This is a genomic window from Umezawaea tangerina (assembly GCF_003002815.1).
GTDB classification, from domain to species: Bacteria; Actinomycetota; Actinomycetes; order Mycobacteriales; family Pseudonocardiaceae; genus Umezawaea; species Umezawaea tangerina.
This window is the reverse complement of the sequence record NZ_PVTF01000016.1, coordinates 1-115,343: the sequence shown is the minus strand read 5'-3', so window position 1 is coordinate 115,343 and position 115,343 is coordinate 1. Positions and strand designations below refer to the sequence as shown.

The following is a 115,343-nucleotide window of genomic DNA, read 5'->3' as shown; positions in this document are numbered from 1 at the left end:
AGACCGACATCAAGCGCGCGTCGGTCAACTGTTGAACACCCCCGGCGCTTCCCGAGATGGCCATCCGGCGGACATCGTGAACCCTTTTCACGTTCCTACTCTCCGAAGTCGTACGGGAACGTCCAGTGCGAGGAGTCTCGGATGAAGCGCTTCTTGGCCGCGGTGGCCTCGGCTGCCCTGCTGATCGCGGTCGCGCCGTCGGCGTGGGCGACGCCGACCGCCACCGGCACGACGGCCGTCGGCCTGCACAACAGCTACACGCAGGAGACGGCCCCCTGGTTGGTCGACGTGCTGGACCGCGACCCCAGCATGGTCGAGATCGACGTGTGGGCGAACTTCTTCTTCACCAACGACTTCCAGGTCGGCCACGACCCCGGTAACGCCAACAACTGCTCCAGCGCCACGACGTACGAGGGCCTGAGGACGGGCAGCCGCAACCAGAACCTCGCGGGCTGCCTGCGCAACCTCAGGCTGTGGCACGACCACAACCCCGGCCACGCCCCGCTGGTCGTCAAGGTCGAGATGAAGAACGGCTTCGACGGCCGCGCGGGGTTCGGGGTGCCGCAGTTCGACACCCTGCTGGCGAACACGCTCGGCGCGGGCAACGTCTTCTCCCCCGCGAACCTCAAGGGCGGCTACGCCGACCTGGACACGGCGGTGCAGGCCGGTGGCTGGCCGTCGCGGTCGGCGCTGACGGGCAAGTTCGTCGTGATCGTGGAGAACGGGACGTTCGAGCTGCAGAACCCGTTCGACAACTACGACACCGACCTCGAGGTCGCCGACCGGCTGATCGCCGCGAACGCGGGCGGCACGCTGGCCTCGGCGCTGTCCTTCCCGGCGATCAACGGCGCGTCGGCGACCGACCCGCGCACCGGTGACCGCGGCGGCGCGCGCAAGCCGTGGATGGTCGCGTTCGACGGGAGCGCCGCGTCCTTCGCGGGCTTCGGCGGCGGACCCTACCTGGGAGGCAAGTACCTGGTCGTCATGACGGACGCGCACAACGTGGCGCCCGCCATCGACAGCCGCGCACCGGCCGTGGCCGACGCGCAGGCGAGGGTCCGGCAGCTGGGGGCGATCGGCGCGACGATCGTGTCCAGCGACTGGACGAGCGCAGAGATCCTCTCCTACACCGCGAGCTAGCACAACGGCGGCGGCCCTCCATCCACTGTGGATGGAGGGCCGCCGCCGTTGCCGCTACAGGGTCTTCGCGACCAGGGTCAGCACGTCGTACTTCGCGACCGACTCGCCCTTCTGGTTCACCAGGTCGGCGTCCCAGCGCACCTCGCCGTAGTCCTGGTCCTCGCGCGGGGTGATCTGCTTCGCCGTCAGCGTCACGGTCAGCTCGTCGCCGGGGAACGTGGGCGTGAGGAACCGCAGGTTGTCCAGGCCGTAGTTGGCCAGCACCGGGCCGGGCTCCGGCGAGACGAACAGGCCCGCCGCGAACGACACCACGAGGTAGCCGTGCGCGACCCGGCCGCCGAAGAACGGGTTGGCCTTCGCGGCCTCCTCGTCCATGTGCGCGTAGAACGTGTCGCCGGTGAACTCCGCGAAGTGCTCCACGTCCGCCAGCGTCACCGTGCGCGGACCCGCCACGACGCTGTCGCCGACCTTCAGCTCCGCCAGGCTCTTGCGGAACGGGTGCACGTCGGAGTCGGTGCGCGGCGCGCCCGGCACCCAGCGGCCGGTGACCGCGGCGAGGACCTTCGGGCTGCCCTGCACGGCCGTGCGCTGCATGTGGTGCAGCACGGCGCGCATGCCGCCCATCTCCTCGCCGCCGCCCGCGCGGCCGGGACCGCCGTGCACCAGCGCGGGCAGCGGCGAGCCGTGCCCGGTGGACTCCTTGGCGTCGTCGCGGTCCAGCACGAGCATGCGGCCGTGCCACGCGCCCGCTCCCAGCACGACCTCGCGGGCGAACGCGGGGTCGGCCGTGACGACCGAGCCGACCAGGCTGCCCTGACCCCGTGCGGCCAGGCGGATCACGTGCTCGGTGTCGGTGTAGGGCATCAGCGTGCTGACCGGGCCGAAGGCCTCGACCTCGTGCGGCTGGGCCTGCTCCGGGTCGTCGGCGCGCAGCAGGACGGGCGAGAGGAACGCGCCGCGCTCGGCGTCGGCGTCCACCACCTCGACGTGCTCGGGGTCGCCGAACACGATCCGGGAGGCCTCCAGCAGCCCCTTGAGCGAGCGCCGCACCTCCTCGCGCTGCTCCAGGCCCGCCAGCGCGCCCATCCGCACGTCCGGGTTGGCCGGGTTGCCGACGACCACCCTGCCCAGTCGCGCGGACACGGCCTCGGACACCTCGTCGATCAGCGACGCGGGCACGAACGCGCGGCGGATCGCGGTGCACTTCTGGCCCGCCTTGGCCGTCATCTCGGTGACGAGCTGCTTGACGAACAGGTCGAACTCCGGCGTGCCCGCCACGGCGTCCGGGCCGAGGATCGAGCAGTTGAGCGAGTCGGCCTCGGCGTTGAACCGGACGCTGGAGCGCACGACGGCCTGGTGCGTGCGCAGGTGCTGCGCGGTGGAGGCGGACCCGGTGAAGCCGACCAGGTCCTGCTCGGTCAGGTGGTCCAGCAGGTCGCCCGCGCTGCCGCTGACGAGCTGGAGGGTGCCCTCGGGCAGCAGGCCGGAGCCGATCACCAGCTCGACCAGCCTCTCGGTCAGGTAGGCGGTCTGCGAGCCGGGCTTGACCAGGCTCGGCACACCGGCGAGGAAGGCGGGGGCGAACTTCTCCAGCGGGCCCCACATCGGGAAGTTGAACGCGTTGATCTGGACCGCGACCCCGCGCAGCGGCGTGGCGATGTGCTGGCCGACGAACGTGCCGCCGCGGCCGAGCGGTTCGACCGCGCCGTCGACGTAGACCGTGTCGTTGGGCAGTTCCCTCTTCGCCTTGCTGGCGTAACCCAGCAGCACGCCGATCCCGCCGTCGACGTCGATCATCGAGTCGTTCCTCGTCGCCCCGGTGCGGGCCGACAGCGCGTACAGCTCCTCGCGGTGCTCCCTCAAGTGCGACCCGAGCGCCTTGAGCAGCGCGGCCCGCTGGTGGAACGTCAGCTCGCGCAGCGCGGGTCCGCCGACCTCGCGGCCGTGCCGCAGCGCGGCCGCCATGTCGACGCCCGCCGACGAGATGCGGGCGATCTCCTCGCCGGTCACGGCGTCGTGCAGTGGCGAGCCCTCGTCCGTCGGCACGTGCCAGTGCCCGGAGACGTAACTGCGCAGCAGAGCCATCGGGTCGTCCTCCAAGGTCCGGGTGATCTACCGACCGTTCGTTCAGTAAAGCAGGCGGGTCGCGCCCCGTCAGCACACTATCGGGGTGAGGTTGGGTTCGACCGGCACTGAAACGATGAACAAGACCGGGCGTTCTTTCATCGTGACTTGAACAAAGCCGTCGAGTAATGTCCGCGACACACCAGGTGGTTCGGACCATTCCGCTGATTTCCCTGACTCCGCTGATCAGTGGTTCGACGAAGAACCACCACCCTGCACGAAAGGTGATCTGCGATGTCGACAAGAGGGCCTGCTCGGCGTGCTCGAGCAGCCGGAATCCTGGGCGCCGTGGCGCTGATGGCACTGGGCGCGATCGCCATGTCCACGCCCGCCAACAGCGCCCCCGCGGTCAGCGCGGCCGACAGCGGCGCGATCGGCGCCATGGCGACGACGTTCGCCGACGAGTTCAACGGCCCCGCGGGTGCGGCCGTGGACGGCGGCAAGTGGGTGACGGAGACGGGTGACAACGTCAACAACCACGAGCGCCAGATGTACACGAACAGCACGAGCAACGCGGCGACCGACGGCGCGGGCAACCTCGTCATCACCGCCCGCAAGGAAAACCCCGCGAACTACAACTGCTGGTACGGCCGCTGCGAGTACACCTCGGCGCGGCTGAACACGTCGGGCAGGTTCACCCAGACCTACGGCCACTTCGAGTCGCGCATGAAGCTCCCGCGCGGCCAGGGCATGTGGCCCGCGTTCTGGATGCTCGGCAACGACATCGGCAGCGTCGGCTGGCCCAACTCGGGCGAGATCGACATCATGGAGAACGTCGGCTTCGAGCCCAACACCGTCCACGGCACGATCCACGGCCCCGGCTACTCGGGTTCCGGCGGCATCGGCGCGGGCTACAGCGGGCCGAACTTCTCCGACGGCTTCCACACGTTCGCGATCGACTGGGCGCCCAACCAGATCCGCTGGTCGGTGGACGGCAACGTCTACCAGACCCGCACCCCCTCGGACCTGAACGGCAACCGGTGGGTGTACGACCACCCGTTCTTCCTGATCCTGAACCTGGCGGTCGGCGGCTACTGGCCCGGCGACCCGAACAGCAGCACGCAGTTCCCGCAGCAGCTGCTGGTCGACTACGTCCGCGTGACCACGTCCGACACCACCCCGCCGCCCAGCGGCGGCGGCAGCCGGATCACCGGTCTCGCGGGCAAGTGCCTCGACGTGGCGAACGCCAGCACGGCCAACGGCACGCCGATCCAGATCGTGGGCTGCAACAACAACGCCGCCCAGAACTGGAGCCGTCCCGGCGACGGCACCATCCGCGCGCTGGGCAAGTGCCTGGACGCGAACGCGGCCGGTACCGCCAACGGCACGGTGGTGCAGCTCTGGGACTGCAACGGCACGGGCGCACAGCAGTGGGCCGTGAGCGGAGCGCGCGACATCGTCAACATCCCGGCCAACAAGTGCCTGGACGTCGTGGGCAACAACTCCGGTGACGGCGCCCGCACCCAGCTCTGGGAGTGCACCGGCGCGGCCAACCAGAAGTGGGTCGTCTGACCCGCGTCCTCTCGACCGGAACGCCCCCTCCCGCTTCGGCGGGAGGGGGCGTTCCGCCTTCCCGCGCGGTGACCGCGGTCATTTCCGGGCTCGCCGCTCGCCCGGTTCGCCTTTCGGGGAAATGGCCGGTGGTCGCCGCACTAAAGGTTGTCCCGTAATGATCGAGAGTGTTGGCGGGCGGGGGTAACCGCGGTGGTGTCTGCGCTTGGTGGTCGCTCAGGTCGTCATGGCCAGGTTGCGCATCTGGGCGATGCCTCGGGTGGCGTGCAGGACGCCGTCGCGTTTGCGGCGGCAGTTGCGCAGGATGTTGTAGGACTTCAGGTGTGCCAGGGCGTGCTCCACCCGCGCGCGAATGCTCTTATGGACGGTGTTGAGGTCTTCCTTCCATTGCGGCAGCTGCGGTTGCCCTGTGCGCGGTTTCCGGTAGGGCATGATCACCTCGGGGTTGCCCTGGTAGCCGCCGTCGGCCATCACCGTCGCGCCCCGGCACTGCCGGTCCACTCCTGAGTCGGTGTAGGCCCGGCAGTCGTTGCGGTTGCCCGGTGTGGGGTCGCCGACCGCGACAACCAGGCGGGTGTTGGCGTCGATGACGACCTGCATGTTCACCGAGTACCGGTAGTTCTTCGACGAGGCGGACACGCTCCGGTCGTGGGTGGGCACCAGCGTGCCGTCCACGACCAGCACGGTGTCCGAGCCGTGCTTGCGGATCACCGGCGCAAGCGCCAACAAGGGTGCCAGATGATCCACGACGCGGCCCGCGGCCGACTTCGAGATCCCGAACAGCAGCGCGACCTGCCGAAACGTCAGGTTCTTCTGGCAGTACACCGCCACCAGCAGCACCCGATCCGCCAGCGACAACCCCCACCGCCGTCCGGTTCCGGTCTGCTCGCCGCCCCGACGGGCCACGACCCGCACGAGCTTGCGGAACACCCGCATCGACAAGCCCGTGAACACCGGCACCCAGCCGGGCCGGTCCGCACTGATCACCTGTTCCACACCAATGATCATCGATCTTGTGGGGATGGCGTTACGGGACAACTTTTAGTCGAACGGGTAGGCGTTGCTGGGGGTGGCGGCCAGGTTCACCAGGAATGAGCGCTGGCGTGGGTCGTCCCATTCGTCGCTGGCCTCCATCGCCCAGGTCCCCTCCTCCCACAGCACGTAGTCGAGCGCGTCGGGCCAGACCCGGCGTTCCCGGTCCGTCAGCGCGACCCGCGCGAGGTAGGCGTCCCGGAACACCCGCCACTGCCCGGCGTCGAACGGCCTGTCGGCGACCTCGTCGTGGAACAGCAGCACCGCGATGGCCAGGTCGAGGATCCTCGGCACCCGCAACGCGTTGTCCGGGTCGACCAGCACGGGACCGCCCGGCGCGTAGACCAGGTTGGTGGCCTTGAAGTCCATCGACCCCGCCACGATCGGCAGCTCGCCGTCGCGCACGGCGGGCAGCGTCCGGGAGGCGAACTCCCGCGCCAGCGGGTCCAGTCGCGCGGCCAGCCGCGACGCCGCCTCGGGCGCGTGCGAGGCGAACAGCCGGTGCAGCTCGGGCAGGTCGTCGGTCGGGTCGACCGACGAGTAGTCCGGCCACGGGAACAGCGCCATCCCCGCACCGCGCGCGCCCCTGCCGTGCATGCGCCCCAACAGGTCCCCCGCCGCCGCGAGGTCGTCGGGCGTCCCCTCGTACACCCGACCCTCGATCCACGGGTACACGACCCACACGCCGCCGTGCACCGGCGACGGCCCCGCGATCGGGGTGACCACGGGGATCCCGGCCGCGACCAGTCCCCGGCACCAGGCCGCGATCGCCCCGCCCGTGCGGGTCGCGGTGCGCTTCACCACCGCGGGCAGGCCGTTCGACTCCACCGGGAACACCGGCGCCCACCGGTGGCAGGAGCGGGCTGTCGTCGGCCGGACGTCGAAATGCGCGAACACGTCGTGGAAAGCGTCTACCGGGTAGTCGGGCACGAGTCGACATCCTCGACAATCGGCCGATCGGCCACAACCACTTTGGCCGTTCTGCCGACGCGGGAAGTGCAACCCGCGAAGTCTCATGGGCGTCTTGTGATTAGGCCGGATCAGGCCGGAACTCTTCAGTTGGGGGAAACACCGGTGTTGAAGCAAGTCCTCGTGCGCCTCGGCGGCGTCGCCGTCGTGGTGGCGACCGCGGCCGCGTGCGGCGCGTCCGGACCGGAGCAGACCAACCCGGAGCTCGTGCCCCGCGGTACCGCGCTGACCACGGCCAAACCGACCCGCCAGGACCTGACGAACAAGGTGAGCCTGACCGGCAAGGTGGTCATGAACCCGGTGTTCGGCCTCGTCGCGCCGGTCGGCGGGCAGGTCCGGTTCATGGACGTGAAGGAGCCCACCAGCACCCCGACGGTCCCGACCAGGGTCGGGTCGGTGTGGGCCGACGGCGAGCCCACCTGGTTCGAGGTGCCCGCGGGCGCCACGTTCTCCGGACGGCTGGTGGACGACAAGTCCACCGTGACGGCGGGGATGCCCGTCGCGTCGGCGAAGCTCGCGGGCTACGGCATCTCCGCGGACGTCGACAGCGCGCAGGCGTACAAGATCGCGGACGGGTCGGCGTCGGTGCAGGGCCAGATCAAGAACGGCCCCGGCCCGTTCCCGTGCACGCTGCTCGGCACGATCGCCGCGCTGCCCGCGGGCACGGTGCCCGCCCAGCCGCCCGCGGACACCGGCAAGGACAAGGAGAAGGAGCAGACCGGGGACAAGGGCTCCTCCCCCACCGGTCAGCAGCAGTCGCCGCCGGACACCAGCGGTGGCACGAAGTCCGAGCCGACCGGGCTGCGGCTGGTCTGCACCGCGCCCGGCGACGTGAAGCTCATCAACGGCGCCTCGGCCACGCTGGAGGTCGTCACCCAGACCTCGGCCAACGCGCTCGTCGTGCCGGTCGAGGCCGTCGCGGGCGGCCAGGGCCAGGGCAAGGTCGAGATCGTGAAGTCCGACGGCTCCAAGGTGATCGCGGACGTCCAGCTCGGGCTGACCGACGGCAAGGTCGTCGAGATCAAGTCCGGGCTCACCGGTGACGAGACGCTGAGCATGCCCGGCCCGAACCTGCCGACCGCCGAGCAGCAACAGCAGCAGGGCCAGCCCGGCGTCAAGTCGGGATCGTGATGACGCCGCTGATCCGGATCACCGGTCTCACCAAGACGTTGAAGGGGCAGGACGAGCCCCGCACCATCCTCGCGGGCGTCGACCTGACCCTGCACGCGGGCGAGAGCATCGCCATCCTCGGCCGCTCCGGCTCGGGCAAGAGCACGCTGCTCAGCCTGATCGGTCTGTTCGACCGCGCCGACAGCGGCCAGTACCTGCTGGGGGACAACGACATCACCCGCATCCCCGAGCGCAGGGCCGCGGCGCTGCGCAGCGAGGAGTTCGGGTTCGTGTTCCAGCGCTTCTTCCTGCTCAAGCACCTGAGCGCGGTGCAGAACGTGTCGATGGCGCTGGTCAACGGCCAGGGCTGGCTGCCGCGCCGCAAGCGCAGGGCGAAGGCCATGGAGGCGTTGGAGCGGGTCGGCATCGCCCACCTGGCCAAGCACAAGCCGCAGCGGCTCTCCGGTGGCGAGCAGCAGCGCGTCGCCATCGCCCGCGCCCTGGTGCGCGAGCCCAGGATCCTGCTCGCCGACGAGCCGACCGGCGCGCTCGACACCGAGACGGGCAACCTCGTCGTCGAGGCGCTGCGCTCGGCCACCGACCGCGGCTGCGGCCTGATCCTGGTGACGCACGACCACGACCACGCCTCGAAGATGGGCCGGGTGCTCCAGCTGACCAACGGCGTGTTCGACGCGACGCCGGAGCGGGTGGTCGTGTGATGCGCCTGTCCGGGCGGCTCCGCTCGTCCCTGATCATCGGCGGTCAGGGCATCAGGGCCCGCAAGATGCGCACGTTCCTGTCCATGCTCAGCCTCTTCCTCGGCGTGCTCGCCGTCGTCACCGTCCAGGCGGGCTCGGTGATCGCGCAGCGCGCCATGCTGTCCGACGTCGAGATCACCCGCGGCAAGGACGGCACGCTCCAGATGTACCTGCCGAGCAACCCCCAGTCCGTGCCGGTCGCGATAGACGTCATCAAGGGCCGCGGGGACGCGGTCGGCGTCACCCGCGGCAAGGCGGTCATCGGCGAGCCGGGTGTGAAGCCGCTCAACGAGGGCGGCGGGCGCGTGGACGACGGCGGCGGTTACGCCAGGGCCGTCAACGTCACCTGCGACGCCGGCGGGTGCAGGCCCGTGGAGGACGAGGACGCCGGTGCCCCGCAGGGCCAGGCGATCGAGCTCGGCATGAACGCCCTGACCGGTGACATCCGCCAGTTCCGCCCGTTCCGCCTCCAGTCCGGCGAGTGGCTCGACTTCTCCTCGGCGCCCTCGCTGTCACCGCGGATCGTGCTGAACAAGTACGCCGCCGAGGGCTTCGCCAAGCACCGGATCCCCGCCGAGATGCGCGTGTCCGGAGCCGTCGCCAACGCCACCCCGCGCATCATCGGCGTCGTCGACGACGGCGGCTGGGGTCCGGCGGCCTACGTGCGCTCCGACGAGCTGCTCAACTGGATGCCCGTGGACAGCCTCAGCGACCAGCGCTACGGCACCATGGAGCTGATGCTGGCCCCCACCGCCACCGACCTCCAGCAGACGCTCCGCACCCGGCTGGTCGCGGCGGGCGCCAACGCCGACGAGATCCACGCCGAGACCATCAACTCCCTCAAGGAGATGCAGTCCCAGCTCTCGCTCATGCGCTGGATCTTCCTCGGCATGGCCGCGATGGTGCTGCTGATCGGTGTCGCGGGCATCCTCAACGTCGGTCTCGCGACCGTCGGGGAGCGGATCGAGGAGTTCGCCCTGCGCCGGGCCGTGGGCACACCGAGGCTGCTGCTGGCCGGGATCGTGCTGGCGGAGACGCTGCTGACGGGGTTGTTGACCGCCGCGGCCGCGATCGGGTTCGGCATCGCGGGGCTGAAGGCGGTCAGCTCGGTGCTCGGGTCGCGCGAACCGTTCCTGCAGAACGTCGACTTCCCCTGGCAGGCCGGGGTCGCGGGCATCATCGCCGGCCTGGTCGCGGGTGTGCTCGGCGGCCTGATCCCGGCGATCAGGGCGGCCAGGATCCCCATCGCCACGGTCATGCGGGCCTGAGCCGGGGCGCGGTGGGCGCGCCGACCCGGTGCGCCCACCGCGAAAACCCGTTGCCCCGGCTCCGGGCGGTCACTACGTTGCACCACACGCCCTGCCGAGAACGAGGAGGTAGCCCGGTGATCACCACGACGATCATGCGCTCCCTCCTCGCTCACAGGGCGTCGGGTTCCGGTCCGGGGGCGCACCGCCCCTTCGGAAGGAACACCCGTGACCGACCTGGTCATCCGCCCGCTCGCAGCGGGCGAGGCACACCTCTTCGAATCCTTGCCCGACCCCGGTTCGGTGGGCTTCGCGGCGTTCGGTGACACCTACTCCCGCGGCGACTACCGCCCGGAGTGGACGTGGGTCGCCTTGCGCGACGACGTGGTCGTGGCGCGCGCCGCCTGGTGGGCGGGCCCGGACGACCCGGCCCCGCTCGCGCTGGACTGGTTCGACTTCACCGACTTCGACGCCGCCGTGGCACTGCTGAGGAACGCGCCGCTGCACGCCGAGTACAACCTCAAGGTGCCCGCGGACTGGCGGGACGACCCGGAGGTCCGGCGGGACGCCGAGTCCAGGATGGCGGCCGCCACCGCCGCGGGGCTCACGTTCCTGGTCGAGCGGTTCACCTACCGCTGGACCCCCGAGAACGGCGTCCCCGAACGCCCTGGGCGGCTGGAGTTCCGGCCGGAACCCGACGACGACGCGGTGCTGGACGTCTTCCGCCGCATCCACGTGGGCAGCCTCGACGCCCACGTCCGCCGCACGGTCGCCGAGTCCGGACTGGACGCCGCGGCGCGGGAGGACCTGGACTACCTGCGGTGGATGCCGAGCCCGCGCGACTGGTGGCGGCTCGCGTACACCCCGGACGGTGAGCTGGTGGGGATCAGCGCACCGTGCCACCACCACACCTCGCCGGTCGTCGGCTACATCGGCGTGGTGCCGGAGCACCGGGGCAACGGCTACTCCTACGACCTGCTCGTCGAGGCCACGCACCTGCTCGTCGGGCACGGTGCCACGCACATCGTCGCGGGCACCGACTGCGCCAACCTGCCGATGGCGGCGACGTTCGCGAAGGTCGGCTACCCGGTCCGGTACCGCCGGATCGACATGGTCTAGGAACGCCGATGGCCCCACTCGGTGTGTTCGGGTGGGGCCATCGGGGAAGAACTACTTGGGCGGCTGCTCGGCGAGGAACTTCTCGAACTCCGCGCCGAGCTCGTCGGCGCTGGGGATCTCCTCTTCCTCCAGCAGCAGGCTCTGCTCACCGCGCTCCGAGCCGGTGAACGCGTCGTACTGGCGCTCCAGGGCCGCCACGACCTCCGAGACCTCCTCGGACTCGTTGACCTGGCGCTGCAGCTCCGCACCGGCCCTGCGGGCGGTCTCGCGCAGCACCTCGGGCGGGAGGGCGAGGCCGGTGGTGCGGGTGATGGTCTCCAGCAGCACCAGCGCGGCGGCCGGGTGCGTGGACTGGGCGAGGTAGTGCGGGACGTGGGCGGCGAAGCCGATGGCGTCGTGGCCGTGCTCGCCGAGGCGGACCTCGAGCATCGCGGCGACGTTGCCGGGCACCTCGACGCGGCTGAAGAACGGCTGGTGGCCGGTGATCAGCTCGCTGCGGGTGGCGTGGGCGGTGACGCCCAGCGGGCGGGTGTGCGGCAGGCGCATCGGGATGCCGTGGAAGCCGATCGTGGTGCCGACGCCCCAGCGGTCGACCAGCTCCAGCACGGCGGCGGAGAAGGTCTCCCAGCGGAAGTCGGGCTCGGGGCCGCTGAGCAGCAGGAACGGGAACCCGGCGGCGTCGTGCACGAGGTGCACGAGCAGCTCGGGCGCGGGCTGCGGCTCGAAGTGGTCCGTCGCGAAGATCATCGCGGGCCTGCGCGACCGGTAGTCGATCAGCTGGTCGATGTCGAAGCGCGCGACCACGCGGTGCTCGTAGCTGCTGAGGATGTGCTCGACGAGGAGCTTGCCCGCCGCACCGGCGTCCATGAAACCGTCGAAGTGGTGCAGCAAGACGGCTCCGGTCAGGTCCGGTACGTCGGAGTCCACCTCGTACAGGTTCTCCGGATCCAGCACCACCACAAACCTCCCAGCGAGTCACGGACGTTCCGCAAGTGCCAACAACCCCTGATCGGCTTACATTCCCCCTATTTTCACACCCGTTCGCCGGACGGGTACCCCTATTTCCCGAAGACCAGGGTTTTCAGGCCCGGAGAACCCCTCGAATTACTCCGAACGGCCCAGCGCGGCCGTGTCCCGCACGACCGCGCCGGACCTCCGGGATGCCCGTTCCACCCCCGTCCCACGCCCGCTTCCCGCCCGCCGCTACTCGGCGAGCCAGGTGATCTGCCTGATCTTGTTCATCGCGTCCAGCGCGGCGACCTTGTAGGACTCGGCGAGCGTCGGGTAGTTGAAGACGGCGTCGACGAGGTAGTCGACGGTGCCGCCGCAGCCCATGACGGCCTGGCCGATGTGGACCAGCTCGGTCGCGCCGGTGCCGAACACGTGCACACCGAGCAGCGAGCGGTCCTCCGAGGACACCAGCAGCTTGAGCATGCCGTAGGAGTCGCCGATGATCTGGCCCCTGGCGAGCTCGCGGTAGCGGGAGATGCCGACCTCGAAGGGGATCTTGGCGTTGGTCAGCTCGTCCTCGGTGCGGCCGATGTAGCTGATCTCCGGGATCGTGTAGATGCCGATGGGCTGGTTGGCGCTCATCGCGCGCACCGGCTCGCCGCACGCGTGGTAGGCCGCGAGGCGGCCCTGCTCCATCGACGTGGCGGCCAGCGCCGGGAAGCCGATCACGTCGCCGACCGCGTAGATGTGCGGCACGGCGGTGCGGAACTGCTCGTCGACGCTGATCCGGCCGCGGTTGTCGGACTCGATGCCCGCCTTCTCCAGGTCGAGGCCCTCGGTCATGCCCTGCCTGCCGGCCGAGTACATCACCGTCTCGGCGGGGATCTTCTTGCCGCTCTCCAGCACCGCGATGGCGCCGCGGGCGTACCGCTCGACCGACGCCACGGTCTCGCCGAACCGGAACGTGACGGACAGGTCGCGCAGCTGGTACTTGAGCGCCTCGACCACCTCGAGGTCGCAGAACTCCAGCATCCGGTCGCGCCGCTCGACGACGGTGACCTTGGTGCCCAGCGCGGCGAACATCGAGGCGTACTCGATGCCGATCACCCCGGCGCCGACCACGATCATCGACTGCGGGATGTGCTCCAGGTGCTGGATGCCGTCCGAGTCGATGATGGTCTTGTCGTCGAAGTCCACCGTGTCCGGTCGCGACGGGCGCGTCCCGGTCGCGATGACGATCTTGTCCGCGGTGACCTTGTGCAGCTGCTCGGTGCCGTCGACGACCTCGATGGTGTGCTCGTCGAGGAACTTGCCGAGGCCGGGCAGCAGGGTGACCCTGTTGCGGGACAGCTGGTTGCGGATGACGTCGATCTCGCGCCCCACCACGTGCTGGGTGCGCGCGGACAGGTCCGCGATGGTGATGTCGTGCTTCACGCGGTAGCTCTGGCCGTACATCTCGCGCTGGTTGAGGCCGGTGAGGTACAGCACCGCCTCGCGGAGGGTCTTGGACGGGATGGTGCCGGTGTTGATGCACACCCCGCCGATCATGTCGCGGCGCTCGACCACCGCAGCCTTCTTGCCGAGTTTCGCGGCGGCGATGGCCGCCTTCTGCCCGCCGGGACCGGAACCGAGGACCAGCACGTCGAAGTCGTACATGGCGATCAGTCTGCCTCAGGGACCGCCGGATTGGGCCCGCTCACGCCGACTGGTCACCGAACTGGTCCGGCAGCGCTACGCGCAGTTCGTGCCTGCCCGACAGGCCCAGCTTCCGGTAGACCCCGGACAGGTGGAACTCGATCGTACGACGGGTGAGGAACAGCCGTTCGGAGATCTGCTTGTTGCTGTACCCCGACCGGGCCAGCCAGGCGATCTTCGCCTCCTGGCGGGTCAGGTCGCGCCCGGCCCGCACGATCTGGGCCAGGTCCTCGCGGGCGCGCAGCAGCTCCGCGCGGGCGGTGGACAGCGAGAGCAGGTCGACCGACTCCCCCAGCAGCTCGACGGCCTCCTCGCCGTCGCGGGTGGAGGCCACCGCGTGCAGCGCGATCCCGACCGCGCGGGAGGTGCCCCAGCCGCGGGCCTCGATCAGCTCCTGCTCGGCCAGCACCTTCGCCAGCTCCCGCCGCCGGTCGCCCAGCGCGGCCAGCGCCGCGCGCGACCGCCACGGGATGACCGCGGGGTTGCGGACGCCGCCGTCGACCAGCCGCCGCCCGCACTCCAGGTAGTCCTCGACACCGGGCCGACGACGTCCGGCGGCCACGTGCAGCGCGCCGCGGGCGGCCAGCAGGTAGGGCGCCTCCGGCCCGTCGGGGACCTCCCCGTCGAACCCGTGCTCGCGCAGCAGGGCCGCGGCCACGTCGTACTGCTCCAGCCCGACCTCGGCGGCGACGAGCTCGGCCAGCGCGAGGTGCCTGGTGCGCAACGAGAGCGCGCGCTCGTCCAACACGGACCTGGCCAGGTCGCGGGCGACCAGCGGCTGCCCGTTGGCGTGCGCGATCCGGGCGCGCAGCAGGCCGAGCACCGCGCGCTGCCGGGTGCGCTCCTCCACCCGCAGGCAGAGTTCCAGCGCCAGTCCCGGTTCGTCGGCGTAGAGCAGGACGGACACCGCGTGCCACAGGTCCGCGTAGGCCTCGCAGGAGGCCGCTTTCTCCACCGCCTGACCGCGTTCGGCACCGCGGCAGGCCGCGAGGTAGGCCGACCGCACCGACCGGAACCCGTTGTCCACTGTGGACCGGGTGAGTGTGTCTGTCATCGGTCGACTCCCCGTGCACATGCTGATGCTCACTCGGAGGACAACCTTGGCAGCACGGCGATGAGAAAACTGTGAGCGAGTGATCAAGCCACGACTTCGGGCAGCGCCAGCTCGATCGTCGTGCCGCCCAGCGGCGAGTCCACCACCTTCGCCGAGCCGCGGTGCAGGTCCGCCACCCAGCGCACGATGGCCAGCCCGATGCCGGTCCCGGTGCTGCTGCCGGTGACCCACTGGTCGAACACCCGGTCCCGGTCGGCCAGGTCGATGCCGGGGCCGCGGTCGGACACGGTGACCGTGCCGCCCGCGACCTTCACCTCCACCCGGACCCGGCCGTCCTCCTGGGCGCCGTGCTTCACCGCGTTGTCGACCAGGTTCCGCAGCGCCTGCGACAGCAGCACCGGGTCGCCCTCGACGATGGTCGGGTGCAGGTCCACGTCGACCGTGCGGCCGTCGTCGAGCTGCTCGCCGACGACCTCCTCCACCAGCTGGTCCAGCCGCAGCGGCAGCCACTCCATCTGCCGGGTGCCGTTGCGCACGCGGGCCCGCGCGAGCAGCCCCGTGACCAGCTGCGCCATCCGGTCGACCAGGCCCACGACCTGGGCGGCGGACGCGCTCGCCCGCGCCGGGTCGTTCGCACCGGCCTCGGCGATCAGCCGCAGCGTCGCCAGCGGGGTGCGCAGCTCGTGCGCGGCCTCGGCCAGGAACCGCTCCTCCTGCTCCAGCGCCCGCACCGCGGGCCGGGTGCCGATGTAGGAGAGCATGTGGCCCGCGCCCGCGGCGAGCACCAGCATCGCCAGGCAGCCCCAGAACGTCCACATCACGTACTCGCGGTGCTCGGCCACGCCGGGCGCCGGGTCACCGGCCACGACGACGTAGGCCGCGACCTGGTTCGTGGTGTTCCAGACCGGCGCGGCGGCCAGCCGCAACCGGTCGCCGCGCGGGGTGACGCCGTCGCCGAGCACCGCGTACTGCAGGTCGCGGACCTGCTCGACCAGCGCCAGCTCCTGCTTCTCGGCGGACTTCGCGTTGTCGACCTCGCGGGAGTAGCGCGACACCCACGTGCCGTTGTCGCGCACCCAGACGTGCAGCAGCGTGGTCCTGCTGACCAGCGCGTCCACGTCCAGCGGCTCGAGGTGCAGGTTGCCGTCGCCGTCGTAGTAGACGACCCGCGACAAGCCCGCGACCTGCCGGTCCAGCTCGATGTCGAGCGCCTGCGCGCGCGAGCGCTCGTCGTTGACCAGGGCGATCGTGGCGAGGGTGCCGATGCAGATCGCGGTGGTGGCGGTGAACAGCACCGTCAACACCCAGCGCACCCGGCGCAAGCGCTTCGCCGTGGTGCTCTGCCAGGCCGTGGTCACCCGATCTCGTCAATCACGAAACCGACCCCTCGCGACGTCGCGATCAACGGCGGGGGCCCCAGCTTGCGACGCAACTGGACGACGACGGCGTCCACCACGTTCGACATCGGTTCGGCCATGGCGTCCCAGCAGTGCTCGATGAGTTCGGAGCGCGAGACTACCTGGCCGCGGCGCGCGCAGAGGAGCTCCAGGACGGCGAACTCCTTCGCGGTGAGGCTGAGCATCACGCCCGCGCGGGTCACCCGGCGGCGGGCGGCGTCGACCTCGAGGTCGGCGATCTTGATCAGGGACGGCCTCGGCTGCTCGGCGCGGCGGCACAGGGCGCCGACCCTGGCGACCAGTTCGGCCATCGCGAACGGCTTGCCCAGGTAGTCGTCGGCGCCGTGGTCGAAACCCGCGACGCGCTCGGCGATGCCGTCCATGGCGGTGAGCATCAACACCGGGACGCGGGACCTGCGGGCCCGCCAGCGGCTGAGCAGATCGAGCCCGTCGCCATCGGGGAGACCGCGGTCCAACAGGACGCAGTCGTAGGTGTTCGCGGTGAGGCTCTCCTCCGCGGAAGACAGGTCGGTGACCCAGTCGACGGCGAATCCGGCCTGCCGAAGACCCGACACGACCTCATGGCCCAGTTCAGCGTCGTCCTCGACGGCCAGTACACGCACAACCGAGAGACTAGTGCGCCGGGGAAAACCTGTGGTGGATCCGTAGAGACGAGTCTTGTTCGCGGCGTTGAGACTCGGGATCCCACGGACCGCCGGACCGGGTGCTGCTATCGGGTGCTGGCTCGGGTACTGCCGATCGGTTGGTCGTGGCTCTGGTCGCCGCCTGAAAGACCTCCCCCCTGTGAGGGGAGGAGGGAATCCCCTGCCGCCGGCGTCCGACCGATCATGACCGGTCGGACGCCGGCTCCTTGCTTGGGGGGTGGTTGGCGAAGCCCGGCCCCCGTGCGCGCAATTGTCTCAATGTTCAACCCCTGTTTGTCAAGACGGTAAAGCTGTCTTGACAAACAGGGGTTGAACAGGAGGGCGCTGTGTATCGGGGGCAGGGGTAGGTCTGGCTTCGCCAGCATCGGCTCCGCCGACTCGGGCATCCTCGCTCCGCGTCGGACAAGGCATCCTCGGCTGCGCCGTTGGACGGGGCATCCGCGCTTCGCGGCGGACAGGGCATCGGCTGGCGCCGACGAGGCCCCAGGCGCTTCGCGCCGGATGCGCGGTGGCGGGCTGCGCCCATCGGGGTGGGTGGGTGGGTGGGTGGGTGGGTGGTTACTCGCTTTGCGTCGGGCACTGCTGTTGTGGAAAACCCCCGGTCGGAGGGGAGGCGACCGGGGGTTTTCGGGTGTTGCGAGTGGTTATTGGCGGGTGTTGGTGAAGTCCTCGATGAGGCGGGTCCAGGCGCCTGCGCTTTCCAGGGCGGGGGCGTGGCCGGAGTCGAGTTCGGACCAGGTGGCGTTGGGGATGCCGTCGGCGAGGGCCTTGGTGAGGGTGGGGGAGATGAGTTGGTCCTGCTTGGTGCCGATGACGAGGGTGGGGACGGTGACCGACGGGAGGTCGGTGGTGATGTCGGTCTGCAGGACCAGGTCGATCTGCTCCAGGAGGCCGGCGGGGGTGGTGAGGGCGACCAGTTCGATGAAGCCCTCGCGCTGTTCGTGGCTCATGCGGCCGAGGTAGGCGGTGCCGAGCATGAGGGAGGTGACGTAGCGGGCGAGGGCGGTGCGGTCGCCGGTGGCGAGGGTGCGCCAGCGCTGGACGCGGGCGCGGGTGACGTCGTCGAGGGCGGCGAAGCCCGCCGTGAGAACGAGGCCGGTGACGTGGTCGGGGTGGCGCAGCGCGGCGCGGACGGCGGTGGCGCAGCCGAGTGAGTAGCCGACGACGGTGAACTTCTCGGCGCCCTCGTGGACGGCGGTGGCGACCAGGCGGTCGGCCAGGTCGTCGAGGTCCAGGGGCGCGGTGGAGCGGCGGGTCGCGCCGGAGCCCGGCAGGTCGGCGCCGATGACCGTGAAGGAGCGGGACAGCGGCGCGAGCAGCGGTCCGAAGTTGGCCTGGACGGTGCCACCCGCTCCGTGCGCGAGGACCACGGCGGGTCCGCTACCGCGGACGGTCGCGGCCAGACGTGCCGTGGACATGTCGACCTGGGTCATCGGTGGGCCCCTTTCGTTGAGCCGAAGCTATCAGTCAAGACCGCGCATGATGGTGGGTTCGAGGCTTTCACCTTCGGCTGTCCACCATTCGCGCGGAGGAATGCAGAACCTCTCCACGATGTCCTCGTGAGAAGCATTCGCGACGGCCACCTCGGTGGTTGCGGGTTCCATGGCGACTCCTGTTGCTATCGCGCGGATCGGCATACTCGATATGCGCTTCAGGTTCAATCACCATAACGACGGAATGTGACGCAGAACAACCCCTACGACTCCCCTACGGCCCGAAAGGGCAGCAAAAGGGTCTGGGGTATCCACTGCTCCGTTCAGCCGAGACACTTGGTGGCGGCCGGTGGGCGTTCGCACTACTCCCCCACCTGTCCGGACGCAACACCGAAAACCCCCTACCGGCACCCCAGTCCACACATGGGCCCACCCCTGAGTCCGTCGAAGTGATGACGACAACCGCCTAAAACGGCGTTACGTTACGAAGGGTCCGGATCTTCGCGGAGTCGTTCACCGGAATTCCGGAACGAGGGCAGACGCGAGTTCCGACATCGCGGACGGAGGCGATGCAGTCGTGCAGTCGCACAGCACCGGTGAATGCCGGAAGAGCTCAGGCGGAGTGGCGGACCACGAAGGTCGGCGCGAACACCACGGAACTGACGGGCCTGTTCGGCCGGTCGACGTGGTCGAGCAGCAGCCGCACCATTTCGGCCGCCATGTCCTCCACGGGCTGCCTCACCGTGGTCAGGGTCGGGTCGCACACGAGGGCGGAGCTGCTGTCGTCGAAACCGACGACGGCGACGTCCTCGGGAACGCGGCGACCGGCCCTGCGCAGCACGGGCAGGGCCCCGTGCGCCATCAGGTCGGACGCGACGAACAGGCCGTCGAGGTCCGGGTGCTCGGCGAGCAGCCGCTCGACGGCGCGCGCGCCGGACTCGGAGCTGAAGTCGCCCTCGGCGACGGGCACGTCGTGGTGGCCCAGGTCGGCCATCGCGGCGCGGAACCCGTCGAGCCGGTCGATGCCCGCGGGCGCGTCGAGCGGGCCGGAGATCGTCGCGATCCTGCGTCTGCCGAGGCCGACGAGGTGTTCGGCGGCGAGACGGGCACCCGCGGCCTGGTCCACGTCGACGTGGCTGATCCGCAGGGCGCCCATGGGTCTGCCGGACAGCACGACGGGCAGCCGCATGTTCGCGAGCAGGGAGGGCAGCGGGTCGCCGCGGTGCGTGTGGATCAGTATCGCGCCGTCGAGCCTACCCTGCCGCAGGTCGGCGACGAGGTGCTCGTAGGTGGACGACCCGGCCAGCGTCACGACGAGGTGCACGCCGATGGGCTGGACGACGCCCATGACGCCCTCCACGACCCGGCCGAAGAACGGGTCGCCGAAGATGCGGCCCTCGCTCGGCAGCACCAGGGCGACCGACCCGGCCCGCCGGGTCACCAGCGACCGCGCCGCCAGGTTCGGCCGGTAGCCGGTCGCGTCGATCGCCTGCTGCACCGTCTCGCGCAGCTCGCTGTCGACCGTCGGCACGCGGTTGACCACACGGGAAACCGTCGCACGCGAAACGCCGGCCACCCTCGCGACTTCTTCGAGGGTCACGGCCCTTGTCGCAGGAGCGACCAGTTCACCCGGCATGAACACATTTATACCTTGCCCGCGTGCGGTGACCGTGGGATTTCCACCAGATGGACCGGCGGGTAGTCGCCTTTTAGGGCCGCGACCAGCGGTTCCGCGACGGACTGCTTATGAATGTGTTCACCCGGTAAACGCCGTGCAAAACCCGCCAACCTGGGCATGAATTGGCCCACCACAGTAGGAGGACGACCTTGTTCGCGAAGTGGGGTTCACTTGCGTACCACCGCCGTTGGGTGGTGATGATCGCCACCTTGGTGCTGACCGTGATGGGCGGAATGTGGGGACTCGGGGTATTCGACCGGCTCAGTGAGGGTGGTTTCGGCGACCCCACGAGCGAGGCCGTGCGGGCCAACAAGGTCATCGAGGGCACCTTCGGCCGCCAGGGCGGCGACATCGTCGTGATGTACACGGCGCCCAGCGGCAGCACGATCGACTCGCCCGACCTGAAGGCGAAGGTCGAGAAGCAGCTCTCGGGCCTGCCGACCGACGCGGTCAAGACGGTCGCGTCCTACTGGAACATCCCCCAGCCCAACCCGTTCGGCAGCGCCGACAAGTCGAAGGCGCTGGTGGCGATCACGCTGCAGGCCTCCGACTCCAACACCCAGCTCAAGGACTTCGCGCGCTTCTCCGACCAGCTCAAGGTCGACGGCGTCGAGACCCAGCTGGCTGGCCAGATCCCGGTCCAGAAGACGATCAGCGAGATGTCCGGCGCCGACCTGGTCCGCGCCGAGGCCGTGTCGATGCCGATCGTGCTGATCCTGCTGGTGATCATCTTCGGCGGTGTCGTCGCGGCCTCGCTGCCGGTGCTCGTCGGCGGTCTGGCGATCATGGGCTCGATGGCGCTGCTGCACGCCGTCTCGCTGGGCACCGAGGTCAACTCGTTCGCCATCAACGTGGCGACGCTGCTCGGCCTCGGCATGGCCATCGACTACGGCCTCTTCATAGTCGGCCGGTTCCGGGAGGAGCTCGCCGCCGGGCGCACCACCGAGCAGGCCGTGCAGCGCACGGTGGGCTCCGCGGGCCGCACGGTCGTGTTCTCCGCGACGCTGCTGGTGATCGCCCTCGCCGGTCTGCTGCTGTTCCCGCAGAGCTTCCTCAAGTCGCTGGGCTACGGCGGCATGTCCGCCGTCGCGGTCGCCGCGTTCGTCTCGCTGACCCTGCTGCCCGCGCTGCTGGGCATCCTCGGCCACCGCGTCGACAAGCTGTCCATGCCGTGGCGCAAGCGCATGGCCAAGTCCGAGGGCGGCGCCGTCTGGGCCAGGCTCGGCAAGAAGGTCATGAAGCGCCCGGCCCTGATCGCCGTCCCGATCGTCGCCGTGCTGCTCGCGCTGGGCGCGCCGTTCCTCGGCGTGAAGTTCGGCGAGGTCACCGAGAAGGTGCTGCCCGCGGGCAACGAGGCGCGTGTGGCCGTGGAGACCCTGAACAAGGACTTCCCCGCCATCGCCAAGACCGGCCTCGACATCGTCGTGAAGGGCAACACCAGCCAGGAGGCCGTGCAGCGCTACGCCGAGCGGGTGGCCGCCGTGCCCGGCATCGACACCGCGGCGCTGGCGCAGGAGCCGAAGGACAACATCTGGCTGCTCTCGGCCTCGCTGGACGGCGACCCGCTCAGCGACGCCTCCAAGCAGGCCATGCTCGACGTCCGCAAGGTGACGCCTCCCCTGGGCGCCAGCGAGACGCTGGTGGGCGGTTCCACCGCCGTCAACGTCGACAGCCTGAACGCCATCAGCTCGCGGCTGCCGTGGATGGCGCTGCTGTTCATCGCCGCCACGTTCATCCTGATGTTCCTGGCGTTCGGCTCGGTCCTGCTGCCCATCAAGGCGATCGTCATGAGCGCGCTGAGCCTCTCGGCCACGTTCGGCGTCCTCACCTGGATCTTCTACGACGGCCACCTGGCCTCGCTGCTCGGCGTGACCCCGTCGCCGCTGGACTCCGGCATCGTGGTCCTCATGGTCGCGATGATCCTGGGCCTGTCGACCGACTACGAGGTGTTCCTGCTCTCCCGCATGGTCGAGGCCCGCAACAAGGGCGCCAGCAACGAGGAGGCGGTCACCGTCGGCCTCGCCAAGACCGGCCGGGTCATCACCGCCGCCGCCATCCTGCTCATCCTGGTCACCGGCGCCTTCGCCTTCTCCCAGGTGGCCATGATGCGCTTCGTCGGCGTCGGCATGATCCTGGCACTGGCGCTCGACGCGACCATCGTCCGGATGATCCTGGTCCCCGCGGTCCTCAAGCTCCTCGGCAACGCCGCCTGGTGGGCTCCCGGCCCGCTGCGCCGCATCCAGGAGAAGCTCGCCATCCACGAGGGCGGCGACGTCGACGACGAGGACGACCACAAGGACGACGACAACCGGCCCGCGCAGTGGCAGAGGTTCCCGCAGCCCGTTGGGTGAGGTGAGTGGTGAAGGGGAGGCCCCGGCAGAGATGCCGGGGCCTCCCCTTTTGCGCTGGGTGGTCTCGCAGCACTCGACGAAGCGAGTCTGCCCCCACGAGGTGTGGCCAAGCATCTGGTACGCAACAAGCCCAACGGCCGACCCAGCGCAAGCCGCTGGTAGGCAACGAAAGCACGCAACCGTGGTCGATTTTACTTGGGGTTTTTGGGCCTACAATTAGTCGGCGGGCAGGCTCTACCACCTGCCCTTTTTCGCCCGACGAGGCCCAAAAAGAGGGGCCCCAAGTCAAATCGACCACACCACCGCGGGTCGTAACCCCCACCCAGCCACCCCCATACGAAACCCACGAAACCACCCCCGGACACACCACTGCCCCCGAGTGGGGGGCTCGGGGGCAGGGTGGGTGGGGTCGCCTCACGGCAGGGCGAGGGACTCCAGGTGGGGGACGACGGTGTCGACGCTGGGGAGGGCGAGCATCTCGCGTTGGGCCCGGCGGACCTCCGCGGTGATGGCGGGGTCGGAGAGGACCTGGCGGCAGGTGTCGCGGACGACGTCGGCGGTCGTCTCCGGGATGATGCGGCCGAGGTTCATCTTCTGCAGGAGGTCGGCGTGGAAGGGCTGGTCGCCGAACTGGGGCAGGACGGCCATGGGGGTGCCGCCGAACATGGACTCGCGGATGCTGTTGTAGCCGCCGTGGGTCACGAACAGGTCGGCGCACTGCAGGAGCAGGGGTTGGGCCATGCGCTCGACGACGTGCACGTTGTCGCCGACCTCGATGCCGTCCATGGACAGGCCGCCGGTGGCGAGCACCGCGTAGCAGTCCAGTTCGGACAGCCCGCCCGCCAGTGCCCGCAGGAGGACCTTCGACGGGTCCTCGTCCTGGGGTGGGCCGAACTGGAAGAACTGGCGCAGCTGCACCAGGACCGTGCCCATGGCGCAGGCCACGAGCGGCTTGTCGGTGGGCAGCTGGGCGATCTCGCGGCTGAGCACCTCGTCGCGGGCGACGATCGGGGACTGGCGGTAGCGGATGGCGTAGGGGACGTCGAAGGCGGCGAAGGAGTAGCGCTCGGGCACGGAGTCGAAGCGGCCGAAGCGGTACAGGGCGTCGGGGTCGTGCGCGGGCGGGAGGTCGAGCTCGGCGCGGCGGTCGTTGAGCAGGTCGACCAGGCGGACCGGGTCGACCATGTCACCGGCGCCGGACGGGCCGCAGATGTAGCGCAGGCCGAGCTGCTCGGCGACGAGGGTGGCGGCGATCTCCGCGGAGTCGCGCACGACCAGGTTCGGCTTGAAGTCCAGCGCCAGCGCCATGATGGCGCGGTAGGTCGGGGTGATGTGCGGTCCGCCCGCCATCACCAGCATCTCGTCGAACGCGGTCATCTCCGGCGGCGGTGCCACCGGCTTCCCGGTGCGCTTCGCCTCGGCCGCGCGCTGCTCGGCGCCCTCCTTCATCACGGCCATGATCGAGTCGTGCATCTCCGGGAGCACCGGCTCGACCCGCACCCGCTCGTCGGCGTACACCGGCGCCAGCGAGGGCGGCAGCGCGACCAGGACGTCGTGCCCGGCGTCGGCGATCGCGCGGATCAGCGGGAGCATGTCCCGCGCGTGGCCCTGGGAGCCGGTGATGCTGCTCAGTACTCGCACGACTGTCGCCCTTCATCTGTGGAAACCGACGGTCATCGCATCGGGAACTTGACCTGACCGGACACGATCGGGTTCACGTAGTTGCTGCTGGAGATCTGCATCTTGCGCATGGCCAGGCCGGTGAGGACCTCCAGCACGGCGCGCCGCGCGTTGAGCGCGGTCGAGTAGCCGGGGTCGATGTTCGGCGCGACCTCGACGACGTCCATGCCGACGACGTTGGTCTCGTGGGCGAGCCTGCGCAGGGCGGGGAACAGCTCCCGCGTGGTCAGGCCGCCCGGTTCCGGGGTGCCGGTGCCGGGGGCGTACGCGGGGTCCAGGACGTCGATGTCCAACGACAGGTAGACGTTCGGGACGTGCGAGACGTCGGCGATGAGCTTGTCGATCACGGCGTCGATGCCGAGCCGTTCCACCTCGGCCATGAAGTGGGACTTCATGCCCTGCCTGCGCATCCAGTTGAACTGCTCGTCGTCCGGGGCGGACGGGCTGCGCAGCCCCATCTGGACGATGTTGGCACCGGGGAACTTCTCGTCCTCGATGAGCCGGTGGATGGGGGTGGTGTGGCTGACCTTGTTGCCGTACACCTCGGCGTGGCAGTCGGGGTGGGCGTCGAAGTGGACGACCGCGACGCTGCCCGCGCCGTGCACGTCGTTGAGCGCGCCCGCGCTGGGCCACAGCAGCGTGTGGTCGCCGCCGAGCACGACCGGCACGGCGCCCGCCTGCGCGACCTCGGTGATCATCTCCCGGATCGGCTCCATGGAGTTGGCGTTGCTGAACATGTCCACCGGGGCGTCGCCGTAGTCCACGACCTTGAGCTGCTGGAACGGCTTCACCCTGGTGGCGGAGTGGACGAAGTCCTCGTAGTTGTTGAACAGGTAGCGCTCTTCGGTGCGGATGGCCCTGGGCCCGAAGGCGGCACCGCGGTGACCGACGGACTGGTCGAGCGGAACACCCACGACCGCCACGTCCACGTTGCCCGCCCGCAGGTCCGCCTGGTCGAGGCAGATCGGCACGTTCATGAACGTGCCGATGCCCGAGTAGGCGGGTTGGGCGAAGTTGCGGCGCAGGTCGATGGGACCCGGCTCGCGCGGTGGGTTGATGGTCGAGTGGATCCGGTGCGGCCACTTCTCGTCGATCACGAAAGCTCTCCTCAGGTCGCTACTTCTCGGGGCGCAGCGCGGTTTTCGGGGTCACGGCCGTCACACGGAAGTTCCTGGTGGTGCAGTCCAGGCGGTGGAACAGGTTGTCCGCGCCGGTGAACCACAGGTCGGTGACGCCACCGCGCCGCAGCGCGGAGACCACGTCCGGCCAGTTGATGGGCCGGTCGAACGTGTCGAGCAGCATGGTCCGCATCGCCTCGGCGTCGGCCACTGTCGTGCCGTTCTGGTCGGCGATCACCGGGATCCGCGGCGCCCCGATGTCGTAGCGGGCGAACACCTCCTCCTCGACCTTGCGCCGCAGGGCGGAGAACGCTCTGGCGTGCACCGGCGGGCGCATCGAGTACATGGAGTACCCGCCCGCGTCCCTGATGCGCTGCTTGAAGAAGTCCAGCGAGGACTCGCGCACCGAGACGAAGTAGAAGTCGTGGTCGAGGTAGCCCGAGATCTCGTACCACTCCCCCCGCGCCTCCATCTCGGCGAGGATCTCCTTGGTCCGCTCCTCGGGGGTGCGGACGAACGACTGCGTGATGACGTCGGAGTACTCCGCGGTGAAGAACTCCTCCTCGCACCGGGCCAGCTCCGCCGTCATCCGGACCACGTCGCCGAACGGGAGCGAGTCGACGAACGCGGCGGCGGCCTTCTGCCCGAAGCTCGGCCCGACGCACAGGTCGGGGTCGAGCCCCATGGCGTCGACGGCGCGGTCGGCCAGCGCCACCGAGTTGACCAGGAAGGCGATCTGGGTGGCCTCGGAGTACTCGTGGTCGGTACCGCGGAAGCGCTGCAGCACCGAGTACCCCAGCGCCTCGTCGGCGGCGGCCAGCCGCCGACGGGCGTAGCGGTCGAGGACCATGTACCTGCCGACGTCGGCGAAGTTGCACGGCCCCATACCGGGGAACACGATCGCGGTGAGCCCCTGTTCCACCTCGTACCCGGACTTCCCGTTCTGCGCACCGGGGGCGGCGCTCTGCGTGTTCTCCATCGGTGTTCCCCGTTCCGGTCAGACGCTGGCGCCGTCGGGGACCTCGGCCAGCGCCAGCTGCTCGAGGTGCAGCCGGTCGGGCTTGCCGTTGCGGTTGAGGGGGAAGCTGTCGAGCACGTGCACCCGGTTCGGGCGTTCGTAGACCGGCAGCAGCTCGCTGAGCAGCTCCCGCCAGAAGTGCGGCTCGCGGTCGAGCGAGTCCTCCACGAAGAACACGAGCTGGCAGCCGCGGCGCTCGTCCGGGACGGACACGACCTTGGCGGAGCAGCCCTTCTCGGCGATCTTGCGCTCGATGATCTCCGGGTAGAGCGTGTAGCCCATCCTGGTCACGGCGAACTTGCGGCCGAAGACGGACAGGTTGCCGTGCGCGTCGAGCTTGCCGAAGTCGCCGGTCTGGAACCACTGCTGGGTGTGCGGGACGAGCGTGCCGTCCTCGGCCAGGTAGCCCTCCATCACGTCGGGGGTGTTGACCAGGACCTCGCCGATCTGGTCGACCTCGACCTCGTGGCCCTCGTCGTCGACGACCTTGATCTCCAGGCCCTCCATGGCCACGCCGCACGCCACCGGGTTCTCGGGCGTCGCGAACGACACGTTGCCCATCTCGGTGCTGCCGTAGCTGTCCAGCAGGGGCAGGCCGAAGCGGTCGACGTAGGCCTTCACCAGCGAGGGGTCCAGGGGCGCGGCACCGCTGCAGAACATCCGCACGGTGTCGACGTTCAGGCCCGCCTCGGGGCGCTTCTGCACGATGTTGAGGAGGCTGCGGTAGGTGGAGGGGGTGGCGTCGACGACCGTGACGCCGGTCTGGCCCGCCATCACCAGCGCGCGGTCGATCCTGCGGTACGGCGCGACGACGAGCGAACAGCGCTCCTGCCACGCGATCAGCACCATGGAAAGCCCGTACTGGTGGGAGAACGGCAGCAGCGGCATGAGGACGTCGCCCTCGCGGTGGCCGACCTGGGCGGCGTTGCGGCGCAGGTTCTCCAGGAACTTGCCGCCGGACTTCACGATGCCCTTGGGCGTGCCGGTGGAGCCCGACGACCACATGACCAGGCCGTCGGGGCGCTCGGACCACTCGGTGAAGTCCAGCTTGTCCCGCAACGGGGTCCGGCTGGCCGCGGCCACCAGGAGCTCGTAGATGAACACCTTGCTCTCGTCGGCGTCCAGCGGGGCGTCCTCGTCGACGACGCACATCTTCACGCCCGCCTGGTTCGCGATCCGCCGGGTCTGGTCGGCGCGTTCCTGGCTGTCGACCATGACGATCGACGCGCCGACGTGCATCAGGGCCAGCAGCGTCACGACCCACCCCGCCGAGTTGCCCGCTTTCAGCATCACCCGGCAGCCGTGACCGATGCCGTTCTCCCCCAACACGTCGGCCACGCGCAGGGCGTTCTGCTCGAACTCGGGATAGGTCTGCACCGAGTCGGTCGAGAAGAGTTTCGCGGTCATCTGCGGCACTCCTCCTTCCTCTTGCTCACGGGGCCGCGGAGGAGCGCGCGGCGTCCCGTCGGGTTGGCGCACTGCTCGCAGCGAGAAGTAATTCGTGAATGCACTGCCCTGCTGAAGAGTCGAATCTCCGCTGAAGTCCAACTGGGACAAGGGTATTATTACGTTGTTCCGGAGCGAAACCCCTGACCACACCCGTAGGGGTCCCCTACCCCCGCGGGGGCGAATACCCGGTGAGACGTGCGGAGATGAGGTCGGTCACCTCGTCTTGATGGGTGCTCAGGTAGAAGTGGCCACCGGGGTAGACCTGGAGGTCGAAGGCGCCGGTCGTGTGCTCCGACCAGGCCCGCGCCTCCTCTATGGTGGCCTTGGGGTCGCTGTCGCCGACCAGGACGGTGATCGGGCAGGACACCTGGGCGCCCGGCTCGCACCGGTAGGTCTCCACGGCCTTGTAGTCGGCGCGGATGACCGGGATGACCAGCCTGAGCAGGTCCTCGTTGCCCAGCAGCCGGGAGTCGGTGCCGCTGAGCAGCTGCAGCTCGGCGACGATCCCGTCGTCGTCGCGCAGGTGCACCTGGTCGTCGCGGTAGCGCGACGGGGCGCGGCGGCCGGAGGCGAACAGGGCGACGGGGGCGGTTCCGCGCCGTTCCAGTCCGCGGGCCACCTCGAAGGCCAGCGTGGCCCCCATGCTGTGGCCGAGCAGGGCGAGGGGCTTGTCCCCCACCCACGGTCCCAGTGCCGTGACGATCCGGTCGGCCAGCACCTCGACCGTCTCGATGCACGGTTCCGCCCGGCGGTCCTGCCGTCCGGGGTACTGCACCGCCAGCACTTCGACTCCGGGCCTCAACGATTCCGACACCGGGTAGTAGAAGCTCGCCGAACCTCCCGCGTGCGGAAGGCAGACCAATCGGACCTCACTGTCCGGATTGGGGTGGAAACGACGAATCCACAATGCGGTGTCGACAATTGCTCGTGCCATGGCGGTTGGTTTTTCCTCTCACGACTTCACGGCCTAACCAGGGGCGCACAACCTCCACGCGCATCAGGTAATGGGTATTCCACTGGGTGCATGAAAATATGGTGCGGGACGCCGGCGGCGTCCCGCACCCCCTGTTCACCCCTGTTCGGGGAAGTTCTCCACCAGCCACCCGTGCACGGCCGCGGCGGTCGTGCCCGCGTGCTCACGCATCATCGAGAAGTGGGTGCCCGGCGCGTCGAGCACGGCGTGCTCGAAGTCCCATGTGGACCGCCACTCGGCGGTGGGGTCCATGCCCGGCAACGGTTCCGACGCGCGGACCAGCAGGGTGGGGGTGGCGATAGGGGTGGGCCGCCAGCCCGCGTAGACGCGGCAGTAGGCACCCATCGCGGTGAGCCGCTGGTCGTCCAGCAGGGTCGCGTCCTCCTCCGCCGCGGCGGCCTCCCCGGCGCCCCCGACGACCTCGGGGTGCACGCGGGACAGGGCCTCGCGGTCGTGCCGGAAGATGTCCATGAGCACCAAGGCCTCGGCGGGGGTGCCGAGGCTCTCCAGGTGCGCGGCGACACCGTGCGCGAGCGTGCCGCCCGAGGAGTGGCCGACCAGCACGAACGGCTTGCCCTCGGCGTGGTCGAGCACCGCACGGGCCTGGGCCCGCACGACGGCGTCGACCGACGCGGGGACCAGCTCGCCGCGCAGGAAGCCCGGCGTGGACACCACGGACACGTCCCGCTCGTCGCGCAGCGAGGCCGCGAAGCGGGCGTAGACCTGCGCACCGGAGTTGGCCAGGATCGGCGGGAAGCAGACCAGGCCGGGTCCCGCGTCGCCCTTGGCGAGCCGGACGGTGTGCAGCGGCTCGGGCAGGTCCTCGGGGCCGGTGAACGACGGCCGGAACTCCGAGACCGCCATCAGCAGCCCCATGAAGTCCTCGCCGCGACCGGACGCGTTGGCCTGCTTAGACAACAGGCCCAGGGTGCCCGCCGGAGCGGCGGTGGCGACCTGGTCGGCGGGGACGTCGACCTCGCGGCCCAGGTGCTCGGCGACCAGCGCCGGGGTCGGGTGGTCGAACAGCAGCGTCGGCGGCAGCCGCAGGCCGGTGACCGCGTTCAGCACGTTGCGCAGCTCCACCGAGGTGAGCGAGTCGAAGCCCAGCTCGACGAACTGCTGGTCCGGCTCGACCTTCTTGGCGCCGTAGCCCAGCACCGCCGCGGTGTGCGTCAGGACCGCGTCCAGCAGCGCCGCCGCCCTGTCCTCGGTGGACAGACCACGCAGGTCCAACCGGACGTCGGTCGACGCCGCGCGCCGGGTCGTGGTGCGGGCGAAACCGCGCAGCAGCGCGGGGAGCTCCGGTCCGGCTCCGCGCAGCCCAGCGGTGTCCAGCCTCATCGGCACGGCGACCGCGTGCGGGCCGCGGGCGGCCCGGTCGAACAGCGCCAGGCCTTCCGCGACACCCAGCGCGGCCACACCGGACCGCTTCAGGCGGGCCTCGTCGGCGGTCATGCCACCGAGGTCGTCCCACAGGCCCCAGGCCAGCGACAGCCCGGCCTGCCCGCGTGCCCTGCGCTGCTGCGCCACGGCGTCGAGGTAGGCGTTGGCCGCGGCGTAGTTGCCCTGGCCGGGAGTGCCGAACGTGCCCGCGGCGGAGGAGAACACCACGAACGCGTCCACGTCACCCGCCAGCTCGTGCAGGTTCGCCACCGCGTCCACCTTGGGGCGCAGCACCCGGTCGACCTGCTCGGCGGTCATGGAGCCGATCGTGGCGTCGTCCAGCACACCGGCGGTGTGCACCACGGCCTTGACCGGGTGCGCGGCCAGCAGCTCGGCCACGGCGGCGCGGTCGGCGACGTCGCAGGCCGCGAACTCCACCTTCGCGCCGAGCCCGACGAGCTCGGTGTGCAGCTCGGCGGCACCGGGGGCGTCCGCGCCGCGCCTGCTGGCCAGCAGCAGGTCGGTGACGCCGTGCCCGGTGACGAGGTGGCGGGCGAACAGCGACCCCAGCCCGCCGGAGGCGCCGGTCACCAGGACCGTGCCCTCGGCTCCGAACACCGGCTCACCGTCCACATCGGACGGGGTGCGGGTGAGCCTCGGGGCGAGCACCGCGCCGTCGCGGACCGCGATCTCCGGCTCGTCGGCGACGGTCACGACCTCGACGCCCGCGGGCAGGTCGACGAGCACGAACCGGCCGGGGTGCTCGGACTGCGCCGAGCGGACCAGGCCGCGCACCGCGGCACCGGCGAGGTCTGTCACGTCGTCGCCGGGCCGGACCGCGACCGCGCCGCGGGTCGCGAACACCACGGTGGTGTCGGACTCGACGTGCTCGCGGACGGTGGCCAGTGCGGCGTGGACGGCCTCGGAGACCGTGCCGGACACCTCGACCACGACGAACCCGCCGGTGCGCGCGGTCGCCGTGACCGGCACCCACTCGACGTGGAACAGCGAGTCGGTCGCGGCCGGGGCGAGCGCCACCGGGAGCAGCACCAGGGAGTCGATGGAGGCGACCGGCGCACCGGTCGTGTCGGCGACCAGCAGCGACACGGTGTCGGTGCCCGCGCCGGACATCCGGACCCGCAGCTCGCCCGCGCCGACCGCGTGCAGCCGGACGCCCCCGAAGGAGAACGGGAGCCGGGTGCCCTCGCCGTCGGAGAGGAAGTCGCCGAACCGGATGGCGTGCAGGGCGGCGTCGAGCAGGGCCGGGTGCAGGCCGAACGCGGTGGTGTCGGCGTCCAGCGAGACCTCGGCGAACACCTCGTCGCCGTGCCGCCACGCGGACCTGAGGCCCTGGAACACCGGGCCGTACTCCAGGCCCAGCGCGGCGAAGTCGTCGTAGAGCCCGTCGACCGCGACCGGCTCGGCACCGGCGGGCGGCCACGCGGACAGGTCGGCGTCGGTATCGGCGGCGGACGTGCCGAGGGTGCCGGTCGCGTGCCGGGTCCACGGGCCGTCGGCGGCGGTGCGGGAGAACACGGTCAGCGTGCGCCGACCGGACTCCTCCTCCCCCACCATGACCCGCAGGGCCACGCCGCCGTGCGCGGGGAGCACCAGCGGTGCTTCGAGGGTCAGCTCCTCCAGCAGGTCGCAGTCGGCCTGCGCGCCCGCCTGGAGCGCCATCTCGACGAACGCCGTGCCGGGCAGCAGGACGGTGCCCGCGACGGCGTGGTCGGCCAGCCACGGGTGGGTGTCCAGCGCGAGCCTGCCGCTGAACACCAGCGCGCCGGACTCGGGCAGCGAGACCTCGGCGCCGAGCAGCGGGTGGTTGCCCGCGCCCAGTCCCAGGCCGACCGCCGTGCCGTCGTCGAAGCCCGCGGGCGACTCCAGCCAGTAGCGCTCGCGCTGGAAGGCGTAGGTGGGCAGGTCGACGGTCCTGGCGCCGGCGAAGAACGTGCTCCAGTCGACCTCGACGCCGCGGGTGTGCAGCGCGGCGATGGCGGTGACCAGGGAGCGGACCTCGTCGCGGTCCTTGCGCAGCGAGGCGACCAGCACGGCCTCGGTGGCGCTGTCCTGGCCCATCGCGGTCAGGACGCCGTCGGGGCCGATCTCCAGGAAGGTGCGGACGCCCTGGGCTTCCAGGGTGGTGACGGTCTCGGCGAACCGGACGGCCTCGCGGACGTGGCGGACCCAGTACTCCGGGTCGGTCACCCCACCCAGCAGCGCGATCGTCGGCTCGTGGAAGGTCAGCGTCGACACCACGGCCCGGAAGTCGTCCAGCATCGGCTCCATCAACGGCGAGTGGAACGCGTGCGACACGGCCAGCCGCTTGGACTTGCGGTCCGCGAAGTGGTCCGCGACCGCGAGCGCGGCGTCCTCGTCACCGGCGATGACGACCGAGGTGGGGCCGTTGACCGCGGCGATGGACACCCGGTCGGTGAGGTGGGGCGTGACCTCGTCCTCGTTGGCCTGCAACGCGATCATCGCGCCACCGGCCGGGAGTGCCTGCATCAGCCGCGCGCGGGCGTTGACCAGCTTGGCGGCGTCCTCCAACGAGAGCACACCCGCCACGTGGGCCGCGGCGATCTCACCGATGGAGTGCCCGCCCAGGAAGTCGGGACGGATGCCCCACGACTCGACCAGCCGGTACAGCGCCACTTCCAGGGCGAAGATCGCGGGCTGGGTGAACTCCGTGCGGTCCAGCTCCTCCTGGGTGTCCCGCACGTCCACCAGCGCCGCCACCTCGTCGAACGCCTTCGCGAACACCGGGAACGCCACGTGCAGCTCACGGCCCATGCCCGCGCGCTGCGAACCCTGGCCGGTGAACAGGAACGCGAGCTTCCCCGCGACCGCCGTACCGGACGCGGGGGCGTCCAGCGCGGTCAGCAGCTCGTCGTGGTCGGCCGCCACCAGCGCGGCGCGGTGGTCGAGCAGCGTGCGGCTGGTGGCCAGCGAGAACGCGACGTCGACCGGCCGCACGTCGGGGTGCGCGGCCAGGTGGGACTTGAGCTTCGCGGCCTGGCCGCGCAGCGCCTCGGGGGTCTTGCCGGACAGCAGCCACGGCAGCGTCGACCACCCGCCGGGCTCGGCGGTGACCTCGGGCTCGTCGGCTTGCTCCAGCACGACGTGCGCGTTGGTGCCGCTGATGCCGAAGGACGACACCGCGGAGCGGCGCACCCGGCCGTGGTCGGGCCACGGGGTGGGGTCGGTGACCAGCTCGACCGAGCCGGACGTCCAGTCGACGTGCGGGGAGGGCGCGTCGACGTGCAGCGTCTTCGGCATCACGCCGTGCCGCATGGCCATGACCATCTTGATCACGCCCGCGACACCGGCCGCGGCCTGCGTGTGGCCCAGGTTGGACTTGACCGCGCCCAGCAGCACCGGCGTCGACCGGTTCTGGCCGTAGGTCTCCAGCAGGGCCTGCGCCTCGATCGGGTCGCCCAGCCTGGTCCCGGTGCCGTGCGCCTCGACCGCGTCGATGTCCGAAGTGGACAGACCCGAGTTGGCCAGCGCCTGGCGGATCACCCGCTGCTGCGACGGGCCGTTCGGGGCGGTGAGCCCGTTCGAGGCGCCGTCCTGGTTCACGGCCGTGCCGCGCAGGATCGCGAGCACCGGGTGGCCGTTGGCGCGGGCGTCGGCGAGCCGTTCGACCACCAGCATGCCCGCGCCCTCACCCCAGCTCGACCCGTCGGCGGCGGCGGCGAAGGGCTTGCAGCGCGAGTCGGGGGCCATCGCGCCCTGGGTGCTGAACTCGACGAACGTGCCGGGCGTCGCCATCACCGTGACACCACCGGCCAGCGCCAGCGAGCACTCACCGGACCTCAGCGCCTGCACGGCGAGGTGCAGCGCCACCAGGGACGAGGAGCACGCGGTGTCGACCGTGACGGCCGGGCCCTCCAGGCCGAGGGTGTAGGCGATGCGGCCGGACGCGACGCTGCCCGCGGTGCCGGTGCCGAAGTAGCCGCCGACCTCCTCGGGGATCGCGGTCAGCCGGGTGCCGTAGTCGTGGTACATCATCCCGGCGAACACGCCGGTCTGGCTGCCGCGCAACGAGGTCGGGTCGATCCCGGCCCGCTCGAACGCCTCCCACGAGGTCTCCAGCAGCAGCCGCTGCTGGGGGTCCATCGCCAGGGCCTCACGCGGGTTGATGCCGAAGAACGCCGGGTCGAACTCGCTGGCGTCGTAGAGGAAACCGCCCTCGGCGGCGTTGCTCGCCCGCGTGAGGTAGTCGATGTTCCACCCCCGGTCGGTCGGGAAGCCCCCGATAGCATCCCGACCTTCCGCCAGGAGGTCCCACAGTTCCTCCGGGTTCGTGACGCCGCCGGGGAAGCGGCAGCTCATGGCGACGATCGCGATGCGGTCGTCGTTGTCCGCCACGGCGGCGGCACGCGTCACCACCGCGGCACCGGCCTCGCCGACGAGCTTGCCGCGGAGGTACTCCGCGAGCACGTCGGCGGTCGGGTAGTCGAACACCAGCGTGGCGGGCAGCTTGAGGCCGGTGGCGGCGTTGATCCGGTTGCGCAGCTCGACCGCCGTCAGCGAGTCGAAACCCAGCTCCCGGAACGCCTTCGAGGTGTCCACGGTGTCCGTGGCCGCGAAGCCGAGCACCGCCGTGACGTGCGTGCGGATCAGGTCGAGCAGCGCCTTGAGCTGCTCGGCCACCGGCAGCGCGCCGAGCTTCTGCGCCAGCCCCGAGGCCGCGGCCTGGTCGGCGGCGGACGCGGTGCGCCTGCCGGGCGCACGGGTGAACCCGCGCAGCAGCGGCGGAACCGAGGCACCGGCGCCGCGCAGGGCGGCGGTGTCCAGGTGCATGGCGACGAGCACCGGCTCGGCCGATGCCAGGGTGGCGTCGAACAGCGCGAGGCCTTCCGCGGAGGTGAGACCGCCGATGCCGCCGGACACCCGGCCGCGGTCGGCGTCGGCCATCTCGCCGGTCATCTCGCTGGCCTGCTCCCACAGGCCCCAGGCCAGCGAGAGCGCGGGCTTGCCCTGGTCGCGGCGGTGGCGGGCGAAGGCGTCCACGAACGCGTTGGCGGCGGCGTAGTTGGCCTGGCCCGCGTTGCCGAACGTGCCCGCGGCCGAGGAGAACAGGACGAAGTTCTCCACGTCCCCGGCCAGCTCGTCCAGGTTGAGGACGGCGTCGACCTTGGGCCGCAGCACGGTGTCCAGCCGGTCCGGCGTGAGCGACGACAGCACGCCGTCGTCCAGCACACCGGCCGTGTGCACGACCGACGTCACCGGGTGCTCGGCCAGCAGCGCGGCCAGCGCGTCGCGGTCGGCGGCGTCGCAGGCCGCGACGACCACCTCTGCGCCCAGGCCGACCAGCTCGTCGCGGAGCTCGGTCGCACCCGGTGCGGCCAGGCCGCGGCGGGAGGTCAGCAGCAGGTCGCGGACACCGTGCCCGGTCACCAGGTGGCGGGCCAGCAGCGCGCCCAGCACCCCGGTGGCACCGGTCAGCAGGACCCTGCCGCCGTCCCGGAACACGGGCTCGTCCACAGTGGACACCGCCGCGCGGGTCAGCCTGGGCACCCGCACGACACCGTCGCGCAGCTCCAGCTCCGGCTCGCCGGACTCGACGGCGGCGGTCAGCATCCGCTCCGACGCGGCGGTGCCGTCGGAGTCGACCAGGACGAAGCGGTCGGGGTTCTCGGTCTGGGCCGAGCGGATCAGGCCTCGGACAGCCGCGGCCGCGAGGGCGTCGCCGCCACCGGTGAGGAGGACAACACGGGATTCACCGGCAAGGCGGTCCTGCGCCTGCGCGAGGACGGCGTGAACGGCTGCGTGAACGGCGCCTGCGTCAGACGCTGGGAGCGCAACGGGAACCACATCAACATCGGGCACCTCTTCCAGTGGGGTCTCGACGGCGTCGAGCGGCAGGACCTGCCAGTCGACCCGGAACAGCGACCGGCCCGCAGTGGGTCCGGCGGTGACTTGCCGGGACACCGGGCGCAGCACCAGTTCCTCGACGGAGGCGACGGGCTGACCGGTCTCGTCGGCGACCACGACCGACACCGAACCGGTGCCGACCGGGGAGATCCGGACCCGCAGCGCGGTCGCGCCCGCGGCGTCGAGCCGCGTCCCGGTCCAGGTGAAGGGCAGCCACGGCGTGTCCGTGACCTCGATGAACGAGCCGAGGCCGACGGCGTGCAGGGCCGCGTCGAGCAGCGCGGGGTGCAGGCCGAAGCCCGCGACCTTCGCGCCTTCGGGCAGGGCGACCTCGGCGAACACGTCGTCGCCGGAGCGCCAGGCGGCGCGCACGCCGCGGAACGCGGGGCCGTAACCGAGGCCGATGGCGGCGAGCCCGTCGTACAGGCCGCTGGTGTCGACCGCCTCGGCGCCGGACGGCGGCCACGCGGTGAGGTCAGCGGGCGCCGCTCCCCCATCGGCGGCCATGGTGCCGGTGGCGTGCCTGGTCCACGGCTCGTCGTCGTCCGCGAACTCGGTCCGCGAGTACACCGAGACGCCGCGCAGGCCGGTCTCGTCGGGTGCTTCCAGGACGACCCGGACCACGACGGCCTCGGTGTCGCCGAGCACCAGCGGCGCTTCCAGGGTCAGCTCGTCCACGACGCCGCAGCCGACCTGGTCGCCCGCGCGGATCGCGAGTTCGACGAAGGCCGTGCCGGGCAGCAGGACCGCGTCGGACACGCGGTGGTCGGCCAGCCACGGGTGGGTGCGCTGCGACAGCCTGCCGGTGAACAGGTAACCGGCGGAGTCTGGCAACGCGACCGCCGCGCCGAGCAGGGCGTGGTCGGTGACGGTGAGGCCCGCCGACGACACGTCGCCGTAGCCGGACCCGGTGGTGTCGAGCCAGAAGGACTGGCGCTGGAACGGGTAGGTGGGCAGCTCTACCGCGCGGGCGCCGGTCCCGGCGAACACCGCGTCCCAGTCCAGCGCGAGACCGCGCACGTGGGCCTGCGCCAGCGAGGTGAGCAGCCGGGTCGGGCCGCCCTCGCCCCGGCGCAGGGACCCGATGACCACCGCCTCGGTGCCCAGGTCGTCGACGATGTCCTGCACGCCCATGGCCAGCACGGGGTGCGGGCTCATCTCCAGGAAGAACCGGTGGCCGCGCTCGACCAGCGCCCGCACGCCCAGTTCGAACTCGGCGGTCTGGCGGAGGTTCGTGTACCAGTAGTCCGAGCCCAGCTCGGTGCCGTCGACCGGCTTGCCGGTGACGGTGGAGTAGAACGGGATCTCGCCCGCCATCGGCTTGACCGGTCCCAACAGCTCGGCCAGCCGGTCGCGGATGATCTCGACGTGGGCGGAGTGCGAGGCGTAGTCCACGGCGATCCGCTTGGCGCGCACGCCGTCGGCCTCGCACACGGCGACCAGCTCGTCGAGCGCGTCGTTGTCGCCGGAGACGACGGTGGCGCGCGGTCCGTTGACCGTGGCGACGGAGAGCTTGCCGTCCCAGCGGACCAGCAGCTCGCGGGTCTTCGCCGACGGCAGCGCGACGGACACCATGCCGCCGAGGCCCGACAGCGCGCCGAGGGCCTGGCTGCGCAGGGCCACGACGCGGGCGGCGTCGTCGAGCGAGAGCGCACCCGCGACGCACGCGGCGGCGATCTCGCCCTGCGAGCTGCCGACGACCGCGGCGGGCGTGACGCCGTAGGAGCGCCACACCTGGGCCAGGGACACCATCACGGCCCACAGCGCGGGCTGGACCACGTCGACCCGGTCGAAGCCCGGAGCGCCGTCCTCCTCCCGCAGCACGGCGATGAGCGACCAGTCCACATAGGACGACAACGCTTGCTCGCACTCCGCCATGCGGGTGCGGAAGACCTCGTTGTCGTCCAGCAGCTCCAGGGCCATGCCGACCCACTGCGAGCCCTGGCCGGGGAAGACGAAGGCCACCTTGCCGCGCACGTCCGCGACGCCCTCGACCACGTCGGCGCTGACCTCGCCGTCGGCCAGCGCGTCCAGCGCGAAGTCGGCGCGCTCGCGGCCGATCAGGACCGCGCGGTGCGGGAAGCGGGAGCGGGTCGTGGCCAGCGAGTGGCCGAGGTCGGCGACGGGCACGTCCGGGTTGTCGGCCAGGTGGTCGCGGAGCTGGGACGCCTGGGCGCGCAACGCGGTCTCACCGCGAGCCGACAACACCCAGGGCAGGACACCCGACGTCGGGGTCCGCTCGGCGGCCTCCTCGGCGACCGGGGCCTGCTCGATGATCGTGTGGGCGTTGGTGCCGCTGAAGCCGAAGGAGGACACGGCCGCGCGGCGGGGCTCGCCGGTCTCGGGCCAGGTGCGCTCCTCGGTCAGCAGCTCGACGGCACCCGCGGACCAGTCGATGTGCGGGGACGGCTCGTCGACGTGCAGCGTCTTCGGCATGACCCCGTTGCGGACCGCCATGACCATCTTGATGACACCGGCGACACCGGCGGCGGCCTGCGTGTGGCCGAAGTTGGACTTGATCGAGCCCAGCCGCAGCGGCTCCGCGCGGTCCTGGCCGTAGGTGGCGAGCAGGGCCTGGGCCTCGATCGGGTCGCCGAGCTTGGTGCCGGTGCCGTGCGCCTCGACGAGGTCGACCTGGCGGGTGGTGAGCCCGGCGTCGGCGAGCGCGGACTGGATGACGCGGCGCTGCGACGGGCCGTTCGGGGCGGTGAGGCCGTTCGAGGCGCCGTCCTGGTTGATCGCGGAGCCCCTGATGACCGCGAGGACCGGGTGTCCGAGCCGCTGGGCCTCGGACAGCCGTTCGACGAGCAGCATGCCCGCGCCCTCGCCCCACCCGGTGCCGTCCGCGGCGGCGGCGAACGCCTTGCAGCGGCCGTCGCCCGCGAGGCCCTTCTGCCGGGAGAACTCGATGAACGTGCCGGGCGTCGCCATCACCGTGACACCACCGGCCAGCGCGAGCGTGCACTCGCCCTTGCGCAGGGCCTGGATCGCCCAGTGCAGCGCGACCAGCGACGACGAGCACGCGGTGTCGATCGTGACGGCCGGGCCCTCAAGACCGAGCGTGTAGGCCACGCGGCCGGAGGCGACGCTGCCCGCCGTGCCGGTGCTGAGGTAGCCGCCGATCTCCTCCGGGATCTCGGTCAGGCCGGTGGAGTAGTCGTGGTACATGACTCCGGCGTAGACACCGGTCTTGCTGCCCTTGACCGACGCCGGGTCGATGCCCGCGCGCTCGAAGGCCTCCCACGAGGTCTCCAGCAGCAGCCGCTGCTGCGGGTCCATGGCGAGCGCCTCACGGGGCGAGATGCCGAAGAACGCCGGGTCGAACTCGGCGGCGTCGTAGAGGAACCCGCCCTTGGCGACGTAGCTCTGGTTGGTGGCCTCGGGGTCGTCGCCGAACAGGCCCTCGATGTCCCAGCCGCGGTCGGTCGGCAGCGGCGAGATCGCGTCCTGCTGGCCCGTCACCAGGTCCCACAGGTCTTCCGGGCTCTTGACCCCGCCGGGGTACCGGCAGCTCATCCCGATGATGGCGATGGGCTCGTGGTCGGCGTCCTCGACTTCCTTCAGGCGCTTGCGGACCGTGCGCAGGTCCGCCGTGGCGCGCTTGAGGTAATCGCGCAGCTTCTCCTCGTTGTCCATCGTCACATCAGCTCCTGGTCGAGCAGGTCGAAGAGTTCGTCGTCGGTGGCCGCGTCCAGATCCGCGTTCTCGGATTCCGGCGCCGCCAGTCCGGCCAGTACCGCTTGCAACCGTTCGGTGATCCGCGCACGCGCGGACTCGTCCCGGCCCAGTTCGATGAGCTCGGCGGACAGTCGATCGAGATCACCCAGCGAGAGCGGCGCTCCCGCGGGTGTGTCGGGCACGACCTCGATCCGCAGCTGGTCCACCAGCGCGGCCGGGGTCGGGTAGTCGAACACCAGCGTCGCGGGCAGCTTCAGCCCGGTCGCGGCGTTCAGTCCGTTGCGCAGCTCCACGGCGCTGAGCGAGTCGAAGCCCATCTCCTGGAACGTGCGGTGCTCGTCCACGGAGTCGGGGCCCGGCAGGCCGAGCGCGCTCGCCACGTGCGAGCGGACGACGTCGAGCAGCACCTGGTCCCGGTCGCCGTCGGACAGTCCGGCGATCCGCTTGCCCAGCGACTCCTGGGGCGCGGCCTCGGCGGCCGAGGCGCGGCGCACCTGCCTGCGGACGAGTCCGCTGAGCAGGGCGGGCACCCGGTCACCCAGTGCCGTGGTGTCGAGGTGCATCGGCACGACGGTGGCGTCCGGGCCGGCCAGCGCGGTGTCGAACAGCGCCAGACCCTCCACTTCGGACAGCGCCGTGCCCAGCCGGGCCGGGTCGGCGGTCATGCCTCCGGTGTCCTCCCACAGGCCCCAGCCCAGCGACAGCGCGGGCTTGCCCTGCGCGTGCCGGTGCTCGGCCAGTGCGTCGAGGAACGCGTTGGCGGCGGCGTAGTTGGCCTGGCCGGGGTTGCCGAACGTGCCCGCGGCGGAGGAGAACAGGACGAACGCGTCCAGGTCGCCGGTGAGCTCGTGCAGGTTGAGCGCGGCGTCCACCTTGGGGCGCAGCACCTTCTCCAGCCGTTCGGGGGTGAGCGAGGTGAGGACGCCGTCGTCCAGCACACCGGCCGCGTGCACCACGGCGGTCACCGGGTGCTCGGCCAGCAGCGCCTTGAGCGCGTCCCGGTCCGCGACGTCGCAGGCCACGACCTCCGCGGTGGCGCCGAGCGCGGTCAGCTCGTCGCGCAGCTCCGGGGCGCCGGGGGCGTCCAGGCCGCGCCTGCTGGTGAGCAGCAGGTCGGTGACGCCGTAGGAGGTCACCAGGTGCTTGGCGAACAGGGCGCCCAGCGCGCCGGTCGCACCGGTGAGCAGCACCTTGCCGCCCGCGCGCAGCTCCGGCCTCGCCTGCTCGACCGCGGGCACCTTCGCCAGCCTGGGCACCAGGAGCGCGCCCTCGCGGATCGCGATCCTCGGTTCACCGGTGGCCAGCGCGGCACCGAGCGCGCGCACCGAGTCCTCGTGGTCGTCCAGCTCCACCAGCACGAACCGGTCCGGGTTCTCGGCCTGGGCCGACCGCAGCAGGCCGTGCACGGCGGCACCGGCCAGGTCGCCGCCGGTCACCACGACCAGCTTGGCGTCGCGGTCCTGCGCCACCCACTCCTTGGCCAGGTCGAGCATCCGGCCGACACCGGCCCTGGTGGCACCCGCGAGGCCGCCGCCGACGCTGAGGTCGGGCACGGAGGAGACGAGCAGCGCGTCCACCAGACCGACCTCGGCGAGCGTGGCGTGCACCGGGATGTCCAGCACCTGGGCCAGCTTGAGGTCGTCGGAGCCGAGCAGCGCCCAGCGGATGTCGTTCGACTCGGGCGCGGTGACCGGCGTCCAGTCGACCCGGAACAGCGAGCGGACGAAGCCGCCGCCGAGCTGGTCGGTGGACAGGGGGCGCAGCACCAGGGACTCGACCGAGGCCACCGGGGCACCCGTCGGGTCGGCGATCTCCAGCGTCACCGCGTCCGTGCCCGCCTTGGCCATCCGGATCCGCAGCGAGGAGGCGCCGACCGCGTGCACCCGGACACCCGCCCAGGCGAACGGCAGTCGGGCCTGGCCGGTGTTCTCGAAGAAGTCGCCGACGCCGACCGCGTGCAGGCACGCGTCCAGGAGCGCGGGGTGGACGGCGTAGTCGGAGGTGTCCTCGTCGACCGCGATCTCCGCGTACACCTCGCCATCCGTGCGCCAGGCGGCCTGGACGCCTTGGAACGCCGGGCCGTACTCCAGGCCGATGGCGGCGAAGCCGTCGTAGAGACCGCTGACGTCGACCGGAAGCGCGTCGACCGGGGGCCACACGTCCAGGCCGCCGTCGGCGGGAGCGCCGGTCGTGGCGAGGGTTCCGGTGGCGTGCCGGGTCCACGGCTCGTCGTCGAGTCGCGAGTGGACGGTGAAGCTCCGGCGACCGACGGCGTCCGACCCACCGACCACGACCTGCACCTGCACGCCGCCGTGCTCCGGCAGGACCAGCGGCGCGGCCAGGGTCAGCTCCTCGACGACCGGGCAGCCGACCTCCTCGCCCGCGCGGACCGCGAGCTCCACGAAGGCCGTGCCGGGCAGCAGGACCGCGCCGCCGACCGCGTGGTCGACCAGCCACGGCAGGCCGTCCCTGGTGAGCCGCGAGGTGAACAGGTGGCTGTCGGAGTCCGGCAGGTCGATGCCGCCGCCGAGCAGCGGGTGGCCGCTGGGCGCGAGGCCCTGGCCGACGGGGACCGAGCCCTCGTCCAACCAGTAGCGCTCGTCGGTGAAGGCGTAGGTGGGCAGGTCGACGCGGCGGGCGTCGGTGCCCGCGAAGAACGCCGTCCAGTCGACCTTGGCGCCACGGGCGTAGGCCGTGCCGAGGGCGTGGAACAGGGTCTTGACCTCGGAGCGGTCCTTGCGCAGCGCCGGGACGAGCACGGCGGTGGCGGCGGACTCGGCCCCCATCGCGGAGAGCGTGCCGTCCGGGCCCAGCTCCAGGAACGTCCTGACGCCCCTGGCCTCCAGCGTGGTGACGGTCTCGGCGAACCGGACGGCCTCGCGGACGTGGCGGACCCAGTACTCCGGGTCGGTCACCTCGCCCAGCAGCGCGATCGTCGGCTCGGTGAAGGTCAGGGTGGTGACGATGGCGCGGAAGTCGTCCAGCATCGGGTCCATCAGGGGCGAGTGGAACGCATGCGACACGGCCAGGCGCTTGGACTTCCGGTCGGGGAAGTGCGCCAACACCTGCTCGACCTGAGCCTCGTCACCCGCGATGACGACCGACCTGGGACCGTTGATCGCTGCAAGGGAAACCAAAGATTTCGCCAGATTGTCGGCTCCGCCGACGGCGACGGCGAGGTGGGGCAGCACTTCCTCTTCGGTGGCCTGGAGGGCGACCATCGCGCCGCCGGTCGGCAGGGCCTGCATCAGGCGGCCGCGGGCGGAGACGAGCTTGGCCGCGTCCTCCAACGAGAGGACACCGGCCACGTGGGCCGCGGCGATCTCGCCGACGGAGTGGCCCGCCAGGAAGTCGGGCTTCACGCCCCAGTGCTCGAAGAGGCGGTACAGCGCCACTTCCAGCGCGAACAGGGCGGGCTGGGTGGTGCCGGTCTCGTCGAGCGCCTTGGCGTCGATGCCGAACACGACCTCCTGCACCGGCACGTCCAGCTCGGCGCACACGGCGTCGAACGCGGCGGCGAACGCCGGGAACCGGTCGTACAGCTCACGGCCCATGCCGAGGCGCTGCGAACCCTGGCCGGTGAACAGGACGGCGAGCTTGCCGCCGGTCGAGCCGGTCACGGCGACCTCGCCGTCGATCACGACGGCCCGGTGCTCGAACGCGGCCCGGCTGGTGGCCAGCGAGAACGCCACGTCCAGCGAGCGCTCGGGGTGGTCGGCGAGGTGTTGGGTCAGCTTGCCGGTCTGCGCCTGGAGCGCCACCGCGGTCTTCGCGGACACCACCCACGGCAACACGATGTCATCGCTGTGGCTGTTCTCGACGACAAGCCGGGAAGGATCAGAACTTCCGAAGCCGCTGTTCGCGTCTTCGGAGGCAGCCTGCTCGATGATGGTGTGGGCGTTGGTGCCGCTGATGCCGAACGACGAGACGGCGGCGCGGCGCGGGCGGTCGCCCGACGGCCACGGGGTCGCCTCGGTCAGCAGCTCGACGGCGCCCGCGGTCCAGTCGACGTGCGGCGAGGGCTCGCCGACGTGCAGGGTCTTGGGCAGCACGCCGTGGCGCAGGGCCATGACCATCTTGATGATGCCCGCGACACCGGCCGCGGCCTGCGTGTGGCCGAGGTTGGACTTGATGGAGCCCAGCAGCAGCGGAGTTTCGCGGTCCTGGCCGTAGGTGGCCAGCAGTGCCTGCGCCTCGATCGGGTCGCCCAGCGAGGTGCCGGTGCCGTGCGCCTCGACCGCGTCGATGTCCGAAGTGGACAGACCGGCGTTGGCCAGCGCCTGGCGGATGACCCGCTGCTGCGACGGGCCGTTCGGGGCGGTCAGGCCGTTGGAGGCGCCGTCCTGGTTGATGGCCGAGCCGCGCACGACGGCGAGCACCGGGTGGCCGTTGGCGCGGGCGTCGGAGAGGCGTTCGACGAGCAGCATGCCCGCGCCTTCGCCCCAGCCGGTGCCGTCCGCGTCGGCGGAGAACGCCTTGCAGCGGCCGTTGGCGGCCAGACCGCGCTGGCGGCTGAAGCCGATGAACGTGCCGGGCGTCGCCATCACCGTGACACCACCAGCCAGCGCCAGCGAGCACTCACCGGACCTCAGCGCCTGCACGGCGAGGTGCAGCGCCACCAGGGACGAGGAGCACGCGGTGTCGACGGTGACCGCCGGGCCCTCCAGGCCGAAGGTGTAGGAGACGCGACCCGAGATCACGCTGCCCGAGCTGCCGGTGCCGAGGTAGCCCTCGATGCCGTCCGGCACGGACCGCAGCCGCGAGGCGTAGTCGTGGTACATGACACCGGCGAAGACGCCGGTCCGGCTGCCGCGCAACGAGGTCGGGTCGATCCCGGCCCGCTCGAACGCCTCCCAGGACGTCTGGAGCAGCAGGCGCTGCTGCGGGTCCATGGCGAGGGCTTCCTTCGGGTTGATCCCGAAGAACGCCGGGTCGAACTCGGCCGCGCCGTAGAGGAAACCGCCCTCGCGGGAGTAGGACGTGCCCTGGTGGTCGGGGTCGGGGTGGTACAGGTTCTCGACGTCCCAGCCGCGGTCGGTCGGGAAGCCGCCGACGGCGTCGCGGCCCTCCGACAGCAGCGCCCACAGGTCCTCCGGGCCGCGGACGTCGCCGGGGAACCGGCAGCCGATGCCGACGATGGCGATCGGCTCGTCGTCGGTGGCGTTCACCGCGACCGGGCCGGTGACAGCGGCGGCCGTGCCGCCCAGCTCGGCGCGCAGGTGCTCGACCAGCGCGGCCGGGGACGGGTAGTCGAACACCAGGGTCGCGGGCAGCCGCAGGCCGGTGTCGGCGGTGAGCCGGTTGCGCAGCTCGACGGCGGTCAGCGAGTCGAAGCCCAGCTCCCGGAACGAGCGCTCGGGGTCCACCTCCTGCGGCCCGGAGTACCCGAGCACGTCGGCGGCCTGGCCGCGCACCAGGTCGAGCAGCAGCTCGTCCTGCGCGGCGGCGGTCAGGCCGGCGAGCCTGGCCAGCAGGCCGGAGTCGCCCGTGGCGGCCGCGGCGGCGCGGCGGGTCGTGCGGACCAGACCGCGCAGCAGCGGGGCGACCGCGGGGCCGGCGAGGGCGGCGATGTTCAGGTGCATCGGGACGACGACCGGGTTGCCGGTCGACGCGGCCAGGTCGAACAGCGCCACGCCCTCGTCCACGGACAGGGCCGTGACTCCGCCGCGGCTGAGCCGGTCGGTGTCACCGGTCATGCCGCCGGTGTCCTCCCACAGGCCCCAGGCCAGCGACAGCGCGGGCTGCCCCTGGGCGGCGCGGTGCTGGACCAGTGCGTCCAGGTAGGCGTTGGCGGCGGCGTAGTTGCCCTGGCCCGCGTTGCCGAACGTGCCCGCGGCCGAGGAGAAGACGACGAACGCGGAGAGGTCGGTGGTCAGCTCGTGCAGGTTGAGCGCGGCGTCCACCTTGGGGCGCAGCACCCTGTCGACCTGCTCGGGGGTGAGCGAGGTGATCGTGGCGTCGTCCAGCACACCGGCGGTGTGCACGACGGCGCCGACCGCGCGGTCGTCCAGCAGCGCCTTCAGGGCGACGCGGTCGGCCACGTCGCAGGCGACGAGCTCGACCGAGGCACCGAGGGCCAGCAGCTCGTCCAGGAGCTCGTCCGCGCCCGGCGCGTCGGGGCCCTGGCGGGAGGTGAGCAGCAGGCTGCGGACGCCGTGGGAGGTGACCAGGTGCTTGGCGAAGACCGAGCCCAGGCTGCCGGTCGCGCCGGTGACCAGCACCGTGCCGCGGAACTCCAGTCCGGCGTCCGCAGTGGACGTCGCACGGGCCAGGCGCGGGGCGAGCACGGCGCCGCCGCGGACGGCGACCTCGGGTTCGCCGGACGCGACCGCGGCGGCCAGGTCGACCGAGTCGTCGGTGTCCAGCAGCACGAACCGGTCCGGGTGCTCGGACTGCGCCGACCGCACCAGGCCGCGCACGGCGGCACCGGCCAGGTCCGTGACGTCCTCACCGCGGACCGCGACCGCGCCGGTGGTGACGAAGACGAGCCGTTCGGCGTGGTCCTCGGCGAGCCAGGTGCGGATCGACGTCAGCGCCTGGCGCACCGCGCCGGACACGGAGTCGGCGGTGATCTCCGCGCGCACCGCGGCGACCGGCCCGGTGCCGTCGACCGGGGTCCACTCGACCTGGAACAGCGAGCGCGCCACCGGGGAGGTGCCGAGCTGGTCGGGCGTGAACTCCCGCAGCACCAGCGAGTCCACGGACGCGACCGGCGTGCCGGTGGCGTCGGCGATCTCCAGCGCGACACCGTCGGCGCCGGTGCGGGAAACGTGGACGCGCAGCGCCTCGGCGCCCACCGCGTGCAACGAGACGTTGCGCCAGGCGAAAGGCAACTGCGTCCTGCTCGTGGAGGCGCCGAGGGACAGGGCGTGCAGCACGGCGTCGAACAGGGCCGGGTGCAGGCCGAACCGGTCCGCGGGCACGTCCAGCGCGACCTCGGCGAACACGTCGTCGCCGCACCGCCACGCCGAACGCAAGCCCTGGAACGCCGGGCCGTACTCCAGCCCGGCGGCGGCGAGCGCGGGGTAGACCTCGTCGACCGCGACCGGCTCGCCACCGGCGGGCGGCCACTCGGCGAGGGTGAAGGCGGCCGGAGGTGCCTGCGGGAGCAGGGTTCCGGTGGCGTGCCGGACCCACGGCTCGTCGTCGCCCTCGGGCCGCGAGTGCACGGTCAGCGCGTGCCGACCGTCCTCGTCGGGCTCGCCGAGCGCGAGGCGGAGCTGGACGGGGCCGTGCAGGGCGAGCGGCGCTTCGAGGGTCAGCTCCTCCAGCAGCTCGCAGCCGACCTCGGCACCCGCGCGCAGCGCCATCTCGACGAACGCGGTGCCGGGCACCAGGACCGTGCCCGCCACGACGTGGTCGGCCAGCCACGGGTGCGTGGTGACCGAGAGCCGGGCGGTGAACAGCTGGCCTTCGGGCAGCGCGACGGCCGCGCCGAGCAGCGGGTGGTCCGCGTCGCCCTGGCCGACCGAGGTCACGTCGCCGTAGGCGGCACCGGCGGTGGGCCAGTAGTGGGACCGCTGGAAGGCGTAGGTGGGCAGGTCGACGCGGCGGCCGCCCTTGAGCAGCCGCGCCCAGTCGACGTCGGCACCGGCCGCGTAGGCGTTGCCGACGGCCGAGAGCAGCGTGGCGAGTTCGGGGCGGTCCTTGCGCAGCAAGGGGATGACGGGGGCGTCGGCCATCGCGGCCAGCACGCCGTCCGGGCCCAGTTCGACGAAGGTCTTGACGCCTCGGGCTTCCAAGGCGGCCATGGTGTCGGCGAAGCGGACCGTGCCGCGCACGTGGCGGACCCAGTACTCCGGGTCGGTCACGTCGCCGAGCAGCGGGATGCGCGGCTCGTGGAACGTCAACGTCGAGACCACGGCGCGGAAGTCGTCCAGCACCGGGTCCATCAGCGGCGAGTGGAACGCGTGCGACACGCTGAGGCGCTTGGACTTGCGGTCCGCGAACCGGGCGACCACGGCGGCGACGGCGGTCTCGTCGCCCGCGACGACCACGGAGTTCGGGCCGTTGACGGCGGCCAGCGACACCAGTTCGGTGAGGTGGGGCGTGACCTCGTCCTCGGTGGCCTGGAGGGCGACCATCGCGCCGCCGGCCGGCAGGGCCTGCATGAGCTTGCCGCGGGTCTCCACCAGGACGGCCGCGTCTTCCAGCGACAGGACTCCGGCCACGTGGGCGGCGGCGATCTCGCCGATCGAGTGGCCCGCGACGACGTCCGGGGTCATCCCCCAGTGCTCCAGGGTCCGGAACAGGGCGACTTCCAGCGCGAACAGCGCGGGCTGCGTGACGGCGGTCCGGTCGAGCGCGTCGGCGTCCGCGCCGAACACGACGTCCCGCAACGGGAGGTCGAACTGGGCGCGGACCTCGTCGAACGCGCGGGCGAACACCGGCACCGAGTCGTACAGCTCCCGGCCCATGCCGAGCCGCTGGGAACCCTGGCCGGTGAACAGGAACGCGGTCCTGCCGGTCGTGGTGGTCGACTCGCCGCGGCCGAGGGCGGCCAGGTCGCGGAGGACCTGCTCGCAGTCGTGGGCGACGACGGCCGCGCGGTGCTCGTGGGTCGTGCGAGCCAGCAGCGAGTGGCCGACGTCCAGGAGGTCCAGCTCCGGGTGGGCTTCGACGTGGGCGGCGAGCGCGAGGGCCTGGCCGCGCAGGGCGGCGGGCGTGCGCCCGGAGAGGACCAGCGGGCGGGGGAAGTCGTCGGTCCCGGTCTCTTCGACCGCGACGACCGGCGGCTGTTCGATGATGACGTGGGCGTTGGTGCCGCTGATGCCGAACGACGAGACGCCCGCACGGCGGGGGCGGTCGACGGACGGCCACGGGCGGGACTCGGTGGTCAGCTCGACCGCGCCCGCGGTCCAGTCGACCTCGGAGGTGGGGGCGTCGACGTGCAGGGTCTTCGGGACGACGCCGTGGCGCATGGCCTCGACGACCTTGATGATGCCCGCGACACCGGCCGCGGCCTGGGAGTGGCCGATGTTGGACTTGATGGAGCCCAGCAGCAGCGGCTCCGAGCGGTCCTGGCCGTAGGTGGCGAGGAGGGCCTGCGCCTCGATCGGGTCGCCGAGCTTCGTGCCGGTGCCGTGGGCCTCGACCAGGTCGACGTCCGAAGTGGACAGGCGGGCACTGGCCAGCGCTTGCTGGATCACCTTGCGCTGGGCCGGACCGTTGGGGGCGGTGAGGCCGTTGGAGGCGCCGTCCTGGTTGATGGCCGAGCCCCGCACGATGGCCAGGACCGGGTGGCCGTTGCGCTGGGCGTCGGAGAGGCGTTCGACGAGCAGCATGCCCGCGCCCTCCGACCAGCCGGTGCCGTCCGCCGCGCCCGCGAAGGACTTGCAGCGGCCGTCGACCGCGAGGCCGCGTTGCCGGCTGAAGCCGACGAACGTGGACGGGGTCGCCATGACCGTGACACCACCGGCCAGCGCCAGCGTGCACTCGCCGTTGCGCAACGCCTGGACCGCGAGGTGCAGTGCCACCAACGAGGACGAGCACGCGGTGTCGACCGTGACGGCCGGACCCTCCAGGCCGAAGGTGTAGGAGACGCGACCGGAGGCGAGGCTGCCACCGGTGCCGAGGTAGCCCTCGGTCTCCTCGACGCCGCGCTCCACCACGGAGGCGTAGTCGTGGTACATGATCCCGGCGAACACACCGGTCCGGCTGCCGCGCTGCGCCGCCGGGTCGATGCCGGCGCGCTCGAACGCCTCCCACGTGGTCTCCAGCAGCAGGCGGTGCTGCGGGTCCAGCGCCAGCGCCTCACGGGGTGAGATGCCGAAGAACGTCGGGTCGAACTCGGCGGCGTCGTGCAGGAACCCGCCGTCGCGCACGTAGCTCGTGCCGGGGTGGTCGGGGTCGGCGTGGTACAGGTTCTCCAGGTCCCAGCCGCGGTCGGTCGGGAAGCCGGTGACGGCGTCCCCGCCCGACGCGACCAGGTTCCACAGGTCCTCCGGCGTGGTGATCCCGCCGGGGTAGCGGCAGGCCATGCCGACGATCGCGATCGGTTCGTCGGTGCCGAGCACGACGGTGCCGGCGGCGGTCGGCGTGGCCGCTCCCCCGCCGAGCTCGGTCCGCAGGTGCTCGGCGAGCGCGGCGGGCGTCGGGTAGTCGAACACCAGCGTGGCGGGCAGGCGGAGGCCGGTGTGACCGTTGAGGCGGTTGCGCAGCTCGACCGCGGTGAGCGAGTCGAACCCCAGTTCCTTGAACGCCAGGCCCGGTTCCACGTCGTCGCCGGAGCCGTAGCCGAGGACCTCGGCGACGTGGTGGCGCACGATCGTGACCAGTTCCGCGCCGGAGACGCCGGTCAACGCCGAGGCGGTCGGCACCGGGGCGGTGCGGGCGGAGCGGCGGGTCGGGCGGACCAGGCCGCGCAGCAGCGGGGACACGGTCGGCTGGCCACCGAGGACGGCGGTGTCGAGGTGCGCGGGCACCTGCACCGGCAGCTCGGAGGCGAAGGCGGCGTCGAACAGCGCCAGGCCCTCGTCCGGGGTCAGCGGGCGGACGCCCATGCGGGTCATCCGCTCGACGGTGGCGTCGGTGAGGGTCGCGCCCATGCCGCCGGTCCCGGCCCACAGGCCCCACGCGATCGAGAGGCCGTGCTGGCCGTTCGCCCGGCGGACGTGCGCCAGGTTGTCCAGCACCGCGTTGGCGGCGGCGTAGTTCGCCTGGCCCGCGTTGCCGAAGGTGGTCGCCGAGGAGGAGAAGAGGATGAACGCCTTGAGGTCGTGGGTCAGCTCGTGCAGGTTGAGCGCGCCGTCGACCTTGGGCCGCAGCACGGTGCCGACCTGCTCGGGGGTCAGGGCGTCGAGCACGCCGTCGTCCAGCACGCCCGCGGTGTGCACCACGGCGGACACCGGGTGGTCGGCCAGCAGCGCGGCGAGGGCGTCGCGGTCGGCCGCGTCGCACGCGGCGACGGTGACGGTGGCGCCGAGGGCTTCCAGCTCGGTGACGAGGTCGGCCGCGCCGGGCGCGTCCGGGCCGCGGCGGGAGGTGAGCAGCAGGCCGCGGACGCCGTACTTGACGACCAGGTGCTTGGCGAACACGGCGCCGAGACCGCCGGTCCCGCCGGTGATGAGCACGGTGCCGTCCAGCACCGGGACGTCCGCGCGGACGTCGGAGCTGCGGGCCAGCCGGGCGACGCGGACCACGCCGTCGCGCAGGCTGATCTGCGGTTCGCCGGTGGCGAGGGCCGCGGGCAAGACCTCCTCGGAAGCGGCGGAACCGTCGGTGTCGAGCAGGAGGAACCGTTCGGGGTGCTCGGTCTGCGCGGAGCGGACCAAGCCCTGGACGGCACTGCCCGCATGGTCGGCGCCGGTCGTGGCGAAGACCAGGCGCGACTCGGCGAAGCGCTCGTCGGCCAGCCACGCGCACAACAGGCGCAGCGCCGTCCGCACGGCCTCGTGCACCTCGGCCGCGCCACCGGTTCCGGCGGGGATGCTGACCAGCACGGCGTCGGCGGGCTCGATGGTGGAGAGGTCGGCGTCCAGGACCGTCTCGACGATCCGGATGGACGCGCCGGCGACCGGCAGAACGGTCCAGTCGACGTGGAACAGGGACTCGGTGAAGCCCGCGGCGAGCTGGTCGGCGCGAACCTCGCGCAGCACCAGCGATCCCACGGAGGCGACCGGAGCGCCGGTGGTGTCGGCGAGCTGGAGCGAGACGCCGTCGGCACCGGTCGGCGAGAGACGGACCCGCACCGCGGTGGCGCCCACGGCGTGCAGGGCGACCTCGCGCCAGGCGAACGGGAGCTTGGCCAGGCCACCCGACTCCACGGCGCCGATCGCGTGCAGCGTCGCGTCCAGCAGCGCCGGGTGGATGCCGAACCCCGTCACGTCGCCGTCGACCACGACGTCGGCGAACACCTCGTCACCGCGCCGCCACACGGCCTTGGCGCCCTGGAACACCGGCCCGTAGGCGAGTCCGACGGAGGCGAGGTCGTCGTAGAGGGTGTCGACCGCGACCGGCTGGGCACCGGCGGGCGGCCACTGCGACAGGTCGAACGTCGTGGCGGGCGCGGTCGGGAGCAGGGTGCCGGTGGCGTGCCGGGTCCACGGCCCGTCGAGTCGCGAGTGGACGGTCAGGGCGCGGCGGCCGGTGTCGTCCGGACCGCTGACACCGACCTGGACCTGCACGCCGCCGTGCTCGGGCACGACCAGCGGCGCTTCGAGGGTGAGCTCTTCCAGCAGCTCGCAGCCGACCTCGTCGGCCGCGTGGATCGCCAGCTCGACGAACGCGGTGCCGGGCAGCAGGACCGTGCCGGACACGGCGTGGTCGGCCAGCCAGGCGTGCGTGTCCAGGGCGAGGTGGCCGCTGAGCACGAGGCCGTCTGAGTCGGCGAGCGAGACCGTGGAGCCGAGCAGCGGGTGGTCGGACGCGCCGAGCCGGACGCCGCCGGGGACCACGTCGAGCCAGTAGCGGTCGCGCTGGAACGCGTAGGTGGGCAGGGAGACCTTCGTGCCGCCGCCGAAGTACGCGGTCCAGTCGACGGTGACGCCGCTGACGTGCAGGGCACCGACCGCCGTGGCAACGGACTCGACCTCATCGCGGTCCTTGCGCAGCAACGGGGTCACGGGGACCTCGGCCATCGCGGCGAGCACGCCGTCCGGGCCCAGCTCCAGGAACTTGGTGACCCCGCGCTCCTCCAGGGTCCGCACGGCGTCGTGGAAGCGGACGGTGTCGCGGACGTGGGAGACCCAGTACTCCGGGTCGGTCACGTCGCCGAGCAGCTCGATCCGGGGCCGCTGGAAGGTCAGGGTGGTGACGACGGCGCGGAAGTCGTCGAGCATCGGGTCCATCAGCGGCGAGTGGAACGCGTGCGACACGCTGAGCCGCTTGGACTTCCGGTCGGCGAACTTCTCGACCACCTGCGCGACGGGGGTTTCCTCGCCAGCGAGCACGATGGCCTTCGGGCCGTTGATCGCGGCGATGGAGACGGTGTCCGTGAGGTGGGGCGTGACCTCGTCCTCGGTGGCCTGCAACGCGATCATCGCGCCACCGGCCGGAAGGGCCTGCATCAGCCGCGCGCGGGCGTTGACCAGCTTGGCGGCGTCCTCCAACGAGAGCACACCCGCCACGTGGGCCGCGGCGATCTCACCGATGGAGTGCCCGCCCAGGAAGTCGGGACGGATGCCCCACGACTCGACCAGCCGGTACAGCGCCACTTCCAGGGCGAAGATCGCGGGCTGGGTGAACTCCGTGCGGTCCAACTCCTCCTGGGTGTCCCGCACGTCCACCAGCGCCGCCACCTCGTCGAACGCCTTCGCGAACACCGGGAACGCCGCGTACAGCTCACGGCCCATGCCCGCGCGCTGCGAACCCTGGCCGGTGAACAGGAACGCGAGACCGGACTCCTTGGCCACGCCGGGGTTCAGCGAGTCGAGCCCGCGCACCACGTCGGCCAGGTCAGTGCCGACGATGGCGGCACGGTGGGTGTGCGCGGTGCGGGTGGTCGCGAGGGACCAGGCCAGGTCGCGCGGGGTGCTGTCGGGGTGCGCGGCCAGGTGCTCGCTCAGCTTGGCGGCCTGGGCACGCAGGGCCTGCTCCGTCTTGCCCGACAGCACGAACGGAACCGCGACCGGCTCCTGGGCGACCGCCTCGACGGGCTCTACCGCCGGGGCCTGCTCGATGATCGTGTGGGCGTTGGTGCCGCTGATGCCGAACGACGAGATGCCCGCGCGGCGCGGACGGTCGTTCGCGGGCCACTCGCGGGCCTCGGTCAGCAGCTCGATGTTGCCGTCGGCCCAGTCGACGTGCGGCGAGCGGTGGTCGGCGTGCAGGGTCTTCGGCAGGACCCCGTTGCGCAGGGCCATGACCATCTTGATGATGCCCGCGACACCGGCGGCGGCCTGCGTGTGCCCGATGTTGGACTTGAGCGAGCCCAGCCACAGCGGGTCCTCGCGGTCCTGGCCGTAGGTGGCCAGCAGGGCCTGCGCCTCGATCGGGTCACCCAGCGAGGTGCCGGTGCCGTGCGCCTCGACGACGTCGACGTCCGAAGTGGACAGACCGGCCGACGCCAGCGCCTGCTTGATCACGCGCTGCTGCGACGGGCCGTTCGGGGCGGTCAGGCCGCTGGAGGCGCCGTCCTGGTTGATCGCACTGCCGCGCACGACGGCCAGGACCTCGTGGCCGAGCCGCTGGGCGTCGGACAGCCGCTCCAGCAGGAGCATGCCGACGCCCTCGCCCCAGCCGGTGCCGTCGGCCTCGGCGGAGAACGCCTTGCAGCGGCCGTCGGAGGCCAGGGCGCCCTGGCGGGCGAAGTCGATGAACGTGCCGGGCGTGGACATGACCGCGACACCGCCGGCCAGCGCCATCTCGCACTCGCCGAGCCGCAGGGCCTGCACGGCCCAGTGCAGTGCGACCAGCGACGAGGAGCACGCCGTGTCGATGGTGACGGCCGGGCCTTCCAGGCCGAGGGTGTAGGCGACGCGGCCGGACGCGATGCTGCCCGCGCTGCCGTTGCCCAGGTAGCCCTCGACGCCCTCCGGCGGCGCGATCTCGCGGGCGGCGTAGTCGTGGTACATCAGGCCGGCGAACACGCCGGTCCGGCTGCCCTTGAGCGTCGACGGGTCGATGCCCGCCCGTTCGAACGCCTCGTAGGACGTCTCCAGCAGCAACCGCTGCTGCGGGTCCATCGCCAGGGCCTCGCGGGGCGAGATGCCGAAGAACGCCGGGTCGAACGCGCTGACGTCGTAGAGGAAACCGCCCTCCAGGGGGATGTCCTCGACCTGCCAGCCGCGGTCGGTCGGGAACCCGGAGATCGCGTCGCGACCGTTCGCCACGAGGTCCCAGAGGTCCTCCGGGGTGGTGACCCCACCGGGGAAGCGGCACGACATCGCGACGATCGCGATGGGCTCGGAGGCCTTGTCCTCGACGTCGCGGAGCTGCTTGCGCGCGTCCCGCAGGTCGGCGGTGGCCCGCTTCAGGTAGGCGAGGTACTTGTCCTCGTTCGCCACGTGATCATCTCCTCTGGCGTTGGCGGCGGTCACGTGGCTCACGACAGCTCGTTGTCGAGCAGGTCGAACAACTCGTCCGCGGTGGCGGAGCCGAGGTCGTCGTCCTGCGGCGCTCCGGCGTCCAGCCCGGCGAGCAGGTCGCGCAGCCGGGCCGCGATCACCTGCTTCTCGGCGTCGTCCGGTGCGGCCGTGCCCAGTGCGGCGGCCAGTCGGTCCAGTTCGGTGTGCACACCGGTGGTGCCCGCCGCGTCCTCGGTCGGCACGATCGTGCCGAGGTGCTGGGCGAGCGCCGTCGGTGACGGGTAGTCGAAGATCAGCGTGGCGGGCAGGCGCAGGCCCGTCGCCGCGGTGATCCGGTTGCGGAACTCCACCGCGGTCAGCGAGTCGAAGCCGAGCTCCAGGAAGCCGCGACCGGCCTCCACGGCGGTGTAGGACTCGTAGCCGAGCACCGTGGCCGCGTGCTGCCGGACCAGGTCGAGGACCGCGCGGTCGCGGTCCACACCGGACAGTCCGGCGAGCCTGGCGGACAAGGAGACCTCGACGACAGCGGCTTCGGCGGACCGGCGGACCGGCGTCTTCACCAGGCCCCGCAGCAGCGGTGCGAGGGTGCCGGCGGCGGCCTGCGAACGCAGCACCGCGAGGTCCAGGTTGATCGGCACCAGCGCGGCGAGGTCGTGGCCCAGCGCGGTGTCGAACAGCTCCAGGCCCTGGCCCGGTGTCAGCGGTGCGACACCGGCCCGCGCCATGCGCTGGACGTCGGCCTCGGTGAGGTCGGCGCCCATGCCGTCCTCGGTGACCCACAGGCCCCACGCCACGGAGGTCGCGGCCAGACCGGTCGACCGCCGGCGCTGGGCCAGCGCGTCGAGGTAGGCGTTGGCCGCGGCGTAGTTGCCCTGGCCCGCCGCCCCGAACACACCGCCGGTGGAGGAGAACAGGACGAACGCGGCCAGGTCCAGGTCGCGGGTCAGCTCGTGCAGGGTGGTCGCCGCGTCGACCTTCGGCCGCAGCACGCGGTCGAGCTGGTCGGCGGTCAGCGAGGTGATCGTGGCGTCGTCGAGCACACCGGCGGTGTGCACCACGGCGGTCAGCGGGTGCTCGGCCGGGACACCGGCCAGCAGCCCGGTCACGGCGTCGCGGTCGGCGACGTCGCAGGCGACGAACTCCACCGCGGCGCCCTTGGCCACGAGCCGGTCGCGCAGGTCCTCCGCGCCGGGGGCGGCCAGGCCGCGCCTGCTGGTGAGGACCAGGTTGCGGATGCCGTGCCGGGTCACCAGGTGCTCGGCGACCAGGCCGCCGAGGGTGCCGGTGGCACCGGTGACGAGCACCGTGCCGTTCGGGTCGAGCGCGGTCGGCTCGGCGGCCGGGCCGACCTTGGCGAGGCGGGGCGCGAACGCGACTCCGTCACGCAGGGCCAGTTCCGGCTCACCGGCGGCGAGCGCGGCGGTCAGCGCCAGCGCCGAGGTGTCCGCCTCGTCCAGGTCCACCAGGACGAACCGGCCGGGGTGCTCGGCCTGCGCCGAGCGCACCAGGCCGCGGGCGGCGGCGTTGGCGAGGTCGGCGACGTCGTCGTCGGCACCGACGGCGACCGCGTTGCGGGTGACCAGCACGAGGTGCTGGTCCTCGCGGGTGTCGTCGGCGAGCCAGGTGCGCAGCAGGTCGAGCACGCCGGTCGTGGCGGAGCGGACCGAGTCGTCCTGGCTCGCCACGAAGGAGGCGAAGACCACGTCGGCGTCGCCGCCGGGCACCAGGCGGACACCGGCCTGTTCGAGGCCCGCGCCCACCTTCAGCTCGTCGTCGCCGAGCACGGCGTAGGTGACGTCCGCAACGGGCGTCCCGGTGGTGACCGCGGTCCACTCGACCCGGTACAGCGAGTCGACGTGGGTCGGGGCACCGGCGAGCTGGTCGGCCGAGATGGCCCGCAGCGCGAGGGAGTCCACCGCGGCGACCGGGGCTCCGGTGCCGTCGGCGAGCTGGATGGCGACGGACTCGCCGGTGGCGGAGAGCTTGACCCGCAACGACTTCGCGCCGGTCGAGTAGAGCCGCACGCCGCTCCAGGCGAAGGGCAGCAGCCCGTCACCGGAGAGCAGGCCGCCCGCGCCGATGCCGTGCAGCGCCGCGTCCAGCAGCGCCGGGTGCACGCCGTAGGCGCTCGCGTCGGCGTCGGCGGGCAGCGCGACCTCGGTGTAGACGTCGTCACCCAGTCGCCAGGCGGCGCCGAGACCCTGGAACAGCGGCCCGTAGCCGAACCCGGCGACCGCGAAGCCGTCGTAGACACCTGTCACGTCGACCGCCTCGGCGCCGGTCGGCGGCCACTGGGCCAGGTCGAAGGAGGGGACGTCCGACGCCACCAGGGACCCCGTGGCGTGCCGGGTCCACGGCTCGTCGCCACCGCGGCTGTGCAGCGCGAACGGCCGGGCGCCGGACTCGTCGGGAGCGCCCACGACGGCTTGGAGCTGCACGGAGCCGGTCTTCGGCAGCACGAGCGGCGACTGGAGGGTCAGCTCCTCCACGGCGCCGCAGCCGACCTGGTCCCCGGCCCGCAGGGCGAGCTCCACGAAGGCCGTGCCGGGCAGCAGGACCACGTCGTGGACCTCGTGCTCGGCCAGCCACGGGTGCGTTTCGAGGGAAAGCCTGCCGGTGAACAGGAAGCCGTCCGCGTCGGCCAGCGGCACGGCCGCGCCGAGCAGCGGGTGGTCGGCGGAGGCGAGTCCGGCCGAGGAGACGTCGACCGCCGTGGCCGCGTCCTCCAGCCAGTACCGCGAGGTCTGGAACGCGTAGGTGGGCAGCTCGACCTGGCGCGTGGCGCGACCGGCGAAGAACGCCCGCCAGTCGACCCCCACGCCGTGGACGTGCAGGTCGGCCAGCGCCGTGGTCAGCGTGGCGACCTCGGCCCGGTCCTTGCGCAGCACCGGGACCGCGGTCACGTCGGCCTCGGCGGCCATCGCCGTGAGGACGCCGTCCGGACCGACCTCCAGGAACGTGGTGACGCCCAGGCGGGTCAGCTCGGTCAGCGAGTCGGCGAACCGGACGGCGTCGCGCACGTGCCGGACCCAGTGCTCCGGGTCGGTCACGTCGCCGAGCATCGGGATGCGCGGGGTGGAGTAGGTCAGGCCCTGCGCGACGGCGCGGAACTCGTCGAGCATCGGCTCCATCAGCGGCGAGTGGAACGCGTGGGAGACCTTGAGGCGCTTGGTCTTCACGCCCTGCTCGGCCAGCCCGCCGACCACCGTGAGGACCGCGTCCTCGTCACCGGCGACGACCACCGAGCGCGGCCCGTTGACCGCGGCGATGGAGACGCCGTCGGTCAGCAGCGGGAGCACGTCGGACTCGGCCGCGCGGACGGAGATCATCAGGCCGCCGGTCGGCAGCGCCTGCATGAGCCGACCGCGGGCACCGACCAGAGCGGTGGCGTCGTCCAGCGAGAGCACCCCGGCCACGTGGGCCGCGGCCAGCTCGCCGATCGAGTGGCCCGCCAGGTGGTCGGCGCGCACGCCCCAGCTCTCCAGCAGCCGGAACAGCGCGACCTCGACCGCGAACAGCGCGGGCTGGGTCAGGCCGGTCTGGTCGAGGGCGTCGGCGTCGGCGCCGAACACGGTCTCGCGGACCGGGACGTCGAAGCGGTCGCAGACCTCGTCGAACGCCTTGGCGTACACCGGGAAGGCCTCGTACAGCTCGCGGCCCATGCCCAGCCGCTGCGAGCCCTGGCCGGTGAACAGGAAGGCCGTCTTGCCCGAACCCCCGACACCACCGGTGATGGCGTCGAACGCGGCCAGCTTGCCCAGCAGCTCGGTGCGGGACTCGGCCACGAACGCCGCGCGGTGCTCCAGTGCGGCCCGGTGGGTGGCGAGCGTGCCCGCCGCCTCGACCAGGTCCAGCTCCGGGTGCGCCGCCAGGTGGGCGTGCAGCTGGATCGCCTGCGCCTTCAGGGCTTCCTCGCCGCGAGCCGACAGCAGCACCGGAACGACCTGTTCGGTGATCGTCGGCTCCGCGCTTGGCAGAGCTTCCGGCGCCTGCTCGATGATCGTGTGGGCGTTGGTGCCGGAGATGCCGAACGAGGAGATCGCGGCCCGGCGGGGGCGGCCGGTCGACGGCCACTCGCGCGCCTCGGTCAGCAGCTCGACCTCGCCCGCGCTCCAGTCGATGTGCGGGGACGGGGCGTCGACGTTGAGCGTCTTGGGCAGCACGCCGTGCCGCATCGCCTGCACCATCTTGATGACACCGGCGACACCGGCGGCGGCCTGCGTGTGGCCGATGTTGGACTTGATCGAGCCGAGCCACAGCGGCTCGTCACCCGAGCGCTCCTGGCCGTAGGTGGCCAGCAGGGCCTGCGCCTCGATCGGGTCGCCCAGCGTGGTGCCGGTGCCGTGCGCCTCGACCACGTCGATCTGGTCGGCGCCGAGGCGGGCGTTCGCCAGCGCCTGCTTGATGACCCGCTGCTGCGACGGACCGTTCGGGGCGGTCAGGCCGTTCGAGGCGCCGTCCTGGTTGACCGCGGTGCCCTTGACGATGGCGAGCACCGGGTGGCCGTTGCGGCGCGCGTCGGACAGCCGCTCGACGAGCAGCAGGCCCACGCCCTCGCCCCACGCCGTGCCGTCGGCACCGGCCGCGAACGACTTGACGCGGCCGTCCTCGGCGAGGCCGCGCTGGCGGCTGAAGGAGGTGAACGTGCCGGGCGACGGCATCACCGTGACACCACCGGCCAGCGCCAGGTCGCACTCGCCGGACCGCAGCGCCTGCACCGCCAAGTGCAGTGCCACCAACGAGGAGGAGCACGCGGTGTCGACCGTGACGGCCGGACCTTCCAGCCCGAACGTGTAGGCGACGCGGCCGGAGATGACGCTGGCGGAGTTGCCGGTGCCGACGAAACCCTCGACCTCCTCCGGGATCAGCGTGAGCCGGGAGGCGTAGTCGTAGTACATGACACCGGCGAAGACACCGGTCTTGCTGCCGCGCACCGAGGTCGGGTCGATGCCCGCGCGCTCGAACGTCTCCCACGACGTCTCCAGCAGCAACCGCTGCTGCGGGTCGGTGGCCAGCGCCTCGCGCGGCCCCATCCCGAAGAACGCCGGGTCGAACTGCGCGGCGTCGTGCAGGAAGCCGCCTTCGCGGGCGTAGGTCGTGCCGGGGGTGTCGGGGTCGGAGTCGAACAGGTTCTCCAGGTCCCAGCCGCGGTCGGTCGGGAACGGCGAGATGCCGTCGTTCCCGGCGACCACGAGGTCCCACAGCTGCTCGGGGGTGCGGATGCCGCCGGGGTAGCGGCAGCTCATGGACACGATCGCGATCGGCTCGTCGTCGGCGACCTTCGCCGCGCGGACCTCCACCGCCGATGCCTCCACCGCGCCGAACAGCTCCTCGACGAGGTGGTCGGCCAGCGCGCCCGCGTTCGGGTAGTCGAAGACCAGCGTGGCGGGCAGGCGCATCCCCGTGACGGCGTTGAGGCCGTTGCGGAGTTCCACCGCCGTCAGCGAGTCGAAGCCCAGCTCCTTGAACGCGCGCCCGGCGTGGACGGCGTCCGGCGAGTCGTAGCCCAGGACGGCGGCGACCTGCGTGCGGACCAGCTCCAGCACCGCGCGGTGCCGCTCGGGGCCGACCAGGTCGGCCAGACCGAGGCGGGACGCGGTGTCGGCGGAGCGGGCGGCCCGGCGGGCCGGGCGGACCAGGCCCTGCAGGATCGCGGGCACGGTCGGGTGGGTGCGCAGGACCGCGAGGTCAAGGTGCACCGGGACGAGGTGGGCCTCCCCGCTGGCGAGCGCGGCGTCGAACAGCGCCAAGCCGTCCACAGTGGACAACGTGCCGATACCGCCGCGTGCCGCCCGGTCGGAGTCGGTGCCCATGCCGGTGTCGGTCTGCCACAGGCCCCACGCCAGCGACGTGGCGGCGAGCCCGTTCGCCCGGCGGTGGTGGGCGAGGCCGTCGAGGTAGGCGTTGGCGGCGGCGTAGTTCGACTGGCCCGCCGTGCCGTAGGTGCCGGACAGCGAGGAGAACAGGACGAACAGCTCGACGTCGCCGACCAGCTCGTGCAGGTGCCTGGCGGCGTCCGCCTTGGGCAGCGCCACGGCGTCGAGCCGGTCCGGGGTCTGCGCCTCGAACGTGCCGTCGTCCAGCACGCCCGCGGTGTGCACGACACCGGTCAGCGGGCGCTCGGCCGGGATCCCGGCGAGCAGCCGCTCCAGAGCGGAGCGGTCGGACACGTCGCACGCGGCGAACGTCGCGGCCGCGCCGAGCCCGGCCAGCTCGGTGGCCAGCTCCTCGGTGCCGGGCGCGTCGGCGCCGCGCCTGCTGACCAGCAGCAGGTTGGTGACGTCGTAGCGGGTGACGAGGTGCTTGGCGACCAGACCGCCCAGAGCACCGGTGGCACCGGTGATCAGTACCGTCCCGGTCGGGTCGAGCGCGGGCGGTGCCCCCACGGCCGCCGCCACGCGGGCCAGACGCGGCGCGCGGGCATCGCCGTCGCGGAGTGCCAGTTGAGGGGCCCCCGGAACCAGCGCGTGGGGCAGCACACGGTGAGAGGCCTCCTGACCGTCGAGGTCGAGCAGCACGAACCGGTCGGGGTGCTCGGTCTGCGCGGAGCGGACGAGACCCCAGATCGCGGCGCCCGCGAGGTCGGTGACGTCCTCCCCCGCCGTGGCGACCGCGCCACCGGTGACGAACACCAGCTTCGCGTCGGCGAACCGGTCGTCGGCGATCCAGGCCTGCGCCAGCGCCAGCACCTCGTGGGTGTCGGTCGCGGTCACCAGGACCGCGTCCGGCACCTCGGCGATGCTGTCGAGGTCCACTGTGGACATGACGCCGAGCGCGAACGCGAGGTCGGCGTCCAGCACGGCGATCGACGCGGTGTCCTCCGTCGTGGGCAGGGCTACCCAGTCGACCTTGAACAGCGAGTCGGTGGTGGTCGAGGCGGCCACCTGGTCGGCGGACACCTGGCGCAGCACCAGGGACTCGACCCGTGCGACCGGCGCACCGGTCCGGTCGGCCACGTCGAGGGTGATGCCGTCGTGCTTGCCCCGCGAGAGCTTCACCCGCAGGGCATTCGCGCCGACGGCGGTCAGCGAGACGTCGGTCCAGGCGAACGGGATGCGCACCACGTCGGTGTCGGACAGCAGACCGCCGAGGCCCGCGGCGTGCAGCGCGGAGTCCAGCAGCGCCGGGTGCAGGCCGAAGCCCGTGGCGTCGGCCACCTCCACCTCGACGAAGACCTCGTCGTCGCGCAGCCAGGCGGACCTGAGGCCCTGGAACGCCGGGCCGTAGCCGTAGCCGGACTCGGCCAGGGCGTCGTAGAAGCCGGTCAGGTCGACGGCTTCGGCGTCGGCGGGAGGCCACTCGGTCAGCGCGGTCCGAGCACCCGTGCCGGTGCCGAGGGAGCCGCTGGCGTGCCGGGTCCACAGGCCGTCGGCGACGCTGGAGTGCACCAGGAGGGTGCGGCGGCCGTTGTCCTCGGCGGCCACGGTCAGCTGGAGCGCCACGTCGCCGTGCTCGGGGACGACGAGCGGGGCCTCGAGGGTCAGCTCCTCCAGCAGGTCGAGGCCGACCTGCTCGGCCGCGTGCAGCGCCAGTTCCACGAACGCGGTGCCGGGCACCAGGATCGAGCCGAGCACGACGTGGTCGGCCAGCCACGGCTGGGCCGCCGTCGACAGGCGGCCGGTCAGCACCAGGCCGTCGCCGTCGGCCAGCGACAGCGCCGCGCCGAGCATCGGGTGGTCGACGTCGCGCAGGCCGAGCGCGGCCACGTCGGCCCAGCCCTGCGCGGGCTGCGGCCAGAAGCGCTCGCGCTGGAACGCGTAGGTGGGCAGGTCGACCCGGCGGGCGCCGGAACCGGCGAAGTACGCGGCCCAGTCGACCCGGTTGCCCAGGGTGTGCAGCGAGCCGAGCGCGCGGACGAAGGTCGTGACCTCGGGGCGGTCGGCGCGGAGCGCGGGCACCAGCACGGCGTCCGCGGCGCTGTCCGCGCCCATCGCGGTGAGGACCGCGTCCGGGCCCAGCTCCAGGAAGGTGGACGTGCCACGGGCTTCCAGCGTCGTGACGGTGTCGGCGAACCGGACGGCGTCGCGGACGTGGGAGACCCAGTACTCCGGGTTCGTGACGTCGCCCAGCACGGCGATGGTCGGCTCGTTGAACGCCAGCTTCGTGACGACCGCGCGGAACTCGTCGAGCATCGGGTCCATCAGCGGCGAGTGGAACGCGTGGGACACGGTGAGCCGCTTGGACTTCCGGTCCGCGAAGTGGGCGACCACCTGGGCGACGGCGTCCTCCGCACCCGCGACGACCACGGACGCCGGCCCGTTGACCGCGGCGATCGACACGGCGTCGGTGAGGTGCGGCGCGACCTCGGCTTCCGTGGCCTGCAACGCGACCATCGCGCCGCCGGCCGGGAGGGCCTGCATGAGCCTGCCGCGGGTCTCGACCAGCTTCGCGGCGTCCTCAAGGGTGAGGACCCCGGCCACGTGGGCGGCGGCGATCTCGCCGATGGAGTGGCCGCCGACGAAGTCGGGGCGCACGCCGAACGACTCGACCAGCCGGTAGAGCGCCACCTCCAGGGCGAACAGGGCGGGCTGGGTGGTGCCGGTCGCGTTGAGCGCGTCGGCCTCGACGCCGAACACGGCCTCGCCGACCGGCTGCTCGAAGTGGGCGCAGACGGCGTCGAAGGCGTCGGCGAACACGGGGAACGCGTCGTACAGCTCGCGGCCCATGCCGAGGCGCTGGGAACCCTGGCCGGTGAACAGGATCGCGAGACGGCCCTCGGCGGCCGTGCCGCGCACCAGGCCCGCGTCCCGGTCACCGCGCACCAGCGCCGTCAGACCGCGGACGAGGTCGTCGTGGCCCGCTCCGACCACGACCGCGCCGTGCTCCAGGTGGGCACGCGTGGTCGCGGTGGAGAACGCCGTGTCGGTGGCGTCGGCGGCGGAGCCGAGGTGGTCGAGCAGCCGTTCGGCCTGCTCCGCCAGCGCCTCCGCCGTCTTCGCGGACAGCACCAGGGGCAGCACCGGCAGCGGCTTGCCCTCGGGGACGGCCTCCTCGGTGACCGGTGCCTGCTCGATGATCGTGTGGGCGTTGGTGCCGCTGATGCCGAACGACGACACCGCCGCGCGGCGCGGGCGACCGGTCTCGGGCCAGTCGCGCGCCTCGGTCAGCAGCTCGACCGCGCCGGAGGTCCAGTCGACCTTGGGCGACGGCTCGTCGACGTGCAGCGTCTTGGGGGCGACGCCGTGCCGGATGGCCATGACCATCTTGATGATGCCGCCGACGCCCGCCGCCGACTGGGCGTGGCCGATGTTGGACTTGAGCGAGCCGAGCAGCAACGGGATCTCGCGGTCCTGGCCGTAGGTCGCGAGCACGGCCTGCGCCTCGATCGGGTCGCCCAGCACCGTGCCGGTGCCGTGCGCCTCGACCACGTCGATGTCCGAAGTGGACAGACCCGAGTTGGCCAGCGCCTGGCGGATCACCCGCTGCTGCGACGGACCGTTCGGGGCGGTCAGGCCGTTCGACGCGCCGTCCTGGTTCACCGCCGAGCCGCGCACGATCGCGAGGACTTGGTGGCCGTTGCGCCGCGCGTCGGACAGTCGCTCCACCAGGAGCATGCCGATGCCCTCGCCCCAGCCGGTGCCGTCCGCGGCGGCGGCGAACGCCTTGCAGCGGCCGTCGGTCGCGAGACCGCGCTGGCGGGAGAACTCGACGAACGTGCCGGGCGTGGACATGATCGTCACGCCGCCCGCCAGCGCCATCGTGCACTCACCGGAGCGCAGCGCCTGCGCGGCCAGGTGCAGGGCCACCAACGACGACGAGCACGCGGTGTCGACCGTGACGGCCGGACCCTCCAGGCCGAAGGTGTAGGACACCCGGCCGGAGGCGACGCTGGTGATGTTGCCGGTGCCGAGGTAGCCCTCGACGTTGTCGCCGCCCGCCACGAGCAGCGCGGAGTAGTCCTGGTTCGCGGTACCGGCGAACACGCCGATCTGCTGGCCGCGCAACGAGGTCGGGTCCAGACCCGCCCGCTCGAACACCTCCCACGAGGTCTCCAGCAGCAGTCGCTGCTGCGGGTCCATCGCGAGGGCTTCGCGGGGCGAGATGCCGAAGAACGCCGGGTCGAACGCGCTGATCCCCTCCAGGAACCCGCCTTCGACGACGTAGGACGAGCCCTGGCTGTCCGGGTCGGCGTCGAACAGGGCGTCGGCGTCCCAGCCGCGGTCGCCGGGGAACGGCGAGATGGCGTCGCGGCCCTCGGCGACGAGCTGCCACAGCTGCTCGGGCGAGGAGACGCCACCGGGGAAGCGGCAGGACATCGCGACGATCGCGATGGGCTCGTCGTCCACCGGCGTGCTGGCGGTGACGGTGTCGAGTGCGGTGCCCGCACCGCCGAACTGGGTGTCCAGGTGCTCGGCGAGCACGGCCGGGGTCGGGTAGTCGAAGACCAGCGTCGCGGGCAGCGCCAGACCGGTCTCGGTGGTGAGCCGGTTGCGCAGCTCGACGGCGGTCAGCGAGTCGAACCCGAGCTCGCGGAACGGCCGGGTGCTGGTGATGTCGTCACCGGAGGCGTACCCGCAGACGAGCGCGGCCTCGTGGCGCACCAGGTCGAGCAGCGCGCGGGAGCGGTCCCCGGCGGAGAGCGCGGCGAACTTCGACGTGCTCGGCGCGTCCTGGGTCGGTGCCGCCTCCAGCGCCGCGCGGACCTCGGGGAGGTCGCCGATCAACGGGCTGGGCCGCAGGGTGGTGAAGATCGGGGCGAACAGCGCCCAGTCGATGTCGGCGACCGCGACGGCGGTGTCGTCGAAGCGGATCGCCTGGCGCAGCGCGGTCAGCGCGGCCTCGGGGCGCATCGCGGTGACGCCGCGGCGGCGCAGCTGCTCCCCCGCGTCACCGGTGGCCATGCCCGCCTCGGCCCACGCGCCCCAGGCCACCGACAGCGCGGTGAGGCCGCGGGCGCGGCGGGACTCGGCCAGCGCGTCCAGGTAGGCGTTCGCGGCGGCGTAGGCGGACTGGCCGCCGCTGCCCCACGTCCCGGCGATGGAGGAGAACAGGACGAACGCGTCGACCTCGCCGACCAGCTCGTCCAGGTTCCGCGCGCCGACGACCTTCGGGGCCAGCAGCGCGGCGAAGTCGGCCGGGTCGTACTCGGCCAGCGGGGTGAACTGCTCGGCGCCCGCGGCGTGGATCACCGCGTCGGGCGGGAACTCCGCCACCAGCGCGGCCACGGCGTCGCGGTCGGCGACGTCGCAGGCGGCCAGCGTGACGCGGACCCCCCTGTCCCGCAACGCGTCGGCCAGCCCGGTGGCGCCGGGCGCGTCCGCGCCCCGACGGGAGGTGAGGACCAGGTGCTCCGCGCCCGCCTCCGCCAGCCAGTGGGCCACCCGCGCGCCAAGTGCGCCGGTGCCCCCGGTGACGAGCACGGTCCCACGCGGTGCGAAGCCCCCTACAGCCTCAGCGGTCCGCCCGTGCGCCAGTCGGCGGGCGAAGACGCCCGAACCGCGCAGAGCGACCTGGTCCTCGGTGCCCACGAGCACGGCGGCGAGCCGCTCGTACCCGCGCTTGTCCAGCGTCTCGGGGAGGTCGACGAGACCGCCCCAGCGGTCCGGGTGCTCCAGCCCCGCGACCAGTCCCAGGCCCCAGATCGTGGCCTGGTCGGGATTGCCGACCACGTCCGCGCGGCCGGTCGCGACCGCGCCGCGGGTCGTGCACCACAGCGGTGCGGAGATCCCGGCGTCACCGAGGGCTTGCACGAGTGCAAGCACCTCGGCGACGTCCGTGCAGGTGGAGAGCACCCCATCGACCTCGCCGACGGTCCCCAACCCGGTAACCAGATCCGCACGCTCCGCCGAGGCGGGGATGCGGACGATCTCGACACCCGGCAGTGCCAGGTCCTCGGGACCGACCAGCAGCCAACGGCCGGACGCGGTGGCCGCGCCGGGCGTCGTGTGCCGCCACTCGATCCGGTAGCGCCAGCCCTCCACAGTGGACTCGCCGCGGCGGTCGCGGCGCCACCGCGCCAGAGCGGGCAGGACGGTGCCGACGGTCTCGCTCTCCAGCGACAGCGAGGCGGCCAGCGACTCCAGGTCCTCGCGCTCGACGGCGTCCCAGAAGCGGGCGTCGACCTCGTCCACCTCGGCGGTGACCGCCGGGCGCTCCAGCCAGTACTGCTCGTGCTGGAACGCGTAGGTGGGCAGGTCGACGCGCCGGGCGCCGGAGCCCGCGAAGAACGCGGCCCAGTCGACCTTCACGCCGCGGGCGTGCAGGGCGCCGAGCGCGGTGACGACCGAGCGCGCCTCGGGGCGGTCCTTGCGCAGGCCCGCGACCAGGGCGGCGGTGCGGACGCTGTCGGCGGCCATCGCGGTGAGGACGCCGTCGGGGCCCAGCTCCAGGAACGTCCGGACGCCCTGCGCCTCCAGGGTCGTGACGGTGTCGGCGAAGCGGACCGTGCCGCGGACGTGGCGGACCCAGTACTCCGGGTCGGTCACCTCGCCCGGCACCGCGATCTTCGGGTCGGTGAAGGTCAGCGTCGACACGACGGCCCGGAAGTCGTCCAGCATCGGGTCCATCAGCGGCGAGTGGAACGCGTGCGACACGGCAAGCCGCTTGGACTTCCGGTCGGCGAAGTGGGTCAGCACCTGCTCGACCGCGGCTTCGGCACCGGCGATGACGACGGACCTGGGACCGTTGACCGCCGCGAGGGAAACCAAGGATTTCGCCAGATCGTCGGCTCCGCCGACGGCGAGGTGGGGTTCGACCTCGTCCTCGGTGGCCTGCAACGCGACCATCGCGCCACCGGTCGGCAGCGCCTGCATCAGGCGGCCGCGCGCGGACACGAGCTTGGCCGCGTCCTCCAGCGACAGCACCCCGGCCACGTGGGCCGCGGCGATCTCGCCGATCGAGTGGCCGCCGACGGCGTCGGGCTTGACGCCCCACGACTCGACCAGCCGGTAGAGAGCCACTTCCAGCGCGAACAGGGCGGGCTGGGCGTTGCCGGTCAGGTTCAGCGCGTCGGCGTCGGCGTCGACGCCGAACACGATCTCGGCGACCGGGACGTCCAGCGCGGCGCACACGTCGTCGAAGGCCTTGGCGAACACGGGGTAGGCCTCGTAGAGCTCGCGGCCCATGCCGAGCCGCTGCGAACCCTGGCCGGTGAACAGGATCGCGGTCTTGCCCTGCACGACGGTGTCGCGCACGGCGGGCGACCGCAGACCGGCCAGCAGCTCGTCGGTGTCGGCGGCGACCACGACGGCCCGGTGCTCCAGGTGGGCGCGGGTCGTGGCGGCGGAGAAACCGAGGTCGGCCAGCTCCGCCGACTCGGCCACGGCCGCCAGGTTCTCGGCCTGCGCGACCAGCGCGTCGGCGCTCTTGGCGGACAGCACGACCGGCGTGACCGGCGGCGCGACCCGCGGGGGCAGCGGCCGGGAGTCGACCGGCGCCTGCTCGATGATCGTGTGGGCGTTGGTGCCGCCGATGCCGAACGACGACACACCGGCGCGGCGCGGGTGGCCGGTCTCGGGCCACTCGACCTGCTCGGTGATCAGCTCGACGTCACCGGCCGTCCAGTCGACCTGCGGCGTCGGCGCGTCGGTGTGCAGCGTGCGGGGCAGGATGCCGTGCCGCATCGCCATGACCACCTTGATGATGCCCGCGACACCGGCCGCGGCCTGGGTGTGGCCCAGGTTGGACTTCAGCGCGCCCAGCAGCAGCGGGCGTTCGCGGTCCTGGCCGTAGGTGGCCAGCAGGGCCTGCGCCTCGATCGGGTCGCCGAGCTTCGTGCCGGTGCCGTGCGCCTCGACGACGTCGACGTCCTGGGTGGACAGTCCGGCGTTCGCCAGCGCCTGGCGGATGACCCGCTGCTGCGAGGGACCGTTCGGGGCGGTGAGGCCGTTGGACGCGCCGTCCTGGTTGACCGCGGACCCGCGCACCAGGGCGAGGACCTGGTGGCCGTGGCGCTTGGCGTCGGACAGCCGCTCGACGAGCAGCAGGCCGATGCCCTCCGACCAGCTGGCGCCGTCCGCGGCGGCGGCGAAGGGCTTGCAGCGACCGTCGGCCGCCATGCCGCCCTGGCTGGCGAAGTCGACGAACGTGCCGGGCGTCGCCATGACCGCGACACCGCCCACCAGCGCCATGTCGCACTCGCCGCCGCGCAGCGACTGGGCCGCGACGTGCAGTGCCACCAACGAGGAGGAGCACGCGGTGTCGATCGTGACGGCCGGGCCCTCCAGCCCGAAGGTGTAGGACACGCGGCCGGAGGCGACGCTGCCGGAGTTGCCGGTGCCCAGGTAGCCGGACACCTCCTCCGGGATCGTGGTCAGCCCGTTGACGTAGTCGTGGTACATCAGGCCGGTGAACACACCGGTCCTGCTGCCGCGCAGGGTGGCCGGGTCGATGCCCGCGCGTTCGAACGTCTCGTAGGAGACCTCCAGCAGCAGCCGCTGCTGCGGGTCCATCGCGACGGCCTCGCGGGGCGTGATGCCGAAGAACGGCGAGTCGAACTCGCTGGCGTTGTGCAGGAACCCGCCCTCGCTGGAGTCCATCGCCTGGCGCAGCAGGTCGAGGTCCCAGCCGCGGTCGGTCGGGAACGGCGAGATGGCGTCCACGCCGTCGGTCATGATCCGCCAGAGGTCCTCCGGCGAGGCGACGCCGCCGGGGAACCGGCAGGCCATCGACACGATCGCCAGCGGCTCGTCGGTGCTCTTGGTGGTGCTCGTCTGGACGGCCGCGGCGGGCAGGTCGCCGAGCAGCTCGCCGCATAGGAAGTCGGTGAGCACGGCGGCGGTCGGGTAGTCGAACACCAGCGTGGCGGGCAGCCGCAGGCCGGTCGCGGCCGAGAGCTGGTTGCGGAACTCCACCGCGGTCAACGAGTCGAAGCCCAGCTCCTTGAACGCGCGGCTCGCGTCCACCTCGGAGCCGGATCCGTAACCGAGCACGGCGGCGACGTAGGCGCGGACGATCTCCAGCACCTCGGGCGCCCGCTCGGCCTCGGGCAGCGCGGCGAGCCTGCCCGCGAGCCCGGCGACGGCGGCCTCGTCGGCCGCGCTCGCCTTGCGGCGCACCGGGTTGCGGACCAGACCGCGCCAGAGCCTCGGCACGGTGCCGTCACCCGCGCGCAACGCGCTGAGCGTCACCCGCACCGGCAGCAGCAGGTCGCCACCGGTGGCCAGCGCGGCGTCGAACAGGGACAGGCCCTCGGCGTCGGTCAGCGCGCTGAAACCACCGCGCGACAGGCGGTCCTGGCCGCCGGCGCCCATCGCGCCGGACATGCCGCTCGCCCGCTCCCACAGGCCCCAGGCCAGCGAGACGGCGGGCTTGCCGTGCGCGCGGCGGTGCGCGGTCAGGGCGTCGAGGAACGCGTTCGCGGCGGCGTAGTTGCCCTGGCCGGGCGAGCCGAGCACACCGGCGGCGGAGGAGAACGAGACGAACAGCGCCAGGTCGTCGTCGGCGGTGAGGTCGTGCAGGTGCCAGGCGGCGTCGACCTTGGGCCGCAGCACCGCGTCGACCCGTTCCGGCGTCAGGGAGGCCAGCACACCGTCGTCCAGCACGCCCGCCGCGTGCACCACGCCGGAGAGCGGGCGCTCGGCGCGGATGTCGGTCAGCAGGGCGGCCAGCGCGTCGCGGTCGGCGGCGTCGCAGGCGGCGATCCGGGCGTCGGCGCCCAGGACGGCCAGCTCGGCCAGCAGGTCCGCCGCGCCTTCGGCGGCGGGGCCGCGGCGGGAGGTCAGCACCAGGTGCCGCACGCCGTGCTCCGCGACGAGGTGCTTGGCCACGAGCGCGCCCAGTCCCCCGGTACCGCCGGTGATCAGGACCGCGCCGTCGACGGTGGGCAGGTCCACCGACCCGGAGGCCTTGGCCAGCCGCGGTGCCAGCACGACGCCGTCGCGGATGACGACCTCGGACTCGTCGGCGGCGAGCGCGATGTGCAGGGCCGCCTCGGAGGTGGGCAGGCCGTCGGTGTCGACGAGCAGGATCCGGCCGGGGTTCTCCGACTGCGCGGAGCGGACCAGGCCGCGGGCCGCGGCGGCGGCCAGGTCGGTCACGTCCTCGCCGGGCGCGACGGCCACGGCCCCGGTCGTGACCAGCACCAGGCGCTGGTCGCGGTCACCGGCCAGCCACTCGTGCAGCAGGTCCAGGACGGAGTGCGTGGTCGAGTGGACGGCGTCGACGCCCTCGCCGCCGCGCACGGGCATGACGACCGCGTCGTCGGCGCCGTCGGTGTCGTTGGTGCCGTCGGCGACCGGGACCCAGGTGAGCGCGAACAGGGAGTCGGGGGCGGCCGAGCGGACCGCGGTGAGCTGGTCGGTGGAGATCGCCCGCAGCACCAGCGACTCCACGGACGCGACCGGCTGACCGGCGCCGTCGGCGACGAGCAGCGACACGGCGTCGGTGCCCGCGCGGGTGATGCGGACCCGCAGGGCGGTGGCGCCCGCGGCCTGGAGCTCCACGCCGCTCCACGAGAACGGCAGCCACGGGCCGTCGGCGGAGCCGAGGAACCCGCCGTGCGCGATGGCGTGCAGCGAGGCGTCCAGCAGCGCGGGGTGCAGGCCGAAGCCGTCCACGTCGGTGCCCTCGGGCAGCGCCGCCTCGGCGTAAACGGCGTCGCCGTCGCGCCACACCGCGCGCAGGCCCTGGAACACCGGGCCGTAGTGCAGGCCGCCCGCGGCCATCGCGTCGTAGAGGCCGTCCAGGTCGACGGACTCCGCGCCCGTGGGCGGCCACGTGGTCAGGTCGCCTCGGGGCGCGAGCGGAGCGGGCGCGAGCACACCGGTGGCGTGCCGCACCCAGGCACCCTCGTCGGGGCGGGCGGAGATGGTGAACGAGCGGCGGCCGGACGCGTCGGGCTCGGCGACGGCGACCTGGAGCTGCACCGAGCCGTGCGCCGGGAGCACCAGCGGCGCCTGCACGGTCAGCTCGTCGAGCAGCGCGCAGTCGACGTGGTCGGCGGCCCGGATGGCCAGGTCCACGAACGCGGTGCCGGGCACGAACACCAGGCCGGACACGACGTGGTCGGCCAGCCACGGGTGGGTGCCGACCGAGACGCGGCCGGTGAACACGACCCCGCCGTCGTCGGACAGCTCCACGACCGCGCCGAGCAGCGGGTGGTCGGCCGCGCCGAGACCGGCCGAGGTGACGTCCACGGCGGCGGTGTCGTTGCCGATGAGCCAGTAGCGGCGGTGCTGGAAGGCGTAGGTGGGCAGGTCGACCCGGCGGGCGCCGGTCCCGGCGAACAGCGAGGTCCAGTCGACGGCCAGGCCGCGCACGTGGGCCTCGCCCAGCGAGGTGAGGAAGCGGCGGAGGCCACCGTGGTCGCGGCGCAGCGACCCGACCGCGAGGCCGGTGACCTCGGCGTCGTCGAGGATGTCCTGCACCGGCATGGTGAGCACCGGGTGCGGGCTGACCTCCACGAACGCGCGGAAGCCCTGGCCGACCATGGTCTCGACGGTGGGGGCGAACACGACCGTGCCGCGCGCGTTGCCGTACCAGTACGCGGCGTCCAGCTCGGAGCCGTCGACCAGCTCGCCGGTGACGGTGGAGAACATCGGGATGGTGGTGGAGCGCGGGGTGATCGGCGCGAGCACCTCCAGCACCTCGTCGCGGATGACCTCGACGACGGGCGAGTGCGAGGCGTACTCGACGCGGATGCGCTTGGCGCGCACGCCTTCGGCCTCCAGCTCGGCCACGAGGGCGTCGAGCACCTCGGGCTGACCGGACAGCGTGACGGCGCGCGGGCCGTTGATCGTCGCGACCGTCACGCCGGGCACGTCGGCGATCCGGGCTTCCAGCTCGGCCAGCGGAAGGGCGATGGAGGCCATGCCGCTCTTGCCCGCCAGTGCGACGAGCGCCTTGCCGCGCAGGGCGACCACGCGGGCGGCGTCCTCCAGGGACAGCGCGCCCGCGACGCACGCGGCGGCGATCTCGCCCTGCGAGTGGCCGATGACGGCGTCGGGCTTGACACCGTGGGACATCCAGAGCGCGGCGAGCGAGACCATGACGGAGAACAGGGCGGGCTGCACGACGTCGACGCGGTCCAGGCTCGCCGCGCCTTCCTCGTCGCGCAGCACGGCGGTGAGCGACCAGTCGACGTACGCCGACAGGGCCTGCTCGCACTCGGCGATCCGAGCGGCGAACACCGGCGAGGAGTCCAGCAGCCCGCCCGCCATGCCGACCCACTGCGAACCCTGGCCGGGGAAGACGAAGGCGGTCTTGCCGCGCACGTCGGTGGCGCCGCGGGCCAGGTCGGTGACCGGGCCGTCCTCGGCCAGGCCGCGCAGTCCGGCGGCCAGCTCGGCGCGCTCGGAGCCGACGAGCACCGCGCTGTGGTCGAAGCGGGAGCGGTGCGCGACCAGGGAGTGGGCCACGTCGGTCAGGTCGACGTCGCCGTCCACCAGTGACGCGAGCCGGGCGGCCTGCGCGCGCAGCGCCTCGGGGGTCTTCGCGGACAGGACCAGGGGGACGACGGGGAGCGCGGAAATCCTTGCGGGGTCAGGGTTCGCGGCGACGCCGTTCGCGTCTTCGGGCGCGGCCTGCTCCAGGATCGTGTGGGCGTTGGTGCCGCTGATGCCGAACGACGACACCGCCGCGCGGCGCGGACGACCGGTCTCGGGCCACGCCCGGTTCTCGGTGACCAGCTCGACGGCGCCGGAGGTCCAGTCGACGTGCGGGGTGGGGTTCTCCGCGTGCAGCGTCCTCGGGACGACGCCGTGCCGGATGGCCATGACCATCTTGATGACACCGGCGACACCGGCGGCGGCCTGGGCGTGGCCGATGTTGGACTTGAACGAGCCGAGCAGCAAAGGGTTCTCGCGGTCCTGGCCGTACGCGGCGAGCAGGGCTTGCGCCTCGATCGGGTCGCCCAGCTTGGTGCCGGTGCCGTGCGCCTCGACGGCGTCCACATCGGACGGTCCGAGCCTGCCGCTGGCCAACGCCTGCGCGATGACGCGTTCCTGGGCGAGGCCGTTGGGGGCGCTCAGGCCGTTGGAAGCGCCGTCCTGGTTGATGGCCGACCCGCGCACGATCGCGAGGACCTGGTGGCCGTTGCGGCGCGCGTCGGACAGCTTCTCCACGGCCAGCATGCCGACGCCCTCGGCCCAGCCGGTGCCGTCCGCGTCGGCGGAGAACGCCTTGCAGCGGCCGTCGGTGGACAGGCCGCGCTGGCGGGAGAACTCGACGAACATGCCGGGGGTCGCCATGACCGCGACACCGCCGGCGAGCGCGAGCGAGCACTCGCCGGAGCGCAGCGCCTGGATCGCCCAGTGCAGGGCGACCAGCGAGGACGAGCACGCGGTGTCGATCGTGACCGCGGGACCCTCCAGGCCCAGCGTGTAGGAGATGCGGCCGGAGGCGACGCTGGTGGCGTTGCCGGTGAGCAGGTAGCCCTCCACGCCGTCCTCGGCGTCGGCGGTCTCGGCGGCGTTGCCGTACTGGTACTGGGCGGCGCCGACGAAGACGCCGGTCCGGCTGCCGCGCAACGTGGCCGGGTCGATGCCCGCGTGCTCCAGGGTCTCCCACGAGGTCTCCAGCAGCACCCGCTGCTGGGGGTCCATGGCCAGCGCCTCGCGGGGGCTGATGCCGAAGAAGGCCGCGTCGAACTCGGCCGCGTCGTGCAGGAAGCCGCCGTCGGCGACGTAGGTGCTGCCCGCCGCCTCGGAGTCGTCGTCGAGGTTGACCTCCCAGCCCCGGTCGCCCGGCATGCCGCCGATGGCGTCACCGCCGGACTCCACGAACCGCCACAGCTGGTCGGGGGACGACACACCGCCGGGAAAACGACAGCCCATGCCGACGATCGCGATGGGCTCCTGGCCCTCGCGGTCGAGCTCGCGCAGCCTGCGCTTCGCGTCGTCGAGCTCGCTCGTCACCTTTCGCAGGTAGGCGAGGACCTTGTCTTCGTTGGCCATTCGAGTCGTCTCCTCTACAGCGGTTCAGACAAGTTGTGGGTGATCACGAGGAGCTGAGGTTGTTGTCGATGAAGTCGAAGAGCTCGTCGTAGCCCGCCTCGTCCAACGTGGCCTTCCCCGAATCGGAGGACGCGGCGTCCGCTCCGATCCCGTTCCACTTGGCCAGCACGCGCTGCAGTCGGCTGGTGATCTTGGTGCGCATCGGGTCGTCCGCGCCGACCTCGGCGAAGGCGAGGTCGAGCCGGTCGAGCTCGTCCAGGAGGGTCGCGGCCGTGCCGTCGGCGCCCGCCAGCTCCGCGCGGAGGTGGGCGGCCAGCTCGATCGCGTTGGGGTAGTTGAAGACCAGCGTCGCGGGCAGCTTCACGCCGGTCGCGGCGCTGAGCGTGTTGCGCAGCTCCACCGCGGACAGCGAGTCGAAGCCGAGCTCCTTGAACGCCAGCGTGGGCTTGATGTCCAGCGGCGACTCGTAGCCGAGCACCACCGCGACCTGGCCGACCACCAGGTCCAGCAGCAGCTCGTCCTGCTCGGCCCTGGTCTTGCCCGCGAGCCGCTGCGACCACGAAGCGGGCTCGGCCTTGCCCGCGGCGGCGGCCGCTCGGCGGGCCGGGGCGCGGACCAGGCCGCGCAGCAGGGGGTGCACCTCACCGGCGTCGCGCAGGGTGGCCAGGTCCAGCTTGACCGGCACCAGCACGGCGTCGTCGGTGACGCGGGCCAGGTCGAACAGCGCGAGGCCGTCGTCGGCGGACAGCACCGGCATGCCGGAGCGGGCCATCCGGGCGATGTCCGCGTCGGACAGGGACGCGCCCATGCCCGCGGTCTGGTCCCACGGGCCCCAGGCCAGCGAGATGGCCGGGAGGCCCTTGGCGCGGCGGTGCACGGCGAGCGCGTCGAGGAAGGTGTTGGCGGCGGCGTAGTTCGCCTGCCCCGCCCCGCCGAACAGGCCGGAGGCGGAGGAGAAGACGATGAACATCGCCAGGTCGAGGTCGGCGGTCAGCTCGTGCAGGTGCGCGGCCGCGTCCGCCTTCGGGCCGAGCACGGCCGACAGCCGGTCCGGGGTCAGCGAGTCCAGCACGCCGTCCGCGAGCACACCGGCCGCGTGCACCACCCCGGTCAGCGGGTGCTCGATCCCCTTGAGCAGTGCGGAGACCGCGGCGTGGTCGGCGACGTCGCACGCCGCCAGCTCCACGGTGGCGCCGAGGGCGGTCAGCTCGTCGGCCAGCGCGGTGGCGCCGGGCGCGTCCGGGCCGCGGCGCGAGGTCAGCACCAGGTGCCGGACGCCGTGCTCGGCCACCAGGTGCCGGGCCACCAGCGCGCCCAGTCCGCCGGTGCCGCCGGTGATGAGCACCGAGCCGTCCGGGTCGAGCGGGGTCGGGATGGTCAGCACGACCTTGCCGGTGTGCTTGGCCTGCCCGAGGAACCGGAACGCCTCCGGGGCGCGGTGGACGTCCCACGTCGTGACGGGCAGGGGCTTGAGCGAGCCGTCGGCGAACCAGCCGTGCAGGCGGGTCAGCAGCTCGCCGATCCGGTCGGGTCCGGCCTCGATCAGGTCGAACGCGGTGTACTCGACGTCCACGTGCTGCCGGGCGACCTCGTCGGGGCGCCGCACGTCGGTCTTGCCCATCTCCAGGAACCGGCCGCCGTCGCCCTGCGCCAGCAGGCGCAGCGAGGCGTCGACGAACTCGCCGGACAGGGCGTTGAGGACGACGTCCACACCCCGGCCGTCGGTGGCGATGGTGAACTCGTGCTCGAAGTCGATGGTGCGCGAGGAGGCGATGTGGTCGTCGGCGATCCCGGCCGCCCGCAGAGCCTCCCACTTGCCGGTGCTGGCCGTGCCGTAGACCTCCGCGCCGAGGTGGCGGGCGATCTGGGTGGCGGCCATGCCGACACCGCCCGCGGCGGCGTGGACGAGGACGGACTCGCCGGACTTGAGGCCCCCCAGGTCCTCCAGCGCGTACAGCGCCGTGAGGAACACCAGCGGCACACCGGCGGCCTGGGTGAACGACCAGCCCTCCGGGATCGGGCACACCTTGCGGCGGTCGGCGATCACGACCGGGCCGAACGCGGCGTCGACCATGCCCATGACCCGGTCGCCGACCGCGAGGTCGTCCACACCGGGACCGACCTCCAGCACGACGCCCGCGCCCTCCAGGCCCATGATCCCGGCGTCACCGGGGTACATGCCGAGCACGTTCATCACGTCGCGGAAGTTGACGCCCGCGGCCCGCATCGCGATCCGGACCTCGCCGGGCTCCAGCGCCGACTCGGCGTGCGGCCACGGGATCGTGGTCAGGTTGTCGACCGTGCCGGAGGCGGTGAAGTCCAGCCGCCACGCGGAGTCCGTGGCCATCGGGGCGATCGAGCCGGAGGTGGCGCGGACCAGGCGCGGGGCGTAGAGCGTGCCCGCGCGGACCGCGACCTCCAGCTCCCGCGCGCCGAGCACGGCGGGCAGGACCTCGTCGATCGCGGTCACGTCGTCCAGGTCCAGCAGGACGATCGCGCCGGGGTGCTCGGACTGCGCGGAGCGCACCAGCCCGGACGCGCCGGACTGGGCGGGGACGGTGATGTCCTCGCCGGGCAGCGCGGCGACGGCGTGGCTGGTCACCACGACCAGCACCGACTCGTCGGACCGTTGCTCCACGAAGGACTTGAGGCCCGCCAGGAGCTCGGCGGTGACGGTGTGCACGTTGGCGGAGTCGGCGACGTGCAGGATCGTCACGTCCTCGACGGAGTCACCGGAAATGGCCGCGGGGGCTGTGTTCGACTCAACGGCGGGCGAGACCGGCGTCCAGTCGACCCGGTAGAGCGAGTCGGTGCCGCCGCCGCGGGTGAACTGCTCGCCGCTGATCGGGCGCAGCACCAGCGAGTCGACGCGGGCGACCGGCGAGCCGGTGCCGTCGGCGACGTCGACCGAGATGCCGTCTCCCTGCGGTGACGGGGAAACGCGGGCGCGCAGCGTCTCGGCGCCGGAGGCGAACAGGCTCACCCCGGTCCAGGAGAACGGCAGCGACGCCGGGCCGCTCCGCTCCGCGGTGTCGCCGTCGGCGATGCCCAGCGTGTGCAGGACGGAGTCGAGCAACGCCGGGTGGACGCCGAACGCGCCCGCCCGACGCTGTTCCGCCTCGGGCAGCGCGACTTCCGCGTACACGTCGTCGCCGCTGCGCCAGGCGTTCGCCAGCCCGCGGAAGACCGGGCCGTAGCGCAGGCCGCCCGCGGCGAGGTCCTCGTAAAGGCCGGTCAGGTCAAGGGGGACGGCCCCGGCGGGCGGCCACTGGGTCAGCTCGAACCCCGGCGTCGCGGGCTCGTCGGTCAGCACACCGGTCGCGTGCACGACCCACGCCGCGTCGTCCTCGTCGGTGCGGGAGTAGACGGTGATCATCCGGCGGCCGGGCTCGGCGTCCAGCTCCACGTGCAGGCTGATGCCGCCCCGCGCGGGGATGACGAGCGGGGCCTGGAGCAGCAGCTCCTCCAGGTGGCCGCAGCCGACCTGGTCGCCCGCGCGGATCGCCAGCTCCACCAGCGCGGTGCCGGGCACGACCACGTTGTCGGCGACGACGTGGTCGGCCAGCCAGCCGTGGGTGGCGACGGACAGCCGCGCGGTGAACAGCACGCCGCCGTCGGGCATCGGGAGCACCGCGGCGAGCAGCGGGTGGCCCGCGGTGGACAGGCCTGCCGAGGTCACGTCACCGACAGAACCGTTGTCCTCCAACCACAGGCGCTGGCGGTCGAAGGCGTAGGTGGGCAGGTCGATCCGCTGGGCGCCGGTGCCCGCGAAGTAGGCGGCCCAGTCGATCCGGACGCCGCGGACGTGCAGACCCGCGAGCGCGGTGGTGATGGCCGCGACCTCGGGGCGGTCCTTGCGCAGCGCGGGGACCAGCACGGCGTCGGTGGCGCTCTCGGCACCCATCGCGGTGAGCACGGCGTCGGGGCCGAGCTCCAGGAACGTCGACACGCCTTGGGCTTCCAGCGCGCGGACCGCGTCGGCGAACCGGACGGCGCGGCGCACGTGGGAGACCCAGTAGTCGGCGGAGCACAGCTCGGCGGCGGTGGCGAGCCCGCCGGTGGCCGTCGAGACGATCGGGATGGCGGGCGGCGAGTAGGTCAGCCGGGCCGCCACCGCGCGGAAGTCGTCGAGCATGGCGTCCATGTGCGGCGAGTGGAACGCGTGGGAGACGCTGAGCCGCTTGAACTTCCGGTCGTGGAACGCGTCGGTGACCGCGAGCACCGCGTCCTCGTCACCGGCCAGCACGATCGACCTCGGGCCGTTGACGGCCGCGATGGACACGTGCTGGTCCAGCATCCCGAGCACTTCCTCCTCGGTGGCCTCCAGGGCGACCATCGCGCCACCGGTGGGCAGCGCCTGCATCAGCAGGCCGCGCGCCTCGACCAGCGCGGCCGCGTCCTCCAGCGACAGCACCCCGGCCACGTGGGCCGCGGCCAGCTCGCCGATGGAGTGCCCCGCCAGGAACTCCGGCCGCACACCCCACGAGCTGACCAGCCGGAACAGCGCCACCTCGACGGCGAACAGCGCGGGCTGCGTCATGCCGGTCTGGTCCAGGACGGCGGCGTCATCCCCGAACACCGCGTCCCGGACCGGCGACTCGAACTCGGCGCACACCGCGTCGAACGCCTCGGCGAACACCGGGAACGCCGCGTGCAGCTCACGGCCCATGCCGAGCCGCTGGCTGCCCTGACCGGTGAAGACCACGGCCAGGCCGCCGTCGGTGACCGCGCCGCGCTGCACCCCCGCGGAGGGGGTGCCGTCGACCAGGGCGTCGAGACCGGCGTGCAGGGCCGCCGGGCCGTCGCCGACCACGACCGCGCGGTGGGCGAGCGCGGTGCGGGTCGTCGCCAGGGAGAACGCCACGTCGTCCGGGTGCGCGTCGGCGCCGTCGAGCCGCTCGCGCAGCCGCCGGGCCTGCTCGCGCAGGCCGTCCTCGGTGCGCGCGGCCAGCAGCCACGGCAGCACCTCGCGGGAGGCGCGCGGCACCTCGACCGGCTCCTCGGCCGGTGCCTGCTCCAGCACGACGTGGGCGTTGGTGCCGCTCACGCCGAACGAGGAGACGCCCGCGCGGCGGGGGTTGCCGGTCTCGGGCCACGGGCGGGCCTCGGTGAGGATCTCCAGCGAGCCCGCCTCCCAGTCGACCTGGTGCGAGGGCTCGTCGGCGTGCAGCGTCTTGGGGGCGACCCCGTGCCGGATCGCCATGACCATCTTGATCACGCCCGCGACGCCCGCCGCGGACTGGGTGTGGCCGATGTTGGACTTGAGCGAGCCCAGCAGCACCGGGCGCTCGCGGTCCTGGCCGTAGGTGGAGAGGATGGCCTGCGCCTCGATCGGGTCGCCCAGCCGCGTGCCGGTGCCGTGCGCCTCGACGACGTCCACGTCCGCGGGCGCGAGACCGGCGTTGGCCAGCGCCTGGAGGATCACCCGCTGCTGCGAGGGGCCGTTGGGGGCGGTCAGGCCGTTGGAGGCGCCGTCCTGGTTGACCGAGCTGCCGCGGATGACGGCGAGGACCTCGTGGCCGTTGCGCCGGGCGTCGGAGAGCTTCTCGACGAGCAGCAGGCCCACGCCCTCGGACCAGCCGGTGCCGTCGGCGTCGTCGGAGAACGCGCGGCAGCGGCCGTCCGGGGAGAGGCCGCCCTGCTTGCCGAACTCGGTGAACACGGCCGGGGTGCTCATCACCATCACGCCGCCCGCGAGCGCGATCGAGCACTCGCCGTTGCGCAGGGCGGTGGCGGCGAGGTGCAGCGCGGTGAGCGAGGAGGAGCACGCGGTGTCGACCGTGACCGCGGGGCCCTCGAGGCCGAAGGTGTAGGAGAGGCGGCCGGACAGGACGCTGGGGGCGGCACCGGTGAGCAGGTGGCCCGCGACCTCGTCGGGCACCTCGGTCAGGCCGATCCCGTAGCCCATGGCGCTGCCGCCGACGAACACGCCGGTCTGGCTGCCGCGCAGGGACCTGGGGTCGATTCCGGCCCGTTCGAACACTTCCCACGTCGTTTCCAACAGCAGCCGCTGCTGCGGATCCATGGCCAGCGCCTCGCGCGGGGAAATACCGAAGAACGCGGGCTCGAAATCGGCCGCGTCATAGAGGAACCCGCCGCCCTCGACCGCGAAAACACCGTTCTCGGTGCCCCAGCCGCGGTCGTCGGGAAGCGGGGAAATGGCGTCGCCACCGGAGTCGACCAGCCGCCACAGATCTTCCGGCGACCGGACCCCACCGGGATAACGGCAGCTCATCGCCACGATCGCGATCGGCTCCTGGTCACCCTCCTCCAGCTGCTGAAGCCGCTGCCGGGTGGTGTGGAGATCCGCCGTCACCAGTTTGAGATACTCCCGGAGCGTGTCTTCATTCGCCATTTAAGAGCACCTCTTCGCTACGGACGACAGGGTTTCTCCGGCGCAGGAGAATGAGATCGTCGTGAATGTGAAGCGCTTGGCACACTTCAGCTCACGAAACGATTCTGTCCGTGGCCCCAACACCCCTCAACCCCTAGCGGGCCCCTACGGGCCCCTGAGGAAACGCCCCGAAAACCGGGTTCTCCCCAGCACCGCCACCCCCTCCGACCTGGTCGGAGGGGGTGGCGGCGGGTGCGGCAGGGGTGGTGGTTACTTCCCCAGCTGCTTGTTGATGAAGGCGAACAGCTCGTCGTCCGAGGCGTCGTCGAGACCGCTGGCGGCCTCGGCCTTGCCGGAGTTCCACTGGCTGACGAGCGACTGGAGCTTGATGGTGATCTTGGTGCGGGTGAGGGTGTCGGGCGTGGCCGCGGCCAGGGCCGCCTCCAGCCGGTCCAGCTCGTCGAGGACCGGCACGGTGGCGCCGCCGACGACCAGCTGGGAGTGCAGGAACCTGGCGAGCGGTTCGGCACTGGGGTGGTCGAACACCAGGGTCGCCGGGAGCTTGAGCCCGGTGGCGCCGGTGAGCGTGTTGCGCAGCTCGACCGCCGTGAGGGAGTCGAAGCCGAGGTCCTGGAACGCCTTGTCCTTGGCGACCGCGTCGGCCGAACCGTGGCCGAGCACCGCCGCGACCTGGCCGCGGACCAGGTCGACCAGCAGCGCGTGCTGCTCGACCTCGGACAGCGCGGCGAGCTTCCCGACCAGGTCGGACTCCTCGCCGGCCGCGGGGGTGGTCTCCTCCAGCGCGGCGCGCACCTCGGGCAGGTCGCCGATGAACGGGCTGGTCCTGGCCATGGTGAACGCCGGGGCGAACCTGTCCCACTCGATGTCGACCACGGTCAGCGTGGTCGCGCCGGACCGGATGGCCTTCTCCAGTGCGCTGAGCGTGAGCGCGGGCGCCATCGCGATCAGGCCGCGGCGGCGCAGGTGCTCCTCGGTGTCGCCCACGGTCGCCATGCCGCTCTCGGCCCACGGACCCCAGGAGACCGAGGTCGCGACCAGCCCGCGCGCCCGGCGGGACTCCGCCAGGCCGTCGAGGAACGCGCTGGCCGCCGAGTAGGCCGACTGGCCACCCGAACCCCAGGTGCCCGCGATCGACGAGAACACGACGAACGCGTCCAGGTCGGCGTCGGCCAGCAGCTCGTCGAGCAGGACCGCGCCCGCGACCTTCGCGGACAGCACGTCGTCGAACGTGCCCAGGTCGTGGTCCGCGATCGCCCCGTAGTGGTCCGCACCGGCCGCGTGGACGACGGCGTTCGGCGGGAGCTCGGTCAGCAGCGACGACAGCGAGTTGCGGTCGGCCACGTCGCACGCGGCGATCGTGACCCGAGCGCCCAGCTCCTCCAGCTCGGCGGTGAGCTCGGCCGCGCCGGGGGCGTCGGGCCCGCGGCGGGAGGTGAGCACCAGGTGCTCGGCGCCCTCGGTCGCGAGCCAGCGGGCGACCCGGCTGCCCAGGGCACCGGTACCGCCGGTGACCAGGACCGTGCCGCGCGGCGACCAGTCGGACAGGCCGGTCGCGGCGGGCGCGTGGGCCAGCCGTCGGCCGAACACCCCGGACGGTCGGACGGCCACCTGGTCCTCGGTGCCGACCAGCACTCCCGCGATCCGGTCGAGGGCCTTGTCCGTCAGCTCCTCCGGCAGGTCGACCAGGCCACCCCAGCGCTCGGGGTGCTCCAGGCCGATCACGTACCCGGTGCCCCAGACCGTGGACTGGGTCGGGTCGACGACGCCGTCGGAGCGGCCGGTCGACACCGCGCCGCGGGTCGCGACCCACAGCGGGGCCTCGACACCGGCGTCACCGAGCGCCTGCACGGTCAGCACGGTCGAGGTGACCGGGGTGGACAGCGCGAGCAGGGACAGCACGCCCTGCACCGGGCCGTCGGTCATGGCCTTCTCCAGCAGGGTGGAGAGACCGGCCCGGTCGACGTCGGCGTCCCACTCGACCGGAACGACGTCGACACCGCGGGCGCTCAGCCCGGCCAGCACCGCGTGCTCGGTCCCGCCCGTCGGCACGACGGCCAGCCAGCGGCCGCTCGCGCCCGTCTTCTCGGCCGGGACGGACTTCCACTCGACCTGGTAGCGCCAGCTGTCGGTGGTCGCGTTCTCGCTGTGCTGCCTGCGCCACGACGCCAGCACCGGCAGCGCGTCGCCGAACGGCGTGGACGGGTCGATGTCCGTGCCGAGCGACGCCAGGTCCTCGCTGTCGACGGCGGCCCAGAACTGGGCGTCGACCTCGCTGACCTCGGCGGACGCGGTCGTGGTCGGCCACGGCTGTGAGTCCAGCCAGAAGTGCTGGTGCTGGAACGCGTAAGTCGGCAGGTCGACCCGCTTCGCCGCGGTACCGGCGAAGAACGCCGTCCAGTCGACTGCGGTGCCGCGGGCGTGGACCCGGCCGAGGGCCGTCAGCAGGGTGCGGACCTCGTCCCGGTCCTTGCGCAGCGACGGGATCAGCACGGCGTCGGTGACGCTGTCGGCGCCCATCGCGGTGAGCACGCCGTCCGGGCCCAGCTCCAGGAAGGTCTTCACGCCCTGGCCTTCCAGGGTGGTCACGGTGTCGGCGAACCGCACCGCGTCCCGCACGTGCCGGACCCAGTACTCCGGGTCGGTCACGTCGCCGAGCATGGGGATGCTCGGCTGGTGGTAGGTCAGCCCGGAGGCGATGGACCGGAACTCGTCCAGCATCGGCTCCATCAGCGGCGAGTGGAACGCGTGGGACACGGCCAGCCGCTTGGACTTCCGGTCGGGGAACGCCCCGACGACCAGCCGCACGGCGTCTTCCGCACCCGCGATGACGATCGACGTGGGTCCGTTGATCGCCGCGATGGAGACGGCGTCCGTGAGCAGGGGCAGCACTTCTTCCTCGGTGGCCTGCAACGCCACCATCGCGCCGCCGGCGGGCAGGGCCTGCATGAGGCGACCGCGTTCGCCGACCAGCCTGGCCGCGTCCTCCAGGGAAAGGACACCGGCCACGTGGGCCGCGGCGATCTCGCCGATGGAGTGGCCGCCCAGGTGGTCGGGCTTCACGCCCCACGACTCGAAGAGGCGGTAGAGCGCCACCTCGACCGCGAAGATCGCGGGCTGGGTGAACTCCGTGCGGTCGAGGGTCTCCTCGTCGTCGATCCGGACGTCGACCAGCGCGGCGACCTCGTCGAACGCCTTCGCGAACACCGGGAACGCGGCGTGCAGCCCGCGGCCCATGCCGACCCGCTGCGAGCCCTGGCCGGTGAACAGCACCGCCAGCTTGCCCTCGACGACGGCGTCACCGGAGGACGCGGTCGCGAGACCGTCGACCAGCTCGTCCTTGTCCCCGGCCACCACGACCGCGCGGTGGGTGAGGCCGGACCTGCTGGTGAGCAAGGAGAACGCCAGGTCGGTCAGGTCGACATCGGTGGACACGACGTGCTCGCGCAGCCGTTCCGCCTGCTCCTTCAACGCTTCCGGCGACTTCGCCGCGAGCACCACCGGCACGGCCGGGAGCGTCGTCGTGGCCGACTCGACCACCACCTCCGCGACCGGCGCCTGCTCGATGATGGCGTGGGCGTTGGTGCCGCTCATGCCGAACGACGAGATCGCGGCCCGGCGCGGACGCCCGGTCTCCGGCCACGCCGCCGCCTCGGTCAGCAGCTCCACGGACCCGGAGGTCCAGTCGATCTGCGGCGACGGCTCGTCCACGTGCAGGGTCTTCGGCGCGACGCCGTGCTGGAGCGCCAGCACCATCTTGATGATCCCGGAGACACCGGAGGCGGCCTGGGTGTGGCCGATGTTGGACTTCAACGAGCCCAGCAGCAGCCGGGTCTCCCGGTCCTGGCCGTAGGTCGACAGGATGGCCTGCGCCTCGATCGGGTCGCCCAGCTTCGTGCCGGTGCCGTGGGCCTCCACGACGTCGACGTCCGTTGTGGACAGTCCGGCGGCGGCGAGCGCCTGGCGGATCACCCGCTGCTGCGACGGGCCGTTCGGGGCGGTGAGCCCGTTCGAGGCGCCGTCCTGGTTGACCGCCGAGCCGCGGATGACCGCGAGGACCTGGTGGCCGTTGCGCTGGGCGTCGGAGAGGCGTTCGACGACGAGCATGCCGACGCCCTCGCCCCAGGCCGTGCCGTCCGCCGCCGCGGCGAAGGACTTGCACGTGCCGTCGAGCGCGAGACCGCGCTGCCTGCTGAAGTCGATGAACGCGCCGGGCGTGGACATCATCGACGCGCCACCGGCCAGCGCCAGGTCGCACTCACCGGCCCGCAGTGCCTGAGCGGCGAGGTGGATCGCGACGAGCGAAGCGGAGCACGCCGTGTCGACGGTGACCGCCGGGCCCTCCAGGCCGAAGGTGTAGGACAGGCGACCGGAGACGACGCTGGCCGCGAGGCCGGTGCCGAGGTAGCCCTCGATGCCGGGCGGCAGCTCGAACGTCTGCATCGCGTAGTCCTGGCCGTTCGTGCCGGTGAAGACACCGGTCCGGCTGCCGCGCAACGACTCCGGGTCGATGCCCGCGCGTTCCATGGCCTCCCAGGACGTCTCCAGCAGCATGCGCTGCTGCGGGTCCATGGCCAGGGCCTCCCTCGGGTTGATCCCGAAGAACGCCGGGTCGAACTCGCCCGCGTCGTGCAGGAACCCGCCTCGGGTCACATACGAGGTGCCCTCGTGGTCGGGGTCCGGGTCGAACAGGTTCGCCAGGTCCCAGCCGCGGTTGGTCGGGAACTCCGAGATCGCGTCGCTGCCCGAGGTGACCAGCTCCCAGAGCTGTTCGGGCGTCTCGATCCCACCCGGCAGCCGCAGGCCCATGCCGACGATGGCGATGGGCTCGTTGGTGAAGCCCGAGGCGACGGCGGGCAGTGCCTCCGGCCTGCTGCCGACCAGCTCCTCGCGCAGGAAGGCGGCCAGCGCAGCCAGGTTCGGGTAGTCGAACACCAGCGTCGCGGGCAGCCGCAGGCCGGTGACCTCGTTGAGCTTGCCGCGCAGCTCCACGGCCGTGAGCGAGTCGAAGCCGAGTTCACGGAACGCGACCCCGAGTTCGACGGCCTGCGGCGAGGCGTACCCGAGCACGTCGGCCACCTGCCCGCGGACCAGGTCGACCAGGTGCGACCGCTGCTCGGACTCGGACAGCCCGGTGAGCTTCGCGACCAGGCCGGTGTCGTTGTCCGCGGCCGGGGTCTCCAGTGCCGCCACCACGTCCGGCAGCGCGCCGAGCAGCGGGCTGGGCCGGGCGGCGGTGAAAGCCGGGGCGAACCGGGTCCAGTCGACGTCGGCGATGACGACCGCGGCCTCCCCGAGCCCGACGGCCCGGCGCAGGGCGGCGAGGGCCAGTTCCGGGGCCAGCGCGGGGAGTCCGCGACGGCTGAGGGCGTCCCGACCCTCCTGGGTCATCGCTCCCCCGGCCCACGGGCCCCACGCCACGGAGGTGGCGGCGAGACCAGCGGCGCGGCGGCGTTCGGCCAGCGCGTCCAGGTGGGCGTCGGACGCGGCGTACGCGCCCTGGCGGCCGGAACCCCAGACGCCGGAGGTGGAGGAGAACAGGACGAACGCGTCGACCTCGCCGACCAGCGCGTCCAGGTTCTCCGCGCCCTCGACGCGGGCGGCCATGACGTGGGCCAGCTCGTCGGCGTCCATGTCCGCCAGGGCGGTGTCCTGGCCGACTCCGGCGAGGTGCACGACGGCGTTCGGCGGGTACTGGGCGACCACGGCGGCCAGGGCGTCGCGGTCGGTCACGTCGCACGGGACGACCGTGGCGCCGGGGACCTCTCCCCCGCCGCGGCTGACCAGCACGACCTCGTCGGCACCGGCCTCGGTGAGCCACGCCGCGACGTGGCGGCCGATGGCGCCCGTGCCGCCGGTCACCAGGACCGTGCCGCGCGGGGTCCAGTCGGCGCCGTTCCCGGCCGGGGCGGCGACGAGCCTGCGGGCGTGGACGACCGAGCCGCGCACGGCGACCTGGTCCTCCGTACCGCCGAGGACGGCGGCGATCCGGTCGAACGCCCTGGCGTCCAGCGCCGCGGGCAGGTCGACCAGGCCGCCCCAGCGGTCGGAGTGCTCCAGCGCGGCCACGCGGCCGAGACCCCAGACCTCGGCGGCCTCCGGGTCGGCGACGACGTCGGCCGGTCCGGTGGCGACAGCGCCGCGGGTGGCGACCCACAGCTTGGCGGTGTGGGTCTTGACCAGGTCCAGCGCCTCGGTGACGTCGTTGGTCAGCGCCAGCACGCCGTCGAGCGGTCCGTCGGTGACGACGTCGACCCCGCGGGCCGCCAGGCCCTCGGCCAGCTCGGCGTCGGTGACCAGCCAGCGGCCGGGCACGACACCGGTCGGGGTGACCGGCTGCCAGTCGATCCGGTAGCGCAGGTCGTCCACCGCGCCGTTCTCCTGGCGCGTGCGCCGCGACGACGACGGCGCGTCGACGAGCCAGAAGCGGTCGCGCTGGAACGCGTAGGTCGGCAGGTCCACCTTCCGCGCGCCGGAACGGGCGAAGTAGGCGGCCCAGTCGACCGCGATCCCGCGGACGTGGAGCGCGGCGAGCGCGCGGACCAGGGTCGTGACCTCGGAGCGGTCCTTGCGCTGCGACGCGACCAGCACGGCGTCGGTGACGCTGTCCTGCGCCATCGCGGTGAGCACGCCGTCCGGGCCCAGCTCCAGGAACGTGCTGACACCCTTGGCCTCCAGGGCCGTGACGGTGTCGGCGAACCGGACGGCGTCGCGGACGTGGCGCACCCAGTGCTCCGGGTTCGTCACGTCGCCGGGCATCGGGATCTTCGGGGTGGTGAACGCCAGACCCGCGACCACCGCGCGGAACTCGTCCAGCATCGGATCCATCAGCGGCGAGTGGAACGCATGCGACACGGTGAGGCGCTTGGACTTGCGGTCCGCGAAGTGCGCCAGCACCTGCTCGACCTCGTCCTCGGCACCGGCCACCACGACGGCGTTCGGCCCGTTGACCGCGGCGATGGACACCAAGTCCGTCAAGTGCGGGGTGACCTCGTCCTCGGTGGCCTGCAACGCGACCATCGCGCCACCGGCCGGGAGCGCCTGCATCAGGCGGCCACGGGCGGAGACCAGGGTCGCGGCGTCGGCCAGGGACAGCACCCCAGCGACGTGCGCGGCCGCGATCTCGCCGATGGAGTGCCCGCCGACGTGGTCCGGCCGCACACCCCAGGCTTCCAGGGTGCGGAACAGCGCGACCTCGACGGCGAACAGCGCGGGCTGCGTGTACTCGGTGCGGTCCAACGCCTCCGCGTCGCCGAACACCACATCGCGGAGCGGACGGTCCAGGTCCAGCTGCGCGCACACCGCGTCGAACGCGTCCGCGAACACCGGGAACGCCTCGTACAGCTCACGCCCCATGCCCAACCGCTGCGAACCCTGGCCGGTGAACAGGAACGCGAGTCCGCCGTCGGCGGCGGTGCCGCGCACCAGGTTCGGGTTCGTGCCGCCGTCACGGGCGGTGGTCAGGGCGGCGATGGCCGCGTCGCGGTCCTCGCCGAGCACCACCAGCCGGTGGGCCAGCGTCGCGCGGGTCGTGGCCAGCGAGTAGGCCACGTCAGCGGCCTCGGCGGAGGTCCACTCCAGCTGCTCGCCGATCCGCCCGGCCTGCTCGGCCAGCGCGGCGGCGTTCTTGGCCGACACCACGAACGGCGTGACCGGCAGTTCCTTGCGGACGGCCACCGGCTCGGGGGCTTCCGGCGCCTGCTCGATGATCGTGTGGGCGTTGGTGCCGCTGATGCCGAACGACGACACCGCCGCGCGGCGCGGGCGGTCGACCGAGGGCCACGCCACCGGCGAGGTGACCAGCTCGACCGCACCGGCCGACCAGTCGATCGCGGGTGACGGCTCGTCCACGTGCAGGGTCTTCGGGACCTGGCCGTGGCGCATCGCCATGACCATCTTGATGATCCCCGCCACGCCCGCCGCGGCCTGCGTGTGACCGATGTTGGACTTGACGGATCCCAGCAGCAGCGGCTCCGAGCGGTCCTGGCCGTAGGTCGCGAGCAGTGCCTGCGCCTCGATCGGGTCACCCAGCGAGGTGCCGGTGCCGTGGGCCTCCACGACGTCGATGTCCGAAGTGGACAGACCGGCGCTCGCCAGTGCCTTGCGGATCACCCGCTGCTGCGAAGGACCGTTCGGGGCGGTGAGGCCGTTGGAGGCGCCGTCCTGGTTCACGGCCGAGCCGCGGACCAGGGCGAGCACCTGGTGGCCGTTGCGCCGCGCGTCGGACAGCCGCTCGACGAGCAGCATGCCGACGCCTTCACCCCAGCCGGTGCCGTCGGCCGCGGCGGCGAACGACTTGATCCGGCCGTCGGTGGCCAGACCGCGCTGGCGGGAGAAGTCGATGAACGTACCGGGCGTGGACATGATCGTCACACCACCCGCGAGCGCCAGGTCGCAGTCGCCGTTGCGCAGGGCCTGGACGGCCATGTGCAGCGCCACCAACGAGGACGAGCACGCGGTGTCGACCGTGACGGCCGGACCTTCCAGCCCGAACGTGTAGGAGATGCGGCCGGACGCGATGGCGGCGGAGTTGCCGGTGCCGAGGTGGCCCTCGACGCCGTCCGGGATGTCCTCCAGCAGCGCCAGGTAGTCCTGGCCGTTGCTGCCCGCGAACACACCGGTCTGGCTGCCGCGCAGGGTCGCCGGGTCGATGCCCGCGCGCTCGAACGCCTCCCACGACGTCTCCAGCAGCAACCGCTGCTGCGGGTCCATCGCGGTGGCCTCGCGGGGCGAGATGCCGAAGAACGCCGGGTCGAACCTCGTGGCCCCGTCGAGGAAAGCGCCCTCGCGGGTGTAGGTCGTGCCCTGGTGGTCGGGGTCGTCGTGGAACAGGGTCGACAGGTCCCAGCCGCGGTCGGTCGGGAACGGGGTGACCGCGTCACCGCCCGCCAGCACCAGGTCCCACAGCTGTTCGGGCGAGGCGATCCCGCCCGCGAACCGGCAGCTCATCGCGACGATGGCGATCGGCTCGTCGGTAGTCGCCGCGGCCACCACCTCGGCGACCTCGACCTGCGAGCCCAGCAGCTCGGTGCGCAGGTGGTTCGCCAGGGTGACGGCGTTCGGGTAGTCGAACACCAGCGTCGCGGGCAGTCGCAGGCCGGTGGCGGTGTTGAGGGTGTTGCGCAGCTCCACGGCCGTGAGCGAGTCGAACCCGAGCTCCTGGAACGCCCGGTCCTTGTCGACGGCGTCGGCCGAGCTGTGGCCGAGCACCGAGGCGACCTGGTCGCGCACGACGTCGACCAGCAGCGCGGACTGCTCGGCCTCGGAGAGGCCGACGAGCCTGCCCGCCAGTTCTGACACCGCACCGGTCTCGGCGGGGCTGTCGTCGGCGAGCGCCTTGCGCACCTCGGGCAGGTCGCCGATGAACGCGCTGGGCCGGGCGAGGGTGAAGGCGGGGGTGAACTTCTCCCACTCCATGTCCACGACGGTGACGGTCGGCTCCCCGGAGCGGATGGCCCGCTCCAGCGCGGCCAGCGTCGAGGTGGGCGACATCGTGACGAGACCGCGCTTGCGCAGGTGCGCCTCGGTGTCGCCGACGGTCGCCATGCCGCTCTCGGCCCACGGGCCCCAGGACACCGACGTCGCGACGAGTCCCCTGGCACGGCGGGACTCCGCGAGACCGTCGAGGAACGCGCTGGCGGCGGAGTAGGCGGACTGGCCGCCGGAACCCCACGTGCCCGCGATGGAGGAGAACACCACGAAGGCGTCCAGGTCGGCGTCGGCGAGCAGTTCGTCCAAGAGCACCGCGCCGGACACCTTGCCGGACAGCACCTCGTCGAAGATCGCGAGGTCGTGGTCGGCGATGCCCATCGTGTAGTCGGCACCGGCCGCATGCACCACGGCGTTCGGCGGGAACTCGGTCAGCAGCGCCTCGAGGGAACCGCGGTCGGCCACGTCGCACGCGGCGATCGTGACGCGAGCGCCCAGTTCTTCCAGCTCCGCCTGGAGTTCCGCCGCACCGGGGGCGTCGAGGCCGCGACGGGAGGTGAGCACGAGGTGTTCGGCGCCACCGGTGGCCAGCCAACGGGCGACCTTGCCGCCCAGCGCGCCGGTACCACCCGTGACGAGGACCGTGCCGCTCGGCGACCACTCGGCGAGCCGGTCGCGCAGCGGGGCGTGCACCAGCCGTCGGCCGAACACCCCCGAGCCGCGCACCGCGACCTGGTCCTCCACGCCGTTGAGCACGCCGACGAGCCGGTCGAACAGCCGCTCGTCCAGCGCCTCCGGCAGGTCGACCAGGCCACCCCAGCGGTCCGGGTGCTCCAGGCCGACCACGTAGCCGAGACCCCAGACCTGGGTCTGCGTCGGGACGACCACGCCATCGGAGCGGCCGGTGGACACCGCGCCGCGGGTCGCGACCCACAGCGGTGCGGCGATCTCGGCGTCGCCGAGCGCCTGCACGACCACGACGGACGCCGTGACGTCGCCCTTGAGCGCGACCAGCGACAGCACGCCGTCGACCTCACCGATCTCGGCGAACGACGTGGCGAGCGTGGCGCGGTCGGCGAACTCGACCGGGACCACCTCGGCGCCGCGGGCGGTCAGCGCGGCGGTGAACTCCTCGGCGGCGAGGCCGGTGGGCACGACCAGCGCCCAGCGGCCGGTCAGCACGGGCGCGCCGACATCCGTCAGCGGCAGCCAGGTGACCCGGTAGCGCCATCCGTCGATCCGGCTGTGCTCCCGGCGGGCCTTGCGCCAGGACGACAGCGCGGGGAGCACCTGCCCCAGCGCGCTCTCGTCGAGGTCGAGGGTGCTGCCGACAACGCCGAAGTCCTCGCGTTCGACGGCCTCCCAGAACTTCGCCTCGGCCTCGTCAACGGCACCGCCCGCACCGGTCGGGAAGTCCTGAGACTCCAACCAGAACCGCTGCCGCTGGAACGCGTACGTCGGCAGCTCGACCCGCCGCGCCCCCGTCCCGGCGAAGAACGCGTCCCAGTCGACGCGGACACCTCGGTTGTGCAGGGTCGCGACGGCCGACGTGAGCACAGCGGCCTCGGGACGGTCCTTGCGCTGCCCGGCGACCAGCACGGCCTCGGTGACGGAGTCCTGGCCCATCGCGGTGAGCACACCGTCCGGGCCCAGCTCCAGGAACGTCCGCACACCGGCGGTTTCCAGGGTCTTGACGGTGTCGGCGAACCGGACGGCGTCGCGGACGTGGCGGACCCAGTACTCCGGGTCGGTCACCTCGCCCAGCAGCGGGATCGTCGGCTCGGTGAAGGTCAGGTCCGCGACCACGGCCCGGAACTCGTCCAGCATCGGCTCCATCAGCGGCGAGTGGAACGCGTGCGACACGCTGAGGCGCTTGGACTTCCGGTCCGCGAAGTGCGCCAGCACCCGCTCGACCGCGTCCTCGGCTCCGGCGACGACGACGGCGTTCGGGCCGTTGACCGCCGCAATGGAAACAATGTTATCAATCAGCGGAAGGACTTCGTCCTCGGTCGCCTGGACCGCGACCATCGCGCCACCGGACGGCAGCGCCTGCATGAGGCGACCGCGTTCGGACACGAGCTTCGCGGCGTCCTCCAGCGACAGCACCCCGGCCACGTGGGCCGCGGCGATCTCGCCGATCGAGTGCCCGCCCAGGAAGTCGGGCCGGACACCCCACGACTCCACCAACCGGTACAGCGCGACTTCCAGGGCGAAGATCGCGGGCTGCGCGAACTCCGTGCGGTCCAGGGTCTCCTGGTCGTCGATCCGCAGGTCGACCAGCGCGGCGATCTCGTCGAACGCCTTCGCGAACACCGGGAACGCGGCGTACAGCTCACGCCCCATGCCCGCGCGCTGCGAGCCCTGGCCGGTGAACAGGACGGCGAGCTTGCCGTCTGCCACGGCGTCGAGCCCACGGCCCTCGGAGATCGCGGTCAGGCCACGCACGAGCTCGTCGTGGTCGCTCGCGACGACGGCCGCGCGGTGCGGCATCGGGGTCCGGCCGGTGGCGGAGAACGCCAGGTCGGTCAGGGAGACCGCCGGGTCCACGGCCAGCAGCGCGGCGGCCTGGCCCTTGAGGGCGTCAGCGGACTTGGCCGACAGCACCACGGGCACGACCGGCAGTTCCGCCGTCTCGCCGGCCACGACCGCGTTGGGCGCCTCTTCGACGATCAGGTGGGCGTTGGTGCCGCTCATGCCGAACGCGGACACCGCGGCCCGGCGGACGCGGCCCGTCTCGGGCCACTCCTGCGCCTCGGTCAGCAGCTCGACCGAGCCGGAGGTCCAGTCGATGTGCGGCGACGGCTCGTCCACGTGCAGGGTCTTGGGCATGATCCCGTGACGGATCGCCATGACCATCTTGATGACGCCGGAGACACCCGCCGCGGCCTGCGTGTGGCCGATGTTGGACTTGAGCGAGCCGAGCCGCAACGGGATCTCGCGGTCGCGGCCGTAGGTGGAGAGCAGGGCCTGCGCCTCGATCGGGTCACCCAGCTTCGTGCCGGTGCCGTGCGCCTCGATCAGGTCGACGTCCTGGGTGGACAGTCCGGCGTTGGCCAGCGCCTGGCGGATGACCCGCTGCTGCGACGGACCGTTAGGGGCCGTCAGGCCGTTCGAGGCGCCGTCCTGGTTGACCGCCGAGCCGCGGATGACCGCGAGCACCTGGTGGCCGTTGCGCCGCGCGTCGGACAACCGTTCGACGAGCAGGATGCCGACGCCCTCACCCCAGCCGGTGCCGTCGGCGGCGGCCGCGAACGACTTGCACCGCCCGTCCACCGCGAGGCCGCGCTGGCGGGAGAAGTCGATGAACGCGCCGGGCGTCGACATCATCGACGCGCCACCGGCCAGCGCCAGGTCGCACTCACCGGCCCGCAGTGCCTGCACGGCGAGGTGGATCGCGACCAGCGAGGCAGAGCACGCGGTGTCGACCGTGACGGCCGGACCTTCCAGCCCGAACGTGTAGGAGACGCGGCCGGACACGACGCTGGCCGCGAGGCCGGTGCCGAGGTAGCCCTCGATGCCCGGCGGCAGCTCGAACGTCGCCGCCGCGTAGTCCTGGCCGTTGGTACCGGTGAACACGCCGGTCCGGCTGCCGCGCAACGACTCCGGGTCGATCCCGGCCCGTTCCACGGCCTCCCACGAGGTCTCCAGCAGCATCCGCTGCTGCGGGTCCATCGCCAGCGCCTCGCGCGGGTTGATGCCGAAGAACCCGGCGTCGAACTCGGCGGCCTGGTGCAGGAACGCGCCTTCGCGCGAGTACGAGGTGCCCTCGTGGTCGGGGTCGGGGTCGTAGAGGTTCTCCAGGTCCCAGCCGCGGTCGGTCGGCCAGCCGCCGACGGCGTCCGTGCCGGTGGACACCAGGCGCCACAGGTCTTCCGGCGTCTGCACGTCACCGGGTAGGCGGCAGCCCATGCCGACGATGGCGATCGGCTCGTCGAGCGCTCCTCCGGCGGCGACCGCCGGGGCCGCCTCCGGCGCGCTGCCGAACAGCTCGTCCCGCAGGTGCGTCGCGAGCGCGGCGAGGTTGGGGTAGTCGAAGATCAGCGTGGCGGGCAGCCGGAGTCCGGTCGCCTCGGCCAGCTTCGTGCGCAGCTCCACGGCGGTCAGCGAGTCGAAGCCGAGGTCGCGGAACGCGAGACCGGGCTCCACCGCGTCCACGGAGGCGTAGCCGAGCACCTGCGCGACCTGCTCGCGCACGAGGTCGACCAGTGCGGCCTCCTGCTCGGCGGTCGCACGGCCCGCGAGGGTGTCGGTCAGGTCGGTCTCGGTGGTCTCCTCGGCGGGCTTGAGCGCCGCGACGACCTCGGGCAGGTCACCGAGCAGCGGGCTCGGCCGGGTGGCGGTGAACGCCGGGGCGAAGCGGGCCCAGTCGACGTCGGCGACGACGAGCGTGGACCGCCCGCCCGCCACGGCCTTGCCGAGTCCGGCGAGCGCGGCGGCCGGGGCCAGCGGCGTGACGCCCCGGCGGCGCAGGAGGTCCGCCCACTCGGCGTCCCCACCGGCCCAGGGGCCCCACGAGATCGAGAGCGCGGCCAGGCCGCGGGCCTGCCGGGACTCGGCGAGCGCGTCCAGGAAGGCGTCACCGGCGGCGTAACCGCACTGCCTGCTCGCGCCCCAGACACCGGACGTCGAGGAGAACAGCACGAACGCGTCGACGTCACCGACCAGCTCGTCCAGCAGGCGGGTGCCCTCGACACGAGCCGATCGGACCTCGGACAGCAGGTCGAGGTCGGTCTCGGTGATCGAGGTGTCCTGGCCGAGGCCCGCCAGGTGCAGCACGGCGTTCGGCGGGAACTCGCGGAGCAGGGCTTCCAGGGAGGCGCGGTCGGTCACGTCGCACGCGGCGACCGTGACCCGTGCGCCGAGTCCTTCGAGGTCGGTGACCAGCTCGGGAGCCGCGACGCCGTGCCGGGACGTGAGCACCAGGTGCTCCGCGCCCTCGGTCGCGAGCCAGCGGGCCACGTGGCCGCCGAGCACGCCGGTGCCGCCGGTGACGAGCACCGTGCCGGTCGGCTTCCAGGCCTCGGAGCCGGTGGCGGGAGCGTGGTCGAGGCGGCGGGCGAAGATGCCCGTCCCGCGCACGGCCACCTGGTCCTCGGCGCCGACCAGCGCGATGGCCAACCGGTCGAGCACGCGGTCGTCCAGGGTGCCGGGCAGGTCGACCAGGCCGCCCCAGCGGTCGGGGTGCTCCAGCGCGGCCACGCGGCCGAAGCCCCACACCTGGGCGGCGTCGGGGTTCGCGGGCTGACCGTCGAGCGAGACGGCCTCGCGGGTGAGCGCCCACAGCGGGGCGGTGGTGCGCTGGACCAGCAGCAGGGTCGACTCGACCCCACCGGCCGACAAGACGCCGTCGAACTCCTGGTCCGGCAGGTCGGCGACGTCGTCGATCGCCGTCACGTCCAGGCCGCGGTCGGCCAGTCCGGTGGCGACCTCTTGGTCGCCGACGACGAGCCAGCGGCCGTAGGCCATGGCGGTGCCGGGCTTGGCGACCGGCTGCCAGGTGACGCGGTAGCCCGCGGTCTCCTTCGGCTTCGTCGGGGTCACGTCGAACCAGTAGCGCTCCCGCTGGAACGCGTAGGTCGGCAGGTCGATCCTCCGGGCGCCCGTGCCCGCGTAGAACGCGGTCCAGTCGACCGGGACGCCGCGGACGTGCAGGGCTCCGACCGCGCGGAGCAGCGTGGTGACCTCGTCGCGGTCCTTGCGCTGCGCCGCGACCAGTGCCGCGCCGGACACGCTGTCCGCGGCCATCGCGGTCAGCACCCCGTCCGGGCCCAGCTCCAGGAACGTGCCGACGCCCTTGGCCTCCAGCGTCGTCACGGTCTCGGCGAACCGGACCGCGCCGCGCACGTGCCGCACCCAGTACTCCGGGTCGGTCACCTCGCCCAGCAGCGGGATCTTCGGCTCGGCGAAGGTCAAGCCCGCGACCACGGCCCGGAAGTCGTCCAGCATCGGGTCCATCAGCGGCGAGTGGAACGCGTGAGAAACGCTGAGGCGCTTGGACTTCCGGTCGACGAAGTGCGTCAGCACCTCGGCCACGGCGTCCTCGGCCCCGGCGATGACGAGCGACGTCGGGCCGTTGATCGCGGCGATGGACACCAGGTCCGTGAGATGCGGCGTGACCTCGTCCTCGGTCGTCTGGAGGGCGACCATCGCGCCACCGGCGGGCAACGCCTGCATGAGGCGGCCGCGAGCCGTCACCAGCGTGGCGGCGTCGGCCAGCGTGAGCACCCCGGCGACGTGCGCCGCGGCGATCTCGCCGATCGAGTGGCCCGCCACGAAGTCGGGGCGGATCCCCCAGGCCTCGACGAGCCGGAAGAGTGCGACCTCCAGGGCGAACAGCGCGGGCTGCGTGTACTCGGTGCGGTCCAACGCCTCCGCGTCGCCGAACACCACATCGCGGAGCGGGCGGTCCAGGTCCAGCTGGGCGCACACCGCGTCGAACGCGTCCGCGAACACCGGGAACGCCTCGTACAGCTCACGACCCATGCCCAACCGCTGCGAACCCTGGCCGGTGAACAGGAACGCCGACCGACCCTCGGCCGCGACACCCCGCTCCCCCGTGCCGTTCGCGAGCGAGGAAAGGCCCGCGAGCAGTTCGTCGTGGTCCCGCGCGACGATCGTGGCGCGGTGGTCGAGCTGCGCCCGCGTGGTGGCCAGTGAGAAGCCCAGATCCGTCAGGTCGACACCGTCCACAACGGACTTCAGCTTCGCGGCCTGGTCGCGCAGGGCGGCGGCGGTCTTGCCGGACAGCACCACCGGCACGGCCGCCAACGGCTGCCTCCGCACGACCGGTGCTTCCAGTTCCGGCGCCTGTTCGATAACGGCGTGGGCGTTGGTGCCGCTGAACCCGAACGAGGACACGGCGGCGCGGCGCGGACGGCCGGTCCGCGGCCATTCCGTCGTCGACGTCACCAGTTCGACCGACCCGGCGTCCCACTCGACCTGCGGGGAGGGCGCGTCGACGTGCAGGGTCTTGGGCACGAGGCCGTGGCGCATGGCCATGACCATCTTGATCACGCCGCCGACGCCGGACGCGGACTGGGTGTGGCCGATGTTGGACTTGAGCGAGCCGAGCAGCAGCGGCCGTTCGCGGTCCTGGCCGTAGGTCGCCAGCAGGGCCTGGGCCTCGATCGGGTCGCCGAGCGCGGTGCCGGTGCCGTGGGCCTCGACGACGTCCACTTCGGACGGCGCGAGACCGGCGTTGCCGAGCGCGTGCCGGATGACCCGCTGCTGCGACGGACCGTTCGGGGCGGTCAGTCCGTTGGAGGCACCGTCCTGGTTCACGGCCGTGCCGCGCACGACGGCGAGCACCTGGTGGCCGTTGCGCTGGGCGTCGGACAGCCGCTCGACGAGCAGCATGCCGACGCCCTCGCCCCAGCCGGTGCCGTCGGCGGCCGCGGCGAACGCCTTGCAGCGCCCGTCCACGGCCAGACCGCGCTGGCGGGAGAAGTCGATGAACGTGCCGGGCGTGGACATGACCGTGACGCCACCGGCCAGCGCGAGGTCGCAGTCACCGCTCCGGAGCGCCTGCACGGCGAGGTGCAGGGCGACGAGCGATGACGAGCAGGCCGTGTCGACCGTGACCGCCGGACCTTCCAGCCCGAACGTGTAGGACACGCGGCCGGACACGACGCTGGCGGCGTTGCCGGTGCCGAGGTGGCCCTCCAGGCCGTCCGGCACCTCCTCCAGCAGCGACAGGTAGTCGTGGTTGTTGGTGCCCGCGAAGACACCGGTCCGGCTGCCGCGCAACGAGGTCGGGTCGATCCCGGCCCGCTCGAACGCCTCCCACGACGTCTCCAGCAGCAACCTCTGCTGCGGGTCCATCGCGGTGGCCTCGCGGGGCGAGATGCCGAAGAACGTGGGGTCGAACCGCGGCGCGTCGTAGAGGAACCCGCCCTCGCGGGCGTAGGAGGTGCCCTGGCGGGTGGGGTCCGGGTCGTACAGCGCGTCGAGGTCCCAGCCGCGGTCGGTCGGCATCCCCGCCACCGCGTCCGTGCCCTCGAACACCAGCCGCCACAGGTCCTCCGGCGACGAGACGTCACCGGCGTAGCGGCAGCTCATCGCGACGATGGCGATCGGCTCGTCGGTGTGGCCCGACGTCGTGACCTGCGCGGTCTCGGTACGGGTGCCGACCAGCTCGCCGTGCAGGAACGTCGCCAGCACACCGGCGTTCGGGTAGTCGAACACCAGCGTCGCGGGCAGCCGCAGCCCGGTGTCGGCGGTGAGCCGGTTGCGCAGGTCCACCGCGGTCAGCGAGTCGAAGCCCAGCTCCCGGAACGCCCGACCGGTCTCGATCGCGTCGACCGACGAGTACGCCAGCACCGCCGCGGTGTGCGTGCGGACCAGCTCCACCACGGCGTTGCGCTGCTCGGCCTCGGTGAGCCCGGCCAGCTTGCGCACCAGCTCGGACTCACCGGCCGGGGCGGTGCCCTCCAGCGACTCCAGTGCCGCCCGCACCTCGGGCAGGTCGCCGATCAGCGGGCTCGGCCTGGCCATGGTGAACGCGGGCGTGAACTTCGACCAGTCCATGTCGACCACGGTCACGGTCGGCTCGCCGGAGCGGATCGCCCGACCCAGCGCGGTGACCGTGAGCTCGGGGGACATCGAGGTCAGACCGCGCTTGCGCAGGTGCGCCTCGGTCTCGCCCACGGTCGCCATGCCGCTCTCGGCCCACGGGCCCCAGGACACCGACGTGGCCACAAGTCCCCTGGCGCGGCGGGACTCCGCGAGACCGTCGAGGTACGCGCTGGCCGCGGAGTACGCGGCCTGCCCGCCACTGCCCCAGGTACCCGCGATCGACGAGAACACCACGAAGGCGTCCAGGTCCTTGTCGGACAACAGCTCGTCCAGGTGCGCGGCGCCGTCGACCTTGGCGCGCAGCACCTCGTCGAACTCGGCGACGCCGTGCTCCTCCAGCGCCATCAGGTAGTCCGCGCCCGCCGCGTGCACGACCGCGTTCGGCGGGTGCTCCTCCAGCAGGGCGGCCAGCGCGTCGCGGTCGGCCACGTCGCACGCGACGATCGTGACGCGGGCGCCCAGTTCCTCCAGCTCCGCCCGGAGTTCCGCCGCACCGGGGGCGTCGAGGCCGCGGCGGGAGGTCAGGACGAGGTGGTCAGCTCCAGAACCAGCCAACCAGCGAGAAACACGTCCACCCAGCGCTCCAGTACCACCAGTGACGATAACCGTTCCGCTCGTCTTCCACGACGTCTCCTCCGAGTTGAGCGGGGCGTGCACGAGCCTGCGGCCGAAGACGCCGGACCCGCGGATGGCGACCTGGTCCTCGTCGCCGATCCCGGCCAGCACGGTCGCGAGGCGGTCGAGCGCCCGCTTGTCCATGCCTGTGCTTGTTCCTTGTCGGCCGGGCAGGTCCACGACGCCGCCGTACCGGTCGGCGTGCTCCAGACCCACCACGTACCCGACGCCCCACACCTGGGTCTGCGCCGGGTCGACCACGCCGTCGGAACGACCGGTCGACACCGCGCCGCGGGTCGCGACCCACAGCGGGGCCGTGATCCCCGCGTCGCCCAACGACTGCACCACGACGACGGTGGCCGAGGCGGGCGCGTCCAGCGCGACCAGCGACAGCACCCCGTCGACCTCGCCCACCGCGCTCAGGGCGGCGGTGAGGGTCTCGCGGTCGGTACCGGGTGCGACGGGCACCCGGACGATCTCCAGGCCACGTTCGGCCAGCCCGTCGACGACGTCGGCGTGGCCGTCACCGAGCACCAGCCAGCGCCCCGACGCCGGGGCGGTGCCGAGGTCGGTCAGCGGCTGCCAGGTCACGCGGTAGCGCCACGCGTCGACCTTGCCGCTCTCCTGCCGCGCCCGCCGCCAGGTGGCCAGCGCGGCCACGGCGTCGGCGCCCAGGTCCAGGCCGTCGCCCAGCGGGTGCAGGTCGCCGCTGTCGACGGCGGCCCAGAACTCCGCGTCCACCTCGCCACCGGCGGTGGCGGTGCGGACCGGGGACATCTCCAGCCAGAAGTGCTCGCGCTGGAAGGCGTAGGTCGGCAGCGGCACTGGGCGGCCGCCGTCGACGAGGGCGGACCAGTCGACCCGGACGCCGCGCACGTGCAGCTCGGCGACGGCCCGCAGCAGGGTCGCGACCTCGGGGCGGTCCTTGCGCTGCCCCGCGACCAGCACGGCCTCGGTGACCGAGTCCTGGCCCATCGCGGTGAGCACGCCGTCCGGGCCCAGCTCCAGGAACGTGCGGACGCCGTCGGCCTCCAGAGTCCGGACGGCGTCGGCGAACCGGACCGTCCCGCGCACGTGCCGCACCCAGTACTCCGGGTCGGTCACCTCGCCGAGGACGGGGATGGTGGGCTCGTTGAAGGTCAGGGTCGACACGACGGCCCGGAAGTCGTCGAGCATCGGGTCCATCAGCGGCGAGTGGAAAGCGTGCGACACGGCCAGGCGCTTGGACTTGCGGTCGGCGAAGTGGGTCAGCACCTGCTCGACCTGGGCCTCGTCACCGGCGATGACGACCGACCTGGGACCGTTGATCGCCGCGAGGGAAACCGAGGATTTCGCCAGATCGTCGGCTCCGCCGACGGCGAGGTGCGGGAGGACTTCCTCCTCGGTGGCCTGCAACGCGACCATCGCGCCACCGGCGGGGAGCGCCTGCATGAGCTTGCCGCGAGCCGCCACGAGCTTCGCGGCGTCTTCCAGCGACAGCACACCGGCCACGTGCGCGGCGGCGATCTCGCCGATCGAGTGGCCGGTCAGGAAGTCGGGCTTGACGCCCCACGACTCGACCAGCCGGTAGAGGGCGACCTCCAGCGCGAACAGCGCGGGCTGGGTGAACTCCGTGCGGTCCAGCGTCTCCTGGTCGTCGACCCGGACGTCCACCAGCGCCGCGACCTCGTCGAACGCCTTCGCGAACACCGGGAACGCCGCGTGCAGCTCACGGCCCATGCCCGCACGCTGCGAGCCCTGGCCGGTGAACAGGAACGCCGTGCGGCCGTCGACCGTGCGGCCGGTGACCACGTTCCCGCCCTGGTCCCCGCTCGCCAGTGCGTCGACACCGCGGCGGAGGTCTTCCGGGGTCTCGCCGAGCACGACGGCCCGGTGGTCGAACGTCGACCTGGTGGTGGCCAACGAGAAGGCCACGTCGGCCGGGTCGGCGAGGTCGTGCCCGCGCAGCCGGTCGGCCTGGCCGCGCAACGCCTGCTCGCTGCGGGCGGACAGCACCCACGGCACCAGCCCGCCGACGACCGACGGCGCCTCGCGCTCGGCCTCGTCGGCTTCCGGTGCCTGTTCGATGATGGTGTGGGCGTTGGTACCGCTGACCCCGAACGACGACACGGCCGCCCGGCGCGGACGGCCGGTCTCCGGCCACGACTCCTCTTCGGTGAGCAGCTTCACCGACCCGGCCGACCAGTCGACCTGCGAGGTCGGCTCGGACACGTTCAGGGTGCGCGGCGCGACCCCGTTGCGGATGGCCATGACCATCTTGATCACGCCACCGACTCCGGCGGCGGCCTGCGAGTGGCCGATGTTGGACTTGAAGGACCCGAGCAGCAGCGGGCGTTCGCGGTCCTGGCCGTAGGTGGCCAGCAGCGCGCCGGCCTCGATCGGGTCGCCGAGCCGGGTGCCGGTGCCGTGCGCCTCGACGACGTCCACATCGGACGGTGCGAGCTTGGCACTGGCCAGCGCGGCCTTGATGACCCGCCGCTGGGCCGGCCCGTTGGGCGCGGTCAGGCCGTTCGAGGCGCCGTCCTGGTTGATCGCGGAGCCCTTGACCACGGCGAGCACCTGGTGGCCGTTGCGCTGGGCGTCGGAGAGCTTCTCCAGCAGCAGGATGCCCGCGCCCTCGGCCCAGCCGGTGCCGTCGGCGGTCTCGGAGAACGCCTTGCAGCGCCCGTCCGCGGACAGGCCGCCCTGCTTGTCGAACTCGGAGAACACCGAGGCGTTGGCCATGACCATGACGCCGCCCGCCAGCGCCATCGAGCACTCGCCGTTGCGCAGCGCCTGCACGGCCAGGTGGATCGCGACCAGCGAGGAGGAGCACGCGGTGTCGATCGTGACGGCCGGGCCCTCGAAACCGAACGTGTAGGCGACCCGGCCGGAGAACACGCTGGGCGTGCTGCCGGTGAGCAGGTGGCCTTCCAGGCCCTCGGGCACCTCGTCCAGCCCGGCGCCGTAGCCGGTGGCGCTGCCGCCGACGAACACCCCGGTCTGGCTGCCGCGCATCGACCTCGGGTCGATGCCGGCGCGCTCCACGACCTCCCACGACGTCTCCAGCAGCAGTCGTTGCTGCGGGTCCATCGCCAGGGCCTCGCGGGGCGAGATGCCGAAGAACGCCGGGTCGAACTCCGCCGCGTCGTAGAGGAAACCGCCGCCGGACACGCCGAACGTCAGGTCCTCGTCGAGCCAGCCGCGGTCGGCGGGCAGCCCCGAGATGGCGTCGCCGCCGGTGGACACGAGCCGCCACAGGTCTTCCGGCGAGCTGACGCCACCGGGGTAGCGGCAGCTCATCGACACGATCGCGATGGGCTCGCGAGCAGCGGACACGAGCTGCTGGTTCTGCTTGCGCAGCCGCTCGGTCTCCTTCAGGGACGCCCGCAGCGCCGCGACGACTTTTTCGTTGGAGGTCATCTTGTGCTCCGCACTTCGGGGCTGATCAGGAGTTGCTGCTGTCGAGTGCCATCTCGACGAGGTTGTCGACGTCCATGTCGTCGATCGACTCCCCGTCGGCCGCGGCCGGTTCGGCCTCGCCGTTCACCAGCCGCAGCAGCGCGTCGAGCAGGCCCGCCTCGCGCAGCCGGTCCAACGACAGACCCGCGAGCGCCTGGCGCACCTCGGTCTCCGCCGTGTCACCGAGGAGCTCGGTGCGCAGCAGGTCGACCAGGAGCAGGGGCGTCGGGTAGTCGAAGACGAGCGTGGCGGGCAGCCTGAGGCCGGTCGTGGTGTTGAGGTTGTTGCGCAGCTCCACCGCCGTGAGCGAGGAGAAGCCGAGCTCGCGGAACGCCCGGTCGGCCTCGATCGAGGCGGCCGAGGTGTGGCCGAGCACCGAGGCGACCTGCTCGCGCACCAGGTCGATCAGCAGCCGGTCCCGGTCGGACTCGGCCAGTGCCAACAGCTTCGTCCGCAGGGCGGCGCTGGTGTCCACACCGGACCCGTCGTCGCCCGCCGCGGCCCGACGCACCTCGGGCAGGTCCGCGATGAGCGGGCTCGGCCTGGTAGCGGTGAAGATCGCCGAGAAGCGGTCCCAGTCCACGTCCGCGACGGTGACCGTCGTGTCGCCGGACTCCACGGCCTGCCGCAGCGCGGCGACCGCCCGTTCCGGGCGCAGGGCGGGGAGTCCGGTGCGGCGCAGCACGTCGTCCTGCTCGCCACCGGCCCACGGTCCCCAGGCCACCGAGAGCCCGGTGCGGCCGCGGGAGCGGCGCTGTTCGGCCAGCGCGTCGAGGAAGGCGCTGCCCGCCGCGTAGGCGGCCTGGTTCGCGCTGCCCCAGACACCGGCCGTGGAGGAGAACACCACGAAGGCGTCCAGTGGGGTGTCGCCGAGCAGGTCGTCCAGGTGCGCGGCGCCCATGATCTTGGCGGCGAGCACCGAGGAGAACCCGGCGACGTCGTTGTCGCGCAACGGGGTCGACTGCGCGACCTCGACCGCGTGCACCACGGCGTCGGGGCTGTGCTGGTCGACGAGCACCGCGGCCTGGGCCCGGTCGGTCACGTCGCAGTGCGCGACGGTGGTCCGGACGCCGAGCGCGGCGAGCTCGGCCAGCAGCCCCTGGTCGGCGGGGGCGTCGTGGTCGGCGGTGAGCACCAGGTGCTCGGCACCGGCACCGGCCAGCCAGCGGGCGACCTGCCCGCCGAGCGCCCCGGTGCCACCGGTCACCAGCACGGTGCCGCGCGGCGTCCACGTGCCGGTCGACGGCCCGGCCGGTGCGTGCACCAGCCTGCGGGCCACGACCCCGGACGGCCGCACCGCGACCTGGTCCTCCACGCCCGCCAGCACTGCGACGAGGTGGTCGAGCACGGTCTCGTCCCAGTGCTCCGGCAGGTCGACCAGGCCACCCCAGCGGTCGGGGTGCTCCAGTGCGGCGACCACGCCGAGGCCCCAGATCTGGGCCTGCGCCGGGCTGAGCACCGGGTCGTCCGAGCCGGTCGACACCGCGCCGCGGGTCGCCGCCCACAGCGGGGCGTCGACACCGGCGTCGCCGAGCGCCTGCACCAGCACCAGGTTGTCGGTGACGCTGTCGGACAGCGACAGCACGCCGTCCACCGCGTCGAGCCCGGCCAGGGTCTCGGCCAGCGCGGCCCGGTCCCCGGAGGCGCCGATCGAGGCGATGTCGAGCCCGCGCCGGGACAGCCCGGCGACCAGCTCGGACTCCTCGACACCGGTCGGGGTGACGACCAGCCACAGGCCGGAGGCCGTGTTGCCGCCTTCCGCGACGGGCGTCCACTCGACGCGGTAGCGCAGGGCGTCGGTGCCGGGGTTCTCGTCGGAGGCGAGCCAGAAGCGCTCGCGCTGGAACGGGTAGGTCGGCAGGCCGACCCGGCGGGCGCCGGACCCCGCGAAGAACGGCGTCCAGTCGACGCCGACCCCGCGGACGTGCAGCTTCGCCAGCGCCGTGACGAGGGTGTCGACCTCGGGCTTGTCCGAGCGCGACGCGGGCACCAGCTCGGCGTCGGTGACGCTCTCGGCGCCCATCGCGGTCAGCACCGCGTCCGGGCCCAGCTCCAGGAACGTCGTGACACCGGCCAGTTCCAGGGTGCGCACGGCGTGGGCGAAGCGGACGGTGTCGCGGACGTGGCGGACCCAGTAGTCGACCGAGGTCACGTCCTCGGTGGTGGCGAGCTCGCCGGTCAGCGTGGAGACGATCGGGATGCGCGGCGCGGAGAAGGTCAGCTCCTTGGCCACCACGCGGAACTCCTCGAGCATGGCGTCCATGCGCGGCGAGTGGAACGCGTGGGAGACGCTGAGCCGCTTGGACTTCCGGTCGCCGAACGCATCGACCACCTGCCGCACGGCGTCCTCGTCCCCGGCCACGACGACCGACGACGGCCCGTTGACGGCGGCGATGGAGACCCGGTCGGTCAGGTGCTCCAGCACCTCGGCCTCGGTGGCCTGCAGGGCGACCATCTCGCCACCGGCGGGGAGCGCCTGCATCAGGCGGCCCCGTGCGCCGACCAGGGTGGCCGCGTCGTCCAGCGACAGCACGCCGGAGACGTGCGCGGCGGCCAGCTCGCCGATGGAGTGCCCCGCCAGGTAGTCGGGCTTGACACCCCACGACTCGGTCAGCCGGAACAGCGCCACCTCGACCGCGAACAGCGCGGGCTGGGTGTACCCGGTCCGGTCGAGCGGCGCCGGGTCGTCGCCGAACACGACGTCGCGCAGCGGCAGGTCGAACCGGGCGCACACCGCGTCGAACGCGTCGGCGAACACCGGGAACGCCTCGTACAGCTCACGCCCCATGCCGAGCCGCTGCGAACCCTGGCCGGTGAACAGGAAGGCGAGCCGACCGGTCGCGGTCGTCCCGCGCACCACCTCGGGTGCGCCCGTACCACCGGCGACCGCGGTGAGGCCCCGTTCGAGCTCGTCGGCACCGTTGGCGATGACCACCGCGCGGTGCTCGAAGCCCGCGCGCCCGGTGGCAAGTGTGAGGCCGATGTCGGAAAGGTCCGCGTCCACGCCCGCCAGCCGCGAGGCCTGGTCGCGCAGGGCCGCCGGGGTCTTCGCCGACAGCAGCACCGGCACCGGCACGTGGCGCCTGCCCTCGGCGAGCGGGGAGCTTCCGGAGCCGCTGTTCACGGCGTCGGGAGCCTGCTCGAGGATGGCGTGGGCGTTGGTGCCGCTCATGCCGAACGAGGACACGCCGACCCGGCGGGCACGACCGGTGACGGGCCAGTCCACCGTCTCGGTGGCCAGCTCGACCGCGCCGGAGGTCCAGTCGACCTGGGCGGACGGCTCGTCCACGTGCAGCGTCCTGGGCACGATCCCGTGCCGCATCGCCATGACCGACTTGATCACCGCGGCGACACCGGCGGCGGCCTGCGTGTGCCCGATGTTGGACTTGACGGATCCCAGCAGCAGCGGGGTCTCGCGGTCCTGGCCGTAGGTCGCGAGCAGCGCCTGGGCCTCGATCGGGTCGCCCAGCGCGGTGCCGGTGCCGTGCGCCTCGACGACGTCCACTTCGGACGGTGCGACACCGGCGCGGGCCAGTGCCCGGCGGATCACCCGCTGCTGCGACGGACCGTTCGGGGCCGTCAGGCCGTTCGAGGCGCCGTCCTGGTTCACGGCCGTGCCGCGGACCACCGCGAGGACCTGGTGGCCGTTGCGCTGGGCGTCGGACAGCCGCTCCACCAGGAGCATGCCGATCCCCTCGCCCCACGCGGTGCCGTCGGCGCCGGAGGCGAACGCCTTGCAGCGGCCGTCGGCGGCCAGGCCGCGCTGGCGGGAGAAGTCGATGAACGCGCCCGGCGAGGACATGATCGTCACACCACCGGCCAGTGCCAGGTCGCACTCGCCGTTGCGCAGCGCCTGCACCGCGAGGTGCAAGGCCACCAACGACGACGAGCACGCGGTGTCGACCGTGACGGCCGGGCCTTCCAACCCGAACGTGTAGGAGATGCGGCCGGAGAACACGCTGGCCGCGTTGCCGGTGCCGAAGAAGCCCTCCAGCTCGGTGGGCAGCGAGGTGAGCTGCGTGCCGTAGTCCTGGCCGTTGGTACCGGCGAAGACGCCGACCTGGGCGCCGCGCACGGACGCCGGGTCGATCCCGGCCCGCTCGAACGCCTCCCACGACGTCTCCAGCAGCAACCTCTGCTGCGGGTCCATCGCCAACGCCTCGCGGGGCGAGATCCCGAAGAACGCCGCGTCGAACTCCCCCGCCTCGTGCAGGAACGCGCCTTCGCGGGCGTAGGACTTGCCCGCCGCGTCGGGGTCCGGGTCGTACAGGCCGTCCAGGTCCCAGCCGCGGTCGGTCGGGAAGCCGGTGACCGCGTCGCGGCCGTCGAGCAGCAGCTGCCAGAGGTCCTCCGGCGAGGAGACGCCACCCGCGAAGCGGCAGGACATCGCCACGATCGCGATCGGGTCGTCGGTCACCGCAGCGGTGACCGGGGTCAGGGCGGCGGGCCGCCTGCCGACCAGCTCGGTGCGCAGGTGCTCGGCCAGCGCGGCCGGGTTCGGGTAGTCGAAGACGAGCGTCGCGGGCAGGCCGAGCCCGGTCGCGGTGACCAGGCTGTTGCGCAGCTCCACGGCGGTCAGCGAGTCGAAGCCGAGCTCCTTGAACGCCCGGTCGGGCCGGACGGCGTCGGCGGAGGTGTGGCCGAGCGCGGCGGCGACCTGGGTGCGGACCAGCTCCACCAGCACGTGGGACTGCTCGGACTCGGGCAGTGCCGCGATCCGGCGGGCCAGCGAGGACTCCTCGACGACCGCGGCGGGCTTCTCCGCCACCTCGGGCAGGTCGGCCAGGAACGGGCTGGGCCGGGCGGCGGTGAAGACCGGAGCGAACCGGGCCCAGTCCACGTCCGCCACGGTGACCGCGGTGTCGTCGAGCCGGATCGCCTGGCGCAGCGCGGTGAGCGCGGACGCGGTCGCCATCGCGACCACGCCCCGGCGGCGCAGCTGCTCGGCGGCGTCGCCCTCGACGGCCATGCCCGCTTCGGCCCACGGGCCCCAGGAGACCGCCAGCGCGGTCAGGCCGCGGGCCCGGCGGGACTCGGCGAGCGCGTCCAGGTGGGCGTTGGCGGCGGCGTAGGCGGACTTGCCGCCGCTGCCCCAGATGCCCGCGATGGAGGAGAACAGGACGAACGCGTCGACCTCGCCGACCAGCTCGTCCAGGTGCCGGGCGCCGTCGACCTTGCCCGCCAGCACCCCGGTGAACGCGGTGGGGTCGTGGTCGTCGACGGGCTCGGTGTGGTCGGTGCCCGCGGCGTGGAAGACGGCCGTGAACGCGTGCTCGGCGACCAGTGCGGCGACGGCGTCGCGGTCGGCGGCGTCGCACGCGGCGACCGTGACCCGTGCGCCCAGCGCCTCGATCTCAGCGGTCAGCTCCGCCGCACCCGGCGCCTGCGCGCCGCGGCGGGAGGTGAGCACGACGTGCTCGGCGCCGGACCCGGCGAGCCAGCGGGCGACGTGCCCGCCGAGCGCGCCGGTGCCACCGGTGACGAGCACCGTGCCGCGCGGCGTCCAGGACGAGCCGGTGCCCGCGGGGGCGTGGGCGAGGCGGCGGCCGAAGACCCCGGCCGAGCGCAGCGCCACCTGGTCCTCGGTGCCCGCCAGCACGGCGGCGAACCGGTCGCCCGCGCGCCTGTCGAGGGTCGCGGGGAGGTCGACCAGACCACCCCACCGCTCCGGCAGCTCCAGGGCGACCACCCGGCCGTAGCCCCAGATCTGGGCGGCCTCCGGGCTGCTCGGGCGGTCGGCGCGGCCGGTCATCACGGCGTCGCGCGTCACCAGCCACAGCGGGGCGGCCACGGCCGCGTCGCCGAGGGCCTGCGTGAGCACCAGCGCCTCGGTGACGTCCGCCGGGAAGGCGACCACGCCGTCGAAGCGGCCGAGGTCGGTCAACGCCGCGGCCAGCGCGGCGCGGTCGGCGGAGGCGTCGACGGTGACGACCTCGACACCGCGGTCGGTGAGCGCGGTGACGGCGTCGTCGGACCCGACTGCCAGCCAACGGCCCCGCGCGGTGGCGGTGCCGACGTCGGTGGGCCGCCACTCGACCCGGTAGCGCCAACCCTCCACAGTGGACTCGCTGCGGCGGTCGCGGCGCCAGCGGGACAGCACCGGCAGCACGGCGTCGAACGCCTGCGAGTCCTCGACCGACAGGGCGGCGCCCAGCGAGTCCAGGTCCTCGTGCTCGACCGCGTCCCAGAAGCGGGCCTCGATCGAGTCCGGCGCGTACCCGGACGCGACGGCCGGTTCGAACCACAGGCGTTCGCGCTGGAAGGAGTAGGTGGGCAGGTCGACGCGTCGCGCGCCGGTGCCCTCGTAGAACTCCGCCCAGTCGACCTCGACACCGCGGGAGTGCAGGTGGCCGAGGGCCCGCAGGAACGTCTTTGCCTCCGGGCGGTCCTTGCGCTGCCCGGCCACGAGCACCGCGTCGGTGACGGAGTCCTGGCCCATCGCGGTGAGCACACCGTCGGGCCCCAGTTCCAGGAACGTGGTGACGCCCTCGGACTCCAGCGTCCGCACGGCGTCGGCGAACCGGACCGCGTTGCGCACGTGGCGCACCCAGTAGTCCGGCGACGACAGGTCCTCGGCCTCGGCGATCCGGCCGGTCAGCGTGGAGACGATGGGGATGCGGGGCTCGTGGAACGCCAACCGGTCGGCGACCGCGCGGAAGTCGTTGAGCATGGCGTCCATCCGCGGCGAGTGGAACGCGTGCGAGACGCTGAGCCGCTTGGTGCGCCGGTCGGCGAACGCGGCCACGACGGCGTCGACGGCTTCGTCGTCACCGGCGACGACCACGGACGTCGGCCCGTTGATCGCGGCGATCGACACCCGTGCCGTCAAGTGCGCCCGGACCTCGGACTCGGTGGCCTGGACCGCGACCATCGACCCGCCGGCGGGCAGGGCCTGCATGAGCCTGCCGCGCGCGCCGACCAGGGCGCAGGCGTCGGCCAGGGACAGCACCCCGGCGACGTGCGCGGCGGCCAGCTCGCCGATCGAATGGCCCGCCAGGTAGTCGGGCCTCACCCCCAACGACTCGGCGAGCCGGTAGAGGGCGACCTCGACCGCGAACAGCGCGGGCTGGGTCAGGCCGGTCTGGTCGAGCGCCTCGGCGTCGGTGCCGAACACGGCCTCGCGCACCGGCACGTCGAACTGCGCGCACACCTCGTCGAACGCGGTGGCGTAGACCGGGAACGCCTCGTACAGCCCGCGGCCCATGCCGAGCCGCTGCGAACCCTGGCCGGTGAACAGGAAGGCGAGCCCGCCGGTGGTCACACCACCGGTCGGCGACTGGCCGAGCGCCAGCGCGTCCAGGCCCTCGACCAGGTCGTTCCAGTCCTCGGCCACCACGACGGCGCGGTGGTCGAACGTGGCGCGGGTCGCCGAGGACGAGTAGCCGACGTCGACCAGCTCGGTCGTCTCGTCGTGCAGGAACGCCGCCAGGTTCGCGGCCTGGTCGCGCAGCGCGTCGGACGTCTTGCCGGACACCAGGACCGGCACCAGCGGGACCGGCGTGCGCTCTTGGGGCGTTTCGACGACAGGCCGGGAAGACGAAGAGCCTTCGGGCGCCTGCTCCAGCACCAGGTGGGCGTTGGTGCCGCCGATGCCGAACGCGGACACCGCGGCCCGGCGCGGACGGCCGGTCTCGGGCCATGGGACGGTGTCGGCCAGCAGCTCGACGGCCCCGGAGGCCCAGTCGATGTGCGGCGACGGGTCCTCGACGTGCAGGGTCTTCGGCGCGAAGCCGTGGCGCAGGGCCTGGACCATCTTGATCACGCCCGCGACGCCTGCGGCGGACTGGGCGTGGCCGATGTTGGACTTGAGGGAGCCGAGGAGGACGGGGTGTTCGCGGTCCTGGCCGTAGGTGGCGAGGACGGCCTGGGCTTCGATGGGGTCGCCGAGCTTGGTGCCGGTGCCGTGCGCCTCGACCACGTCGACCTCGGCCGCGGACAGGCCGGAGTTGGCCAGCGCCTGGCGGATGACGCGCTGCTGCGACGGACCGTTCGGGGCGGTCATCGTGCTGGACGCGCCGTCCTGGTTCACCGCCGAGCCGCGGACGACGGCGAGGACGTCGTGGCCGTTGCGCTGGGCGTCGGACAGCCGCTCCACCAGGAGCATGCCAACGCCCTCCGCCCAGCCGGTGCCGTCGGCCTCGGCCGAGAACGCCTTGCAGCGCCCGTCGGGCGACAGCCCGCTCTGCTTGGCGAACTCCGCGAACACCGACGGGGTCGCGAGGACCATGACACCGCCGACCAGCGCGCTCTCGCACTCGCCGTTGCGCAGGGCCTGGGCGGCGAGGTGCAGTGCCACCAGTGAGGACGAGCAGGCGGTGTCGACGGTGAGGGCGGGGCCTTCGAGGCCGAACGTGTAGGCGATGCGGCCGGACATGACGCTCGGCGTGATGCCGGTGAGCATGAGGCCCGCGAGCTCCTCGGGGATCTCCGAGCCGTCGCCGTAGTCGGTGGCGCTGCCGCCGATGAACACGCCGACCTGGTTGCCGCGCACGGACTTCGGGTCGAGCCCCGCCCGTTCGAACGTCTCCCAGGTGGTCTCCAGCAGCAGCCGCTGCTGGGGGTCCATCGCGAGGGCTTCGCGGGGGTTGATGCCGAAGAAGTCGCGGTCGAAGTCCGTGGCCGTGTCGACGAAACCGCCGCCCGACACGTCGAACCCGAGCCCGTTGGTCGCCCAGCCGCGGTTCACGGGCAGCGGCGAGATGGCGTCGCGGCCGGTGGAGACGAGGTCCCAGAGGTCTTCGGGGGAGCGGACGCCGCCGGGGAGGCGGCAGGCCATCGAGACGATCGCGATCGGCTCGTCCGACCCGACCCTCGCGGCCACGACCTGCGTCGCCGGGCTCTCGGCGGTGTCGGCCAGCTCGACGCGAAGGTGACCGGCAATCGCTTGCGGGGTCGGGTAGTCGAAGACGACGGTGGCGGGCAGCCGGAGTCCGGTGGCGGCGCTGAGGGTGTTGCGCAGCTCGACGGCGGACAGGGAGTCCAGACCCATGTCCACCAGGCCGCGGCCGGGCTGGACCTGCTGGGCGGAGGAGAAGCCGAGCACGACGGCGACCTGGCCGCGGACCATGTCCAGCAGCAGGTCGTCCTGCTCGGCGGTGCTCAGCGCGGCCAGGCGCTGGCTCCACTGCGAGGACTCGGCGGCGGCACCGGCGGCCGCCCGGCGCACCTGCACGCGGACCAGGCCGCGCATCAACGGGTGCAGCTCGTTCTTGCTGGAGCGCAGTGCGGCGAGGTCGAGCTTGATCGGGACGGCGACGGCGGCGTCGAGGACGAGGGAGGCGTCGAACAGCGCCAGGCCCTCGGGGACCGAGAGCGCCGGGATGCCCGCGCGGGCCATGCGGGCGAGGTCCACCTTGGACAGCCCCGCGCCCATCCCCGCGCTCTGGTCCCACAACCCCCAGTCCAACGCGATACCCGGCAACCCCGCGGCACGACGATGAGCCGCCAACCCGTTGAGGTAGGTGTTGGCCGCCGCGTAGTTCGCCTGCCCCGGCGACCCCAACAACCCCGCCGAGGAGGAGAACAGCACGAACATCGCCAGATCACGGTCACGGGTCAGCTCGTGCAGGTACCAGGCCGCGTCCACCTTCGGCCCGAACACCGCATCGATCCGCTCCGGGGTCAACGACTCCAGGATCCCGTCGGCCAGCACACCCGCGGTGTGCACGACCCCGTGCAAATCCGGGATGGTCGCCAGCACGGCTTCGAGTGCGTCGCGGTCGGACACGTCACACGCAATGACGTCGACCTGGGCGTCCAGTTCCTCGACCAGTTCGGTGGCGCCGGGGGCGTCCAGGCCGCGGCGGGAGGTCAGGACCAGGTGTTTGATGCCGTGCTGGGTGACCAGGTGGCGGGCGAGTTCGGCGCCGAGGCCGCCGGTGCCGCCGGTGATCAGGACCGTGCCCTCCACCTTGGCCGGGATCGTGAGGACGACCTTGCCGATGTGCTTGGCCTGCCCCAGGTAGCGGAAGGCCTCGGGGGCGCGGTGCAGGTCCCAGGTGGTGACCGGGAGTGGTGTGAGGTGTCCGGCGCTGAACCAGTCGTGGAGCTGGTAGAGCATCTCCCGGATCCGGTCCGGGCCGGCCTCGATCAGGTCGAAGGCCCGGTAGCGGACACCGGGGTACTGGGTGGCGACCTCGTCGATGTCGCGCACGTCCGTCTTGCCCATCTCCACGAACCGACCGGCCCGGCCGAGGCCGACCAGGCGCAGGGAGGCGTCGACGAACTCGCCGGACAACGCATCCAGCACCACGTCCACCCCGTGCCCGTTGGTGGCGGTGGTGAACTGCTGTTCGAACTCCGTGGTGCGGGAGGAGGCGATGTGGTCCTCGGGGATGCCCGCGGCGCGCAGGACGTGCCACTTGCCGGTGGAGGCGGTGCCGTAGACCTCGGCACCCAAGTGGCGGGCGACCTGGGTGGCGGCCATGCCCACCCCGCCCGCGGCGGCGTGGATCAGCACCGACTCCCCCGCCGACAACCCCGCCAGGTCACCCAACCCGTACAACGCGGTCAGGAAGACGAGGGGGACGCCGGCGGCTTCGGTGAAGGTCCACCCGGCGGGCATGGGGCAGACCATGCGGTGGTCGGCCACGGCGACGGGGCCGAACGCGGCGTCCATCATGCCCATCACCCGGTCACCCGGCGCCAACCCCACCACCGCGGACCCGACACCCAACACGACGCCGGCGGCTTCCAGGCCCATCAGGCCGGCATCACCGGGGTACATGCCCAGGGCGTTCATCACGTCGCGGAAGTTCACCCCGGCCGCCCGCACCGCGATCCGCACCTCGTGCGGCTCCAACTCACGTTCGGCGTCGGGCCAGGGGATCGTGATCAGGTTGTCGACCGTGCCCTGCTCGGTGAAGTCCATCCGCCACGCGCCGTCACCGTCGAACGCCGGAACCGTCCCGGCGAACGCACGGGTGAGCCTGGGCGCGAACGCCTTCCCACCGCGGAACGCGATCTCGCTCTCGCCACTGGCGGCGGCGGTGCCCGGCACGCTGTCCGGGGTGTCGCTGTCGACCAGGACGATCCGGTCCAGGTGCTCGGACTGCGCGGTCCGGACCAGACCGGACACGGCGGCGTGCGCGAGGTTGGTGGAACGCTCGCCGGGCGTCACCGACACGGCGCCGTTGGTCACCACGACCAGCACCGCCTCGGACTGCTCGTCGGCGAGGAAGGCCTGCACGTCGGCCAGCACGCGGGCGGTCACCTCGCGGGCGTCGCCGTCCGGGACGACCAGCGTGACGGTGTTCGGGTGCTCTTCCTTGTCCTCCAACGACAACGGCGTCCAGTCGACCCGGAACAGCGAGTCCGGCTGACCGGTGGCCGCCTTCACCAGCTGGCCGCCGATGGGGCGCAGCACCAGCGAGTCGATCCGCGCGACCGGGGCACCGCCGCCGTCGGCGACGCTGACGGACACGGCGTCGCCCTGGCCGACCGGGGAGATCTTGGCGCGCAGCACGGTGGCGCCCTGCGCGTGCAGGCTCACCCCGTTCCAGGAGAACGGGAGCGAGCCGCCCTCGCCCTTGCCGGAGCCCAGCGCGAGCGCGTGCAGGACGGCGTCGAGCAGCGCCGGGTGCACCCCGAACTTGGTGGCCTGGCGGTGTTCCGACTCGGGCAGCGCCACCTCGGCGTACACGTCGTCGCCGGAGCGCCAGGCCGCCTTCAGGCCGCGGAACACCGGGCCGTAGGACAGGCCGGCACCGGCCAGGTCGTCGTAGATGTCGCCCAGCTCGACCGGTTCGGCACCGGCGGGCGGCCAGGCGGCGAGGTCGAAGCCGGGGGTGACGGCGTCGTCGGCGAGCACACCGGTGGCGTGCGTCGTCCACGGCGACTCCTCGTCGCCCTCGGCGCGGGAGTAGATGGTGACCGACCGGCGCGCGGAGGCGTCCGGCTCGGCCACGGACACGCACACCATGACGCCGCCGCGCTCGGGCAGCGTGAGCGGGGCCTGGAGCAGCAGCTCGTCGAGGTGTCCGCAGCCGAGCTGGTCACCCGCGCGGATGGCGAGGTCGACGAGCGCGGTGCCCGGCACCACCACGGATCCCGCGACGACGTGGTCGGTGAGCCACACGTTCGCGGCCCGCGACAGGCGCGCGGTGAACAGGGCTTCGCCGTGCGGTGCGAGGAGGACGGCGCCGAGCAGCGGGTGGTCGGCGGCACCGAGGCCCGCGGACGTGACGTCCTGCTTGAGCTTCGCGCCGTCGAGCCAGTAGCGCTCGCGCTGGAAGGCGTAGGTGGGCAGCTCGACGCGCAGCGCGCCGGACCCGGCGAAGTAGGCCGACCAGTCGACCCGGACACCGCGGCTGTGCACCTGGCCGAGCGCGGAGACGATGCTGCGCACCTCGGACCGGTCCTTGCGCAGCGCGGACACCAGCGCCGCGTTGGTGGCGCTGTCCGCGCCCATCGCGGTGAGCACGCCGTCGGGGCCCAGCTCCAGGAACGTCGACACGCCCTCGGACTCCAGCGACCTGACCGCGTCGGCGAACCGGACGGCCTCGCGGACGTGCTTGACCCAGTAGTCCGGCGAGGTGATCTCGTCGGAGGAGACCAGCTTGCCGGTCAGGGTGGAGACGATGGAGATCATCGGCGCGCGGAACGACAGCCCCGCGGCGACCGTGCGGAACTCGGCGAGCATGCCGTCCATCCGCGGCGAGTGGAACGCGTGCGACACCGCGAGCCGCTTGGACTTCCGGTCCTCGAAACGAGCCACGA

The 115,343-nt window shown here is 72.7% G+C and carries 30 protein-coding genes (1 of these 30 running past the window's edge); 8 read left to right on the top strand and 22 right to left on the bottom strand.

Features of this window, described 5'->3' with window-relative positions; all coding sequences use genetic code 11:
* Together CLV43_RS39745 and CLV43_RS39740 are read left to right on the top strand one after the other, a co-directional pair.
* Nucleotides 1-35: the 3' portion of a peptidylprolyl isomerase gene (locus tag CLV43_RS39745; protein WP_106194868.1), read on the top strand. 679 nt of this gene lie to the left of the window's left edge; 35 of the gene's 714 nt are visible here — the last part of the coding sequence; its start codon lies off the left edge, out of view; it ends in the stop codon at nt 33-35.
* A 106-nt stretch (nt 36-141) separates the two neighbouring features.
* Nucleotides 142-1,140 carry a Ca2+-dependent phosphoinositide-specific phospholipase C gene (locus CLV43_RS39740; RefSeq protein WP_106194652.1) on the top strand — a complete coding sequence of 333 codons (999 nt, stop codon included), beginning with the start codon at nt 142-144 and terminating at the stop codon, nt 1,138-1,140.
* 54 nt (nt 1,141-1,194) lie between these two features.
* Here CLV43_RS39740 and paaZ read toward each other — a convergent pair whose 3' ends face one another.
* Nucleotides 1,195-3,225: a phenylacetic acid degradation bifunctional protein PaaZ gene (gene paaZ, locus CLV43_RS39735; protein WP_106194649.1), complete on the bottom strand. Its 2,031-nt coding sequence runs from the start codon at nt 3,223-3,225 to the stop codon at nt 1,195-1,197.
* Nucleotides 3,226-3,498: 273 nt separating this feature from the next.
* Between paaZ and CLV43_RS39730 the strand changes: the two genes are divergently transcribed.
* The gene (locus CLV43_RS39730; RefSeq protein ID WP_106194646.1) at nt 3,499-4,776 is read left to right on the top strand and encodes a glycoside hydrolase family 16 protein; all 1,278 of its coding nucleotides are present in this window, start codon (nt 3,499-3,501) and stop codon (nt 4,774-4,776) included.
* A gap of 216 nt (nt 4,777-4,992) precedes the next feature.
* Here CLV43_RS39730 and CLV43_RS39725 read toward each other — a convergent pair whose 3' ends face one another.
* Nucleotides 4,993-5,784 carry a transposase gene (locus CLV43_RS39725; protein WP_425445795.1) on the bottom strand — a complete coding sequence of 264 codons (792 nt, stop codon included), beginning with the start codon at nt 5,782-5,784 and terminating at the stop codon, nt 4,993-4,995.
* A 33-nt stretch (nt 5,785-5,817) separates the two neighbouring features.
* Entirely contained in the window at nt 5,818-6,738 is a 921-nt protein-coding gene (locus CLV43_RS39720) for a phosphotransferase enzyme family protein (RefSeq protein WP_106194640.1), read from the bottom strand.
* 144 nt (nt 6,739-6,882) lie between these two features.
* Between CLV43_RS39720 and CLV43_RS39715 the strand changes: the two genes are divergently transcribed.
* From CLV43_RS39715 to CLV43_RS39700, 4 genes are all read left to right on the top strand, one after another.
* Nucleotides 6,883-7,908: an efflux RND transporter periplasmic adaptor subunit gene (locus CLV43_RS39715; protein WP_106194637.1), complete on the top strand. Its 1,026-nt coding sequence runs from the start codon at nt 6,883-6,885 to the stop codon at nt 7,906-7,908.
* Nucleotides 7,908-8,606 carry an ABC transporter ATP-binding protein gene (locus CLV43_RS39710; protein WP_106194634.1) on the top strand — a complete coding sequence of 233 codons (699 nt, stop codon included), beginning with the start codon at nt 7,908-7,910 and terminating at the stop codon, nt 8,604-8,606. The genes CLV43_RS39715 and CLV43_RS39710 overlap by 1 nt, the downstream gene beginning before the upstream one ends.
* On the top strand, nt 8,606-9,913 hold the full coding sequence (locus CLV43_RS39705) for an ABC transporter permease (RefSeq protein WP_106194631.1): 1,308 nt from the start codon (nt 8,606-8,608) through the stop codon (nt 9,911-9,913). The genes CLV43_RS39710 and CLV43_RS39705 overlap by 1 nt, the downstream gene beginning before the upstream one ends.
* Before the next feature lie 207 nt (nt 9,914-10,120).
* Nucleotides 10,121-11,011, top strand: coding sequence for a GNAT family N-acetyltransferase (locus CLV43_RS39700; protein ID WP_106194628.1), 891 nt, complete (start codon nt 10,121-10,123; stop codon nt 11,009-11,011).
* 51 nt (nt 11,012-11,062) lie between these two features.
* Here the strand turns inward: CLV43_RS39700 and CLV43_RS39695 are convergent, their stop codons facing one another.
* The 8 genes from CLV43_RS39695 to CLV43_RS39665 form a co-directional block, all read right to left on the bottom strand.
* Nucleotides 11,063-11,968 (bottom strand): proteasome assembly chaperone family protein, encoded by a 906-nt coding sequence (locus CLV43_RS39695; protein WP_106194625.1) that lies wholly within the window; start codon nt 11,966-11,968, stop codon nt 11,063-11,065.
* Nucleotides 11,969-12,214: 246 nt separating this feature from the next.
* Nucleotides 12,215-13,618 carry a Si-specific NAD(P)(+) transhydrogenase gene (gene sthA, locus CLV43_RS39690; RefSeq protein ID WP_106194622.1) on the bottom strand — a complete coding sequence of 468 codons (1,404 nt, stop codon included), beginning with the start codon at nt 13,616-13,618 and terminating at the stop codon, nt 12,215-12,217.
* Between the two features lie 40 nt (nt 13,619-13,658).
* Nucleotides 13,659-14,711, bottom strand: a complete 1,053-nt coding sequence (locus tag CLV43_RS39685; protein WP_146175096.1) for a response regulator transcription factor — start codon at nt 14,709-14,711, stop codon at nt 13,659-13,661.
* A gap of 83 nt (nt 14,712-14,794) precedes the next feature.
* Nucleotides 14,795-16,069 (bottom strand): sensor histidine kinase, encoded by a 1,275-nt coding sequence (locus tag CLV43_RS39680; protein ID WP_106194616.1) that lies wholly within the window; start codon nt 16,067-16,069, stop codon nt 14,795-14,797.
* Nucleotides 16,066-16,731: a response regulator transcription factor gene (locus CLV43_RS39675; protein WP_106194614.1), complete on the bottom strand. Its 666-nt coding sequence runs from the start codon at nt 16,729-16,731 to the stop codon at nt 16,066-16,068. Before CLV43_RS39675 ends, CLV43_RS39680 begins: the two co-directional genes overlap by 4 nt.
* 686 nt (nt 16,732-17,417) lie before the next feature.
* Nucleotides 17,418-18,206 (bottom strand): alpha/beta fold hydrolase, encoded by a 789-nt coding sequence (locus tag CLV43_RS39670; RefSeq protein WP_245887337.1) that lies wholly within the window; start codon nt 18,204-18,206, stop codon nt 17,418-17,420.
* Between the two features lie 30 nt (nt 18,207-18,236).
* Complete coding sequence (locus CLV43_RS48195; protein ID WP_170156220.1) at nt 18,237-18,377, bottom strand: hypothetical protein; 141 nt, start codon at nt 18,375-18,377, stop codon at nt 18,237-18,239.
* Nucleotides 18,378-18,819: 442 nt separating this feature from the next.
* On the bottom strand, nt 18,820-19,842 hold the full coding sequence (locus tag CLV43_RS39665) for a LacI family DNA-binding transcriptional regulator (RefSeq protein WP_106194860.1): 1,023 nt from the start codon (nt 19,840-19,842) through the stop codon (nt 18,820-18,822).
* A 239-nt stretch (nt 19,843-20,081) separates the two neighbouring features.
* Between CLV43_RS39665 and CLV43_RS39660 the strand changes: the two genes are divergently transcribed.
* Nucleotides 20,082-22,235, top strand: coding sequence for an MMPL family transporter (locus CLV43_RS39660; protein ID WP_245887334.1), 2,154 nt, complete (start codon nt 20,082-20,084; stop codon nt 22,233-22,235).
* A gap of 414 nt (nt 22,236-22,649) precedes the next feature.
* Here CLV43_RS39660 and CLV43_RS39655 read toward each other — a convergent pair whose 3' ends face one another.
* The 11 genes from CLV43_RS39655 to CLV43_RS49805 form a co-directional block, all read right to left on the bottom strand.
* The gene (locus tag CLV43_RS39655; RefSeq protein ID WP_106194608.1) at nt 22,650-23,876 is read right to left on the bottom strand and encodes a glycosyltransferase; all 1,227 of its coding nucleotides are present in this window, start codon (nt 23,874-23,876) and stop codon (nt 22,650-22,652) included.
* A 32-nt stretch (nt 23,877-23,908) separates the two neighbouring features.
* A complete protein-coding gene (speB, locus tag CLV43_RS39650) occupies nt 23,909-25,012 on the bottom strand; it encodes an agmatinase (protein ID WP_245887330.1) in 1,104 nt (367 codons plus the stop codon).
* Nucleotides 25,013-25,031: 19 nt separating this feature from the next.
* Nucleotides 25,032-26,012, bottom strand: coding sequence for an ACP S-malonyltransferase (locus CLV43_RS39645; RefSeq protein ID WP_245887329.1), 981 nt, complete (start codon nt 26,010-26,012; stop codon nt 25,032-25,034).
* Between the two features lie 18 nt (nt 26,013-26,030).
* Complete coding sequence (locus CLV43_RS39640) at nt 26,031-27,458, bottom strand: class I adenylate-forming enzyme family protein (protein WP_106194853.1); 1,428 nt, start codon at nt 27,456-27,458, stop codon at nt 26,031-26,033.
* A gap of 205 nt (nt 27,459-27,663) precedes the next feature.
* Nucleotides 27,664-28,434: a thioesterase II family protein gene (locus tag CLV43_RS39635; protein ID WP_106194605.1), complete on the bottom strand. Its 771-nt coding sequence runs from the start codon at nt 28,432-28,434 to the stop codon at nt 27,664-27,666.
* Nucleotides 28,435-28,569: 135 nt separating this feature from the next.
* Complete coding sequence (locus CLV43_RS49815; protein ID WP_106194602.1) at nt 28,570-39,375, bottom strand: type I polyketide synthase; 10,806 nt, start codon at nt 39,373-39,375, stop codon at nt 28,570-28,572.
* Between the two features lie 2 nt (nt 39,376-39,377).
* Nucleotides 39,378-54,404, bottom strand: coding sequence for an SDR family NAD(P)-dependent oxidoreductase (locus CLV43_RS39625; RefSeq protein ID WP_425445794.1), 15,027 nt, complete (start codon nt 54,402-54,404; stop codon nt 39,378-39,380).
* Entirely contained in the window at nt 54,401-74,176 is a 19,776-nt protein-coding gene (locus tag CLV43_RS49810) for a type I polyketide synthase (protein WP_425445796.1), read from the bottom strand. Before CLV43_RS49810 ends, CLV43_RS39625 begins: the two co-directional genes overlap by 4 nt.
* Nucleotides 74,177-74,258: 82 nt before the next feature.
* Nucleotides 74,259-80,570 carry a type I polyketide synthase gene (locus CLV43_RS39615; RefSeq protein WP_106194593.1) on the bottom strand — a complete coding sequence of 2,104 codons (6,312 nt, stop codon included), beginning with the start codon at nt 80,568-80,570 and terminating at the stop codon, nt 74,259-74,261.
* A 249-nt stretch (nt 80,571-80,819) separates the two neighbouring features.
* Nucleotides 80,820-102,587, bottom strand: a complete 21,768-nt coding sequence (locus CLV43_RS39610; RefSeq protein ID WP_106194590.1) for a type I polyketide synthase — start codon at nt 102,585-102,587, stop codon at nt 80,820-80,822.
* A gap of 25 nt (nt 102,588-102,612) precedes the next feature.
* Nucleotides 102,613-115,343 (bottom strand): type I polyketide synthase (locus CLV43_RS49805; protein ID WP_146175095.1); only part of this gene is annotated, 12,731 nt, incomplete at its 5' end.

Coding starts and splice junctions, on each gene's coding strand:
- CLV43_RS39740 (WP_106194652.1), top strand. CDS start 142: ATGAAGCGCTTCTTGGCCGCGGTGGCCTCGGCTGCCCTGCTGATCGCG.
- paaZ (WP_106194649.1), bottom strand. CDS start 3,225: ATGGCTCTGCTGCGCAGTTACGTCTCCGGGCACTGGCACGTGCCGACG.
- CLV43_RS39730 (WP_106194646.1), top strand. CDS start 3,499: ATGTCGACAAGAGGGCCTGCTCGGCGTGCTCGAGCAGCCGGAATCCTG.
- CLV43_RS39725 (WP_425445795.1), bottom strand. CDS start 5,784: ATGATCATTGGTGTGGAACAGGTGATCAGTGCGGACCGGCCCGGCTGG.
- CLV43_RS39710 (WP_106194634.1), top strand. CDS start 7,908: ATGACGCCGCTGATCCGGATCACCGGTCTCACCAAGACGTTGAAGGGG.
- CLV43_RS39705 (WP_106194631.1), top strand. CDS start 8,606: ATGCGCCTGTCCGGGCGGCTCCGCTCGTCCCTGATCATCGGCGGTCAG.
- sthA (WP_106194622.1), bottom strand. CDS start 13,618: ATGTACGACTTCGACGTGCTGGTCCTCGGTTCCGGTCCCGGCGGGCAG.
- CLV43_RS39685 (WP_146175096.1), bottom strand. CDS start 14,711: ATGACAGACACACTCACCCGGTCCACAGTGGACAACGGGTTCCGGTCG.
- CLV43_RS39670 (WP_245887337.1), bottom strand. CDS start 18,206: ATGACCCAGGTCGACATGTCCACGGCACGTCTGGCCGCGACCGTCCGC.
- CLV43_RS48195 (WP_170156220.1), bottom strand. CDS start 18,377: ATGGAACCCGCAACCACCGAGGTGGCCGTCGCGAATGCTTCTCACGAG.
- CLV43_RS39665 (WP_106194860.1), bottom strand. CDS start 19,842: ATGCCGGGTGAACTGGTCGCTCCTGCGACAAGGGCCGTGACCCTCGAA.
- CLV43_RS39660 (WP_245887334.1), top strand. CDS start 20,082: ATGATCGCCACCTTGGTGCTGACCGTGATGGGCGGAATGTGGGGACTC.
- CLV43_RS39645 (WP_245887329.1), bottom strand. CDS start 26,012: ATGGAGAACACGCAGAGCGCCGCCCCCGGTGCGCAGAACGGGAAGTCC.
- CLV43_RS39640 (WP_106194853.1), bottom strand. CDS start 27,458: ATGACCGCGAAACTCTTCTCGACCGACTCGGTGCAGACCTATCCCGAG.
- CLV43_RS39635 (WP_106194605.1), bottom strand. CDS start 28,434: ATGGCACGAGCAATTGTCGACACCGCATTGTGGATTCGTCGTTTCCAC.
- CLV43_RS49815 (WP_106194602.1), bottom strand. CDS start 39,375: ATGGACAACGAGGAGAAGCTGCGCGATTACCTCAAGCGCGCCACGGCG.
- CLV43_RS39615 (WP_106194593.1), bottom strand. CDS start 80,570: ATGGCGAATGAAGACACGCTCCGGGAGTATCTCAAACTGGTGACGGCG.
- CLV43_RS39610 (WP_106194590.1), bottom strand. CDS start 102,587: ATGACCTCCAACGAAAAAGTCGTCGCGGCGCTGCGGGCGTCCCTGAAG.